The 113,120-nt window shown below is 71.7% G+C and carries 105 protein-coding genes, 3 tRNA genes and 1 other RNA gene (1 of these 109 running past the window's edge); 49 read left to right on the top strand and 60 right to left on the bottom strand.

Annotation, left to right across the window (positions count from 1 at the left end; all coding sequences use genetic code 11):
* Both DEJ33_RS04560 and DEJ33_RS04555 read right to left on the bottom strand, forming a co-directional pair.
* Positions 1–200: the start of a nitrate/nitrite transporter gene (locus DEJ33_RS04560; protein WP_111194360.1), read on the bottom strand. It extends 1,120 nt beyond the left edge of the window; the window shows 200 of its 1,320 coding nt (coding positions 1–200); it begins with the start codon at positions 198–200; its stop codon lies beyond the left edge, outside the window.
* A 54-nt stretch (positions 201–254) separates the two neighbouring features.
* Entirely contained in the window at positions 255–1,172 is a 918-nt protein-coding gene (locus DEJ33_RS04555) for a proteasome assembly chaperone family protein (RefSeq protein WP_111194359.1), read from the bottom strand.
* A gap of 151 nt (positions 1,173–1,323) precedes the next feature.
* On the opposite strand from DEJ33_RS04555, the gene DEJ33_RS04550 reads away from it, so the two are divergent.
* The 3 genes from DEJ33_RS04550 (at position 1,324) to sucB (ending at position 5,977) form a co-directional block, all read left to right on the top strand.
* Positions 1,324–2,829 (top strand): leucyl aminopeptidase, encoded by a 1,506-nt coding sequence (locus DEJ33_RS04550; protein ID WP_111194358.1) that lies wholly within the window; start codon positions 1,324–1,326, stop codon positions 2,827–2,829.
* Positions 2,830–3,000: 171 nt separating this feature from the next.
* Positions 3,001–4,374 carry a dihydrolipoyl dehydrogenase gene (gene lpdA / locus DEJ33_RS04545; RefSeq protein ID WP_111194357.1) on the top strand — a complete coding sequence of 458 codons (1,374 nt, stop codon included), beginning with the start codon at positions 3,001–3,003 and terminating at the stop codon, positions 4,372–4,374.
* Positions 4,375–4,441: 67 nt separating this feature from the next.
* Entirely contained in the window at positions 4,442–5,977 is a 1,536-nt protein-coding gene (sucB, locus tag DEJ33_RS04540) for a 2-oxoglutarate dehydrogenase, E2 component, dihydrolipoamide succinyltransferase (protein WP_111194356.1), read from the top strand.
* Positions 5,978–6,105: 128 nt separating this feature from the next.
* On the opposite strand, the gene DEJ33_RS04535 is transcribed toward sucB, so the two are convergent.
* Complete coding sequence (locus DEJ33_RS04535) at positions 6,106–6,894, bottom strand: hypothetical protein (protein ID WP_111194355.1); 789 nt, start codon at positions 6,892–6,894, stop codon at positions 6,106–6,108.
* Between the two features lie 127 nt (positions 6,895–7,021).
* On the opposite strand from DEJ33_RS04535, the gene DEJ33_RS04530 reads away from it, so the two are divergent.
* Positions 7,022–7,735: a DUF4191 domain-containing protein gene (locus tag DEJ33_RS04530; RefSeq protein WP_111077873.1), complete on the top strand. Its 714-nt coding sequence runs from the start codon at positions 7,022–7,024 to the stop codon at positions 7,733–7,735.
* A gap of 298 nt (positions 7,736–8,033) precedes the next feature.
* Here the strand turns inward: DEJ33_RS04530 and DEJ33_RS04525 are convergent, their stop codons facing one another.
* On the bottom strand, positions 8,034–8,471 hold the full coding sequence (locus tag DEJ33_RS04525) for an RDD family protein (RefSeq protein ID WP_111077874.1): 438 nt from the start codon (positions 8,469–8,471) through the stop codon (positions 8,034–8,036).
* A 142-nt stretch (positions 8,472–8,613) separates the two neighbouring features.
* On the opposite strand from DEJ33_RS04525, the gene glnA (DEJ33_RS04520) reads away from it, so the two are divergent.
* Positions 8,614–10,038: a type I glutamate--ammonia ligase gene (glnA, locus tag DEJ33_RS04520; protein ID WP_110902453.1), complete on the top strand. Its 1,425-nt coding sequence runs from the start codon at positions 8,614–8,616 to the stop codon at positions 10,036–10,038.
* Between the two features lie 293 nt (positions 10,039–10,331).
* On the opposite strand, the gene DEJ33_RS04515 is transcribed toward glnA (DEJ33_RS04520), so the two are convergent.
* The 5 genes from DEJ33_RS04515 to glnA (DEJ33_RS04495) all read right to left on the bottom strand — a co-directional run bounded on the left by DEJ33_RS04515 (position 10,332) and on the right by glnA (DEJ33_RS04495) (position 19,803).
* The gene (locus DEJ33_RS04515) at positions 10,332–11,750 is read right to left on the bottom strand and encodes a UDP-glucose/GDP-mannose dehydrogenase family protein (RefSeq protein WP_111194354.1); all 1,419 of its coding nucleotides are present in this window, start codon (positions 11,748–11,750) and stop codon (positions 10,332–10,334) included.
* Positions 11,747–13,318, bottom strand: coding sequence for a glycoside hydrolase family 26 protein (locus tag DEJ33_RS04510; protein WP_111194353.1), 1,572 nt, complete (start codon positions 13,316–13,318; stop codon positions 11,747–11,749). Before DEJ33_RS04510 ends, DEJ33_RS04515 begins: the two co-directional genes overlap by 4 nt.
* On the bottom strand, positions 13,311–14,900 hold the full coding sequence (locus tag DEJ33_RS04505) for a glycosyltransferase family 2 protein (protein ID WP_111194352.1): 1,590 nt from the start codon (positions 14,898–14,900) through the stop codon (positions 13,311–13,313). The genes DEJ33_RS04510 and DEJ33_RS04505 overlap by 8 nt, the downstream gene beginning before the upstream one ends.
* A gap of 525 nt (positions 14,901–15,425) precedes the next feature.
* Positions 15,426–18,428 (bottom strand): bifunctional [glutamine synthetase] adenylyltransferase/[glutamine synthetase]-adenylyl-L-tyrosine phosphorylase, encoded by a 3,003-nt coding sequence (locus DEJ33_RS04500; protein WP_111077878.1) that lies wholly within the window; start codon positions 18,426–18,428, stop codon positions 15,426–15,428.
* A 37-nt stretch (positions 18,429–18,465) separates the two neighbouring features.
* Positions 18,466–19,803, bottom strand: coding sequence for a type I glutamate--ammonia ligase (gene glnA, locus DEJ33_RS04495; protein ID WP_111077879.1), 1,338 nt, complete (start codon positions 19,801–19,803; stop codon positions 18,466–18,468).
* A gap of 232 nt (positions 19,804–20,035) precedes the next feature.
* Between glnA (DEJ33_RS04495) and DEJ33_RS04490 the strand changes: the two genes are divergently transcribed.
* Positions 20,036–21,175, top strand: a complete 1,140-nt coding sequence (locus tag DEJ33_RS04490) for an iron-containing redox enzyme family protein (protein ID WP_258374752.1) — start codon at positions 20,036–20,038, stop codon at positions 21,173–21,175.
* A complete protein-coding gene (locus DEJ33_RS04485) occupies positions 21,165–21,398 on the top strand; it encodes a CDGSH iron-sulfur domain-containing protein (RefSeq protein ID WP_258366038.1) in 234 nt (77 codons plus the stop codon). The genes DEJ33_RS04490 and DEJ33_RS04485 overlap by 11 nt, the downstream gene beginning before the upstream one ends.
* Positions 21,399–21,404: 6 nt before the next feature.
* Here the strand turns inward: DEJ33_RS04485 and DEJ33_RS04480 are convergent, their stop codons facing one another.
* A complete protein-coding gene (locus DEJ33_RS04480; RefSeq protein ID WP_111077881.1) occupies positions 21,405–21,590 on the bottom strand; it encodes an SPOR domain-containing protein in 186 nt (61 codons plus the stop codon).
* Positions 21,591–21,759: 169 nt separating this feature from the next.
* On the opposite strand from DEJ33_RS04480, the gene map reads away from it, so the two are divergent.
* From map to rnpB, 3 genes are all read left to right on the top strand, one after another.
* The gene (map, locus tag DEJ33_RS04475; RefSeq protein ID WP_111077882.1) at positions 21,760–22,623 is read left to right on the top strand and encodes a type I methionyl aminopeptidase; all 864 of its coding nucleotides are present in this window, start codon (positions 21,760–21,762) and stop codon (positions 22,621–22,623) included.
* Between the two features lie 70 nt (positions 22,624–22,693).
* Entirely contained in the window at positions 22,694–23,446 is a 753-nt protein-coding gene (ppgK, locus tag DEJ33_RS04470; protein ID WP_110904552.1) for a polyphosphate--glucose phosphotransferase, read from the top strand.
* A gap of 76 nt (positions 23,447–23,522) precedes the next feature.
* Positions 23,523–23,879, top strand: an RNA gene (gene rnpB / locus DEJ33_RS04465) — RNase P RNA component class A.
* Positions 23,880–24,203: 324 nt separating this feature from the next.
* On the opposite strand, the gene DEJ33_RS04460 is transcribed toward rnpB, so the two are convergent.
* From DEJ33_RS04460 to DEJ33_RS04420, 8 genes are all read right to left on the bottom strand, one after another.
* Positions 24,204–24,938 carry a zinc ribbon domain-containing protein gene (locus DEJ33_RS04460; protein WP_111077883.1) on the bottom strand — a complete coding sequence of 245 codons (735 nt, stop codon included), beginning with the start codon at positions 24,936–24,938 and terminating at the stop codon, positions 24,204–24,206.
* Positions 24,939–24,940: 2 nt separating this feature from the next.
* A complete protein-coding gene (locus tag DEJ33_RS04455; protein ID WP_111077884.1) occupies positions 24,941–25,774 on the bottom strand; it encodes a Nif3-like dinuclear metal center hexameric protein in 834 nt (277 codons plus the stop codon).
* Between the two features lie 38 nt (positions 25,775–25,812).
* The gene (locus tag DEJ33_RS04450) at positions 25,813–26,934 is read right to left on the bottom strand and encodes a hypothetical protein (RefSeq protein WP_181437248.1); all 1,122 of its coding nucleotides are present in this window, start codon (positions 26,932–26,934) and stop codon (positions 25,813–25,815) included.
* Positions 26,935–27,065: 131 nt separating this feature from the next.
* A complete protein-coding gene (locus DEJ33_RS04440) occupies positions 27,066–28,025 on the bottom strand; it encodes a helix-turn-helix domain-containing protein (RefSeq protein WP_146242521.1) in 960 nt (319 codons plus the stop codon).
* Positions 28,026–28,091: 66 nt separating this feature from the next.
* A complete protein-coding gene (locus DEJ33_RS04435; protein ID WP_111077887.1) occupies positions 28,092–28,520 on the bottom strand; it encodes an ATP-binding protein in 429 nt (142 codons plus the stop codon).
* A complete protein-coding gene (locus tag DEJ33_RS04430) occupies positions 28,511–28,849 on the bottom strand; it encodes an STAS domain-containing protein (RefSeq protein WP_110904558.1) in 339 nt (112 codons plus the stop codon). Before DEJ33_RS04430 ends, DEJ33_RS04435 begins: the two co-directional genes overlap by 10 nt.
* A gap of 108 nt (positions 28,850–28,957) precedes the next feature.
* Positions 28,958–31,615 carry a phosphoenolpyruvate carboxylase gene (locus DEJ33_RS04425; protein WP_111077888.1) on the bottom strand — a complete coding sequence of 886 codons (2,658 nt, stop codon included), beginning with the start codon at positions 31,613–31,615 and terminating at the stop codon, positions 28,958–28,960.
* 110 nt (positions 31,616–31,725) lie between these two features.
* The gene (locus tag DEJ33_RS04420) at positions 31,726–32,394 is read right to left on the bottom strand and encodes a heme oxygenase (biliverdin-producing) (RefSeq protein ID WP_111077889.1); all 669 of its coding nucleotides are present in this window, start codon (positions 32,392–32,394) and stop codon (positions 31,726–31,728) included.
* Between the two features lie 76 nt (positions 32,395–32,470).
* Between DEJ33_RS04420 and DEJ33_RS04415 the strand changes: the two genes are divergently transcribed.
* Both DEJ33_RS04415 and DEJ33_RS04410 read left to right on the top strand, forming a co-directional pair.
* On the top strand, positions 32,471–33,316 hold the full coding sequence (locus DEJ33_RS04415; protein ID WP_111077890.1) for a siderophore-interacting protein: 846 nt from the start codon (positions 32,471–32,473) through the stop codon (positions 33,314–33,316).
* 37 nt (positions 33,317–33,353) lie between these two features.
* The gene (locus DEJ33_RS04410; RefSeq protein WP_111077891.1) at positions 33,354–33,929 is read left to right on the top strand and encodes a GIY-YIG nuclease family protein; all 576 of its coding nucleotides are present in this window, start codon (positions 33,354–33,356) and stop codon (positions 33,927–33,929) included.
* Positions 33,930–33,958: 29 nt separating this feature from the next.
* Here DEJ33_RS04410 and DEJ33_RS04405 read toward each other — a convergent pair whose 3' ends face one another.
* The 3 genes from DEJ33_RS04405 to DEJ33_RS17550 all read right to left on the bottom strand — a co-directional run bounded on the left by DEJ33_RS04405 (position 33,959) and on the right by DEJ33_RS17550 (position 36,233).
* Positions 33,959–34,939 (bottom strand): hypothetical protein, encoded by a 981-nt coding sequence (locus tag DEJ33_RS04405; RefSeq protein ID WP_111194349.1) that lies wholly within the window; start codon positions 34,937–34,939, stop codon positions 33,959–33,961.
* Between the two features lie 69 nt (positions 34,940–35,008).
* A complete protein-coding gene (locus tag DEJ33_RS04400) occupies positions 35,009–35,689 on the bottom strand; it encodes an RES family NAD+ phosphorylase (protein WP_111077893.1) in 681 nt (226 codons plus the stop codon).
* On the bottom strand, positions 35,676–36,233 hold the full coding sequence (locus tag DEJ33_RS17550) for a hypothetical protein (RefSeq protein ID WP_111077894.1): 558 nt from the start codon (positions 36,231–36,233) through the stop codon (positions 35,676–35,678). The genes DEJ33_RS04400 and DEJ33_RS17550 overlap by 14 nt, the downstream gene beginning before the upstream one ends.
* Before the next feature lie 129 nt (positions 36,234–36,362).
* On the opposite strand from DEJ33_RS17550, the gene DEJ33_RS17545 reads away from it, so the two are divergent.
* A complete protein-coding gene (locus DEJ33_RS17545; RefSeq protein WP_258378088.1) occupies positions 36,363–37,331 on the top strand; it encodes an acetylxylan esterase in 969 nt (322 codons plus the stop codon).
* A gap of 19 nt (positions 37,332–37,350) precedes the next feature.
* Here DEJ33_RS17545 and DEJ33_RS04390 read toward each other — a convergent pair whose 3' ends face one another.
* Complete coding sequence (locus DEJ33_RS04390) at positions 37,351–37,602, bottom strand: DUF4287 domain-containing protein (protein ID WP_111194347.1); 252 nt, start codon at positions 37,600–37,602, stop codon at positions 37,351–37,353.
* 49 nt (positions 37,603–37,651) lie between these two features.
* Complete coding sequence (locus DEJ33_RS04385) at positions 37,652–39,136, bottom strand: reverse transcriptase family protein (RefSeq protein WP_111194346.1); 1,485 nt, start codon at positions 39,134–39,136, stop codon at positions 37,652–37,654.
* Positions 39,137–39,200: 64 nt separating this feature from the next.
* On the opposite strand from DEJ33_RS04385, the gene DEJ33_RS04380 reads away from it, so the two are divergent.
* Genes DEJ33_RS04380 through DEJ33_RS04370 form a run of 3 tightly spaced genes read left to right on the top strand, consistent with a single transcriptional unit; the run spans position 39,201 to position 40,569 of the window.
* Positions 39,201–39,713 carry a heme-degrading domain-containing protein gene (locus DEJ33_RS04380; protein ID WP_220033980.1) on the top strand — a complete coding sequence of 171 codons (513 nt, stop codon included), beginning with the start codon at positions 39,201–39,203 and terminating at the stop codon, positions 39,711–39,713.
* The gene (locus tag DEJ33_RS04375) at positions 39,710–40,147 is read left to right on the top strand and encodes an HIT family protein (RefSeq protein WP_111194345.1); all 438 of its coding nucleotides are present in this window, start codon (positions 39,710–39,712) and stop codon (positions 40,145–40,147) included. Before DEJ33_RS04380 ends, DEJ33_RS04375 begins: the two co-directional genes overlap by 4 nt.
* The gene (locus tag DEJ33_RS04370; RefSeq protein ID WP_111194344.1) at positions 40,144–40,569 is read left to right on the top strand and encodes a RidA family protein; all 426 of its coding nucleotides are present in this window, start codon (positions 40,144–40,146) and stop codon (positions 40,567–40,569) included. Before DEJ33_RS04375 ends, DEJ33_RS04370 begins: the two co-directional genes overlap by 4 nt.
* Before the next feature lie 18 nt (positions 40,570–40,587).
* Here the strand turns inward: DEJ33_RS04370 and DEJ33_RS04365 are convergent, their stop codons facing one another.
* The 3 genes from DEJ33_RS04365 to DEJ33_RS04355 form a co-directional block, all read right to left on the bottom strand.
* On the bottom strand, positions 40,588–41,247 hold the full coding sequence (locus DEJ33_RS04365) for a copper resistance CopC family protein (RefSeq protein WP_111077900.1): 660 nt from the start codon (positions 41,245–41,247) through the stop codon (positions 40,588–40,590).
* 196 nt (positions 41,248–41,443) lie between these two features.
* Positions 41,444–42,403: an SDR family NAD(P)-dependent oxidoreductase gene (locus DEJ33_RS04360; protein WP_111044262.1), complete on the bottom strand. Its 960-nt coding sequence runs from the start codon at positions 42,401–42,403 to the stop codon at positions 41,444–41,446.
* 59 nt (positions 42,404–42,462) lie between these two features.
* A complete protein-coding gene (locus DEJ33_RS04355; protein ID WP_111194343.1) occupies positions 42,463–44,538 on the bottom strand; it encodes an acyltransferase family protein in 2,076 nt (691 codons plus the stop codon).
* Between the two features lie 117 nt (positions 44,539–44,655).
* On the opposite strand from DEJ33_RS04355, the gene DEJ33_RS04350 reads away from it, so the two are divergent.
* Positions 44,656–45,117, top strand: coding sequence for a BLUF domain-containing protein (locus tag DEJ33_RS04350; protein WP_111077903.1), 462 nt, complete (start codon positions 44,656–44,658; stop codon positions 45,115–45,117).
* 64 nt (positions 45,118–45,181) lie between these two features.
* The gene (locus tag DEJ33_RS04345) at positions 45,182–46,441 is read left to right on the top strand and encodes an APC family permease (RefSeq protein ID WP_111194342.1); all 1,260 of its coding nucleotides are present in this window, start codon (positions 45,182–45,184) and stop codon (positions 46,439–46,441) included.
* A 7-nt stretch (positions 46,442–46,448) separates the two neighbouring features.
* Here DEJ33_RS04345 and DEJ33_RS16835 read toward each other — a convergent pair whose 3' ends face one another.
* From DEJ33_RS16835 to DEJ33_RS04330, 4 genes are read right to left on the bottom strand one after another with little or no spacing between them, the layout of a single operon-like run.
* Complete coding sequence (locus DEJ33_RS16835; RefSeq protein ID WP_146242520.1) at positions 46,449–46,634, bottom strand: hypothetical protein; 186 nt, start codon at positions 46,632–46,634, stop codon at positions 46,449–46,451.
* Complete coding sequence (locus DEJ33_RS04340; RefSeq protein WP_111077905.1) at positions 46,631–47,830, bottom strand: low temperature requirement protein A; 1,200 nt, start codon at positions 47,828–47,830, stop codon at positions 46,631–46,633. Before DEJ33_RS04340 ends, DEJ33_RS16835 begins: the two co-directional genes overlap by 4 nt.
* A gap of 26 nt (positions 47,831–47,856) precedes the next feature.
* On the bottom strand, positions 47,857–48,519 hold the full coding sequence (locus DEJ33_RS04335) for a response regulator transcription factor (RefSeq protein ID WP_111194413.1): 663 nt from the start codon (positions 48,517–48,519) through the stop codon (positions 47,857–47,859).
* Positions 48,516–49,799, bottom strand: coding sequence for a sensor histidine kinase (locus DEJ33_RS04330; protein ID WP_146242519.1), 1,284 nt, complete (start codon positions 49,797–49,799; stop codon positions 48,516–48,518). Before DEJ33_RS04330 ends, DEJ33_RS04335 begins: the two co-directional genes overlap by 4 nt.
* A 170-nt stretch (positions 49,800–49,969) precedes the next feature.
* Between DEJ33_RS04330 and DEJ33_RS04325 the strand changes: the two genes are divergently transcribed.
* The 11 genes from DEJ33_RS04325 to DEJ33_RS04280 all read left to right on the top strand — a co-directional run bounded on the left by DEJ33_RS04325 (position 49,970) and on the right by DEJ33_RS04280 (position 60,996).
* Complete coding sequence (locus DEJ33_RS04325; RefSeq protein WP_111194340.1) at positions 49,970–50,644, top strand: NADPH-dependent F420 reductase; 675 nt, start codon at positions 49,970–49,972, stop codon at positions 50,642–50,644.
* Positions 50,637–51,590 (top strand): SDR family NAD(P)-dependent oxidoreductase, encoded by a 954-nt coding sequence (locus DEJ33_RS04320; protein WP_111194339.1) that lies wholly within the window; start codon positions 50,637–50,639, stop codon positions 51,588–51,590. The genes DEJ33_RS04325 and DEJ33_RS04320 overlap by 8 nt, the downstream gene beginning before the upstream one ends.
* A gap of 72 nt (positions 51,591–51,662) precedes the next feature.
* On the top strand, positions 51,663–52,622 hold the full coding sequence (locus tag DEJ33_RS04315) for an alpha/beta hydrolase (RefSeq protein ID WP_111194338.1): 960 nt from the start codon (positions 51,663–51,665) through the stop codon (positions 52,620–52,622).
* 84 nt (positions 52,623–52,706) lie between these two features.
* A complete protein-coding gene (locus tag DEJ33_RS04310; RefSeq protein WP_111194337.1) occupies positions 52,707–53,168 on the top strand; it encodes a nuclear transport factor 2 family protein in 462 nt (153 codons plus the stop codon).
* 31 nt (positions 53,169–53,199) lie between these two features.
* On the top strand, positions 53,200–53,568 hold the full coding sequence (locus tag DEJ33_RS04305; RefSeq protein ID WP_258374501.1) for a nuclear transport factor 2 family protein: 369 nt from the start codon (positions 53,200–53,202) through the stop codon (positions 53,566–53,568).
* An 80-nt stretch (positions 53,569–53,648) separates the two neighbouring features.
* Positions 53,649–54,164 (top strand): MarR family winged helix-turn-helix transcriptional regulator, encoded by a 516-nt coding sequence (locus tag DEJ33_RS04300; protein WP_111077912.1) that lies wholly within the window; start codon positions 53,649–53,651, stop codon positions 54,162–54,164.
* Between the two features lie 90 nt (positions 54,165–54,254).
* The gene (locus DEJ33_RS04295; RefSeq protein ID WP_111194336.1) at positions 54,255–57,089 is read left to right on the top strand and encodes a LuxR family transcriptional regulator; all 2,835 of its coding nucleotides are present in this window, start codon (positions 54,255–54,257) and stop codon (positions 57,087–57,089) included.
* A 287-nt stretch (positions 57,090–57,376) separates the two neighbouring features.
* A complete protein-coding gene (locus DEJ33_RS17110; RefSeq protein ID WP_181432764.1) occupies positions 57,377–57,517 on the top strand; it encodes a hypothetical protein in 141 nt (46 codons plus the stop codon).
* A gap of 118 nt (positions 57,518–57,635) precedes the next feature.
* The gene (locus tag DEJ33_RS04290; protein WP_111194335.1) at positions 57,636–58,370 is read left to right on the top strand and encodes an ABC transporter ATP-binding protein; all 735 of its coding nucleotides are present in this window, start codon (positions 57,636–57,638) and stop codon (positions 58,368–58,370) included.
* A gap of 1 nt (position 58,371) precedes the next feature.
* Positions 58,372–59,739, top strand: a complete 1,368-nt coding sequence (locus tag DEJ33_RS04285; protein ID WP_111194334.1) for an FtsX-like permease family protein — start codon at positions 58,372–58,374, stop codon at positions 59,737–59,739.
* 39 nt (positions 59,740–59,778) lie between these two features.
* Positions 59,779–60,996: a glycosyltransferase gene (locus DEJ33_RS04280; protein WP_111077916.1), complete on the top strand. Its 1,218-nt coding sequence runs from the start codon at positions 59,779–59,781 to the stop codon at positions 60,994–60,996.
* Positions 60,997–61,008: 12 nt separating this feature from the next.
* Here the strand turns inward: DEJ33_RS04280 and DEJ33_RS04275 are convergent, their stop codons facing one another.
* Complete coding sequence (locus DEJ33_RS04275; RefSeq protein ID WP_111077917.1) at positions 61,009–61,584, bottom strand: TetR/AcrR family transcriptional regulator; 576 nt, start codon at positions 61,582–61,584, stop codon at positions 61,009–61,011.
* Between the two features lie 24 nt (positions 61,585–61,608).
* On the opposite strand from DEJ33_RS04275, the gene DEJ33_RS04270 reads away from it, so the two are divergent.
* The gene (locus DEJ33_RS04270; RefSeq protein WP_146242518.1) at positions 61,609–62,664 is read left to right on the top strand and encodes a hypothetical protein; all 1,056 of its coding nucleotides are present in this window, start codon (positions 61,609–61,611) and stop codon (positions 62,662–62,664) included.
* Here DEJ33_RS04270 and DEJ33_RS04265 read toward each other — a convergent pair.
* Positions 62,618–63,379: an SDR family NAD(P)-dependent oxidoreductase gene (locus DEJ33_RS04265; protein ID WP_111077919.1), complete on the bottom strand. Its 762-nt coding sequence runs from the start codon at positions 63,377–63,379 to the stop codon at positions 62,618–62,620. The two genes, DEJ33_RS04270 and DEJ33_RS04265, sit on opposite strands and share 47 nt — an antisense overlap.
* Positions 63,380–63,495: 116 nt before the next feature.
* Here DEJ33_RS04265 and DEJ33_RS04260 point away from each other — a divergent pair, with 116 nt between their 5' ends.
* Positions 63,496–64,611 (top strand): hypothetical protein, encoded by a 1,116-nt coding sequence (locus DEJ33_RS04260; RefSeq protein ID WP_146242517.1) that lies wholly within the window; start codon positions 63,496–63,498, stop codon positions 64,609–64,611.
* A gap of 30 nt (positions 64,612–64,641) precedes the next feature.
* Here the strand turns inward: DEJ33_RS04260 and DEJ33_RS04255 are convergent, their stop codons facing one another.
* Positions 64,642–64,914 carry a hypothetical protein gene (locus tag DEJ33_RS04255; RefSeq protein WP_111194331.1) on the bottom strand — a complete coding sequence of 91 codons (273 nt, stop codon included), beginning with the start codon at positions 64,912–64,914 and terminating at the stop codon, positions 64,642–64,644.
* 56 nt (positions 64,915–64,970) lie between these two features.
* Positions 64,971–66,077, bottom strand: a complete 1,107-nt coding sequence (locus DEJ33_RS04250) for a fatty acid desaturase family protein (protein ID WP_375342139.1) — start codon at positions 66,075–66,077, stop codon at positions 64,971–64,973.
* A gap of 163 nt (positions 66,078–66,240) precedes the next feature.
* Here DEJ33_RS04250 and DEJ33_RS04245 point away from each other — a divergent pair, with 163 nt between their 5' ends.
* From DEJ33_RS04245 to DEJ33_RS04230, 4 genes are all read left to right on the top strand, one after another.
* Positions 66,241–66,957, top strand: a complete 717-nt coding sequence (locus DEJ33_RS04245) for an alpha/beta hydrolase family protein (protein ID WP_111077921.1) — start codon at positions 66,241–66,243, stop codon at positions 66,955–66,957.
* 186 nt (positions 66,958–67,143) lie between these two features.
* Positions 67,144–68,355 (top strand): LLM class flavin-dependent oxidoreductase, encoded by a 1,212-nt coding sequence (locus DEJ33_RS04240; protein WP_111194330.1) that lies wholly within the window; start codon positions 67,144–67,146, stop codon positions 68,353–68,355.
* The gene (locus DEJ33_RS04235; protein WP_111194329.1) at positions 68,352–69,686 is read left to right on the top strand and encodes an NtaA/DmoA family FMN-dependent monooxygenase; all 1,335 of its coding nucleotides are present in this window, start codon (positions 68,352–68,354) and stop codon (positions 69,684–69,686) included. The genes DEJ33_RS04240 and DEJ33_RS04235 overlap by 4 nt, the downstream gene beginning before the upstream one ends.
* Positions 69,683–70,801 (top strand): LLM class flavin-dependent oxidoreductase, encoded by a 1,119-nt coding sequence (locus DEJ33_RS04230; protein ID WP_111194328.1) that lies wholly within the window; start codon positions 69,683–69,685, stop codon positions 70,799–70,801. Before DEJ33_RS04235 ends, DEJ33_RS04230 begins: the two co-directional genes overlap by 4 nt.
* 63 nt (positions 70,802–70,864) lie before the next feature.
* Here the strand turns inward: DEJ33_RS04230 and DEJ33_RS04225 are convergent, their stop codons facing one another.
* The 3 genes from DEJ33_RS04225 to DEJ33_RS04215 form a co-directional block, all read right to left on the bottom strand.
* Entirely contained in the window at positions 70,865–71,878 is a 1,014-nt protein-coding gene (locus DEJ33_RS04225) for an ABC transporter substrate-binding protein (RefSeq protein ID WP_111194327.1), read from the bottom strand.
* A gap of 82 nt (positions 71,879–71,960) precedes the next feature.
* Complete coding sequence (locus DEJ33_RS04220; protein ID WP_111194326.1) at positions 71,961–72,734, bottom strand: amino acid ABC transporter ATP-binding protein; 774 nt, start codon at positions 72,732–72,734, stop codon at positions 71,961–71,963.
* Complete coding sequence (locus DEJ33_RS04215; protein ID WP_181437247.1) at positions 72,734–74,248, bottom strand: GNAT family N-acetyltransferase; 1,515 nt, start codon at positions 74,246–74,248, stop codon at positions 72,734–72,736. Before DEJ33_RS04215 ends, DEJ33_RS04220 begins: the two co-directional genes overlap by 1 nt.
* Positions 74,249–74,461: 213 nt before the next feature.
* On the opposite strand from DEJ33_RS04215, the gene DEJ33_RS04210 reads away from it, so the two are divergent.
* From DEJ33_RS04210 to DEJ33_RS04195, 4 genes are all read left to right on the top strand, one after another.
* Positions 74,462–75,487, top strand: a complete 1,026-nt coding sequence (locus DEJ33_RS04210; RefSeq protein WP_111194324.1) for an LLM class flavin-dependent oxidoreductase — start codon at positions 74,462–74,464, stop codon at positions 75,485–75,487.
* A gap of 131 nt (positions 75,488–75,618) precedes the next feature.
* Complete coding sequence (locus tag DEJ33_RS04205) at positions 75,619–76,296, top strand: DUF402 domain-containing protein (RefSeq protein WP_146242516.1); 678 nt, start codon at positions 75,619–75,621, stop codon at positions 76,294–76,296.
* A gap of 41 nt (positions 76,297–76,337) precedes the next feature.
* Positions 76,338–76,889, top strand: a complete 552-nt coding sequence (locus tag DEJ33_RS04200) for a GNAT family N-acetyltransferase (protein ID WP_181437246.1) — start codon at positions 76,338–76,340, stop codon at positions 76,887–76,889.
* Positions 76,890–76,939: 50 nt separating this feature from the next.
* Complete coding sequence (locus DEJ33_RS04195; protein ID WP_111194322.1) at positions 76,940–77,221, top strand: hypothetical protein; 282 nt, start codon at positions 76,940–76,942, stop codon at positions 77,219–77,221.
* A 126-nt stretch (positions 77,222–77,347) separates the two neighbouring features.
* On the opposite strand, the gene DEJ33_RS04190 is transcribed toward DEJ33_RS04195, so the two are convergent.
* Positions 77,348–77,420 (bottom strand) — tRNA-Val (locus DEJ33_RS04190).
* A 78-nt stretch (positions 77,421–77,498) separates the two neighbouring features.
* On the opposite strand from DEJ33_RS04190, the gene DEJ33_RS04185 reads away from it, so the two are divergent.
* The gene (locus tag DEJ33_RS04185; RefSeq protein ID WP_111194321.1) at positions 77,499–78,053 is read left to right on the top strand and encodes a hypothetical protein; all 555 of its coding nucleotides are present in this window, start codon (positions 77,499–77,501) and stop codon (positions 78,051–78,053) included.
* A 10-nt stretch (positions 78,054–78,063) separates the two neighbouring features.
* Here DEJ33_RS04185 and DEJ33_RS04180 read toward each other — a convergent pair whose 3' ends face one another.
* Both DEJ33_RS04180 and DEJ33_RS04175 read right to left on the bottom strand, forming a co-directional pair.
* The gene (locus tag DEJ33_RS04180) at positions 78,064–79,638 is read right to left on the bottom strand and encodes a phenylacetate--CoA ligase family protein (RefSeq protein WP_258378084.1); all 1,575 of its coding nucleotides are present in this window, start codon (positions 79,636–79,638) and stop codon (positions 78,064–78,066) included.
* Positions 79,635–80,687, bottom strand: a complete 1,053-nt coding sequence (locus tag DEJ33_RS04175; protein ID WP_111194409.1) for a hypothetical protein — start codon at positions 80,685–80,687, stop codon at positions 79,635–79,637. The genes DEJ33_RS04180 and DEJ33_RS04175 overlap by 4 nt, the downstream gene beginning before the upstream one ends.
* Before the next feature lie 196 nt (positions 80,688–80,883).
* Between DEJ33_RS04175 and DEJ33_RS04170 the strand changes: the two genes are divergently transcribed.
* Positions 80,884–81,828: a L,D-transpeptidase gene (locus DEJ33_RS04170; RefSeq protein WP_111194320.1), complete on the top strand. Its 945-nt coding sequence runs from the start codon at positions 80,884–80,886 to the stop codon at positions 81,826–81,828.
* Here the strand turns inward: DEJ33_RS04170 and DEJ33_RS04165 are convergent.
* Together DEJ33_RS04165 and DEJ33_RS04160 are read right to left on the bottom strand one after the other, a co-directional pair.
* On the bottom strand, positions 81,821–82,750 hold the full coding sequence (locus DEJ33_RS04165; protein ID WP_181437245.1) for an alpha/beta fold hydrolase: 930 nt from the start codon (positions 82,748–82,750) through the stop codon (positions 81,821–81,823). The two genes, DEJ33_RS04170 and DEJ33_RS04165, sit on opposite strands and share 8 nt — an antisense overlap.
* A 73-nt stretch (positions 82,751–82,823) precedes the next feature.
* A complete protein-coding gene (locus DEJ33_RS04160) occupies positions 82,824–83,312 on the bottom strand; it encodes a peroxiredoxin (RefSeq protein ID WP_111194318.1) in 489 nt (162 codons plus the stop codon).
* A 242-nt stretch (positions 83,313–83,554) separates the two neighbouring features.
* Here DEJ33_RS04160 and aceE point away from each other — a divergent pair, with 242 nt between their 5' ends.
* From aceE to DEJ33_RS04130, 6 genes are all read left to right on the top strand, one after another.
* A complete protein-coding gene (aceE, locus tag DEJ33_RS04155; protein WP_111194317.1) occupies positions 83,555–86,299 on the top strand; it encodes a pyruvate dehydrogenase (acetyl-transferring), homodimeric type in 2,745 nt (914 codons plus the stop codon).
* A 10-nt stretch (positions 86,300–86,309) separates the two neighbouring features.
* Positions 86,310–87,533, top strand: coding sequence for a CdaR family transcriptional regulator (locus DEJ33_RS04150; protein WP_111079468.1), 1,224 nt, complete (start codon positions 86,310–86,312; stop codon positions 87,531–87,533).
* 79 nt (positions 87,534–87,612) lie between these two features.
* On the top strand, positions 87,613–88,557 hold the full coding sequence (locus DEJ33_RS04145; RefSeq protein ID WP_111194316.1) for an ACP S-malonyltransferase: 945 nt from the start codon (positions 87,613–87,615) through the stop codon (positions 88,555–88,557).
* Complete coding sequence (locus tag DEJ33_RS04140) at positions 88,554–89,636, top strand: beta-ketoacyl-ACP synthase III (protein WP_111194315.1); 1,083 nt, start codon at positions 88,554–88,556, stop codon at positions 89,634–89,636. Before DEJ33_RS04145 ends, DEJ33_RS04140 begins: the two co-directional genes overlap by 4 nt.
* Positions 89,637–89,719: 83 nt before the next feature.
* Positions 89,720–89,968 carry an acyl carrier protein gene (locus DEJ33_RS04135; protein WP_058741348.1) on the top strand — a complete coding sequence of 83 codons (249 nt, stop codon included), beginning with the start codon at positions 89,720–89,722 and terminating at the stop codon, positions 89,966–89,968.
* Positions 89,969–90,056: 88 nt separating this feature from the next.
* Positions 90,057–91,301, top strand: a complete 1,245-nt coding sequence (locus DEJ33_RS04130; protein ID WP_111194314.1) for a beta-ketoacyl synthase — start codon at positions 90,057–90,059, stop codon at positions 91,299–91,301.
* A 302-nt stretch (positions 91,302–91,603) separates the two neighbouring features.
* Here the strand turns inward: DEJ33_RS04130 and DEJ33_RS04125 are convergent, their stop codons facing one another.
* The 5 genes from DEJ33_RS04125 to DEJ33_RS04105 all read right to left on the bottom strand — a co-directional run bounded on the left by DEJ33_RS04125 (position 91,604) and on the right by DEJ33_RS04105 (position 95,843).
* The gene (locus tag DEJ33_RS04125; RefSeq protein WP_111076390.1) at positions 91,604–92,137 is read right to left on the bottom strand and encodes a DUF3145 domain-containing protein; all 534 of its coding nucleotides are present in this window, start codon (positions 92,135–92,137) and stop codon (positions 91,604–91,606) included.
* A gap of 164 nt (positions 92,138–92,301) precedes the next feature.
* Positions 92,302–93,372, bottom strand: coding sequence for an AI-2E family transporter (locus DEJ33_RS04120; RefSeq protein ID WP_258374499.1), 1,071 nt, complete (start codon positions 93,370–93,372; stop codon positions 92,302–92,304).
* 64 nt (positions 93,373–93,436) lie between these two features.
* Positions 93,437–93,511 (bottom strand) — tRNA-Ile (locus DEJ33_RS04115).
* The gene (locus tag DEJ33_RS04110) at positions 93,502–94,734 is read right to left on the bottom strand and encodes a glycosyltransferase (protein WP_111194313.1); all 1,233 of its coding nucleotides are present in this window, start codon (positions 94,732–94,734) and stop codon (positions 93,502–93,504) included. The genes DEJ33_RS04115 and DEJ33_RS04110 overlap by 10 nt, the downstream gene beginning before the upstream one ends.
* A gap of 194 nt (positions 94,735–94,928) precedes the next feature.
* Entirely contained in the window at positions 94,929–95,843 is a 915-nt protein-coding gene (locus DEJ33_RS04105; protein ID WP_181436634.1) for a DMT family transporter, read from the bottom strand.
* A 39-nt stretch (positions 95,844–95,882) separates the two neighbouring features.
* Here DEJ33_RS04105 and def point away from each other — a divergent pair, with 39 nt between their 5' ends.
* Entirely contained in the window at positions 95,883–96,458 is a 576-nt protein-coding gene (gene def, locus DEJ33_RS04100) for a peptide deformylase (RefSeq protein ID WP_111079442.1), read from the top strand.
* An 11-nt stretch (positions 96,459–96,469) separates the two neighbouring features.
* Here the strand turns inward: def and DEJ33_RS04095 are convergent, their stop codons facing one another.
* The 11 genes from DEJ33_RS04095 to dusB form a co-directional block, all read right to left on the bottom strand.
* Positions 96,470–96,991, bottom strand: a complete 522-nt coding sequence (locus DEJ33_RS04095; protein WP_111194312.1) for a hypothetical protein — start codon at positions 96,989–96,991, stop codon at positions 96,470–96,472.
* A 183-nt stretch (positions 96,992–97,174) separates the two neighbouring features.
* Positions 97,175–97,247, bottom strand: a tRNA-Asn gene (locus DEJ33_RS04090).
* Positions 97,248–97,346: 99 nt separating this feature from the next.
* The gene (locus DEJ33_RS04085; protein ID WP_375342140.1) at positions 97,347–98,258 is read right to left on the bottom strand and encodes a D-isomer specific 2-hydroxyacid dehydrogenase family protein; all 912 of its coding nucleotides are present in this window, start codon (positions 98,256–98,258) and stop codon (positions 97,347–97,349) included.
* Between the two features lie 143 nt (positions 98,259–98,401).
* A complete protein-coding gene (locus DEJ33_RS04080; protein ID WP_111079448.1) occupies positions 98,402–99,277 on the bottom strand; it encodes an ATP-binding cassette domain-containing protein in 876 nt (291 codons plus the stop codon).
* Positions 99,278–99,420: 143 nt separating this feature from the next.
* Positions 99,421–101,127 carry an ABC transporter ATP-binding protein gene (locus tag DEJ33_RS04075; protein ID WP_111079450.1) on the bottom strand — a complete coding sequence of 569 codons (1,707 nt, stop codon included), beginning with the start codon at positions 101,125–101,127 and terminating at the stop codon, positions 99,421–99,423.
* Entirely contained in the window at positions 101,124–102,122 is a 999-nt protein-coding gene (locus DEJ33_RS04070) for an ABC transporter permease (protein ID WP_111194310.1), read from the bottom strand. The genes DEJ33_RS04075 and DEJ33_RS04070 overlap by 4 nt, the downstream gene beginning before the upstream one ends.
* Positions 102,123–102,124: 2 nt before the next feature.
* A complete protein-coding gene (locus tag DEJ33_RS04065; RefSeq protein ID WP_110903163.1) occupies positions 102,125–103,222 on the bottom strand; it encodes an ABC transporter permease in 1,098 nt (365 codons plus the stop codon).
* Between the two features lie 71 nt (positions 103,223–103,293).
* Positions 103,294–104,913 carry an ABC transporter substrate-binding protein gene (locus DEJ33_RS04060; RefSeq protein ID WP_111194309.1) on the bottom strand — a complete coding sequence of 540 codons (1,620 nt, stop codon included), beginning with the start codon at positions 104,911–104,913 and terminating at the stop codon, positions 103,294–103,296.
* Positions 104,914–105,225: 312 nt separating this feature from the next.
* Positions 105,226–107,169 carry a DNA primase gene (gene dnaG, locus DEJ33_RS04055; RefSeq protein ID WP_111194308.1) on the bottom strand — a complete coding sequence of 648 codons (1,944 nt, stop codon included), beginning with the start codon at positions 107,167–107,169 and terminating at the stop codon, positions 105,226–105,228.
* Between the two features lie 66 nt (positions 107,170–107,235).
* A complete protein-coding gene (locus DEJ33_RS04050; RefSeq protein WP_111079460.1) occupies positions 107,236–108,516 on the bottom strand; it encodes a deoxyguanosinetriphosphate triphosphohydrolase in 1,281 nt (426 codons plus the stop codon).
* Complete coding sequence (dusB, locus tag DEJ33_RS04045; RefSeq protein ID WP_111194307.1) at positions 108,513–109,667, bottom strand: tRNA dihydrouridine synthase DusB; 1,155 nt, start codon at positions 109,665–109,667, stop codon at positions 108,513–108,515. The genes DEJ33_RS04050 and dusB overlap by 4 nt, the downstream gene beginning before the upstream one ends.
* Positions 109,668–109,714: 47 nt before the next feature.
* Here dusB and DEJ33_RS04040 point away from each other — a divergent pair, with 47 nt between their 5' ends.
* Positions 109,715–110,203, top strand: a complete 489-nt coding sequence (locus DEJ33_RS04040; RefSeq protein WP_110903158.1) for an aminoacyl-tRNA deacylase — start codon at positions 109,715–109,717, stop codon at positions 110,201–110,203.
* A 487-nt stretch (positions 110,204–110,690) separates the two neighbouring features.
* On the opposite strand, the gene DEJ33_RS04030 is transcribed toward DEJ33_RS04040, so the two are convergent.
* Positions 110,691–111,410 (bottom strand): DsbA family protein, encoded by a 720-nt coding sequence (locus DEJ33_RS04030; RefSeq protein ID WP_111194305.1) that lies wholly within the window; start codon positions 111,408–111,410, stop codon positions 110,691–110,693.
* Between the two features lie 221 nt (positions 111,411–111,631).
* Positions 111,632–113,017 (bottom strand): glycine--tRNA ligase, encoded by a 1,386-nt coding sequence (locus DEJ33_RS04025; RefSeq protein ID WP_111194304.1) that lies wholly within the window; start codon positions 113,015–113,017, stop codon positions 111,632–111,634.
* Between the last annotated feature and the right edge of the window lie 103 nt (positions 113,018–113,120).

The following is a 113,120-nucleotide window of genomic DNA, read 5'->3' as shown; positions in this document are numbered from 1 at the left end:
AGGGCGATGCCCACCGGGATCTGCAGCCCCGCGTACACCGCGATCTGCACGACCGCGAGCGTGGACAGGACGGCGGCGGACACGGCGAAGCGGTCCTGCGCGTCCACCCCGGAGACCCCCAGGGACGACCGCTGCATGACCGCCAGGACGTAGGCCAGGACGGCGACGCCCCAGACGACGAAGGCACGGCGGGAGTTCACCCGACCAGGCTAGCGAGCGGACGACTGGTACCCGCGCGGGTGGAGACCCTGCGGTCAGTCGTCCTCGGCTGCGCTGCGGCGGTCCGCCAGGAACCGCTCGAGCTCCGCGGCGATCGAGTCCGCGCTCGGCACCTGCCCGTCCGCCCCGGTGAGAGGCGACGCGACCGCGTTGCCCTCCATGTACGTGTCGTGCCGCTGCTCGAGCGTGCCGACCAGGCGCTGCAGCTCGGCGTTGCCGGCGACCTGTTCGTCCACGCGGGCCAGGAACTCGCGCCCCTCTTCACGCAGCGCGTCCGTCGGGAAGATCAGACCCGTGGCGGCCGAGATGCCCGACAGCGCCGCGACCGCGGCGTCCGGGAACTCCGTGTCGGAGAGGTAGTGCGGGACGAGCAGCACCAGGCCGGTGACCTGCTGTCCGAGCCCGGCCAGACGGTGCTCGACCATGTGCAGGACGTTCGCCGGCGCCTGGGTCTCGGGCTTCCAGACGCTCATCGACTCGACGAGGTCAGCACGGGTGCCGGACACCGTGACGCCGATCGACCGCGTGTGCGGCACCGGCATCGGGATCGCCTGGACCCACGTCGTGTCGGCGACCTGCAGGTCCTCGGCCAGGTCGACGACCGCCTGGACGAACCGGTTCCACTGGAAGTCCGGCTCGTAGCCGGACAGGAAGAGGAAGGGCTGCCCGAGCTCGTCACGGACGAGGTGCAGCGTCAGCCGCGGCGGCTCGACCGCCGTGATGTGGTCGTGCTCGAACGTGATCACCGGACGACGGGCGCGCCAGTCGAGCAGGACGTCCGGGTCGAACTCGGCCACGAGCTGGGTCTCGAGCGAGCCGGTGATCGACGCCGTGATCTGCGCCACCGCCGAGCCGGCGTCCGCGAAGCCCGTCAGGGCAGCGACGAGGTGCAGCCCGGCAGGCACCGTCGGGGCGGAGACGTCGAGCGTGTAGAGGTCCTCGGGGTGGTTCATCGGGTCAATGCTAGGCGGGGCCGCCGACGCCACATGGTCGGGCGGCGACGCCGACAGCGAACAGGTGCCGGGCCTCCCGTCACCCGGCCGACGGGAGGCCCGTCCACCGCCCGTCGGTGGGCCGTCAGTGGGCCGTCAGTAGGCTGACCGCATGGTCCGACCGACGCTCTCCACCTCTTCCTCGTCCCCCTCCTCCGTCGACGCCGACGTCCTCGTGCTGGGCGTGCGCCCGGGCACCGACGGCGCCCCGGCCACCCTCGTGCCGTCCGCCACAGGCCCCGTCGACGGACTCGCCGACCTCGACCTCGCCGCGGTCGGAGCGACCGGTGCGAAGGACCAGCTCGTCCGGATCCCGGGCGGGGCGTCCGTCGGCGTCGCCGCCGCGGGCATCGCGCTCATCGGTCTCGGCAGTGCCACCGGGCCGGCTGCCGTCCGCACCACCGCCGGCAGCGCCGTCCGCCAGCTGCCGCACGTCGCCGCCATCGCCCTGGCCCTGCCCACAGAGGACGACGCCGCCGTCGCCGCGGCACTCGAGGGCGCCGCACTCGGGGCCTACTCGTTCACGCGACACAAGGGTGCCGGCACCACGGGCCCGACCCGTGGCGACCAGCGCATCACGGTCGTCGCCCCGGCCTCGGTCAGCGCCGACGCCACCGTGCGCCCGGCGATCGTCGCCGACGCCGCGGCCCTGGTCCGCGACCTGGTCAACACCGCCGCCGGGGACCTCGGTCCGTCCGACGTCGCCGACGTCGCGGGATCGATCGCCGAGGGACTGCCCCTCACCGTCGAGGTCCTCGACGAGACCGCTCTCGCCGAACAGGGCTTCGGCGGGATCGCGGGCGTCGGACAGGGGTCGGTCCGTCCGCCGCGACTCGTCGTCGTCCGGTACGAGCCGGCCGGCGCGACCAAGCACCTCGCACTCGTCGGCAAGGGCATCACGTTCGACTCCGGCGGGCTGTCCCTCAAGCCGGCAGCGTCGATGCTCGGCATGAAGACCGACATGACCGGTGCGGCGACGGTCCTCGCAGCGACGGTCGCGGCCGCTCGTCTGGGCCTCGACACCAAGGTCACCGCCTGGCTCTGCCTCGCCGAGAACATGCCGTCCGGGTCGGCCATCCGCCCGGGTGACGTCCTGACGTTGAAGAACGGCAAGACCGTCGAGGTCACCAACACCGATGCCGAGGGCCGCCTCGTCCTCGGAGACGGCATGGCCGCGGCGTCGCTCGAGCAGCCCGACGCGATCGTCGACATCGCCACCCTCACCGGAGCGCAGATGGTCGCCCTCGGAGACCGCACGACCGGCCTGATGGGTAGCGACGAGCTGGTCGCACAGGTCCGTGCGCTCGCCGACGCGGTCGCGGAGCCGATCTGGCCGATGCCGATGCCGGAGGAACTCGACGGCCGTCTCAGCAGCGACGTCGCCGACATGGTGAACGCCACCGTCGGACAGACCGCGGGCGGGATGCTGCTCGCCGCGAAGTTCCTCGAGCGCTTCGTCGGGCAGACCGCCGAGGGCACCACGATCCCGTGGGCGCACCTCGACATCGCCGGACCGTCGGAGAACCGCGGTGCGGGGTACGGCTGGCTCGGCAAGGGCGCGACCGGCGTGATGGTCCGCACCCTGGTCGCACTCGCAGAAGACCTGCAGTCCAAGTAGTAGGTTGGGTCCCGGCGGGGCCGCCGCGTCCGCGCGCGCTCCCCCGCCGGAACTGACGGGACGGGACCGGTACAGACGGTCCGACCGCCGGACGCCGCCGCGCGGTGTCCACCGGGACGGCGTCCAAGAGACACGAAGCCGCCCCCGACACGCACGAGGGAGTTGCACCAGGTGACGGAACAGACTTACGACGTCGTGGTCCTCGGTGGCGGCAGCGGCGGCTACGCCGCAGCGCTCCGAGCCGCTGAACTCGGGATGAGCGTCGCGCTCATCGAGGGCGACAAGCTCGGAGGGACGTGCCTGCACCGCGGCTGCATCCCGACGAAGGCACTGCTGCACTCGGCCGAGGTCGCCGACGCCGCCCGCGACGCCGAGAAGTACGGCGTCGTCGCCGAGTTCGCCGGCGTGGACGTGCCGAAGGTCATCGAGTACCAGCAGGGCGTCATCAACTCGAAGTACAAGGGCCTCCAGGGCCTCGTCAAGGCGCGCGGGATCACCGTCGTCGAGGGCTGGGGCCGTCTGACCTCGCAGAACACGGTGCAGGTCGGCGACCAGACGGTCACCGGTCGCAACGTCGTGCTCGCCACCGGTTCGTACTCGAAGTCGCTGCCCGGGCTCGAGATCGGCGGCCGGGTCATCACCTCCGAGACCGCCCTCCGCATGGACTACGTCCCGAACAAGGTCGTCATCCTGGGTGGTGGCGTCATCGGCGTCGAGTTCGCCAGCGTGTGGAAGTCGTTCGGGGCCGAGGTCACGATCGTCGAGGGCCTGCCCCACCTGATCCCGGCCGAGGACGAGTCGATGTCCAAGCAGCTCGAGCGCGCGTTCCGCAAGCGCGGCATCGAGTTCTCCCTGGGTGTCCGGTTCGACCACGTCGACCAGCACGAGAACGGCGTCGTCGTGACGCTCGAGAACGGCAAGACCTACGACGGCGACGTCCTCCTGGTCGCCGTCGGCCGTGGCCCGCTCACGCAGAACGTCGGCTACGACGAGGTCGGAGTGGCCATGGACCGCGGGTTCGTCACGACGAACGAGCGCCTCGCCACCAACCTGCCGAACGTGTACGCCGTCGGTGACATCGTCCCCGGTCTGCAGCTCGCCCACCGCGGCTTCCAGCAGGGCATCTTCGTCGCCGAGGAGATCGCCGGTCTCAACCCGGTCGTCATCTCGGACGACAACATCCCGAAGGTCACCTACTCGGACCCCGAGGTCGCCTCGGTCGGTCTCTCGCAGTCGAAGGCCGAAGAACGGTACGGCGCTGACAAGGTCGACACGTACGAGTACAACCTCGCCGGCAACGGCAGGAGCCACATCATCGGGACGTCCGGCGCGGTCAAGGTCGTGCGGGTCATCGACGGGCCCGTCGTCGGCGTCAGCATGATCGGCGCCCGCGTCGGCGAGCTCATCGGAGAAGCACAGCTCGCCGTCAACTGGGAAGCACACCCGGAGGACATCGCGCCGCTCGTGCACGCGCACCCGACGCAGAACGAAGCCCTCGGCGAAGCCTTCCTGCACCTCGCGGGCAAGCCGCTCCACGCGCTGTGAGCAGCACCGTCGTGCGCACCACGAACACCACAACCCAGAACCACGCCTGCGAGAAGGAGTCCACCCGATGAGCGAATCCGTCAACCTCCCGGCGCTCGGGGAGAGCGTCACCGAGGGTACGGTCACCCGATGGCTGAAGAACGTCGGTGACCGGATCGAGGTCGACGAGCCGCTGCTCGAGGTCTCCACCGACAAGGTCGACACCGAGATCCCGTCGCCGATCGCCGGCGTCATCGAGGAGATCCTCGTCCAGGAGGACGAGACCGTCGAGGTCGGCACCGCCCTTGTCAAGATCGGCGACGGAGCCGGCGGCGGCGACTCCTCCGACCAGGGTGGGTCCGAGTCCACCGACAGCCAGACCGAGGCTGTGGCCGAGGACACCGAGCCCGAGACCGCTCCGAGCACGGAGCAGGACACCGAGGCGAAGGCCCCGGAGCCCGCCGAGCCCGAGCCGACCCCGTCGGGCCAGACCCAGCCCGCGGCTCCGCAGGCGCCGTCGGCACCGCCGGCCGCCTCGCCGGTGCCGCAGGCTGCCCCGGTCCCGCCGCCCGCAGCTGCCCCGCCCGCAGCCGTCCCGGCCCCCGCCAAGGCAGCACCCGCTCCGGCTGCGGCCCCCGCAGCCGCGGCGCCGTCGTCGACCCCGTCCGCGGAGGTCCCGAACCCCAGCGCCAACGGCGCGGCGTCGGGGTACGTCACCCCGTTGGTGCGCAAGCTCGCGAACGAGCAGGGGGTCGATCTCTCCACCGTGACCGGCACCGGCGTCGGTGGACGCATCCGCAAGGAGGACGTGCTCGCCGCGGCCTCCGCTGCTGCGGCCGCCCCGGCACCGTCCGCCTCGGGCGCGGCGGCTCCGGCACAGTCCGGGCCGTTCGTCGCGGAGGTCTCGCCGCTCCGCGGGACGCGCGAGAAGATGACCCGCCTGCGCAAGGTCGTCGCGGAGCGTGCCGTGCAGTCGATGACCTCGACCGCACAGCTCACCAGCGTCGTCGAGGTCGACGTGACCAAGGTCGCGCAGTTCCGCGACGCCCACAAGGCGGAGTTCCTCGAGAAGACCGGTGCGAAGCTCTCCTTCATGCCCTTCTTCGCCCTGGCGGCGTCCGAGGCGCTCAAGGCCCATCCGAAGATCAACTCGACGGTCGACGGCGACGAGATCGTCTACCCGGAGACCGAGAACGTCTCGATCGCGGTGGACACCGAGCGTGGTCTGCTCACCCCGGTGATCAAGGACGCGGCGTCGCTCGACCTCGCCCAGTTCTCGAAGTCGATCGCGGACCTGGCGGAGCGCACGCGCAACAACCAGCTCAAGCCCGACGAGCTCGCCGGTGGCACGTTCACGCTGACGAACACCGGTTCGCGCGGCGCGCTGTTCGACACCCCGGTGGTCTTCCTGCCGCAGTCGGCGATCCTCGGCACGGGCATCGTGACGAAGCGCCCGGCGGTCGTGAAGGTCGACGGGCAGGAAGCCATCGCCATCCGCTCGTTCGTCTACCTGGCGCTTTCCTACGACCACCGGATCATCGACGGCGCCGACGCGTCCCGGTACCTGGTGGCCGTGAAGAACCGTCTGGAAGAGGGCAACTTCGGTCCCAACCTGGGCTACTGAGCCCTGGGCTGGTGAGTTCCGGGCTCCTGAGCCCTGAGCTACCGGTCGTTCGGTAGCTGGCGAGTTCGACGGCGGCCCCGTCTCCCCCGGTGGGAGGCGGGGCCGCCGTCGTCCGCGCCAGGCGACCTTCATCTCGCGCCCCACGCCCCGGCCACGACGACACCGACCAGGACGACCAGTCCGGTGGCCAGCCCGCGCACGCCGAACCGGTGCGATCCGACGGGCAGCCCGGACCGCAGGAGTCCGCGCCCCGACTCGAGGAGTCGCCCGACGGCCGAGTGTGGTGCCGCAGGCCCTGGCGCTCTCGGATCCACGTCGAACGCGAAAGTCATCGGCGGTGGATCCCAGCGCACCGGCCTCGGCGGGGCCGCGGCACGGACCACGCGGTCGAGCGCGAGGAGCGCCGCTCCGCCATCCCGGCGGGCAGCCGAGCATGCCTGGTCGACCTCGTCGTGGCAGACCTCGCGCGGATCGACGCGTTCCCAGACGGCACGCACGGCGAGGACCAGCGCCTCGACACCCGAGACGACACCCGCCCCGGAGCGATCGGTGGTACCGAGCGGGCGGTCGACCAGCACGACGGCACCGGCGTCGTCGACCAGGACGTCGTCGACGCCGGCACGACCGAGCAGGACCGCGCCGGCGTCGGCCAGGAGGGCGAGCTCGAGCAGCGGGAGCGTCAGCGTCACGGCGACACCAGCCGTCGGTGACCCGATCCGGTCGAGTGCCGCGGGCAGTGCGAGCCCCACCGGGGCCGATGCCCGCGCGACCAGGGCCCCGGTCTCGTCGCGCCCGATCTCCGCCACCCCAACCAGGTGGTCGTGCGTCACGGTGCTCCGGTCGGCGAGCCACTCGGCGAAGTCGTCGGCGGGCTCCGGGGCTCGCCAACAGAGGTCGATCTGTTCCCACGGTTCCATGGCGACCATCATGGCGGGGGCGGGGCGGGCCTCCCGGCCGGAGCAGGGACCTGTGGACAACGCTGTTCGCCCACAGCCTGGCGACGGACGGTCCACGATCGACGTGCCAGGCCGTATCCTTGTCGGCATGGCACGCAGCAGTTCCTCAAGCTCCCCGGCGAAGGAGCCCGGTCGTCTCAAGCAGATGTACCAGGTCTTCACCATGACCCGTCGGGCCGACCCCAGCTCCGTCTGGTGGTTCGCCCTCGCGTTCCTCGGACCGGTCGTGGTCGGCGTCCTCGCGGCGCTGCTCATCCCGGGTCAGAACTGGCTCGCGATGACGCTCTGGATCATCGCCGGCGTCCTGCTCGGTGTGCTGCTGTTCCTGATCGTGCTCGGCCGTCTTGCCGAACGGGCCGCTTACTCGCAGATCGAAGGCCAGCCCGGTGCCGTCGGCGCCGTCCTGTCGAACTCCCTGCGACGGCAGTGGCGCTCGAGCGAGATGCCCGTCGCCGTCCACGGTCGGTCTCAGGCGGCGGTCTACCGCGCCGTCGGGACGCCGGGTGTCGTCCTCATCACCGAGGGCCCGGTCACGAACCTGAATCGTCAGGTCGAGGAAGAGCGTCGCAAGGTGGCTCGTATCGTGCCGAACGTCCCGATCCACGTCGTCAACGTCGGTGACGCGGACGGCCAGGTCACGCTCCACAAGCTGCCGCGTGCGATGAACAAGTACAAGAAGGCGCTGAACCGCAACGAGGTCCTGGCGGTGTCGAACCGTCTCGACTCCCTCACACACGGTCCGGCCGCGGCGATCCCGAAGGGCATCGACCCGACGCGGGTCCGTGCCGGGCGGCCGCGCTGACACGTCGCCCCCCGCGTGCCGCGACGCCTTCGACCCTTCGGGTCGGGGGCGTCGTGTCGTTGCGGCGTGGTGGTCGCGTCGAGGTCGCACGAGGTGCCGATCTGCGGGCACTGAGGCGGCAGGCCGTGCGACCTCGGGGGACGAGCAGCGGCAGGTCGTGCGACTTCGGCGGACGGGCAGCAGGCTGCCCGGCAGCGGAACACCATGCTCCGAGACGACGGGGTCCGGCGGGGCCCGACCGGGTCGACCGGGCCCGGTCCGACGGGTTCCGACCGGACCCGGCCGGGTCGACCAGGCCTCAGCGGCGGACGAGCACCGTCCCGGCGACCGCGTCGTGCAACGCCCGCCCGTCCTTCGCGTGGATGAGGACCGGGACGACGATGCAGAGCAGGACCGTCCGGACGATCGGCCGCCACACGCCGACGTAGCCGCCGCGGACCGGGACGACCCGCAGCCCGACGCAGACGTGGCCGAAGGACCCGGACAGCAGCGCGATGAAGACGACCTGCAGTGCCGCGAAGATGCCGAGCGTCACGAAGTTGCCCGCCGCGCCGTAGGTCCCGATCACCAGCGAGATCAGCGACGCGAGTGCCCAGTCGATGACGAGGCCCAGGAACCGACGTCCGAACGACCCCATGCTGCGTGGTCCGGACTCCGGCAGTCCGAGGATCTTGCCCGGCCATTCGGTGCGCTCTGGACCGGGAGCGGGCGAGGAGGGCAGAGTGGAGCGGGCCATGTGCCCAGCGTAGGCGTTCCCCCGGCACGTAACACGCTGGAAACAACCCAGTCACGTCCGGGAAACTCCATGTCAATAGCCTCGTCGGAGGGTGCCTCCTGGTTCCCTCGACACCACCCAACCCCACAGGAGACCGACTCGTATGTTCAGCGATTCCTCCGAGGTGCTTGCCTTCATCAAGGACACGGACGTCAAGTTCCTCGACATCCGGTTCACGGACCTCCCCGGGGTCCAGCAGCACTTCAACATCCCCGCATCAACGGTCGACGAGGACTTCTTCGCCGTCGGTCAGCTCTTCGACGGCTCCTCGATCCGCGGCTTCGCGTCGATCCACGAGTCGGACATGCAGCTCATCCCCGACGTGACGACGGCGTACGTGGACCCGTTCCGTGCGGAGCGCACGCTGATCATGGTGTTCGACATCTACAACCCGCGCAACGGCGAGATCTACGGCCGTGACCCGCGCCAGGTCGCGAAGAAGGCCGAGAAGTACCTCGCCTCGACGGGCATCGCGGACACCGCGTTCTTCGCCCCTGAGGCCGAGTTCTACATCTTCGACGACGTCCGCTACTCCGTGACGCAGAACGAGGCGTTCTTCTCGGTCGACTCCGAAGAGGGCGCCTGGAACACCGGTCGCGAAGAAGAGGGCGGCAACCTCGCCAACAAGACCCCGTACAAGGGCGGCTACTTCCCGGTGTCGCCGGTCGACAAGACCGCGGACCTCCGCGACGACATCTCCCTCAAGCTCATCGACGCGGGCCTCGAGCTCGAGCGTGCGCACCACGAGGTGGGTACCGGCGGCCAGCAGGAGATCAACTACAAGTTCGACACGCTGGTCCACGCGGCGGACGACATCCTGAAGTTCAAGTACATCGTGAAGAACACGGCCGAGCAGTGGGGCAAGGTCGCGACCTTCATGCCGAAGCCGCTCTTCGGCGACAACGGCTCGGGCATGCACACGCACCAGTCGCTGTGGTCCGACGGCACCCCGCTGTTCTACGACGAGAACGGCTACGGCGGCCTGTCCGACCTGGCCCGCTGGTACATCGGTGGCCTGCTCAAGCACGCCCCGGCCGTCCTGGCGTTCACGAACCCGACGATCAACTCGTACCACCGTCTGATCCCGGGCTTCGAGGCACCGGTGAACCTCGTCTACTCGGCGGGCAACCGGTCGGCGTCGATCCGCATTCCGATCACCGGCACGAACCCGAAGGCCAAGCGCATCGAGTTCCGCGCGCCCGACGCCTCCGGCAACCCGTACCTGGCCTTCGCGGTGCAGCTGATGGCCGGCCTCGACGGCATCCAGAACCGCATCGAGCCGCACGAGCCGGTCGACAAGGACCTGTACGAGCTCCCCCCGGAGGAGGCGAAGAACATCCCGCAGGTGCCGGCATCGCTCGGCGCCGCGCTGGACGCGCTCGAGGCGGACCACGAGTTCCTCCTCAAGGGCAACGTCTTCACCGAGGACCTGATCCAGACCTGGATCGACTACAAGCGCGAGAAGGAGATCCTCCCGATGGCACAGCGTCCGCACCCGTTCGAGTACGAGCTGTACTTCGGCGTCTGACGCTCCACGCTCCACCACGGAGGGCCCCGCACCGTCAGGTGCGGGGCCCTTCGTGTGCCGCCCGTGCATCTGGCGATCCGCCTGGGCGACGGCCTGGAGGCCCGGCGGCGGCCCGGCGGACCGACACCGGGCCTCCAGGCTGGACACGCAGGTCGGGACGCGAAAGCGACAGATCGCCGCCGGAATCCGGTGCAGATCTGTCGCTTTCGCGCACTGTACCGCGGCCCCGGCGCGGCGGCCGACGCACGAGAGCGGGGCCCGTGCCGACGGCAGGGGCCCCGCTCCGGGGACGATCAGCGGCTGGTGGCCAGCGCGTCGACCGTGCCCGCGGCGACGCTCGCGGGAGCACCCGTGACGGGGGTGGGCCGTCCTAGGGAGCGGACGGTCCACCCCGCCCCGACCCAGCGGCCGGTCGGGAGACAGTTGCGCGCGTCGATCACGACGCGCTGTCCGACGACGGCCGCGAGGGCGACCGGGTCGGCCTCGACGACCTCGTCCCACTCCGTGAGGACGAGGACGAGGTCAGCGCCCTCGATCGCCTCGGTCATCGACGCGGCGTAGGTGAGCGTCGGGAACGACCGGCGTGCGGTCTCCATCGCCTCCGGGTCCCAGAGCGTCACCTGCGCGCCACGGAGGTGCAGCGCGGCGGCGACGTTGAGCGCCGGGGAGTCACGGACGTCGTCGGTCAGTGGCTTGAACGCTGCCCCGACCACGGCGATGCGACGGTTGAGGACCGATCCCCCGGTGGACTCGATCGCCATGTCGATGACCCGCTGGCGCTGGCCCATGTTGATCTCGTCGACCTGCTGCATGAGGCCGACGACCCGGCCGGCACCGATCTCGTTCGCCCGGTACATGAGGGCTCGGATGTCCTTCGGCAGGCATCCACCGCCGAAGCCGAGCCCGGCGTTGAGGAACTTCCGGCCGATACGGGCGTCGTGGCCGAGTGCATCGGCGAGGGTCGTCACGTCGGCCCCGGCGATCGCACACATCTCGGAGATCGCGTTGATGAACGAGATCTTCGTGGCGAGGAACGCGTTGGCGCTGACCTTGACGAGCTCGGCGGTGGCGAGGTCGGTGGTGATGACCGGGGTGCCCTCGCTGATCGGGGCGGCGTAGACCTCGCGGATCACGGCGTCGGCAGCGTCCGACGCGCCGCCCCAGACCAGGCGGTCCGGGTGCAGCGTGTCCTCGACGGCCTTGCCCTCCCGGAGGAACTCGGGGTTCCAGATGAGCTCTGCGTCGATGCCGACGGGCGTGAACTCACTGACGATCCCGCGGAGCCGTGCGGCGGTGCCGACCGGGACGGTCGACTTGCCGACGATGAGTCCCGGGTGGGTCAGGTTCTCGGCGACGCCGCGGGTGGCGTTCTCCACGAAGGACAGGTTCGCCGCGTGCGACCCGGCCTTCTGCGGGGTCCCGACGCAGACGAAGTGCACGTCCGCCGCAGCGACCGCTTCGGCGATCGAGGCCGTGAACCGGAGCTTCCCGCTGGCGACGTGCTTCGTGATGAGCTCGGGGAGTCCGGGCTCGTAGAACGGCACCTGGCCGGCGGAGAGCGCGGCGAGCTTCGCGGGGTCGACGTCCACGCCGATGGTCTCGAAGCCCATCTCGGCCATGGCGGCGGCATGCGTGGCACCGAGGTACCCGGTGCCGATGACGCTGATGACCGGTGCGGGTCGGGTGTCGGCGGACTTCTTCGATGCGGTCACTTCTTGACCTCCTGCAGGTCGTAGTCGATGTCGGTGCGGGCGATGCCGGCGACGAACGCCGCCAGGCTGTCGGCACGGGAATTGAGTCGCCAGTCGTTGGTGGTGCGGGCACCGTCGACGATCGTCGTGGCGGTCTCGCTGAAGTACGCGAAGCCGATGACGTCCGAGTTGGCGGGGTCCGCGAGGGCGTCGAACAGCGAGTCGACCCACTGCGACTTCTGCCCGTTCGACACGGCGGAGCCGGTCTCGGTCGCGCCGATCTCGCTGAGCAGGATGCGCTTGTCGGGCGCGATCTGCCGGATCTGGTCGAGCGTCGCACCGAAGGTGGTGGCGAAGGTCGGCGACTCAGCGGCCTTGCGGTAGTACCCGCTCATGCCGACCCAGTCCACGTAGTCGTCGCCCGGGTAGTACGCCTGCATGTAGTCGACGGTCTGGTACTTCGGGTTGCCCAGGGCGTCGATGCGGGTCGGAGCCCAGTTCCAGATGACGTAGTCGTTCGCACCCGCACGCTCGAACACGTCGTGCACGTGCTTCCACATCGCGACGAACGAGCCCGGCGCGTTCTGCTGGGCGGTGCCGTCGGACCAGTTGTACCAACTGCCGTTCATCTCGTGGTCGAGACGGATCACCACGGGCTGTCCGTTCGCCTTGAGCGCGTCGGCGTACTTCGTCAGGTAGTCGTCGAACGCTCCCCCGGTGATGTCGGCGTTCGCGTACCCGGCAACGTACTTCTGGTCGTTGCCGGTGGTCGCCGGCCGGGTCTCCCAGGTGAGCAGCGGCACACGGCCGTTGGTCCACGATCGCTGCACGGCACCCGCGTTGAAGTCCTGGTCGAAGCCCTGGAAGTAGCCGACCATGTTCGTCGACTTGCCGACCTGCTGGGACACCTCGTCGTACTCGGCCCAGTTGAAGGGCGACTGCGCCGTGTACAGGCCGTACCAGCGGGACTGCTGGGCGAGGACCTCGGTCTTCGTCGGCACGTCGACCGGGGTCGCCGGGTCCGGGTCGGTCGAGGGGCCGTCGGTGCCGGGGACGACGGTCGGACCGCCGCCCTGGCCCGACCCGCCGTGACCCGACCCGCCGTGGCCCGACCCGCCGGACGAGGACCCGCCCGAGCCGGCCCCCTTGCCCGCCGTGATCGACGTACCGGAGGAGGACGAGCCTCCCGAATCGGCGCCGTGTCCGTGGCCGGAGGCCGTGCCGGACCGGGCGTGCCCGAGCTGCGACCGCAGGTCTGCGATCTGTGCCTTGAGCTGGGTGACCTGGTCGCTGCGGGAGCCGGACTGCGCCGAGGTGCTCTGCAGCTTCCCCTCGAGCTTCCAGATCTGCTGCTGCGCGGCGGCGAGCTTCGCCTGCAGGGCGTCGACGTCGGCTGCCGGTTCCTGCTGGGTCGGGACGCCGAGCGCCCGGCTGACGGCGGTGGAGACGGGCCCGGAGGGCGAGATCCACACGGACCAGGTGATCAGGGCGAGGACGGCGACGATGGCCGCCATGCCGAGGGCGGTGCGCTTGGCGTGCTTGGTGGAAGGCGCCCACCAGGTGCCGTCGGTGCGGTCGAGATCAGACAATGAGGAACGCCTCCAGAGCGAAGACCGCGATCCCGATGCAGTACGGGATCGATGCGTACGGGTTGAGTCGGCGACGTGCGGGCTTCGCCGCGCGGTGCGGTGCACGGGCGGTCGAGGTCGTGGTCGCTGTCGCGGTCGCGACGTCGCGTCGGGTGGTGAGCACGGTCGCGGTGGCGGCCGTGGTCGCGTCGGGTCCGAAGAGCTCGTCGAACGCGCGGTCAACGGCGGCCTGCTCGCTCGGTCGCTCGGACGTGTCGGTCAGTCCGCGGTCCACCGGGCTCATCGGCACGGTCGTGCCCGAGAGTTGCGGCTGCGCCGGGTCCTCCTCCATCGGCCCACCGGCGTAGGCACCGGCCCGGGTCCCCCAGCCGCTGGCGTGCGCCAGGCGGAAGAACCCGATGAGCCGGATCGGCATGAGGAAGAACGTCGAGACGATGATGAACATCGGCAGGCGGAAGAAGTCCGACGGCTTCTCGGCCAGGTGCCGCATCTGCCGGATGGCCATGCTCAGCACGCTCGAGACCACCATGAGTCCGGCGACGTAGACGAAGCCGGTGGAGAACCCGTACTGGTGCAGGATGCCCTCGTAGAGGTTCTGCCCCTGCCCGGTGAGCGCCCGGTAGATCCAGCCGGCGATCACGCCGAAGAGCATGAACGGCAGGATGATGTCGGTCAGGAAGAACACGGCCAGGATCGGCGCGTGGCCGAGCATCCACGGCAGCATCCGCAGCGTGTTGTACTGCGACCCACGGGCCCAGCGGAGCTGCTGCTTGAACAGCTTCTTCACCTGCAGCGGAGCGTCCGTGTACACGAGCGACGTGTACTGGTAGACGGTCCGGTACCCCTCCTTGAGCGTCAGGTTCGTCAGGGTCCGGTCGTCGGAGACCTCGAGGAAGACCCCCATGAACTCCTCGTGCATGAACCTGTCCATGACGCGGACCAGGATGCTCCGGCGGAACGCGATCGTGCGGCCGGGCAGGCAGCCGATCTGTCCGAGGACGCTCTGCGCCGGCATCGAGTACAGCGCACGGGAGTTCTCGAGCCAGTCCGCCCAGCGGGTGATCCAGGAGCGCGTCGGCTCGAGGATGCGCTGGCGGGTGGTCACGCCACCCACGGACTCGTCCGCGAACGGCTTGAGCAGCTCGACGAGCGTGCCGGGCGTCCACACCGTGTCCGAGTCGACGAGCACGGTGATGTCGCCGTTCGACATCTCGGTGCCGACCTTGACCGCGTTGCGCTTGCCGGGGATCGGCGTGTGGGTCCAGCGCACGAGGGGGGCGAACTCGTCGCACACCGCTTCGAGCGCCTCGTTCCGAGCGCCGTTGATGACGACGATGATCTCGCCGGGACGCTGTTCGACCATGCGGCCGATCACGTCACGGAACAGGTCGAGCGGCTCGTCCACCACGGGGACGACGACGCTCGTCGTCCCGGTGTACGTGCCGGTGAAGGGGCGGTACCGGGCGGAGAGGACGACTTTGAGCAACCAGAGCAACCAGATCACCAGTGAGTACACGGTGAACAGGTAGAACTCGGGGTGGCCGTCGACCATCTGCCGGATCTGGAGGATGAAGGTGAACATCGATCCCTGCTGCAACGTTCGAAGGGAGATTCCGCGTCATCGGGAAATCGGGGTCGGTTCGGGTGTCCTCATTCAGACAGATCGCAGACAGCCCCTGCAACGTGCCCCTCGGGTGGGGGTGACCGCGGGGTCGATCGGGGGACAGAGTGGTCCGCAGCACGTCGGACCGACCCTTGTCCCCACTGGTGCTGACAGCAGTTGCGTGGACCGGTCCGACGGCGGCCGTCGGTGTGCAGAGAGTCCGACACGGCCGGGAGGCTCATCCTCGGTCCACAGAGAACCCCGGATCAGAAGGCAGTTGAGCTGGTCGTCGTCGGCTGGCGCTGTCTCCGCTGCTCCGGTGTTCCGAAACCCTGGTCGCGCGCTGACAGCGATTCAGCATCGGTACCGATCGGGGTACGGTGCACAGTGCAACGGGGTACGGACGGGTCGGGACGAAAATTGTCTTTGACAACTCGTCATCTTGCTTCGATTCGCAACACCCCGGGCGTGTCGCGGTGCCGGCGCCTCCGTTCGAGACGACGCTCAGGCGCCGTAGAACTCGCGCTCGAAGACCTGCCGGGAGCGCCGGGTCACGGCGAGGTAGTCCTCCTCGAGTTGCGACGCCGACCCCGGCGGGTACTCCAACAGGCGCGCGATGCCCTCCAGCTGCGTCCGCTCGACCGGCAGCACGTCCGTCGTCCGTCCCGACCACAGCACGAGCGCGCTCCGGGTCCGGGACGCGAACCGCCACGCGGCGGCCAGGCGCTCGGCGTCCTCCGGCGCGACCCAGCCGGCGTCCGTGGCCGCCTGCAGCGCCTCGAGCGTCGACGTGGTGCGGAGTGACGGCTGCTCGTGCCCGTGCTGCAGCTGGAGGAGCTGCACGAACCACTCGACGTCGCTCAACGACCCGCGACCGAGCTTCAGGTGACGCGCAGGATCGGCGCCGCGGGGCAGTCGTTCGGACTCGACCCGGGCCTTGATGCGCCGGACCTCCCGGACCTCCCGGTCCTCGATCGCGGCGGGGTACCGGGTCCGGTCGGCCAGGTGCTCGAAGTCACGGAGCAGCTGGGCGTCCCCCACAGCGCCACGGGCCCGCAGGAGCGCCTGCGCCTCCCACGTCAGGGACCAGCGGGCGTAGTAGGCCGCGTACGAGTCGAACGAGCGCACCACGGGGCCGTTCTTCCCCTCGGGCCGCAGGTCGATGTCGAGGTCGAAGGGGTGCAGGGCGTCCTCGGTCAGGCGGTTCAGCTCACGCACGATGACCTGCGACGCGCGCGAGGCGACCTCGTTCGGCACCGTCGACGAGCGGTAGACGAAGAGGACGTCGGCGTCCGAGCCGAACCCGAGTTCACGGCCGCCGTAGCGTCCCATCGCGATCACCCCGAACTCGAGACCCTGCGGGGCGTCCCGTCGTGCCAGGTCGAGCGCACCGCTCAGCGTGGCCTCGGTGACGTCGCTGAGTGCCGGACCCAGGCCGTCGACGTCCAGGTGCCCGAGCACTGCGGCCATGCCGAGCCGGAGCGTCTCGCGCCGCCGGACCCCGCGCAGGAGCGAGGCCGCCGTGTCCACGGCGTCCCCGTGTCGCGCGGTCGTCGCGCCCGTCTCGGCCAGCAGCGCAGGCAGCGGACGCGGCTTCAGGAGGGTGTCCGGCTCGTCCAACCAGGCCACGGCCTCGGGGAAGCGTTCGAGCAGACCGGACAGGAACGCCGACTCGCTGAGCACCGTCGTCAGGCTGTGCGCGGCGCCCGAGGAGTCCCGGAGCATCCGGAGGAACCAACTCGACTCCCCCAGGGTGTCGCTGAGTCGTCGGAAGGCCAGCAGCGCCCGGTCCGGCGCGGGCCCCTCCGCCATCCATCGCAGGAGGACCGGCAGGAGGTTCCGCTGGATCGCTGCCCGCCGGGTCGTCCCCTGCGTCAGAGCCCGGATGTGGGCCACGGCCCCGTCCGGATCGAGGAACCCGATCGCGGTGAGCCGGTCGCTGACCTGACTGCTCGTCAGGACGATCTCGCCGTCGGTGGACGCCACCGCCGCGAGCATCGGTCGGTAGAAGAGCCGCTCGTGCAGGCCGCGGACCTCGAGCTTGACCGATCGCCAGCGGTCCAGCAGCGCCGACGCCGAGGACGCCAGGCGGGTGGAGCGAGCGAGGACCCGGAGTTCGTCCTCGTCGGACGGCATCAGGTGGGTGCGCTGCAGCCGCCGGAGCTGGATGTGGTGTTCGAGGACCCGGAGCAGGGCGTAGTCCGGTCCGAAGCGCGCCGCTTCCGGCCGTCCGACGTACCCGGCGGTCGCCAGGGCGTCCATCGCCTCGAGCGTCGAGCGGACGCGCACGGACTCGTCGTCGCGCCCGTGGACGAGCTGCAGGAGTTGCACGGTGAACTCGACGTCACGCAGACCGCCAGGGCCGAGCTTCAGCTGCCGATCGACCTGGGCATCCGGGATGTGCGCCGTCACCCGCTCCCGCATCCGCTGCACCGACTCCACGAACCCCGGACGCTTCGACGACTGCCACACGAAGGGGGCCACCGCGGCGACGTAGCGCTCCCCGAGGTCCATCGACCCGGCGATCGCCCGGGCCTTGAGCAGCGCCTGGAACTCCCACCCCTTCGCCCAGCGCTCGTAGTACGCCACGTGCGACTCGAGCGTCCGGACGAGCGCGCCGTCCTTGCCCTCCGGCCGGAGGTTCGCATCGACCTCCCACAGTGCGGGCTCCGCGGCGAGGTCCGTGATGACGTGGGTCGCGGCGATCGCCAGACGCGTCGCGATGAGGACCGCGCGGTCGGTGCTGATCCGGGGCGCGTCGTCCCCCTCCGTCGGCTCGGTCGGCACGGTCGGCACGGTCGGCTCGGTCGGCTCGGTCACGAAGATGACGTCGACGTCGCTGACGTAGTTGAGCTCGCGTGCCCCGGCCTTCCCCATCGCGATCACCGCGAGCGGCGTGGCGGCGACGTCCGCGACGGGGAACGGGACCTCGCGACGCGCGACCGTCACGGCGGCGTCGAGCGCAGCGCCGGCGAGGTCGGCGAGGCCGGCGGCGACGTCCGGGAACGCCTCGGTCGGAGACGCGTGCAGGACGTCGAACAGGGCGATCTGCGCCAGGTGCCGGCGGTAGCGGACACGGAGTCGCCGTCGAGCCGTCTCGCCCGAGCTGCCGTCCACCGCCTGGTCGAGGGAGGCCGTGTACCGCTCCTGTGACCACGGCGGCGCGACGGGATCGAGCACCAGCGCGAGCTCGTCGGGCCGGCGCTGCAGGAACTCGGCGAGCCCGGTGGACGCGCCGAGCAGCCGCACCAGGCGCTCGGTCGCCCCGGGGTCGGCCAGGACCGGGCGCAGCTGCTCCGGAGCCGACTCGATGAGCCGCTCGAGCGCGAGCAGCGCTCCGTCCGGGTCCGCCGTGGCGGCCCAGACCGACTCGGCATCCGCGATCGGGACGCGCAGATCCGAGCCGGGACGGGCCTCCAGGGCGGCGATCCGCTCCAGCGAGCCGGACAGGTCGGCGAACCCGAGCCGGGCCAGCTGGGAACGCGAGGTTTCGGTCCGGCTGGTCATCTGGCGTGTGCTCCCGTCGTGTGTCCTGACGTGGGTGTCAGAGCATGCCGAGGTTGGTGTCCAACTCGAACGGGGTGACCTGGTCGCGGTACCGCTTCCACTCCTGGCGCTTGTTGAGGAGCACGAAGTTGAAGACCTGTTCCCCCAGGGTCTCGGCGACGAGCTCCGAGTCCTCCATCAGCGACAGTGCGTGGTCGAGGCTCGCGGGCAGCTGGCTGTAACCCAGGGCCTTGCGCTCCGAATCGGACAGGCTCCAGACGTTGTCCTCGGCCTCGGCGGGGAGCTCGTAGCCCTCCTCGATGCCCTTCAGGCCCGCCGCGAGCAGCAGCGAGTACGCCAGGTACGGGTTCGCCGCCGAGTCGATGCCGCGGTACTCGATGCGGGCGGACTGGCCCTTGTTCGGCTTGTACAGCGGCACGCGGACGAGCGCCGAGCGGTTGTTGTGACCCCACGTCACGAAGGACGGGGCCTCGTCGCCGCCCCAGAGACGCTTGTAGGAGTTGACGAACTGGTTCGTGACCGCGGTGATCTCCGGCGCGTGCCGCAGCACACCCGCGATGAAGTGCTTGGCCGTGGGCGAGAGCTGGTACTCGCCACCGGGCTCGTAGAACGCGTTCTGGTCCCCCTCGAAGAGCGACACGTGCGTGTGCATGCCGGATCCCGGCTGCCCGGACAGCGGCTTCGGCATGAACGTCGCGTAGACGCCCTGCTCGATCGCGACCTCTTTCACCACGGTGCGGAACGTCATGATGTTGTCCGCCATGGTCAGGGCGTCGGCGTACCGGAGGTCGATCTCGTTCTGACCCGGGCCGGCCTCGTGGTGGCTGAACTCCACCGAGATGCCGAGGTCCTCGAGCATCCGGACCGAGCGACGACGGAAGTCGTGCGCGCTGCCGCCGGGGACGTTGTCGAAGTAGCCGGCCTGGTCGACGGGCTTCGGGCCGCCGTCCTTCCAGTCGCGGTCCTTCAGCAGGTAGAACTCGATCTCGGGGTGCGTGTAGAACGTGAACCCGCGGTCGCTCGCCCGGGCCAGGGTGCGCTTCAGCACGTTGCGGGGGTCGGCCACGGCCGGCTGCCCGTCCGGCGTCGTGATGTCGCAGAACATCCGCGCGGTGGGGTCGATCTCGCCGCGCCAGGGCAGGATCTGGAACGTCGAGGGGTCCGGGTGCGCGAGCACGTCGGCCTCGTACGAGCGGGTCAGGCCCTCGATCGCGGAGCCGTCGAACCCGATGCCCTCGGCGAACGCGCCCTCGACCTCGGCCGGCGCGATGGCGACCGACTTCAACGTGCCGATCACGTCGGTGAACCAGAGTCGGATGAACTTGATCCCGCGCTCCTCGATGGTGCGGAGCACGAAGTCCGTCTGCTTGTCCATGCACGACCTTTCCGTGTTCACCGAGCCGCGACGCGACCCGCCGGGCCGCATCGCGACCGTGCACACAGGCTAGTGCCCGTGCGACTCCTCGTGGGCGGGGCGCGCGCGGGCTGTGGACGGCGCGAGGGCGACGTCGACGCGCGTGCCGGGTGCGCTCAGCGGCCTCTCGCGCCGGGCCTGTCAGCCGCCTGGGCCAGGCTCGGACCGTACCGACCCTGCGAAGGAGCACCACATGGCCGTCCTCGACGCCGCCGAAGTCCTCACCCAGACCCCGATGCCCGTGCCGGCACCACGGGGCCCCCTCAGCACCGCAGTCCTCGCCGCACTCACCACCGGCGCACCGGACGAGACCCTCCGCGACGTCGCCGTCGCCGCCGTCGCCCGTTCCCAGGACGTCCTGAACGACGACGACCTGCAGCTCGCACTGTTCGCCCTCTACGAACTCCACTACGGCGGCATCGCCGGCGTCGACGACTCGCTGGAGTGGGACGTCCACCTGCTCGGCACGCGTGCGGTCGTCGAGACCGCGCTCGAAGCCGCCGTCCGCGCCGCCGTCCCGGTGCCCGAGCGCCCCGAGCCGACCGCCGAGGCGGTCTCCGCGGCGCTGTTCGCCCTGACGGCCGCCGACAGCGGACCGAGCGTGTCCCGGTGGGTCGCCCGGAAGGCTGATCGTGCGCAGATCCGCGAGTTCCTGGTGCAGCGAACCGTGTACACGTTGAAGGAGGCCGACCCGCACAGCTGGGCGATCCCGCGGCTGTCGGGTCGGGCCAAGGCCGCGTTGGTCGAGATCCAGTCGGACGAGTACGGCGGCGGACGACCGAAGCGCATGCACTCGGCGATCTTCGCCAGGACACTGCGCGCCGCCGGCCTGGACGACTCCTACGGGGCCTACGTCGACCACCTGCCGGCGATCACGCTCGGTGCGCTCAACATGATGAGCATGTTCGGGCTCCACCGGCGCCTCCGCGGAGCCATCGTCGGGCACCTGGCGGCGTTCGAGATGACCTCGTCGATCCCGAGCAAGCTCTACGGCGACGGGTTCCGGCGGAACGGGTTCGACGAGGACGCGACGTGGTACTTCGACGAACACGTGGAGGCCGACGCGGTGCACGAGCAGATCGCCGGCCGTGACCTGGCCGGCGGGATGGTCGAGGCCGACCCGACGCTGCTCGACGACGTGATGTTCGGCGCTGCCGCGTGCCTCGTCGTCGAGGGCATGGCAGGGACGCAGCTGCTCTCCAGCTGGGAGCAGGGGCGCAGTTCCCTGCGGCGCCCCCTCGACGGCGAGTCCGGGAGCGTCGGCGACGCGGATGCCCCTGGCGCCGACGTCACGGCGATGCGGTCTTCGGACGGTGCCTCCCGTGTCGCGTGAACGCGAGGACGAGCCGTCGGTGGTCGCGTACCCGGACGGTCCGTTCCTGCTGCGCGGTGACGTCGCGGTGCTGGGCCCGGACGGACAGGAACTGCCCCGGCGACGCCGGACGGTCGCCCTCTGCCGGTGCGGCAAGTCGATGCTGAAGCCCTACTGCGACGGCACGCACAAGATCATCGGGTTCCGGACCGAACCGGAGCCGCCCGCCGAGCCGACGGCCTGAGGCCGGTCAGCCGTCCTGGTCCGCGGCGTCGGCGCGCTCGTTGTTCTGCCGGACCCGGTCCAACGCGTGTGCGGCCTCGTCGCGGGTCGGGAAGGGGCCGATGTGGTGCCGGTTCGTCGACTTCGGGCCCTGCTCGACCTCGCCGGTCTTGTCGTTGTACCACCACTGGGATTCGATGCGCTCGTCGGTCATGGGCCCGACCGTACCCGGGCGGACGCGGGGCGTCCGCGCAGCGGGGTCGGGTCGCGGGCCGGGCGGTGAGCCGGCGGGCAGGCGGGCGGGCTCGTGCAGTGTGCCTGCCGGGCGAGCCCCACAGCCGGGAGGCGACGGCCGGGCCCGACACGCCGCTAGAGTGGAACGCATGCCCCGGGACGAACACGGACACCTGACGGCCGGCCGCGTCTCACCACAGCGGCCCGTCCCGAAGGACATCGAGCGACCCGAGTACGTCGGCAAGGTCGAGCCCCATGAGCACGGACTCGGCGACACGTACACGCCGGACGAGGTCGAGCGGATCCGCACAGCCGGTCGCATCGCCTCGCAGGCCATCGACGCCGTCGGTGCAGCGATCCGCCCGGGCGTCACGACCGACGAACTCGACCGGATCGGCCACGAGTTCGTCGTCGGCCACGGCGCCTACCCCTCGACCCTCGGCTACCGCGGGTACCCGAAGTCGCTCTGCTCGTCCCTCAACGAGGTGATCTGCCACGGCATCCCCGACGACACCGTGCTGCAGGACGGCGACATCGTGAACATCGACATCACCGCGTACAAGGACGGCATGCACGGTGACACCAACCGGACCTTCGTGGTCGGGCAGGCCGCGCCCGAGGTGCAGGACCTCGTCACCCGCACCGAAGAGGCGATGCACCGCGGCATCCGCGCCGTCGCTCCCGGCCGCCAGGTCAACGTCATCGGCCGCGCGATCGAGTCGTACGCCAAGCGCTTCGGCTACGGGGTGGTCCGCGACTACACCGGGCACGGCGTCGGACGCGCCTTCCACTCCGGTCTGGTCATCCCGCACGTGGACGACGCCCGCTACGACACCGTGATCGAGCCCGGCATGGTCTTCACGATCGAGCCGATGCTGACCCTCGGTGGCATCGACGCGGACATCTGGGCCGACGACTGGACCGTCACCACCCGTGACCACTCCTGGACAGCGCAGTTCGAGCACACGCTCCTCGTGACCGAACGCGGCACCGAACTCCTCACCGTCTCCTGACCACCCGCGGCGCGCCCGGCCTCGGGACCGTGCCGGACACACTCGTCACCTACGGAAGGCACCGCTCCCCATGACCTCACTCGCAGTCGGCGTCGACATCGGCGGAACAGGCATCAAGGGCGCGATCGTCGACACGGCGACCGGCGAACTCACCACCGACCGGATCAAGAAGGCCACGCCCGAGGGCGGCCGGCCCAACGACATCGTCGAGGTCGCCAAGTCGATCCTGGACGACCTCTCCCCTGCCTCGGACGTCCCGGTCGGGGTCTGCTTCCCGGCGATCGTCCGCGACGGCAAGACCATGTCCGCGGCGAACGTCTCGAAGAAGTGGATCGGTTTCGAGGCCGAGGCGCTGTTCGAGAAGGAGCTCGGCCGCTCCATCCACTTCGTCAACGACGCCGACGCCGCCGGGTTCGCCGAGCAGCAGTTCGGCGCCGCGAAGGGCCGCGACGGACTCGTCATCATGACGACGCTGGGCACCGGTATCGGCACAGCGCTGATCAACGACGGCGTGCTCATCGTGAACGCGGAACTCGGCCACCTGGAGATCGAGGGCGTCGACTACGAGACGAAGGCCTCGTTCGCCGCCAAGGAGCGGGACGACCTGTCCTGGAAGCACTGGGCGAAGCGCCTGCAGAAGTACTACTCGCGGCTCGAGGCACTGCTCTCCCCCGAGCTCTTCGTCGTCGGTGGTGGCGTGTCGAAGCAGTACGAGGAGTTCCTGCCGCTGCTCGACCTGCAGGCGGAGATCATCCCCGCGACGCTCCGCAACAACGCGGGCATCATCGGCGCGGCGACCCTGGCGGCACGCAGCACCCGCTGACCGGCTGCGGGCGTGCGACCGGGTCGGGGTGCTGATCGGGGCTGATCACCTGGGCCGCTACACTCGTCGGAGCGAACGGGTCGGTGAGACGGTCGCGTCACTCCCCCGGGAGTGCCGAGGAACGTCCGGGCTCCACAGAGCAGGGCGGTGGGTAACACCCACCCGGAGCAATCCGCGAGACAGTGCCACAGAGAACAGACCGCCGGCGGCGACGTCGGTAAGGGTGAAACGGTGGTGTAAGAGACCACCAGGGATCCGGGTGACCGGATCTGCTCGGTAAACCTCGCCCGGAGCAAGGTCAGACAGAGGACGCTGAGGCTGCTCGCCGAGTCCTCGGGTAGACCGCTGGAGGCCGACGGCAACGTCGGTCCGAGAGAGATGGCCGTCACCGCCGCGAGGCGGGACAGAACCCGGCGTACGGCCGGCCCGTTCGCCCAGACCGTACGAACACGACAGCCCGGCACCGCGAGGTGCCGGGCTGTCGTGTTCCATGGCGGCGTCACCGTGAGACGCCACGCAACGCGCGAGACCGCCGGATCCCGCGGCGTCTCGCCCGGACGACGGCGTCTCACGCAGACGTGCGCGTCTCAGCCGACGGGAGGCACGCGGCCGACCCGCACCGCGCCTCCCGCCAGGCACACCCCACGACGCCGGCGTCGCCGCGAGACGCCGCGCAACGCGCGAGACGCCGCCGAATTCGGCGGCGTCTCGGCGGAACGGCGGCGTCTCGGCGGCACCGAGCCTGCGAACCCGCCGCCTACAGACCGGACTCGGCCGTCCGCACCAGGATCGCGTCGCTGTCCGGGCAGAGCACGACGTCGTCCGGCGCCGCGGCCCGGATCGACGCCAGGTCGGAGTTGTTCAGCGCAACGCCGGACGCCGTCGACACGCCGCCCTGCAGCAGCGATGCCCCGAACCCGTACCGGGCCCGCTGGCGCTCGTACAGCGCGAGGAGGTCCGCCGGCACCTTGGCTGCGACGTCGGCGCGGGACTGGACCGCGGCCACGCGGTCCTTCTCGAACCGGGCGATGCCGTCGTCGCGCACCCCCATCAGGCGTCCACGCTCGGCGTCGATGTCGGCGAGCTGCGCCTCGATGTCACCGACCCGCGCGCGGAGCTGGTCGAGCTTCTCCATGACCTCGAGTTCCTGCGTCTCGAGGTCGTTCGTCCGACGGTTCAGCGAGTCGAGCTCGTTCTGCAGCCCGGCGGCGTCCTTCGCGCTGCCGACGTTCTGCAGCAGCGTGGTGTCACGCTCGATGCGTGCCTGCGCGGTCGCGGTGTCGGACTCGAGGCGGGCGAGGTCGCGTTCGGCGTCCTCCACGTCCCCCGTGGCCGCGGCGAGCTGGCTCCGCAGCCCGGCGGCCCGGGTGCCGAGTTCGGTGAGGTGCTCGCCCTTCTGCAGGGAACTGATCCGGTGTGCCAACCGGGTGATGTCGTTGTCGAGTCGCTGGACGTCGAGCAGGATGGCCTGGTCCTCGGGTGCTGCCTTCATGGTCAGGCTCCTTCGTTGGGGGCGGATGGCAGGACGGCGAAGTCCCACGGGTCGGTGCGGAGGTCGCTCACGGTGACGCGGACCCCGGTGGCGGCACGCAGCTGTTCGGCGGCGACGTCGAGCCAGAGCCACTCGGTCGCCCAGTGCGAGGTGTCGATGAGCGCGGGCCCGTCGGCCACCATCGCCTGCTCACGGAACTCGGAGGCGGGGTGGTGCCGGAGGTCGCTCGTCACGTAGACGTCGGCCGCGCGCACCTCGGGATTGCCGAGGTACGCGTCGCCCGCGCCGGCGCACAGGGCGACGGTGCGGACCGGACGGTCGTACTCCCCCGACACCCGGACCCCGGTCGCGGTGGCCGGCAGGACGTCGACGATCCGTCGGGCGAGGACGCCGAGCGCCACGGGTTCGGCGAGGACGCCGACCCGGCCGATGCCGGTCATGCCGTCGGCGGCGGGTTCGAGCGGACGCTGCTGCTGCAGGCCGAGCCGGTCCGCGAGCACGGCGGAGGTGCCGGTGGTGACGACGTCGGCGTTCGTGTGGGCCGCGAGGAGCGCGCAGCCGCCGCGCACGAGCGTCGCGAGGACCGACCCCTTGTAGGTGGACTCGTCGATCGTGGTCACACCGCGCAGCAGCAGGGGGTGATGTGTCAGCAGCAGGTCGGCCCCGGCAGCGACGGCTTCGCGCGCGGTGTCCGGCACGGCGTCGACGGCCAGGTGGACGTGTTCGACCACCGCGTCCGGGTCGCCCGAGACGAGGCCGACGGAGTCCCAGGACTCCGCCCCGGCCGCCGGCCACAGTGACTCGACGACGGACTGCAGTTCTCGGAGCGTCGGCATCCCGTCAGTGTACCGAGACGGCGGGCTCCACCCGGGTGTCAGCGACGGCCGACGAGGTGCAGCAGCCGGGCGACGACACGCGACCACCAGCCGGACGGCGCGGTGGTCGAGGCGTCGGTACGGGCCTCCCGGTCGGCCGCGCTGTCGGCGACGTCCGCCGAGACGGTGTCGTCGGTGGTCCCCGGTGCCGCGACCGGAGCGGCCACCGGGACCTCGACGGACACGACCGGCTGCTCACCGGTGTGCGCGCGGAGCACGGCAGCGAACGCCGCACGGTCGATGACGGTCGGGCCGGTGGCCGGCTGCACCAGTGGCGTCGGTCGACCGGAGGCCGGGACCGGCGGGGAGGACGGCGAGACGGTCTGGAGGCTCGACACCGGTCGGACCGCGGCCCGCGGTCCGGCGGTGGCGGGGATGCCGTCATCTGACCGGTCGTCGGCCGGGACGTCGACCGTCACCGGATCGGCCACCGCGCGGTGCGGTGCCGGCAGGAGCGAGCGGACGGCTCCGAGCCGCACGGGCGACGTGGCGGCCCGGCGCAGGGCGGCTCGCTCACGACGGTCGGCCTCGAGTGCGGCGTCGGCCAGCAGGTCGGCGAAGACCTCGCGGGCGAAGGCACGTGCACCCTCGACCTCGGCATCGGTGATGTCGGCGACGACGGCCTCCCAGGCGGCGAGGCGAGCGAGGTCCTCGTCGCGGACGCGGACCTCGTCCTCGAGCAGGTCGATGCGTTCGATGGTGGTCCGGCCGCTGGCGGCGTCGAGCGCGACGGCGAGGTCGTCGAAGCGGAGCGCGAGGCGCTCGGGCGGCTCAGGGAAGGACGGGGCGCAGACGGCCACGTGACGGGCACGGTCGCGGCGGAAGGCGCGGTCGTCACCCGAGGTGGTGGGGGCGGCGGGCTCGGCGGCGACCGCGGGCTCGGCGTCCACCTCGGTCTCGGCGAGGGTCTCGGCCTCGGCGTCGGTCTCGAGGAGGTCGACTGCCGGCTGTTCCGCGTCCACCGAGGGCAGCACGGGACGGCGCACCGGACCCGTCACCGGGGGGACGACGAGGTCTGCGAGGTACGGCGACCGCGTGGCCGGGGCGTCGCGCAACCACTCCTCGAGTTCGCGACCGAAGGGGTCCACGAGGGGCGTGCGTGCTCCGGCCTGCGTCTCCATGTGAGGAGTATGAATATCGCACGCTCGATCGGCGCGGACATCGGCGGAGTGTCGCGGGATCCGGTGGCATGTCGCCCCGGTCGGAGCGGCGTGTCGCTGTGTCCGGGGACAGCGCGGGGCTGATCGCGGTGTCAGCCGTGCAGGGTGTCGCGGGGGTACTCCAGGAAGCGCCGGGCGTAGGCCGCCGAGAACCGACCCAGGTGCGCGAAGCCCCACCGGACGGCGACGCTGGCCACGGTGGTGTCGGTCGGTGTGCCGGCACGGAGCTCGTCTCGGACCCGGTCCAGGCGGATCCCCCGCAGCAGGGCGTTCGGTGCGACGCCGATCTGCCGCTGGAACGCCTGCTGCAGGCCGCGGACGCTCAGTCCGACGTGCTCGGCGACGTCGGTCGTGGTGATCGGGGTGTGCGCAGCGGCGTGCATGTACTCGACGGCCGATCGCACCCGCCCGGTGGCCCCGGTCGGCAGCGGGACCTGACGGGCGGTGATGCGGTGCGGGAACGTGGTCAGGAGTGCCAGGGCAGTCCGTCGGGCCGTGTCGGCGAGGGCCAGCACCGACACCGGGGCGTTGCCGAGCACGATCCGGGACGCCTCCTGCACCTGGTGGTTCCAGGCACGGACGGCCTCGACCCCGGGCGCTGCCGTGTGGTCGAAGACCAGGGTGCCGGGTTCGGTGCCGTACGCCTCGGCCGCGATCCGTTCGAGGAAGGTCCGATCGAGTTGCACCACGCTCTGCCGCACGTCGGCCAGCTCGAAGCGGTAGGGGCGTCCGGTCGGGAACACCACCGGCCGTCCGGGAGACAGCCCCAGCTCGTCGCGGCCGACGTCCAGCACGCCGCCGCCGTCCGTCACCCAGGACACGCTGACCTGGTCGCCGGAATCGACCTCGCCGACCATGCGCGCGTCGAACCGGGTCGACCGGAACGACATCGTCTGGTCGCCGACCGTCCGGAAGCGGTACCCGAAAACGCGTTCGGTCCGCTCGGGCAGGAACCCGGAGGCCTCGTAGGCCTGCTCGAACACCGCCCGGGCGGCGTCGAGGTCGGCCCCGGACGTCTCGAAGACGGTCCTGGGGTCCACGGTGGTGGTCATCCCGGGAATCGTGGCACGCACCGCGACAACTTCATGCATCTGGATGAACCTGCCGCGGGAAGCGGCTCACGCCACGCGGGTGGACTTCCGGACCGTCCAGCGGTTCTCGTCGCCGTGTCGGTCGTAGCGCAGTTCGTCGACGACCATCTGCACGAGGGCGAGGCCGCGACCACTCTCCGCCATGTCGTCCGGCAGGGTGGCACCGGCCACGTCGACGGACGCGGGGCGGCCGTCGTCGGTGATCCGGGCCTCCAGTGCGTCGCTGGCAACCGCGAGCGTCAACGAGCACGTGAGCGGGATGCCGGCGGTGGCGTGCTCGATCACGTTCGACGCGAGTTCGATGATCGCGAGTTCGAGGGCCATCCGGTCCTCGACGCTGACGGCGGGCTCGGCCGTCCAGACGTCGCTGAGGAAGTCGTGCACCGAGGAGACGTCGTCGGGCGGCGACGCGAAGTCCAACCGGTGCTCGCCCACGACGGCCCCGGTCAGACCCATTCGCGGACGGCTTCGTCGCCGTCGGCGTAGCTGCGGAGGATCTTGTCGATGTTCGACAGCTTCAGCACCATCGCGACCTGCTCGGACGGTGCCGCGATCCGGAGGTCACCACCCGCCTGGCGGGCGGTCTTCAGCGCACCGACGAGCGCTCCGAGGCCCGAGGAGTCGAGGAACTCCACGTGCGACAGCTCGACGGCGACACGAGGACGACCGCCCTCGATGACCGTCGCGACGGTCTCACGGAAGGCGGGTGCCGACACCATGTTGAGGCGTCCGGAGCACTCCAGCACCGCCGCTTCGGTGCCGGCTTCGTGTACGACGATGTCCATTGTGTGTGGGGCCCCCTCGAGAGTCTGCGCGTGCCTCATCGGAGGCTAACGGGTCCTGGCGACCGGGGGAACAGGACGCGCTGGCGTCCGTGCCCCCGGTCCGGGGGATCACCCCGTGTTCTGCAGGCCGGCGGCGATTCCGTTCACCGTCAGCAGGAGCAGTCGGTGGTCGCTGTCCGTGGTGTCGGAACTGCCGGAGGAACGGATCGCCCGGAGTGCCCGCAGCTGCAGGTGCGACAGGGCGTCGACGTACGGGGAGCGCAGCCGGACGGCCCGCGCGAGCACCGGTCGGTCCTCGAGCACGTCCTCGGCGCCGCTGATCCGCAGCACCCACGAGCGGGTCCGGTCCATCTCGTCCAGGACCTTCTGGCCGAAGTCACCGCGATCCGCGAGCGCGAGGTACCGCCGCGCGATCTGCACGTCGGTCTTCGCGAGCGACATCTCGACGTTCTTGACCAGCGCGGTGAACAGCGGCCACTCGGCGGCTGCCGTGCGGAGCAGGTCGAGGTCGCCGACCGCCTCCAGCGCGGAGCCCAGGCCGTACCAGCCTGCGAGGTTGATGCGGGCCTGCGTCCACGAGAACACCCACGGGATCGCCCGGAGGTCCTCGAGCGACTCGACGCTGAGACCACGACGGGCCGGGCGGGACCCGAGCGGCAGGAGCCCGAGTTCCTCCATCGGCGTGACACGGGCGAACCACGGTGCGAAGCCGTCGGCCTTCACGAGGTCGTAGAAGGCGGCGCGGGAGACGTCGTCGAGCTGCTGCGCCAGGTCGGCGAAGCGCTCGGCGGCGGCAGCGGTACGGGACTCGTTCGACGGCGAGGACGCGAACAGCGTGGCCGAGGCCATCTGCTCGAGGTGCCGGGCGGCGATGTCCTGGTCGCCGTACTGCGCGAAGATCACCTCACCCTGCTCGGTGAGCTTCAGGCGGCCGTCGATCGACCCGGGCGGCTGCGCGAGCACAGCCTCGTTCGCCGGGCCGCCGCCACGACCGAGCGACCCCCCGCGGCCGTGGAACAGCGTCAGCTCGACGTCGTGCTCCGTCGCCCAGGACGCGATCCGCGCCTGGGCGTCGTACAGCGCCAGGTTGGCCGACACCGGCCCGACGTCCTTCGAGGAGTCCGAGTAGCCGAGCATGACCTCGAGCCGGTGCCCGGTCGCGGCCAGACGACGCTGGAACGGCTCGGTGCGGACGGCCTCGTCCAGGATGTCGACGCTGGCGTGCAGGTCGGCGAAGGTCTCGAACAGCGGGATGACGTCGAGCACCGGAGCGGCCTCGACCGACCCGAGTGCCGCGACGGCCAGTTCGTGGACGTTCGCCAGGTCCTCGGCGGACTGGGTGAACGAGACGATGTACCGGCTGGCCGAGCGGACGCCGTAGCGGTGCTGCAGGTCGGCGATGGTGCGGAAGACGGCGAGGACCTCTTCGGTCATCGCACTCAGGTCTCCCCCGGCGCGGATCTCGGCGAGGGCCGTGCGGTGCACCTGGGAGTGCTGACGGATCTCGAGCTCGGCCAGGTGGAACCCGAAGGTCTCGACCTGCCAGACCAGGTTCTGCAACTCACCGTTCGCGGCACGCAGGGCCCCGGCGGCGGTCAGCGAGGCCTGCACGACGTGCAGGTCGGCGAGCAACTCGTCCGGGCCGCCGTACGCCAGCGGTCGGTCGTCGCGGCGGGTGGCGTCGATGCGGGCGGCGATGAACAGCAGCGCCCGACGGTGGGTCTCGGTGGGGGCGCGGATGCCGATGCGCTCGGCGACGTCCGGGTCGAGCGCCTCCTGCGCCGCGACCAGCGCGGTGAGCCCGGCGTCTCCCGGGGTGTGGTCGGCGTCGAGCGTCAGGGCGCTGCCGATGCGGGTGGCGGCCCGGGCCAGCCCGAGCAGGATGTGCTCCGCGGCGATCTCGGCGGCCTGGCGGGTGACGTCGGCGGTGACGTGCGGGTTGCCGTCGCGGTCCCCACCGATCCACGTGCCGAAGCGCACGAACGCCGGGGCCTGCACCGGGGCGCGGCCGGCGTCGTCACCCTGCAGGCGGTCGTCGAGCAGCCGGTACACCTGCGGCACGATCTCGAACAGGGTCTGGTCGAACACGCTCATCGCGGTGCGGACCTCGTCGAGCGGGGTCGGCCGGGTGGTGCGGAGCGGGGAGGTGCGGAGCAGCGTGGCGATCTCCTCGAGGAGACGACGCTCGTTCTCGGCACGGGCGGTCGCGTTCTTCGTGCGGTCGCGCTCGTCGATGAGGTCGGTGATGCGCCGGACACCCGTGGTCACCGCACGACGGCGGGCCTCGGTCGGGTGCGCGGTGAGGACCGGGTGGAAGCGCAGGCCTTCGAGACGGGCAGCGGCTTCGTCGGCGCCGACCTGCTCGACGAGCTCGACGAAGGTCGCGGGGAACGAGTCACCCGGTTGACCGCCGTCGTCGCCGCGGGCACGGAGCACCCGGACCCGGTGGTGCTCCTCGGCGAGGTTGACCAGGTGGAAGTACGAGGTGAAGGCCCGGGCGACCTCTTCCGCGCGCTCGGCGGAGAACGTGGAGACGACCGCTTCGGCGCGGGTGGCGCCGTCTTCGTCGGTGCCCTCGTACGCGTCGATGACCGCCTGGCGGAGCGCCTCGACGTCCCGCAGCAGGTCGTCGCCACCGGTCTCGCGGAGCACCCGTCCGAGCAGGTTGCCGAGGTACCGCACGTCAGCGCGCAGGTCACTGTCGACCGCTCCGCTGACGTCGTCACGCGCGCGTCCGAAGCGCGTCGAACCGTCGATCGCCGTCATCTCGTCCTTCCCGGGTCGGTCCGGGCTGTCCCGGCGTGGCAGCAGCGTACCGGGCGCCGACGCCACGTGACGACGACCGTCCGGACGGCCCGGTCGGACGCGCCCGTCGCTCAGGCCGGGTCGGCCAGGGCGGACGGGAGGCGCATCCGGTCCACGGCCGCGAGGAGCCCGGCGTCGAGACGGTAGGCCAGCTCGACCTCGGCGATCACCCGCTCCCGCTCGTCGTCGCTCCACGGGGCCGCGTCGAGCTCCGCCCGGTACGTGTCGGTGAACGCGGCCGGGTCGGCGACCTGGTCGAAGATCCAGAGCAACACGCCGTTGGTCTCGAAGCCGAACTGGTCGGCGAGCAGGCGTCCGAGGGCGTGGCCGCCGGTCAGGTCCCCGAGGTAGCGCGTGTAGTGGTGGGCGACGAACCCGCCGGGCCAGGTCGCGGCGACCTCGTTGAGCCGTCGGACGTACGCCGTCGTCGCCGGCAGGGGGGTGAGCAGCTCGTCCCAGTCCGGCCCGACCAGGTACTCCAGGTCGGCGCGGATGCCCGGCATGCGGGTGAGCCGGCTGGTCACGAACGGGGCGGCGACCGGGTGGTCCGCCATCCGGTCGGCGGCGCACTCGAGCGCGTCGTACACGAAGGCGTACTGCCCCAGGAGCGTCGCGTAGTCGGCGACGTCACACCGCCCCTCGACCAGGTCGTGCATGAAGCCGTGGCCGGCCGAGACCCCGTGCGAGCGCCGCGTCCGGACCCGCAGGGCCTCGGAGAACGGGACGACGTTCGTGCTCATGAGGTGAGGCTAACCTCACGAGGTGTCCGTCGTCACCCTCCGACGGGAAGATGCAGGAAAGGAGGCTCGTCCGACGATGAGCCCCAAGCCGAACCGCCCGCAGCACGTCCTGGTCGTCGACCGCGCCGAGCGCCTCAGCCCGCACATGGTCCGCGTCCACCTCGGGGGCCCCGGGTACGACGCCTTCCTCGAGCACGCCGACCCGGAGCGCCTGGCGACCACCGACAAGTACGTCAAGCTCATGCTCCCGCAGCCCGGCTCCGGCCTGGAACCGCCGTTCGACCTCGAGGTGCTCCGCGCGACGACGGCGAAGTCCGACCTGCCGGCCCGCCGTACCTACACCGTGCGAGCCGTCGACACCGTCGCCCGGACCATCGCGGTCGACTTCGTCGTGCACGGCACCGACGGGCTCGCCGGACCCTGGGCCGCCGCGGCCCAGCCGGGCGACCGCATCGCCCTGTCGGGCCCCGGCGGTGGCTGGGCCCCCTCCGAGGACCCGGAGGTCACCCACGTGCTGCTCGGTGACGACAGCGCCCTGCCCGCGATCGGTGCCGCCCTGGAGGCCATGGGCCCCACCGCGACGGGCGTCGCCCTGGTCGAGGTGGCCGGCCCCGCAGACGAGCAGCCGCTCGTGCACCCGGCCGGCGTCGAGCTGCGCTGGCTGCACCGCGACGCGGCGGATGCGGAGCCGGGCACGCTGCTGCTGGCGGCGACCCGCGAGCTGCCCCGTGCCTCCCGGCCGGTGAGCGTCTTCGCGCACGGCGAGCGGGCCGCGATCAAGGCGATCCGGCGGGTGCTGCAGGACGACTGGGGTCTCGAGAAGGCCGACCTGTCGCTGTCCGCGTACTGGGCGCTCGGCCGCGCCGAGGACCGGTTCCAGGAAGAGAAGCGCGAACCGATCGGCGTGGTCTTCGCGGACTGAGCCGGGGTCGTCGGTGGCCGTCGGTAGCGTTCCGCCCATGGTCCGGTCGGAGAGCGTCGCACGCTGCTGCGTCCCCGGCTGCGGGGCGGACAGCTCCCCCGACGCACCGGTGCCGCTCTGCACCGGACACGTCACGCTGGTCGCCGAGTTCGCGGCCGAGCACGTCGGGGTGGACGACGTCCTCCCGGGCCCGTGCCTGGTCTGCGGCGGACGGATCGGGATCAGGTTCCCCTCCGGCTCGGTGTGCGCCGTCTGCGAGTGGCGCTTCGGCGACGTGCCGGACGGCGAGCTCGGCGCCCCGCGGGTCGACGTCGTCTACTACCTGCGGATGCGCGACGACACCGGCGACCGGATCAAGATCGGGACGACGGCGAACCCGCGGCAACGGCTCGGCCGGATCGCCCACCAGGACCTGCTCGGGTTCGAACGCGGCGATCGCACCCTCGAACGGCAGCGGCACGCGGAGTTCGCCGCCTCCCGCTACCCGGGCACGGAGTGGTTCCGGGTGACGCCGGAGCTCCTGGCGCACGTCGACGTCGTCGCCGCCGGCGTGCCCGACCCGTGGGCGCTGCACACGCGGTGGGTGAGCGAGGCGCTGGCGCTCCGGTCCTGAGCGCCGGCGGCCGGTGTCGGCCGCGGCCGTCAGCGGGCGTAGGCGTCGACGAACAGCGGGCCGCGGATCTCGCGCAGGACGTCCACGAGCCGGTCGATCGTCCGTCCGGACACCCCGGACTCCTGCAGGTCCCACGGCCCCAGGACGGGCAGGCGTCCGGTGCGGATCCGGACGACCTCCCACCCGACGGCCCGGGTGGCGCGGTCCTTCCGGCGGTCCGACTCCTCGCGGGAGCCGACGTGTTCGAGCCCGTGTCGACCGGTGGAGTCGTACTCGATCGCGACGCGGAGCTCCGGCAGGATGATGTCCGGCCAGACCTCGACGTGGTCGTGGAACGGCCGGTCGAGGCGGATCGCGGTGTGCTCGAACGTGAGGTCGAGGCGCTCGCGCAGCCCGGCCCGGAGCTCGGCCTCGACCGCGGACGCCGGCGCCGGCGCGCACTGGCTGACGAACGACTCCCCCGACGGCAGCCGCGGGGTCTTCGGACAGATCGTCCGGGGCGCGGTCGTCCGGGTGCCACGGCCGCGGACGCCGGTGCCGCCGGTGCGCGGGCGGGACGTGGTGCGCCGGGACGACGCGACCGCTCCGCCGGGCAGGCCCCGTGCGGGCGCGGCCGGGAGGGTCTGGCGCCCGGTGGAACGGACGGCTCGCTGCGGCACCGGGACGGCGCTCGGCCAGTCCTCGGGCAGCACCGGCCAGCGCTGCGGCTGGGCGAGCACGGCGCACTCCGGGCACCACACCGACCGGCGCCGCTCACGGCCGGGTCGAGACCGCTGCTCGCCGGGGGTGGCGACGAAGACGTGTCCGACGTCGCACTCCCACGTCAGCAGGACGTCGGCGGCCGGCGGGATCTGGGTGAGGACGACGCCGGCGTTCCAGTCGGGGTGGTACTGCCGCACCAGGACGGGCCATGACGCCCACTCCGCACGGAACTCGCCCACGGCGTACGGCACCGGGACACCGCGCGACCACTGCCGCCGGCGCCACCACGCATCCACTGGTTCGGCCACGACCGCACGGTAGGACGAGCCACCGACAGCAGCGGGACCGATCCAGCCAGGGCGTCGGGGCCGGGTCCCTCAGCGCGGCGGCGTGACGATCGTGAACCGCTCGGGCCCGGCCTGCGAGCCGTCCTCGAGCACCCGGATGCCGGACTCCCGACAGGCCGCGATGCCGTCACGGTGCACCCGCTCGGGTCGTGGCTTCCGGGGGACGCCCGCGTCGCCGAAGACCGCCCACGCGTTCGCCGCGGCGGCGCTGGTGAACCGGGTGCTGGAGCGGACCCCCGCGAACCCCGCTGCGTCGAACGCTCGCGCCCAGGCCTGCGGCACGCGGTAGTCGCCCATCGTCTGCAGCTCGGCACCGACGCCGAAGCGGACCGCCGCCGCGTCGGTCACGTCGGCGAAGCGTCGGCCGCGGGAGGCCCGCGCCGCGACGACGACCATTTCGCGCGCCCGGGCGGCGAACACGGTGTTCGTGTGCAGCGTGTGGTGCGCGAGCCGTTCCCGCACGGCCACCTCGACCGAGTCCGCCCAGTAGCAGGTGCCGCGCGGCTCGGCGAGGTCGAACCGACCGCCGTCCACCCCGTCGGCGTCGGCCGGCGTCGATGCGAACCACCAGGCGCCGCGGTCGTGCCGCTTGGCCCGGTAGAAGGTGGTGCCGCGGGACTCGGTGGCCGGGAAGTCCGTGAGGTCGAGGTCGTCCGCCGGTCCCTGCTGGGCGACGTCGGTCCGCGCCGGTTCCCGCTCAGGCGTCGGCATGCCAGGCGTGCGCGGCTCGGCGGGCGGCGTTCAGGACCGGTTCGATCCGCCCGTCACGGAGCGCCTCGGCGGCCGTCGTCCCGCCGAACTCGTCCGCGACGGTGTTGAGCCAGAGCGCACTGCCCCAGGGGTCGATGCCGTCCCGGTCGATCAGGTCGAGGACCTGCCGCAGGTGCGGCAGTGGCTGGCCCGAGCGGCCGAACTGGAACGCGGGGAACACCCGGGTGCCGTCGCCGATCTTCAGCCCGATCAGGTCGCGCTTCTGGGTGGCCTTGTGGATCGCCTGCCGGGTGACGCCACGCCAGTTCGCCAACGAGGCGGTGTCGTAGAACGGACCGATCAGCGCATCGGCCTCGTGCTTGACGGTCGGCAGGGCGGCCAACATCCGCTCCGCCAGGGCGTCGACGTCCGCCGTGTCGGTGAGGGCGGCGTCCGCCTCACCGAGCCGGATCCGGTCGGTCAGCGCCCGCAGGAGCGCGGACTCGGCCGGGCTGAGGTCCTCCGCAGCGGCGGCGGTCCGTGTGCGGTGCAGTGTCGATTCCATCAGGACTCCTCTCGACAACCGTGTCAACCCGACGGTACTCGGGAAACGACAACCACGTCAACCGCTCGTCGCGGTGACGTCCCCCGCGGCCGTCTTCCGTCCGGGACGCCCTCGTGCCAGGGTCGGAACGTGTACACCGACATCACCGGACCCGACCTCACCTCGTACCGCGGCAGCGTCGCCGAACCGGACGACTTCGACGACTTCTGGCGACGCACCCTCAGCGCAGCACGCGAGCATCCGATCGCCGTCCAGGCGGACCGCGTCGACACGGGTCTGGCCACCGTCGACACCTACGACGTCTCGTTCGCCGGGTGGGACGGGCAGCGCATCGCCGCGTGGCTCACCGTCCCCGCCGGCAGCAGTGCCGCCGCACCGCTCCCCGCCGTCGTCGAGTACATCGGGTACGGCGGCGGCCGCGGTCTCCCGACCGAGCGACTGCTCTGGGCCTCCGCCGGCGTCGCACACCTGCTGATGGACACGCGCGGGCAGGGCTCGGGCTGGGCCACCGGCGACACGCCCGACCCGGACGGCACCGGCCCTGCGATCCCCGGCGTGATGACGCGCGGCATCGAGTCGCCCGACACCTACTACTTCCGGCGCCTCACCACCGACGCCGTCCGCGCCGTCGACGCCGCACGTGACCTCGATCTGATCGACGGCGACCGGATCGCGGTCCTCGGGGGCAGCCAGGGCGGCGGCCTCGCGATCGCCGTCGCCGGCCTGGTCGAGGGTCTCGCCGGGGTGTTCCCTCGGGTGCCGTTCCTCTGTGACCACCGCCACGCGACGCAGATCACCGACGCGTACCCGTACCACGAGCTCGTCGACTACCTGGCGACGCACCGCACCGCGACCGACCGGGTCTTCGGGACGCTCGCCTACTTCGACGGGGTGCTGCACGCGGCCCGCGCGAGCGCACCGGCGTGGTTCTCGGTCGCTCTGATGGACCCGATCTGCCCGCCGTCGACCGTGTACGCCGCCTACAACGCGTGGGCGGGGCCGAAGGAGATCACCGTCTGGGAGTACAACGGCCACGAGGGCGGCGGTCCGCACGAGGACGCCGACACGCTCCCCCGGTTGCGCGCGCTGTTCGGCTGAGGAGCGGTGGGGCGCGGCGTCAGCGGGCGAGGGCCTGCTCGACGTAGGCGACGACCGCGTTCGCGTGGCCGTGCCCCATGCCGTGCTCGGTCTTCAGCCAGTCGACGACCTCCATGTGGCGGTGGCCGTCCAGGCGGTCGGCCGCCAGGTCGAGCCACTCCTGCACGGGTCGACCGTAGGTGGTCGCGATGCTCGGGAAGTACGACGCCGGGCCCTTCGGCTTGCTGCCGTCGGCCGGAGGTGCCGGTTCGCTGACGCGGTGCTCGCTCATGGCGTCACGGTAGCGAGCCGACGCGCCCGGTGGAAGGTCCCGGTCCCGTTCACCACTCGATGCGGGCGAACTCCTCGTGCAACCGCACCGCGCGACCCGGGTGCACCTGCGCGACCCAGCCGATCCGGCCGAGCAGGTGCGCCCGGAAGTCCGCGTGCCCGCCACGGTCCTGCGACGCCGGGCCCTGCACCACGCAGTTGTGCAGGATCGCGTGCAGCCGGTCGACCTCGCGGCGACCGGGCGCGGTCCGCTCGTTGACGACGACGCCGGTCACCGACTGGCGGACACCGGCCCGCCGGACCCGTGTCTTCCGGGCGTTGAGCCGGTACCCCTGGTCGGTGACGATCCGCTCCACCCCGCGGAGGAACGCCTCCGGTCGCCGCGCCAGTTCGGCCCCGCCGCTGAACGTCAGGTCGTCGGCGTACCGGGTGTACGCGGCACCGACCGATGCAGCCCATCCGGCAAGCCGGGCATCGAGGTGTCGCAGCACGGTGTTCGCCAGCGCCGGCGAGGTCGGGGCGCCCTGTGGCAGGTGTGCCTCGGCGAGCACCCGACGGAGCGCTGTCCGCTCCTCCGGGTCGCCCCCGGGCGGCATCGCGGTGAGGACGTGCGGCGGCACCCGGTGCGTGCAGAGGCCGGTGAGGACGTGCGCGAGCGGTTCGGCGAACCCGGCGCTCCGGAACACGCCGTACACCGACCGCGCCCGCACACTCGCGAAGAACGTGGTGAGGTCCGCGGACACCACGATCTGCTGCCCGACGTGCACGGCGGCGCCCGTGACGACGCTGCGCCCGGACACGAACCCGTGTGCCGCGTCGTGCACCGGCAGGACCGCGAGCAACTCGTCGAGCACGGTGCGCTGCGTCCGGCGGAGCAGGTCCATCGGCTTCTCCAGCAGCCGCGGCGTCCGTCCGGGGCGACGGACCCACTCGTGACGGTGGTGGTGCAGCGGGCTGGAGGGGCCCGGCCGACGGTTCCAGCCGCGGGTGTCGGCGAGCCAGAGCAGCCGACCGACGGTCACGTCGAGTTCGCGCGCGAGCTCGGGCAGCGTGTCGACCAGCAGGCGGCTCGACACGGTCGGGACCGCCTGCACCGGGACGGCACGTCGGAGCAGCACCCGCACCGGTCGGCGGTCGCGCCGCGAGTCGTGCAGGCGCACCAGCGGCGGCGATCCGGCCAGGACCGCGGCCAGCTGGCGGGGCGCATCGACGGGAGGCCGTGGGGACGCCTCGAGTGCCGCCCGGACCGCGAGTCCCACGTAGGCACGCTCCAGGCCGACGACGTCGTACCCGGCGGCGGTCAGGTGGTCGGCGTCCCAGGCGTCCGCGGCGAGGAACGCGTCGGCCAGTGCGGTGGCGACGACGTCGAGGGGCGTGGGGTTCCCGGGGGACCTGTCGGTGCCTCCGTGAGGACGCGCGCGCGGAGCGCGCCGAGCCTCTCGGGGCGTGTGGTCCTGCTGGTACTGCGTGCCCCGGGGTGACCCCGGAGAGGTCGACGCGTCACGCGCGCCGTCCGCCTCCCCCGGGAACTCCACGTGCCCACCATAGGAGGAAGCCGCTACCGTGACGAGCGACACCGCCGTCCCTGTGAGGAGCACCATGCCCGACACCACCGGAGCCCGCTACCGCGACCTGCCGACCGACGAGAAGCTCGCCGTGCTGCTCGACGAGGAGCGTGAACTCGATCACGACGCGTTCGACCTCGACGATGCCTGGGCGGTGGGGTCGTGGCTGCGGGCGACGGCGCTCGAGCGGGGGCTCGGCATCGGCTTCGCGGTGTCCTTCGGCGAGCAGCGGGTGTTCCACGCCGCGACGCCCGGGTCCGCCGCGGTCAACGACGCCTGGCTCGACCGGAAGTTCCGCGTGGTCCGGCACTTCGCGCACGCCACCCTGGCGGTGCGGACGCAGTACGAGCTCGGCGGGTCGTCCTTCGACGAGGCCGCGGCACTCGACCCCCGGCAGTACCAGGCAGCCGGCGGCGGGTTCCCGCTGTTCGTCCGCGGCAACCTCGTCGGGGCCGTCGGCGTGAGCGGGCTGGAGATGCACGACGACCACGCCCTCGTGGTCGAGGCCCTGCGCGCGCACCGCGCACGACGGGACGAGCGCCTGTGACCGGGACGGGCCTCCCGGACGACTGCGTCTTCTGCCACCTCATCGAGCACGACGACCAGGGCACGGTCTGGGTCGAGCGCGAGCCGGACGCCGTGGCGTTCCGGCCGCTACCGGAGTCGGAACTCGCTCCCGGACACACGCTGGTCGTCCCGCGGGAGCACGCCGCGGGCCTGCTGGACGTGTCGCCGGACGCACTCCGGGCGACGACGTTGCTCACCCAGCAGGTCGGCCGAGCGATGCGTGCCGCGCTCGGCGCGACCGGGGTCGTCGTGCTCAGCGCGACCGGTGCTGACGCCGGGCAGAGCGTGCCGCACCTGCACTTCCACGTCGTGCCGTCGTGGCCCGACGACGGGGTGCTGCGCTGGCCGGAGGCACGGTCCGCCCACGTGGTGGACGGGGACGCGTCGGCGATGCTCGCGGAGATGTTCGAGTGACGGACGCCGAGCGGCCGTCGGCGGTCCGGCTCCTCCGGTCCGCCGCGCTGAGCCCGACGGAGTACGCGTGCGCCGCGACCGCTCCGGCACACGCTCGACTCGTGTTCCTCGCCGGGTCGTGCCCACTCGACGCGGACGGCGCCACCGTGGCGCCCGGTGACCACGCGGCCCAGGCCGAGCAGTGCATCGCGAACCTGCGGCAGGCACTGGCCGACGCCGGGGCACGGATGACCGACGTCATCAGCACACGTGTGCTCGTGGCATCGTCCCGCCAGGCTGACCTGGTCGCCGCCTGGCAGGTCGTCCGCGACGCGTTCGGCGAGCACGATGTGCCCAGCACGCTACTCGGCGTCACCGTCCTCGGGTACGACGACCAGCTGGTCGAGGTCGAGGCGGTGGCCGCGGTCGTCGACGCGCCCTGAGGCAACCGATGGCCAGGCTCAGTCGTCGGCGGGGACCGAGCGACGGCGGCTCGCCAGGAGGGCGACGACGCCGAGGACCACGACGATCGCCACACCGCCGACCACCCAGGGCAGCGCGCTCGACGACCCGTCGCCGTCGGCCCCCACCGCGGTGTCCGCGACGGGGGTCGGCGTCGTCGTGACCGACGTGCCGGACGACCCACGGGCCTCCCGGCTCGGTGTGGCGGTGGGCGTGACCGTCGGTCCGGCGACCGCGGTCTGCGCCGCCTGCACCGTGAACGCGACCTGCCCGTCGATCGGGTGGCCATCCGGCGAGACGTACCGCCAGAGCATCGTGTGCGGCCCCGCCGACAGCTGCACCTGCTTCGACATGGTCGTCCCGGCGACGGTGACGTCGCCGGTCGACTCGTCCTGCCCGGCCTGGTCGCGGACCTCGATCCGGAGGCCCGCGTCGAGTCCCGCGAGCGGCGCCTCGGTGAACGTCAGGTCCACCTGGCGCAGGTCGCTCGCCACGACGCCACCCTCGGCGGGCGTGCTGCCGGTGAGGCCCGAGTGGGCGGACGCCGGTGCGGCGGTCGCGAGCCCGGTGAGGACCGTCGCGAGGGCGATCACCGACCCGAGCACGGTGCGCAGGGTGGGCGTGGTCCGGGTGCGGCTGCTGCTCGCGGTCGATGGCACCCTTCGACCCTACGGGGCGCGGATGTCAGTGGTCGCGCGCCGGTAGGGTCCGACGGGTGGGGAACCAGCTGACACTGCTCATCCGTCCGGCCTCGGCCGACGAGGCGTCCGCGGCCGCCTCGGATGACCCGACCGCGGTCACCTGCCCCTGCCGCCCGACCTCGGCACAGGACCGGGATCGGGACGGGCAGCGACGTCAGCGGCGACCGCGCCGGACCACGAGCGTGACGAGCCCGGCCAGGCCGAGCCACACGAGCGGGCGCGTGACACGGCGGCGCTTCGCGACCCAGCCGCCGTCGGTGGCGTTGCCGGCGTCGTTCGGGGCGTAGAGGTTGCCGTCCGTCGGTGCCTGGTGCCCGCGGAGCGCGAAGACCTCGACCGCGGGTGTCGTGATGCGGTGGAACAGCCACGGCACGATGAACTCGGCGGCGACGAACGACGCCTGGAGGCGGCCGACGTAGCGGTTGCGCTTCGGGTGCACGGCCTGCGCGACGACGGCCTTGGCGGCCCGCTGCACGGAGACGGTGGGCGGCAGCGGGTGCGAGGCCTTGTCGGTGTAGTTCGCGCCGTTCTGGTAGATCGGGGTGTCGATCGTCGACGGTAGTACCGCGCCGAAGCGGATGCCGGTGCCCTGGTGCTCGTCGGCCAGGACGTCCATCAGCCCGAGGGCGGCGTGCTTGCTCGTCACGTAGGCCGACTGGTACGGCGCGGAGAGCAGCGACTGGATCGAGCCGACGAGGACGTAGGTGCCTTCGCCGCGCTGCTTCCAGTGCGGCAGCAGGGCCTTGACCGCGTGGACGTGCCCGTGCAGGTTGGTGTCGACGACGCGCTTGAACGCCTCGGTCGGGGTCTGCTCGAACAGGCCGTACACGAAGAGCGCCGCGTTGCCGACGAACACGTCGATGCGACCGAAGCGGGCGGTGACGGTGGCGACGAGGTCGTTGACCTGCCGCTCCTCGGCGACGTCGGTGGGGATCGCGACGGCCTCGACACCGAGCGCGCGGCACTCGGCGGCCGCGGCCTCCAGGCTCTCCTTCCCGCGTGCGGCGAGGACGAGCGTGGCGCCCTGCTTGGCGAACTCGTGCGCAGCAGCCCGGCCGATGCCGCTCGATGCTCCGGTGATGACGACGACCTTGCCGCGGAAACGATGACCCATGCGTCCTGACTACCCGCCCGCACTGGTGGCGAGCACAACGCTGTCCCCCGACCGCAGTGCTACCGCTCTGCGGGACCTGCGGGACCTGCGGGACCTGCGGCGCTGAGGGCCGCGTCCGTCCGCTGCCCGAGCGCTCCGACGAGCGTGGTGACGTACGTGCGGGTGAGGTGCTGCGAGTCGCGGTAGACGAGGACGTTGCCGATCACCGCGGGGCAGGCCCCCTGCACGCAGAACGACGAGGTCATGTCCGTCACGACCGCCCCGGGTGTCGCCCGTGCTGCGGCGACGAGCCGGTCTGCCGCAGCGAACGCCCGCCCGGTGCTGATCCGGCAGGACCCCGGGTCGGCGCGGTGTTCGTCGACGCAGTGCTGCACGCCGCTGCCGACGGCCGGGGTGTCCGTGATGGCGACGATCCTCGCTCCGCGGTCGATGAGGGGCTGCCAGGAGGCTCGGTACCCGTCCCGCGCACTCCTCGCCGGGTCCGTCCCCTCGGGTGCACCCCGGAGATCGGCCCGGGCGGACGTGAACACGAGCGTGTACGGCGCTGCGGCCGCGAGGGACCGGTCGACGGCACGGTTCCACACGCCGCAGCGCCGTTCGTCCGCGGCGGAGACGTCACTCCAGCGGACGTGGGAGAACGCGCACCCGCCCTTCACCATGAGGTGCAGCTCCCATCCGCGCTGCTCGGCGAGGGCGATGAGGGCGGAGGACCACTGGTGTGCGTGGGAGTCGCCGATGAGCGCGACCCGGGTGCCACCGCGGACGCCGACGACGCAGCTGCGGGCGTCGGTCGCCTCGGCCTGACAGTCGTCCCACGTGGGGTCGACGTCGTAGGCGGCGGTCACGGTCGACGGGGTGGTCCCGCGTCCGGGCTCCCCGGCGACCGTGCACGGGCTCCCCGGCGCGATGGCGGCGGCGCCCCAGCACCGGTCGCCGTCGGTGCGGAGTTCGGTGGCGAGGGCACGGTCCTCCCGGAGCTGTCCGGTGAGGGCGCCCCAGCCGACGGCCGGGACGACGAGCACGAGGGCGGTGGCCCCGGCCACGACGGCCAGGGTGACGCGCGGTCGGTGGTGGGCGAGCCTCCCGGTCGTGACGGGTCGTTCGACGAGCACGGTGGTGAGGTGTGCCAGACCCGCGGCGAGGACGACCGTGACGGCGACACGCGCAGGCGTGGGCAGGTCGAGGGCGCGTGGGAGCAGGAGGGCGACCGGCCAGTGCCAGAGGTACAGGGCGTACGAGACCCGGCCGAGCCAGCGGACGGGTGCCAGGCGCGTGGCCCGGCCGAGCAGGCCGGTCTCGGTCCGGCCGGCGATGACGAGCGCGGTGGCGGCGACGGGCAGGACGGCCGCCGTCCCGGGGTACGCGACGGCGGGGGTGAGGAGGAGGCCGCAGCCGACGAGCCCGAGCCACCCGGTCACGGCGAGGGCCGTCCGCACACGCGGGCCACGCACGGCACCGGGGGCGGCGCCGGGAGCAAGGGCGAGGACCGCGCCGACGCCGAACTCCCACGCCCGGGTGTGCGGCCAGAAGTACGCCGGTGCCGGGTCCGTGGTGGTGAGGACGGACGAGCAGGTGAGGGACACGGCGACGACGACCACGACGGCGACGAGGACGGCGCGCTCGCCCGACCCTGGTCGTCGCACCACCCGCCACACCGCCAGCAGCAGCAGCGGCCACAGGAGGGTGAACTGCTCCTCGACGCCCAGGGACCAGAAGTGCTCGAACGGTGTGGACGGGTCCCCGGCGGCGAGGTAGTCGGTGCTGGACGCGGCGAGCGCCCAGTTCTCGACGGCGAGCGCGCTGGCGGCGAGCTGGGCGCCGAGGGCGGGCCAGTCCTGGCGTGGGGTGAGCACTACGGCGGCGGTCGCGGTGGCGGCGAGGACGAGGAGTGCGGCGGGTGCGAGTCGGCGTGCCCGTCGCGCCCAGAACGCGGGGAGGTCGATGTGTCCGGTGTCGCGGAGCTGGCGGAGGAGCTGTCCGGTGATGAGGAACCCGGAGACGACGAAGAAGGCGTCGACGCCGACGAACCCGCCGCGGAGCCAGCCGAGGTCGAGGTGGTAGACGAGCACGAGGACGACGGCCACGGCGCGGAGGGCGTGGACGTCGGTGCGGAAGGGGGCCTGCTGCGTCGGCATCGGGGGTGACGGTAGGGACGCCGGGTGAACGGCAGGGGACGTGGGGCGAGTGCGGGATCCGGACTCGTCGAGTGGCCGCGGTTGACCGGTGCGGCGGACGCGAGGGATCGTGGATCGATGCTCTCCCTCGTCTACATGTCCGTCGCCGCCGACGACCTCACCGACGCCCAGCTCGTCGCGCTGCTGCGTGACGCGCGTCTGAAGAACGACGCCCTCGGTGTCTCGGGGCTGCTCGTGGCGAAGGACGGCCGCTTCATGCAGGTCCTGGAGGGGCCGGCTTGGAGCGTCGAGGACCGGTTCGGCGCGATCCAGCGTGACCCGCGGCACCGGGACGTGCGTTCCCTGAGCCGCGAGGACATCGACGCCCGCCGCTTCGACGGCTGGTCGATGGCGTTCGGCAACCCGTCCGAGGCGGAGCTCCGGGACGAGCCGGGGTTCAGTGACTTCCTGCAGCGCCGCGGTGGTCTGCCGGCCGGGCTGTCGGGTTCGCCGGCGGAGTGGCTGCTGCGTTGGTTCCGTGGGCGGGAGCTGCGCGACACCCCGCTCGAGTCGGTGTCGGTCGGCCGTCACGCCGCCTGACCGCCTGGCCGCTGCGCCGTACACGGAGCACGCACTGTTCACCTGACGTGGTCAGGATGGTCGGATGACCGCTCCCCCGACCGGCTCCCTCGCGCGGCGTCTCCGGCTGCGGGACGCCGTCGTGATCGGGCTCGGCTCCATGATCGGCGCGGGCGTGTTCGCGGCGTTCGCCCCCGCGGCGTCCGTAGCCGGCAGCGGTGTGCTCGTCGCGCTGCTGGTCGCGGGCGTCATCGCGTTCTGCAACGCCACTTCGTCGGCGCAGCTCGCGGCGCAGTACCCGACCTCGGGCGGCGCGTACGTCTCCGGCCGGGAGCGCCTCGGACCCTGGGTCGGCTTCACTGCCGGGTGGGGCTTCGTGATCGGCAAGACCGCCAGTTCGGCGGCGATGGCGATGACGGTCGCCGCGTACCTGGTGCCCGAGGCCTGGCAGCGGCCCGTCGCGGTCGCCGTGGTCCTGTCCCTCACCGTGGTCAACACGCTGGGCATCACGCGGACGGCGTTCCTCACCCGGGTCCTCGTCGTGGTCGCCCTCGTCGCCCTGACCGTCGTGGTCGTCCTGGGGCTCACGCACTCCGGGCCGACGGCGGACGACCCGGGCGTCGCCGCGACGCCGCTGGGGGTCCTGCAGGCTGCCGGCTTCCTGTTCTTCGCCTTCGCCGGGTACGCCCGCATCGCGACCCTGGGTGAAGAGGTGGTCGATCCAGCCCGCACGATCCCCCGGGCGGTCACCACCGCCCTCGGGATCGCGCTCGTCGTCTACGCGTTGGTCGCGCTCGCCACGCTGCACGCCCTCGGGCCGGGAGGCACGGCCGCCTCCGCCGCGCCCCTCCGGTCCGTCGTCGCCACGGCCGGGCAGCCGTGGGCCGGCGTCGTCGTGCAGGTCGGTGCCGCCGCTGCTGCCCTCGGGGCGCTCCTGGCGATGATCGCGGGCATCGGGCGGACGAGCCTCGCGATGGCGCGGAACCGGGACCTGCCGGGGTGGTTCGCCGCCGTGCACCCGCGGACGGCGGTGCCGGCGCGTGCCGAGGTCGTGCTCGGTCTGGTCGTGTGCGTCCTCGTCGCCGTGACCGACCTGCGGGGGGCGATCGGGTTCTCGTCCTTCGGGGTGCTGCTGTACTACTTCGTCGCGAACACGGCCGCCCTGACACAGGAGCGGCGGGACCGGCGGTACCCGCGCCTCCTGGCCGTCATCGGTGCCGCTGGGTGCGTCGTCCTGGTGGCGGCGTTGCCGTGGCCCTCGACCGTCGGCGGGGTCGTCGTGACCACGCTCGGCCTCGTCTGCCGGGCCGGGCGTCTCACCGCGCAGCGTCGCCGGCCTCGCTGAGGCTGCGTCAGGGTTCCTGCGATCCCTGGGCGTCCTCCTCGCTGGGGTCCCCGTCGGCGACGAGGGCGTCCTCGTCGGTGCCCGGGTCGTCCTCGGGCATCGCGTCCGAGTCGAAGGACAGGTCGTGCTGCAGACGCTCGGCGGTGACGGGTTCGCCGTCGACCATGGGTGCTCCCTCGTGGCTGTCGCTCATGCGGACAGCCGACTCCCGCGCGCCTGGGAGGCGTCGGAGCCGTGTTCGTGGGGCGTCGCGGACGGCAGTTCGAGGGTGACGACGACCGCGGCGACGAGCAGCGCGGTGACCGGCAGGGAGACCGCGGGCACCGCGACCGAGGCGAGGACCGCCACGGTGAGGACGACCACGACGACGTTCGCGCGGCGGGTCGCCGAGGGTCGGATGGCGAGGGCCCAGATCGAGAGCACGAACACGGCCACCGGCACGGCGACGGTCGCGGCGACGGCGGAGGACGACAGCTCGACGTGGCCGGCGTCGGCGAGGACGGCCACCTCGATCCCCGCCGGCAGCGCCCCGGCCGCCGCGAAGACGAGGTAGTGGCCGTACCCGAACAGCAGCGCGGTCGGCAGCGAGTGGATGTGGTCGTGCTGCTCCCGCGAGAAGTAGATCCACCACATGCCGACCGTGATCACCAGTCCGCAGGCGGCGAGGGTGAGCAGGGACCCCAGGTGGTCGGTGTGCGCCAGGGCGTCGATCACGGCGTTGGCCGACGCGACGAGCCCCTCACCGAGGACGATCAGCGTGAACAAGGAGTACCGCTCGGCCAGGTGCCGGGTGTGCCACCGGGTGTCGGCGGCCCCCAGCTCCGCCCAGACCGGGACGAGCACCTCGCCGAGGACGAGGAACGGCGCCGCGAACGGCCAGAGGCCCTCCGGCAGGGCGAGCGAGACGATCCAGAGCACCTGGACGACGACGATCCCCACCGCGTAGCGGACCGCGGTGCGGCGGTAGCGGGTCGAGGACACGGCGGCGCGGATCCACTGCCCGACGAGCGCCAGCCGCATCAGCACGTAGCCGATGATCCCGATGGTGAAGTCGTCCTCCACCATGGCCGCGTGCACACCGGCCGCCAGGACCAGGACCCCGGCCATCTGGACGACCGTCGTCACCCGGTAGAGCCAGTCGTCGGTGTCGAACGAGGTGGCGAACCAGGTGAAGTTCATCCACGCCCACCAGATCGAGAAGAACACCAGGCCGTACGACAGCACCGCCGAGGTGAGGCGCCCCTCGGCCTCGATCTCGTGCAGGTTCGTCGCCGCCAGCCCCACCGCGACGACGAACACCAGGTCGAACAGCAGTTCCAGCGGAGTCGCCGTCCGGTGCCGTTGCGCCGGGTCGCGCGGCCCCATCCGCCGTAGTCCGATCGTCCTCATCCGGTGTCTCCCTCGGCCGTTCTCGCTCAGCGCTTCTCGCGCAGGTAGGTCAGCACCGCTCGCACACGCCGGTTCGTGTCCTCCGGCGGCAGGTCGAGCTTGGTGAACACGTTGCCGACGTGCTTCGCGACCGCGGCGTCGGACAGGTGCAGGGTGGCGGCGATGTCGGCGTTCGAGGCGCCCTCGGCCATGTGCTCCAGGACAGTGGTCTCGCGCGGCGTCAGCCGGGCCAACGGGCTGTCCGTCGCCTGACTGCGCGTGAGGTGCCGTACGACCTCGGGGTCGACGACCACACCGCCGTCGGCGACCGTCTCGAGCGCGCGGAGGAACGCGGGTACCTTGCCGACACGGTCCTTCAACAGGTAGCCGACGCCGCCCCGGCCGTCGTCGAGCAGCTCGCGGACGTACGCGCCGGCGACGTACTGGGACAGCACGACGACGGGCAGGCCGTCGTGCCGCTCCCGCAGGACGACGGCCGCCCGGAGGCCGTCGTCGGTCCCGGTGGGCGGCATCCGCACGTCGGTGAGGACGACGTCGGGCGTGGCACCGGCCGCGACCAGGGCGTCCACCTCGTCGACGAGTCGACGTGCGTCCGCCGCGACGCCGACCACCGTGTGGCCGGCGCGTTCCAGCAGGCTCACGAGCCCCTCCCGGAGCAGGACGGCGTCCTCTGCCACGAAGACCTTCACGAGCGCCACCGGACCACGTCGGGCACGGCGTCGCGTTCGTCGTCGTGCAGCGGGGCGGTGAACCGGAGCACCGTCGGACCGCCGGCCGGACTCACGACGTCCAGCGAGCCTCCGAGGACGACGGCGCGTTCCCGGAGCCCGTCGAGACCGCCGCCCGGCACGGGCCGCGCCCCGCCCACCCCGTCGTCCTCGACCCGCAGCCAGAACCGGGCGTCGGTCTCCCCCGCCGCCACCGACACCGACTGCGCACCGGCGTGCTTGACCGCGTTCGTCAGCGCTTCACTGACGACGAAGTAGGCGGCCGTCTCCAGCCGCGCCGGCGGCCGGACGGGCAGGTCCACGGACGCCCGCACCGGCAGCGGCGAGCGCGACGCGAGTTCGGCGACGGCCGCGCCGAGCCCGTGGTCGACGAGGACCCGCGGGTGGATGCCGCGGATGCTCGCACGCAGGGACCCGACCGCGCCGTCGACGCGGACACCGATCCGCTCGAGCGCCCCGCGGACGGCGCGGAGGTCGCCGCCGTCCCGCTCGGCCGCAGCGAGTTCGACGTCGAGGAGTCCGACGTCCATCGCGAGCGCGACGAGCTGCTGCTGAGCGCCGTCGTGCAGGTCCCGCTCGATGCGTCGACGTTCCGCGTCGAAGCCGTCGAGCAGGGCCCGGCGCGAGAACGTGAGTTCCTCGACCCGGTGTTCGAGTTCCTCGTCGCGCCCGGACAGCAGGGCCCGGGCCACCCGGACGTGGACGGCCGCCACCGCCGACACCCCGTACAGGGCGAGCACGAACACGACGAGCGACCCGGCGAGGAGCACGGGCGCGCCGAGGTGGAACCCGGCCAGCCAGTTGCGGATGACGTCGTCGGCGGGCGGCCGGGTGCCGGTGGCCGCGCCGACCGCCACCGCGGCGGTGAGGAGCACGAGCACCACGAGCGCGAAGCTCAGGGCCGCGAACGCGACGAAGACCACGAGGAAGGTCGACTCGGACCACACGAGCGGGTCACGCAGACGCGCTCGGACGCCCGGCCGGCGGCTCGGACCGGCGGAGCGGGGGTCGCGGATCGGCGGCAGGCCGAGGACGACCGGGTGCCACCGTTCGAACCGGGCGACCACCGCGCCCCAGAACGGCGCGACGAACCAGGTCGCGACGACCGGAGCCGCGAGGACCAGCCACAGGACCGCGGTCAGCGTGACGGAGAGCAGGGACCGCCACGGCGTCGCCGACAGCAGGAACGTCCACGGAGCGGCGGCCAGGCTCGGTGGGTCGGTCCGGTCGGGGGTCGTCACCCGCTCACGGTAGAGCGCGCAGGCCGCGACCACCACACCGGGCGACCCGCCGACGGGCGCGTCGCGCGAGGGATACGTCGTGCGACGGATGCCCCGGCCGGGAGGACCGTCCAGCGTTGTCGAGAGCGGCCGGGACGCGGCCGTCCCCCACGAACCGCAGGAGCACGACCATGGTCACCACCCCCGTCCAGACCCTCGGCATCATCGGAGCCGGCAACGTCGGCGCTCAGATCGCACGACGAGCCGTGCAGATCGGCCTGGACGTCGTCCTGGCGAACTCGCGCGGCCCGGAGACGCTCGAGGAACTCATCGCCGAGCTCGCGCCCTCGGCCGGAGCCGCCACCGTCTCGGATGCAGCACGAGCCGGCGACGTGGTGGTCGTCGCGATCCCGGTCTCCGGCTACCGGGACCTGCCTGCCGAGGCGTTCGTGGGCAAGACCGTCATCGACACGGGCAACTACTACCCCGAGTACTCCGGCCGCGTCGACGAACTCGAGCAGCCCTCGGCCCCGACCACGTCGGAGCTGCTCCAGCACTTCCTGCCCGGGGCGACGGTCGTGAAGGCACTCAACAACCTGGGCTCCGCCGACGTGACGACCGACGGCTCCCCCGCCGGCACCCCGGACCGGCGGAGCCTGGCGATCGCCGGCGACGACGCCGACGCGAAGGCGTCGGTCACCTCGCTGCTCGACCGGTTCGGCTTCGACGTCGTCGACGCGGGGCCGCTCAGTGAGGGCTGGCGCTCCGAGCGCGACCAGCCGGCGTACGGCGTCCGCCTCGACCGCGCGGGCATGGAAGCGGCGCTCGCCGCGGCCGAGCGCCGGTCGGCGGTGGCCGATGTCTGAGGCGGTCCGCACACCGTTCACGGCAGATGCGACCGCCGCGGACGTACTCGCCGGCCTCGACCTGCACGGGAAGCGCTACGTGGTCACCGGCGGAGGCTCCGGCATCGGCGCGGAGACCGTGCTGGCCCTCGCCGCTGCCGGAGCGGACGTCACCGTCGGTGTCCGGGATCCGGCGGGTGCCCGGGCCCGGCTGGAGCGGGACCCGACTCCCGGTGCCGGTCGCGTCGACGCGCGTCCGCTCGACCTCGCCGACCTCCGCTCGGTCCGCCGGTTCACCGACGGCTGGGAGGGTCCGGTCGACGGCGTCGTGGCGAACGCCGGAGTCATGGCGCTGCCGACACGGCAGCTCTCGTCCGTCGGGTGGGAGATGCAGCTCGCCACCAACCACCTCGGGCACTTCGCACTCCTCCTCGGACTCCGTGCGCACCTGGCCGCCGCCGACGGGGCCCGGGTGGTGACGGTCAGTTCGACCGCGCACCTCCGGTCGCCGTTCCACTTCGAGGACCCGTTCTTCGCGAACCGCCCGTACGACCGGTGGGCGGCGTACGCACAGTCGAAGACGGCTGACGTGCTGCTCGCCGTGGGTGTGGCGGACCGATGGGCCGACGCGGGCGTCACCGCCAACTCCCTGATGCCGGGCTGGATCACGACCGGGCTGCAGCGACACCTCGACGACGCGACCCTCCGTGCGATGGGCGCCTTGGACGACGACGGCAACCGGATCGAGCAGTCCTTCTTCAAGACGCCGGCGCAGGGCGCGGCGACGTCGACGCTGCTCGTCGCGTCCCCGCTGGTCGCCGGCGTGACCGCCCGGTACTTCGAGGACGGCCAGGAGGCTCCGGTCCTCGACGACGGGACCGGTCACGACCGCGGGGTGGCGCGGTACGCACTCGACCCGGAGAACGCAGACCGGCTGTGGGAGCTGAGCGCCGGATACGTCAGCTGACGGATGCCCGTCCCGCGGGCCTCCTGCCAGCGTTGTCACGCACCACCCCGTAGACCCCTGGAGGAGCACACCATGCCCGGAAACCCGAAGAACATCGCCCTCGAACCCGCCGCACAGGAGTTCGTCGACGCGACGTCCACCCCGCCGTTCCTCAACGAGCTGCCGCCGACCGAGGGCCGCAAGGCCGTCGACGGCGTGCAGGACAGCCCGATCTTCAAGCCCGACGTCGACGAGGAGTGGCACGAGATCCCCGGCGGGCCCACCGGCACCGTGCGGATCCGGCTCGTGAAGCCCGCCGGGACGACCGCGAACCTGCCCGTCATCCTCTACGTGCACGGCGCCGGCTGGGTGTTCGGCGACGCGCACACCCACGACCGCCTGGTACGGGACCTGGCGATCGGCTCGAACGCCGCCGTGGTCTTCCCCGAGTACGACCGCTCCCCCGAGGTCGGCTACCCGGTCGCGCTCGAGCAGTCGTACGCAGCCGCCAAGTGGGTCGTCGAGGAAGGGCGCGACAAGGGGCTCGACGCCTCCCGCTTCGCGGTCTCCGGCGACTCGGTCGGTGGCAACATGGCGATCGCCCTGGCGCTGCTCGCCGCCGAGCGCGGGGACGTCGAGTTCGTCAAGCTCGTCGCCTTCTACCCGGTGACGAACGCCGCGTTCGACACCGGTTCCTACGAGGAGTTCGCCGACGGCTACTTCCTCACCCGGGCCGGGATGCAGTGGTACTGGGACCAGTACACGACGGACGAGGGCGAGCGTGCCCTGCCGACCGTGTCGCCGCTGCGCGCGCCGCTCGAGGTGCTCGCGACACTGCCGGAGACACTCGTCATCACCGGCGAGGCCGACGTCCTCCGCGACGAGGGCGAGGCGTTCGCGGCACGGCTCCGCGAAGCCGGTGTGAAGGCGACCAACGTGCGCTTCGGTGGCATCGTGCACGACTTCGTGATGGTGAACTCGATGCACGACACCGAGGCCGCGAAGCACGCCCTCATGCTCGCCACCGCGTCACTGCGCGCCGCCCTCGCCTGACCCGGACGACGGGACGGGGCCGACCCGGACGCCCCGTCCCGTCCCGACGGGCGACCACCGACCCGACCCGCACGGAGGAGCACCATGGACGAGACCCTGACGACCCTCATCGACCGCGAGCAGATCCGCACCCTGCTCGCGACCTACGCCCGCGGTGCCGACCGGCGGGACGCACAGCTCGAGGCCTCGGTGTTCACCGAGGACGGCGTCGTCGTCCTGTTCCAGGGCGACCCCTCGACCACCGAGCCCGGGGACACCATCCGCGGGCGTGACCGGCTCGCCGAGACCTTCGCCGGCCTGATCGAGCAGTACGACGTGACGACGTACCTCAACGGGCAGTCGACGATCCGGTTCACGGGCGCCGACTCCGCCGAGGGTGAGACGTACTGCGTCGCCTTCCACGTCCTGCAGGACGACGGAGCACGCACGCTCCTGACGATGTCGATCCGCTACCTGGACCAGTTCGTCCGGGTCGACGGGACGTGGGCGATCGCCCGCCGGCACCTCGTGTTCGACTGGACCGACAGGTCCCCGTCGCACCCCTGACCACCCACGACCAGCACCCACGGAGAACCCCATGTCGCAACCCCTCGAGTCCCTGATGCACGCCAACCTGTTCGAGGTCTTCGGCGAACGCGACCCCGAACGCCGCCGGGCAGCGATCGAGCGCACCTACGCCGCCGACGTCACCTTCCTCGACCCCGACGAGGTCGTCACCGGCCACGACGCCCTGCACGCGAAGGCGCAGCGGCTGCTCGACGAAGCCCCGGGGTTCGTCTTCACACCGGCCGGCCCCGTGTACGAGAACCACGGCATGGGCTACCTGGCCTGGCACTTCGGACCGGAAGGGCAGGAGCCCGTGGTGTCCGGCATGGACATCTGCTTCGTCGAGGGCGACACGATCGCGAGGGTCTACACGCTCCTGACGAGCGCGCCGCCCGCCTGAACGACGACTCACCCGCGACGCTCGGGCACCCTGCGATGATGGTGGGCGCCCGAGCATCGGGCGACGGGAGGTGACGGACGATGGCAGCGCAGGCCGAGGTGCCCCCGGAGTCGCCCTACGCGTTCCTCACCGCCGAGCAGACGCGGGTCTGGTACGCGTGGATGAAGCTGCAGCTGCGGATGCGCTACGAGATGAACCGGCAGCTGCGTGCCGACAGCGACATCTCACTGGCCGACTACGACGTCCTCGTCGCCCTGACCAGCGAGCCCGGCGGCGAGATGACGATGTCCGCCCTCGCGACCCGCATCGGGTGGGAGCGCAGTCGCGCGTCGCACCACACGAAGCGTCTGGCCGAGCGGGGGCTGGTGGACCTCCGCCGTTGGGAGCGCGACCGACGCAGCACCGCCGTGGCGCTGACCGACGACGGGTGGGGCACCCTCCGCGAGGCCACGCCCCGGCACACCGAACTCGTCCGGGCGATGTTCTTCAGCGGACTCGGCGATGCCGAACTCCCCGCGTTCGCCGGGGTCCTCGAGCGGGTCTACGAGACCGTCATCGACCACGGCACCCTGCCACGCCCGGAGGACCACCCGTAGCGACGCGCCGCCCCCGCGGCCGGCTTGCCCGTCGCCCGCGCACCCCGTACTTTGTGTGAAAGATCACGCAATCGACGAGGAGCACCGCGCATGGCTGCTGACGGAGTCGGGACGAGCCTCCCGTCCGCACCCGGTGCTGCCACCGCACGGGCACTGCCCGCCGGATCGCCCGTCCTGTTCGGCCGCTCCGAGGAACTCGCCGTCCTGACCGGACTCGTGGACGCCGCCCGGAGCGACGCCGCAGACAGCAACGGCGACCGACAGGGCGGCGCCGCCGTCCTGGTCGAGGGCGAAGCCGGCATCGGCAAGACCGCCCTGGTGACCGCCGTGGAACAGCACGCCCGGCAGGCCGGCTTCCGGGTCCTCCGGTGCACCGGATTGCAAGGGTCGAACACGGTCGGCTTCGACGGCCTCCACGAGCTGCTCCACCCGCTGCTGCCGTACGTCGCAGCGTTGCCCGACCGGCAACGCACGGCCCTGCTCACCGCGTTCGCCGTGGAGGAGGGACCAGTCCCCGACCGCCTCCTGGTGAGCACGGCCGCACTCGGACTGCTCGAGGAAGCCGCGTCCCGCCGGCCGGTGCTCGTCCTCGCCGAGGACATGCAGTGGACCGACCGGTCGAGCGCCGAGGTGCTCGACTTCATCGGACTCCGGCTCTCGAACGCACCGATCGTCGTCATCGCGACGGCCAGGACCGGGCACGACGTCCACGTCACCCTGCCGTGCTCGTTCCCCCGGTTCGACCTCGGTCCGCTCGGAGCCGACGCCGCCGAGACGCTCCTCGCCACGCTCGCCGACACCCTCCCTCGGCCACTCTCCGACACGGCTCGCCGCCGGATCCTCACCGAGGCAGGGGGGAACCCACTCGCCCTCCACGAACTCCCTGCCGCGCTCGCCGCCACCGGGGTCGCGGGCACGTCGCTCTCCTCGCGCCTGCCGACCACACGTCGCCTCGAGCAGGCGTTCCTCGACCAGCTCTCCGCCGTGCCCGTCGCCAGCCGCGCGTTCCTCGTCCTCGCGGCGGTCGCCGACGACGCTGCCCTGCAGGACGTGATGGCGGCCGCACGGACGATGGACCTCGGCCTCGACGACCTGGAACCACTCGAGGTCCGGGGGCTCCTCCGCACCGACTTCGCGTCCCTGCACTTCCGGCACCCGCTCCTCCGGTCGGCGGTGATCGGCAACGCCTCCGCGGCGGAACTCGCCGCCGCCCACCGGGCGCTCGCATCCGTCGCGCGCGACGAGACCCGTGCCGCCTGGCACCGCGCCTCGGCGACGTTCGAACGGGACGAGACCATCGCCGCGGACCTCGAGGCCGTCGCCCGCCGGGCCGAACAGCGGGGCGCCCGACCGGAGGCCGTCCGGGCGTACGAGCGTGCCGCCACCCTCTCCCAGGGCGTGGTGGGGCGGGCCCGCCGCCTCGGGCGCGCCGCCGAGACCGCGCGAGCCGCCGGCATGACGAGCGAGGCGATCGAGCTCCTCGCGCAGGTCGACTCCCTGGCCGGCGACGCCCAGACCGTCACCGAGACCGCGGTCACCCGTACGGTGCTCAGCCTGACGACGGGCTCCGTGGGCGCACCGCCACTCGAGATGGACCGGGTCCGATCGGTCCTCGCCGGTCCCGAGCACGCCGACCGCCTCGTCGAGGTGCTGTGGGCCGCCGCGCTGGTCGTACGCGGCCGGAACCGCCCCCGGGCCGAGTGGCACGCGCTCGAGTCGGAGCTCCGCACGATCCCGTCCACGAGCCCGCTGAAGCCCGTGGCACTCGCGCTGCTGACCCCACTCGGTGCCGCCCCCGCCGCCCGGGCGAACCTCCCCCACCTCGTACCGCAACTCCTCGCCTCACCACTCGGCATGGCGTCGCTCGCCATCGCGGCCGAGTCACTGCAGGACCTCGAGACCGCGCTGACCTGCTGGGAGCTGGCCTACGAACGGGCCCACGAGCTCGGCGCCGTCGCCGACGAGACCCAGGCGCTCCGCGGACGGGCGACCATCCTGCTGCTCCGCGGCCGGGTGCGGGACGCCGTCGCCGACGCCGAGTACGCCGCGCGGATGGCCGGAGACAGCCAGATCCCCCTCGTCGCGGGGATCGCCCACGGCACCCTCGCCCGTGCCTACGCCCTGCTCGGAGACGTCGAGGCCGCACGGCGCGCGATCCGTGACAGCTCGTCCCGGTCCACGGGCGGGCGACTCGCCCTCTCCAGCGCCGACGCACGATGGGCCGCCGGACTCATCGCCCTCGGCCAGCACCGCTACCGGGACGCCCTCGTCGAGTTCACCCACATGGCCGTGCACCCGACACGGGCGCTCTGGGCCATCGCCGACCGCACCGAGGCAGCCGTGCACGGCGGACGCCCCGAGACGGTGACCGAGGACCTGGCAGAGGCCGAGGCCGTCGCGAGCGGTTTCCACTCCGCACACCTGACGTCCCTGGTGCTCCGGAGCCGCGCGCTCCTCGCCCCGGCCGACGAGGCCGAACACTACTGGTCACGGGCCATCGAGGCCGGCCAACTCAGCGAGTCCCCGATCGAACTCGCCCGCACCCGCCTGCTCTTCGGCGAGTGGCTCCGACGGGAACGCCGCGTCGTCGAGGCACGCGAACACCTCCGGGACGCGCTCGGCGAGTTCGACGCCGCCGGCACCCCCGTCTTCGCCGCCCGCGCCGCCGCCGAACTCCGCGCCGCCGGCGAGGTCCCACTCCGCGACACCACCGAGCGCCCGACGACGAGCAACCCGCTGACGCCGCAGGAACTGCAGATCGCCCGGCTCGCCGCCGACGGCATGTCGAACCGCGAGATCGCGGACCGCATCTACCTCTCGCACCGCACCGTCAGCACCCACCTCTACAAGCTGTTCCCGAAGCTCGGGGTGACGAGCCGCACCGGACTCACCGAAGCGCTCGCCGCGAACGGCTACGCCGACTGACGGTCCGCCGACGCGGCACCGGCCCGCCGACGCGGCCCCGAGCCTCCAGGCAGCGGCTCGGCGGACCCCGACGGCCGGGAGGCACGGGGTTACGTCACGCAACGGATGCGCCCGCCGCAGGGCGGCTGGGACGCTCCTCCTGACGGTTCCCGACCAGGAGCCGCCGCCGTGTGGACGGTCGTTCCGCGTGGCGCTGGTGCCGCGGCCGAGTGGTCCGGCCGACGACCGCCGGGAGGCACTGTGCCCGACCCCTCCGAGTACGTCGTCGCGCTCGCCGGGCCTCGACCGTGCTCGGACCGCGGGGCACCCTCACCACCGGCATCGCCGCGGCAGCGGTGCTCGCGACCGCGCACGGCGTGTACCAGGAGCGGCGGTACGCCCGTGTGCTGGTCCTGCTCCAGCGCGACGCGGGCGCCGTCGTGCCCTGACGACGGCCCCTCGCCGCACCATCCCACTGCCGACGCCCTGCCGTGGTGGAGCCTGCTCCACCACGGACCTCCTGCCCACACCAGTGACCCGCCGCCCCGAACGAGATGGACTGACGCCATGACCGAACCACTCCTGCACGCCCAGGACCTGACCAAGTCCTTCGCCGGCCCGGAACAGTCCCGGGTCCCGGTGCTCCGCGGCGTGACACTGTCCGTCCTGCCGGGCGAGTTCGTCGCGATCGTCGGACCGAGCGGATCCGGCAAGTCGACCCTGCTCTACTGTCTGTCCGCACTGGAGCCCTACGACAGCGGCTCGGTGTCCATCGCCGGTCAGCGGCTCGAGTCGCTCCGTCCGAAGCAGCTGCAGGCACTGCGCCGCTCGACGGTCGGCTTCGTGTTCCAGTCCTTCAACCTCATCCCGTCGCTGACGGCACGGCAGAACATCGCGCTTCCCGCCAGCCTGGCGCACCGGCCGGTCTCGGCGACGGACGTCGACGCGGCCCTGGCAGCGGTGGGCCTGGCGGACCGGGGCGACCACCGCCCGGGCAGCCTGTCGGGCGGCCAGCAGCAGCGGGTCGCGATCGCCCGCGTCCTGGCGTCCGAGCCGGACGTCGTCTTCGCGGACGAACCGACCGGCGCCCTCGACACCACCGCCGGGGACGCTGTCCTCGGTCTGCTCCGTCAGGTGGCCGCCGGTGAGCGAGCGGTCGTGATGGTCACGCACGACCTGGAGGCCGCGGCCCGGGCCGACCGCGTCCTCGTCCTCCGCGACGGCACCATCCACCGCGAACTCGTCCGGCCGGACGCCGCCGAGGTCCTCGAGGCGCTCACCGCGGCCGCGCAGGAGGCCTGAGATGCTCCGACTCGTCCTCAGCGACCTCCGGTACAACGTCGGCATCTGGATCGGCGCACTCGTCGTGAGCGCGGCGACCGCTGCTGCTGCTGCCGTCGCCGCCGGGATGCTCGAGACCGGCTTCGTCCTCGTGCAGGGTGGCGGCGAGCGTGATCTCCTCCGGGCCGGCGGACTCGCGACGCTCGCCTCACTCGTCGTGGTGCTGACGGTGGTCGCCGTGACCGCGGTCCTCGGCAGCGTGACCCGTCTGACGATCGACCTGCAGCGCCGTGGGTACGCCCTCTGGCAGCTTGTCGGTGTGCCGTCCGGCACCGTGACCCTGGTCGTCCGTCTGCAGCTCGGCGTCGTCGCGCTCATCGGCAGCACGATCGGGTGCCTCGTCGCGGCCCCGTTCGTGCCGGTCTTCCTGCACTACGGGCTCTCCGCCTCGGACGGGCTCCGGAGCCTCGACGAGCGCTTCAGCCCGGTCAGCGGTGTCGCGGTCGTGGTGGCCGTCACCGCCGTGGTGGTCCTCAGCAGCCTCCGGGCCTCCCGGCTGGCCGGCCTGGTCCGTCCGATCGAGGTGCTCCGCGAACCGGAAGCCGCCCGACGCCGCAAGGGATGGCGGCGCTGGGCCGCCGGCATCGTGGCGCTGGGCCTCGCGACGCTGATGACGCTCGGCCTCGCCGCCAGCGGCGTCCGGGCGGGAGCACAGGTCCTGCTGGTCGGACCGCTCGTCACCGCGGCCTTCGTCGCCATCGGTCCGACGGTGTTCCCGTCCGTCCTCCGGGCGTGGACCGCCGTGGTGCCAGCGCACCGCTCGGCCTCGTGGTTCCTCGCTCGGAACGCGGCCGGTTTCGCCGTCGGCCGGAGCAGTGCGACGGTCAGCGCGCTCGTCATGACGATCGCCCTGCCCGGGAGCATCACCGCCGGTTTCGCGACCCTCGGCGATGCGGTCGAACGCACGACCGGCAGGTCGCTGGGCGGTATCGACACGCAGAGCTTCCTGCTCATGCTCGGTGGGCCGCTGCTCGTCTCGCTGTTCGGCGCGGCCGCCACGGTCCTGATGGCGGGACGGACGCGGGAGCAGGAGGCCGCACTCGTCGAGGCCGCCGGCGGTTCCCGCGGGATCGTGCTCGCCCGCGCTGCCTGGGAGTCCGTGATCCTCGTCGGCACGGCGGTCATCGTCGCCGCGGCCGTCCTCGTCGTGACCAGCGTCGGTCAGGCTCTCGCCCTCGGCGTGACGACACCGGGCACGCTCCCGCACCTGGGCCTGTCGGCCGCGCTCCCGGCTGCGCTCGTCAGTGCCGTGCTCATGGTCGCCGCCGGCACACTCCCCCTGGTCACCGGCGCCCGACGCAGCATCCCGCTCGTCCTCGCCGCTGACTGACCCCGTTCCCCGCTCCCGATCCCCTCCCCAGGAAGAACCATGCGCATCCTCTTCTCCGCTGTCCCGGCCCTCGGGCACCTCCTGCCCCTCGTCCCCCTCGCCCGTGCGGCACAGACCGCCGGACACGACGTCGCCCTGCTCACCAGCGAAGGCATGCGCGACGCGCTGTCGGTCGAGCTGCCGACGGTCCCCGTGCTGGCAGCCGGCCCGATGCCCGGCGAGCTCTTCGCCGAGGTGGGCCGCCGCATCCCCGGGAGCGACCCCGCGAACCGGCCGGAACCCGCGGCCGTGGCGGAGTTCTTCGCCGGCACCCGCGTCGACCTGACCATCGACGACGCCGTGCGGGTCGCGACCGACTGGGCACCCGACGTCATCGTCGCGGACGCCGTCGACCTGGTGGGGCCCCTCGTCGCGGCGCAGCTCGGCGTGCCGTACGCGGTCGTCGCCTTCGGGCCCGAGGTCCCGGAGGTGTTCCGGCAACCGATGACGGATCTGGTGCTACCACGCTACGAACGGCGAGGACTGCTCCCCGCACCGCCCGTCGCGCTCCTCGACCCCACCCCGGTGACACTGCAGGCCCCCGGCTGGACGCCCTCGCCGATCACCATCCCCTTCCGGTCCGAGCCGCACAGCCGTCCCGAGCCGCACAGCGGTCCCGGAGCGGCCGCAGCACCGGTCCTGTTCCCTGTCGCCGACCGGCGGCCTCGCGTCCTGGTGACGCTCGGCACCGTCTTCGGCGATGCCGCTCTGCTGCGGGCGATCCTCGACGGCTTCCACCCCGACGAGGTGGACGTCGTGGCCACCGTCGGCGTGATCGGCGAGCCCCTGGCGGACACCGAGCACGTGCGCTTCGTGCCGTTCCGCCCGATGCGCGACCTGTTGGACGGCGTCGACCTCGTCGTCAGCGCCGCCGGGGCCGGCACCGTGCTCGCCGCGGCGACTGTGGGCATCCCGATGGTGCTGCTCCCGCAGGGTGCGGACCAGTTCATCAACGCCGCCCGGGCAGCGGCAGCCGGGACGGCGGTGGTCGTCGACGAGCCCGGAGCAGTGGGGCCGGCCGTGCACCGGATGCTGGCCGGACGAGACCACTTCGACGCGGCCCGTCGGCTGAGCGCCGAGACGCGGCAGCGCCCGAGCGCGGCAGAGGCGGTCAGAGCACTGGTGGACCGGGTCCTGCAGGCCGAGACGCCGCACCAGGCCGGCCCCGGGCATCTGACCGACTCCGGGCACCAGGGTGCGGAGCGCGCCGGGGCCTGAGCGTGCCTCCCGTCAGCTGGCGGGGTGGGACACCGCCTGCGTGAAGCGCTGCGCGAGCTCGTCGTCGTGGTCGCCCAGACGCATCCCGAGGAGCGTGTTGATGAGCATCCCCTTCGCCAGGAACGCCTCGGCGGCGGCCAGGGACAGCCCGGCGTCGTCGACGAGGAAGCGGAGGATCCGGGTGAAGCCGTCCCGCGCCACCGGCCCGATCACCGGGTCGGCGCCGAGCATGTACGCCTGCATCACGATGAGGTGCACGCCGTCCTCGGTGGCGAGGGTCCGGTAGGCCTCACCCAGGCGTGCCGTGGCCGTCCGCTGTGGTCCGTCGTGGAGGGCTGCGCGGAAGGTGTCGAGCACGGCCTCCAGGCACCCGTCGATGACGGCGAGGAACAGGTTCTCCTTCGAGCCGAACATCCGGACCACGTAGGGCTGGCTGATCCCGGCGGCCTGCGCGATCCGTTCCGTGGTGGCGCCGTGGTAGCCCTCGCGGGCGAACACCGCGGCCGCCGCGGCGAGTGTCGCCTCACGCCGCTGGCTGCCCGCCATGCGTTCCGCCGTCTTCGGGAGGGAACCCCTTGCTGTCGTCATGTCACGAGGGTATCATCCGATGCCATGAGTAATGAATCGATTACTAACCGGATGACACCGCCCGCTCCACACCCGCCGCTCCGCCGGGTCCTCCCGGTCCTGATCACCCAGGTGATCGTCGCGATGACCGTCGCCGGCGCGTTCGCGGGGCTCTACATCGGGCTCCAGAAGTCGCCCGTCCCGCACCACCTCCCCGTCGCCGTGGCGAACGCACAACTGGCCCGTGCCGCCACCACCGCGCTCGGTGACTCGGCCGACGTGCGCAGCGTCAGGACAACCACCGCGGCCGAGGAGCTCGTGCGTTCCCACGACGTCGTCGCCGCGCTCGTCCCGGAAGCCGACGGGTCGACGCTGTACACCGCCGGTGCGAACGGACGGAGCGCCACCGCCGCCGCGACGACGATGCTCAGCCGGGTCGCACAGGCCGGCGGCAGCGACATCGTCCGCACGCAGGACCTCGTCCCGCTGTTCACCAGCGACTCGCAGGGGATCGCCGGGTTCTACCTGGTGTTCGGCACCACGCTCGCGGCATTCATCCTGGCGCAGGTCATGAACGCCCTCGCCGCCCTCGCCCGGCTCCGGGTCCGCATCGTCGTGACCGTGGTGGGGAGTGTCGCCGCGGCGATCGTCGTGGCGGTGATCGCCGGTCCGGTCGACGGCGCCGTCCCGGCAGCGACCGGAGCCGTGATCGCGGTGCTGTCGCTCCTCGCGGTCGCGGTGTCACTGTCCACGCTCGCGATCACGTCGATCGTCGGACCGATGGGCGTCGTCCTCTCCACCCTGCTGTTCACCACCCTCGGCAACGCGACCAGCGGCGCGACGATCAGCAACCACCTGCTGCCGCCGGTGCTCGCCGCTGTCGGCGGGGCACTCCCCCCGGGGGCCGCGTTCGGAGCCGTCACGGCGACCAGCTACTTCGACGGCGCCGGTGCGGCGGGTGCGCTGGTCACGCTCGTCGTGTGGATCCTCGTCGCGTCCGTCGCCCTGTTCGTCGCGCACCGTGTCCGGAGCGCAGTTCGCGCACCGGTGCCGGTCAGCGAGCCGTCCACCCTCCGTCGATCGGCAGCGCGGTCCCGGTGACGAGCGATGCCCCCTCGCCGGCCAGGAACGTCACCGCCGCGGCGACCTCCTCCGGCTGCCCGATCCGGTGGAGTGCCGCGATGCGCTCGACCGTGTCGGTCCGGAACGCCGCGTCGGACAGGGCGGGAGCGGTGCCGTCCGTCTCGATGAAGGTCGGCGCCACCGCGTTCACCCGGATCCCGTACTGGCCCCACTCGACCGCCAGGCACTTGGTCAGGTGGATCACGGCGGCCTTGCTCAGGCAGTAGACCGACTCCCCCGGCAGGGCGACGAGGCCGGCCTGCGAGGCGACGTTCACGATCGATCCACCGCCGGCCGTCCGCATGTGCCGGGCGACGTACTGCGAGACGAAGAACGTCGACTTCGTCGTGAGCGCCCACACCGTGTCGAAGTGCTCCTCGGTGACGTCGAGCGCGTCCTCGACGATGCCACCGCCGGCGTTGTTCACGAGCACGTCGATGGTCCCGAGCTCCGTGACGACGGCGTCCACGGCGGCCCGACAGGAGGGCAGGTCGGTGACGTCCATCGCCACCACCGCCGCACGCCGGCCGATCGCGCGGATCTCGTCGGCGAGGCCGGCCGCTGCCTCGGGATCGCGGACACCGAGCGCGACATCGGCCCCGTGCGCGGCCAGGTCGAGTGCGACGGCGCGACCGATGCCGCGGGACGCCGCGGTCACCAGGGCGACGGATCCGGTCAGGGTGGTGGGCTGCATGGGGTGTCCTTCACGGGTCGGGCCGCCGGTCGTCGTCGGCACGGACGGGAGGCGCGACCAGCGTCGTCGCCGCCACCATCCTCCTGGAGACGGCCCGGGCGTGGAAGGATCCGGTGGTGCAGCAGACGACGCTCGACGACCTCCTCGACGGTCCCCGGTTCCGGACGCTCTGCCTCGCCGTGGCCGCGGGGCTCGACGAGGGCGTGCACCGGGCCGTCACGGCGCTCCTCGAGCCGATCACCGCGAGCTACGGGTTGCTCGCCGACCTCCGGCCGGAGCAGGACACTGCCGACGCTCTCGCCGCAGTCCTGTCCGATGTCGACGCGACGGAGCTCGCCTCGTGGACCGATCCGATGCGGTTCCTCCCCGTACTGCAGCACTCCGTCGACTCGGCGATGCCGTGGCAGCCGCCGTTCGTCGAGGACGCGATCACGGGCCTCCCGTCCGTGCGGAACGCACTCCGGGCTGTGGCTGAGGCGGTCGTCGCCTCCCCCGCCGCCTCGTGGTGGGGCACGGACGTCGACCGGACGGCGCAGTGGGTGACCCAGCCGGTGCGGAACGGTGTGCCGGAGGTCGTCGCGACCTCGGGGCCGATGGCTGAGGTGCTCGACCGGTGGCGGCGCAACGTCGTTGCCAGTGAAGGACGATCCCGCGTCGCCGGGCCCGTGGTGGACTCCGCTGGTGGCGCTTGGTGGTCGACGCCCCACGAGTTCGGTGACGAGCCCGGCGGAGCAGCGATCCTGCCGTCGTCGACGCGGCGCGTCGACGGCCTCGGCTCGTCCGGGTCGACCCTGGTCGAGGACTCCTTCGGCGACGACGAGGTCCTGCTCCGATCCCTGCAGCCGCCAGCCGGCGCCCGGGTGTTCGAAGTGCACGGCGCCGCGGACTGGGCACGCCTGGTCGAGCGCTACCCGATGCCGGCGCGGTGGGCACGACGGCGGGTGTGGTGGGAGTCGACCGGGCGCGAGGAGCACTGGTTCCTGCCCGACTACGAGGCCGTCGCGGCGGACCACGACGCCGTGCACGTGTCCGTGCAGGGCTACCTCGCCGCAGCCGGTCGGGCGATCGACGTCCACGGCGGTGCGACGATGCTCGCTGGCTGGTCACCGGACGAGACGTTCTGGCTGACCGACGACATCGTGATCGAGCCGGATGCGGAGCGGTGGCAGCTGCGCTCCGCCGGGGCCGAGGACGAGGACGAGGACGACGAGCCGAGGTGGGTTCGCACCTGACGCGGTGGCGACCGACTGCTCGCGGCCTGCTCAGGAACGGGAACGCGCCCGCTGGTGGTCCGCGCGCCGGGCGCGCCACTCGTCGTCCTGACGTTCCTGGGTCTGGCTCTTCTGCGCCGACCCGCGGACCCGGCCGTCGCGGCTGCATTCGTACCCGGTGCTGCCGACGACCGTGCCGTCCGCGTCGCGGTCCACCCACAGCCGGACCGGCTCGTCGTCGAGCCCTGCGAGGGTCAGGTCGGCATCGCGGAGGAACGCCCCCAGCTGCGCGACGTCGGCAGCCGACGCCGGGGTGAGGACCATGCTCCGATCCTGTCCGGTCCAGGCGGATCGCGGAAGCACCGACGATCCGCCTGCGGTCAGCTGATCCGCAGCTGCGACACCATCGGGCAGGTGAACGGGTCCCGCGCAGCGAGTCCGACGCGGTTCAGGTACGCGACGACGATGCCGTAGGAGCGCAGCAGCGTGGTCTCCGTGTAGGGCACGTCGAGGCTGTCGCAGTGGTCCCGGACCAGGAGCCGCGCCTGCTTGAGGGCGGGGCGGGGCATCGAGGGGAACAGGTGGTGCTCGACCTGGTAGTTCAGGCCGCCCATCAGGAACGACACCCACCAGCCGCCGCGGATGTTGCGGGACGTGCGGACCTGACGGGAGAAGAAGTCGACCTTCGCGTCGTGCGCGATGGTCGGCATGCCCTTGTGGTTCGGGGCGAACGAGGCGCCCATCATCACGCCGAACACGGCCAGCTGCACCCCGAGGAACGCACACGCCATCCCGAACGGCAGGAACCAGAACACGGCGGTCAGGTAGATGCCGAACCGGGCGACGAGCAGGGAACCCTCGATGATCCGGTGGCGGCGGTCCGCCGTGGTGCCGGTGCCGCTGACGACGGCCCGGACGGCGGACCAGTGCAGGTTGATGCCCTCCAGGGTGAGCAGCGGGAAGAACAGCCAGCCCTGGAACCGGGTGAACACGCCCTTCAGCCCGGTGACGGGTGCGTCTTCGGGGATGAAGGCGATGACGCCGGGCGCGATGTCCGGGTCCTTGCCGATCGTGTTCGGGTTGCCGTGGTGCCGGGTGTGCTTGTTCATCCACCACGAGTACGACAGGCCGACGAGGAAGGTCCCGACGTACCGGCCGGCCCGGTCGTTCCAACGCTGCGAGGCGAAGACCTGACGGTGCGCGGCCTCGTGGGACAAGAAGGCGAACTGCGTGAACAGGACCCCGAGGACGCCGGCGACGATCAGTTGGAACCACGAGTCACCGAGGAACGAGAACGCGACCCATGCGAGGGCGAGCGTCCCGATCAAGGACCCGAACAGCGACCAGTAGAACCCGGTGCGGCGACGGAGCAGGTCGTGCTCCTTCACCTGTGCCAGGACCGCCGAGTACGTCGATGTGCTCGAGCCCCGTCCGCTCGTCGCGGGACGGGTGCGGGTGTAGCCCGACTGGACTGGGGTGGTGGTCAACGAGGGACCGACCTTCCGTCATCGCGGCCCTTCGACCAGCGCAGAGGAGTTCACGCAATCGCGCTTGCGATGACGATATGGGTCGAAGATGCGAATCCACCGCCACCATGCGGAACTCATGGTGAATCGCCGTTGAACGCATCGGCCGTGCTTCGATGTGGGGATGCGACTGCACGCCGAGACAGCCGGGGACGGCGACGAGACGGTGGTGCTCCTCCACGGCATGACAGGCGCGGCGGAGAGCTGGTGGCGCATCACGGACCTCCTGGCCGACCGCGGCCTCCGTGTGGTCGCCCTCGACCTGCCCGGGCACGGACGCTCTCCGCGCAGTCCGACGATGACGGTCCTCGACGCCGCTGCAGCGGTGGCCGGGACACTCGACGTGCTGGGGGTCCGACCGGTCGCCACGCTCGGACACTCGTTCGGTGGCCTCGTGCTCACAGCGGCCGTCGCGACCGGACGGCTCGACGCCGGCGTCACGGTGTGCGTCGACGCCCCGCTCGGGACCCGCGGCGGGTACGACCGGGCCGAGGTGCAGGCCGAGTACGAGGCCGAACGGGACAGCCGGACCGAGGACCGGCTCCGCGCGGAGAAGCCGCACTACGGCGAGCGCGACTGTCAGGTGGAGGCACGGGCAGCCTCCCGGTTCGACCCGGTGACGGCGGCGGCCATCGCCGCGGGACCGGGTGGGACGTGGCCGCCGCGGCCGGGGTCGATCGTCGTCCGCGCGGACCCGAGCCACTTCGTCGACGACGCGACCGCTGCGGCGCTGACGGCGTCCGGTGTGGACGTCCGGAGCATCCCCGGTGCGGCGCACTCCGTCTGGTACAGCCACTTCGACGCCTTCGTGGCGACCCTGCCGGAGGTGTTCGACCGCTGACCTGCGCCGGGGACGGCGTCATGTGACGCAACCCGCGGTCATGTGTCGCAACAGAGCGAGGCCGACGCTGGCGGGGGTCGTACCGTCGCGGCATGAGCGACCCCCTCGACCGCGAGCAGGACACGACCTGGGCGACGGTCCACGAGCAGCAGACCCGCGCCGGACACACGCACCGGGGCGGTGCAGATGCCTGATCGCTTCGCCCTCGTCACGGCGCTGCGGGGAGCCGGGTGGCACCCCGCAGCGTGGCGTGCCGCCGACTCCGGCGCCGAACGGCTCCGCAGCCTCCGTCACTGGCGGGACGTCATCGTCGAACAGGACCGGCTCGGCGTCGACGCGGTGACCGTTGAGGACTCGTTCACCGCCGGCCCGCTCGGCGACGACGGCGACCTCGACGTGACGACCGTCGTCGGCGGGCTCGACGCCCTGCTCGTGACGGCTGCGGTCGCGCCCGCCACCCGGCAGATCGGTCTGGTACCGACGGTCAGCGTCACGCACACGGAACCGTTCCACGTCGCGACGAGCGTGCAGACCCTCGACCACGTCTCGAGCGGTCGGGCCGGCTGGCGTCTGCAGGTCAGTCCGACCGCTCGCGAGTCCGCGTTGTTCGGCCGCCGGACGTTCCCGACGACCACGTCGGCACCGGACGACGAGACGGCCGCCGCCCTGTTCGCGGAGGCGCGTGAGGTCGCCGAGGTCGTCTCGCGGCTCTGGGACAGCTGGGACGACGACGCGATCATCCGCGACGTCCGTACCGGTCGCTTCATCGACCGCGACCGGATCCACAACGCCGAGTTCCGGGGCGAGTTCGTCTCGGTGCACGGTGCGTCGATCGTCCCCCGGTCGCCGCAGGGTCGCCCGCCGGTGTTCGTCCTCACGCACCGCGCGGACGCGGCGTCGTTGGCGGTGGACGTCGCGGACGTCGTCCTGGTCACGCCCGGCTTCGACGGCCGGGAGGCGCGTGACCTGGTGACCGAGATCCGTCACCTGGAGGAGACGGACCCGTCGCGGACCTCCCGTCCGGTGATCGCGGACCTCGCGGTGCTCATCGAGCCGTCGAGAGCCCTGGCCGAGGACGAACTGGCCGCGCTCGACGAGGCCGCCGGTCGGCCGTACGCGCTCGGGTCCGGGTCGGACGCCGCGGTGCTCGCGACCACCGTTCCGGAGCTGGTGGCGCGGATCGGTTCGCTCCGCGATGCCGGGATCGCCGGCGTCCGGCTCCGGCCGCTCCGCACGCCGCGGGACAGCACGGCCATCGCGCGCCAGCTGGTCCCGACCCTCGTCACCGCCGGCCTCCGTGCCGACGTCTCGTCCCGCCCCGTGGCCGACCTGCGCTCCCGACTCGGGATCGCCCCCGCGGTCAGCCGCCACGCCCGAACTCCGGAGGTCCGCGCATGAGCAAGCGCCAGGTCCACCTCGCCGCGCACTTCCCCGGCGTGAACAACACCACGGTCTGGAGCGACGACCGGGCGGAGAGCCAGATCGCGTTCTCGTCGTTCGAGCACTTCGCCCGGAACGCCGAACGCGGCCTGTTCGATTTCCTGTTCCTCGCCGAGGGGCTGCGGCTGCGGGAGCAGAAGGGCCGGATCCACGATCTCGACGTCGTCGGGCGCCCGAACACGCTGACGATCCTCGCGGCCCTGGCCGGCGTCACCGACCACATCGGTCTCGTCGGGACCCTGCAGACGACCTTCAACGAGCCGCTCGAACTCGCGAAGCAGTTGGCGACCCTCGACCACCTCAGTGGTGGCCGAGCCGGGTGGAACGTCGTCACGAGCTCGGACGCCTTCCACGGGGCGAACTTCCGACGCGGTGGCTTCCTGGACCACGCCGACCGCTACACCCGGGCCGCGGAGTTCGTCGACACCGCTCGGGACCTCTGGGACTCGTGGCAGGCCGACGCGGCCGTCGTGGACCGTGCGTCGGGGCGCTTCGCCGACCGCTCCCGGATCCGCGACGTGGACCACCACGGGCCACAGTTCGACGTGACCGGGACGTTCCCGGTGCCGCGGAGCCCGCAGGGGCGCCCGGTGGTCGTGCAGGCGGGCGACTCCGACGAGGGCCGGCACCTCGCTGCGACCCGGGCGGAGGTGGTGTTCTCGCTGCACACCGAGTTCGAGGACGCCCGACGGTTCTCCGAGGACCTCCGGACCCGGCTACAGCGGGCCGGACGGTCGGCGGACGACCTGGTGATCCTGCCGGGGGCGACGTTCGTCCTCGGTGACACCACCGCCGAGGCCGAGGAGCGTGCACGGGCCATCCGACGTGCCCAGGTGAGTCCGGCGACCGCCATCGCGTTCCTCGAGCAGGTCTGGAACCGCGACCTCTCCGCGTACGACGTCGACGGTCCGCTTCCTGAAGTCGAACCGGACCTCGACGGTGGACCGATCACCCGCGGCCGGGTCCGGCACGTCCGTGACGTCGAGCCGCTGGTCCGGGGATGGCGCGAGCGTGCCGAGGCGGAACACCTGTCGATCCGGGACCTGGTGATCGAGGTGTCCACCCGGGGCGGCTTCGTCGGCACGCCGGAGCACATCGCCGCGGAGATCGACCGGTACGTGCAGGCGCGAGCGACCGACGGTTTCGTCGTCGTGCCGCACACGAACCCCTACGGGCTCGACGAGTTCGTGGACCGTGTCATCCCGCTGCTGCAGGAGCGGGGCGTGTACCGGCAGGCGTACGACCCGGACGCGACGCTGCGGCAGACCCTCGGGCTGGACGCAGCATGAGTCGCGTCCCGCTGTCGGTCCTGGACCTCGTGCCCGTCAGCGCGGGGTCGACCGCATCCGAAGCCCTCCACAACACCGTCGACCTGGCTCGCGAGGCCGAAGCCGCCGGCTACGCCCGGTACTGGCTCGCCGAGCACCACCTGAACCCGGGCGTCGCGGGCAGCGCGCCGAACCTCGTGATGGGTGCGGTCGCCGCCGCCACGTCGAGCATCCGCGTCGGCAGCGCGGCCACCCTCGTCGGCAACGTCCGAGCGCTGCAGATCGTCGAGGCCTTCGGTACGCTCGTCGGCCTCCACGGCCCGCGGTTCGACCTCGGCCTCGGCCGCTCCGGCGCGCCGGCGCCCAGCACGGGTGTCCGCCCGCCGGCACCGGCGACGGCAGCCGCGCGGTCGGACGAGGTCGTGGACGGTCTCGTCGTGCCGGCCCCGTTCCCGTTCCGTGTCGCGCCGGGCAGCCGGTTCGCCCTCCAGGGCGAACTCCTCGGCCGCGTGCCCGGGGACGTGGAGCGCTTCGCCGGCGAACTCACCACGATCCGCGCCTTCTTCGCGGGCACCTTCGAACGGGACGGTGTCGTCCTCGAGGCGACCCCTGCCTCCCGTCCGGACTCGGCTCCGGAGCTGTGGATCCACGGGTCCACCGGTGGCGAGAGCGCCCGGATCGCCGGTTCCCTCGGACTCCCCTACGGTGCGAACTACCACTCCTCACCCGGCACCGTGCTCGACTCGGTCCGGGCCTACCGGGAGGCGTTCCGACCGGGCGTCCTCGACGCGCCGCACGTCGTCGTGTCAGCGGACGTCGTCGTCGCCGACACGGAAACGGAGGCGACGCGGCTGGCCCGCGGGTACGGCGCCTGGGTGCGATCCATCCGCTCGGGCGTCGGCGCGATCCCGTACCCGTCCCCCGACGACGCCCCGGAGCTGTCCGATGACCTCGTCGCCACGGTCGCCGACCGCCTGGCGACCCGATTCGTCGGGACACCCGAGCACGTCGTGGAGCGGCTGGAGACCCTGCGCCGGGTGACGGGCGCGGACGAGCTGCTCGTCACCACGATCACCCATGCGCACGACGCCCGTGTCCGGTCGTACCGGCTGCTCGCCGACGCATGGGGCGCCTGAGACCCGAGGTCGAGAAGACGGGAGGCCGGCCAGCGGATCGCTGACCGGCCTCCCATCGTCCCGTCACCCGTTGTCGAGCGGCAGGCCGGGAGGGTTCACCTCGGACCGCGGGACCGCTTCGTTCGACAGGTTGTAGGTCTGCAACCAGGTGGCGTACGCCCCGTCGTCGATGAGTTCGTCGATCGCCTTCTGCAGCGGCTCGACCAGGCCGTTGTCCTTCTTCGTCGTCGCCGCGATGAGGCCCTGCAGTGACGACCCGGCGCCGGAGTACGTCCCCGCCGTCTTCGTCGGGTTCGCCGTCCCGTCGCTCTGGGTGTTCTGGTACGCGATGGAGGGGTTCGGCCCGAACGCGGCGTCGATCTTCCCCGAACGCAACGCCAGCAGCGTCGCGTTCGCATCGGGGTAGTACTTCACCGTCAGGGTCTCGCCGGCGGCCTCGAGCTGCTTCTGCCACTCCAGCAGGATCTTCTCCTGGTTCGTGCCGGAGGACACGGCGACCGTCTTGCCCGCCAGGACCGACGGGTCACCCGCGAAGGTCCAGTCGGACGACTCCGGCACCTGGAACGCCAGGTTGTCCTGCCGGTAGGACGCGAAGTCGTACTTCTCCTTCCGTTGCTCGGTGTCCGTGACGTTCGAGAAGCCGACGTCGACCCGGCCGGTGTCGATGCCGACGAACAGGTTGTCCCACGTGGAGTTCTGCACCTTCGGCTCGAGCCCGAGCTTCGCGGCGACCAGGCGGCCGAGGTCGGGCTCCGCACCGGTCAGGGTCTTCTGGTCGTCGCCCGTGAACGCGAGGGGCGGGAAGCCGGCCGGCAGTGCCCCGATGCCGATGACGAGTTCGCCCGACTTCCGCACCGTGGAGGGCAGGGCGTCGTGGAGTGCCGCGTCCTCCTGCACGGTGATCCGGGTCTCCTTCGCCGCGCCGTTCGACGCCGCGCCGATGGTCACCGTTCCGTCGGGGGACGGTGCGTCGGCGTTCGCGGACGGGCTGCATCCGGTGAGGGCGACGGCCACTCCGGCGGCGAGGACGAGCGCGCCGGCGTGTGTGCGCCAGCGGGGTGTGTGGATGCGGGACATGGTTCTCCTGGGTCGTGGTGGGGCATGCTGCGGTCTGGGTCCGGATCCCGGTCAGGTTCCGGTCCGTCCGTCGTTGGTCTGCTCAGCGCAGGCGTGCGAGGAACGAGCGCGTCCGGGGGTGCTGCGGGTCGTCGAGGACCGCTGCCGGCGGTCCCTGTTCGACGACCCGGCCGTGGTCGAGGAACACGACGTGGTCCGCGACCTCCCGGGCGAACGCCACCTCGTGGGTGACGATGACGAGCGTGGTACCCGTCGCGGCGAGGTCCCGGATGACCCCGAGCACCTCGCCGACCAGTTCCGGGTCGAGCGCGGAGGTCGGCTCGTCGAGCAACACCACCTCGGGCGACAGGGCGAGTGCCCGCGCGATCGCGACCCGCTGCTGCTGCCCGCCCGACAGCTGACGGGGACGGGCGTCGGCGCGGTCGGCGAGCCCGACCTGGTCGAGGAGAACCCGAGCCCGCTGCTTCGCGGCGTCCGCTGCCACCCCCTGCGCGATCGGTCCTTCGGCGACGTTCTCGAGCGCGGTCAGGTGCGGGAAGAGGTTGAAGTGCTGGAACACGAACCCGATCCGGGCGCGCTGCCGCAGGATCGCCCGTTCGGGCAGCTCCCGGTACCGAACCGTGCCGTCACGGCCCCGGTGCAGACGGACCCCGATGGTCTCGTCGCCGATCGTCACCACGCCGCGGTCGAGCGGTTCCAGGTGGTTGACCGCCCGGAGGAGCGTGGACTTCCCCGAGCCGGAGGGCCCGATGACGACGGTCACGCTGCCGGCCGGCAGGTCGAGGTCGATGCCGTCGACGACGCGGTGGTCGCCGTACGCCTTCACGGCACCGCTGATGCTGATCGTCGCGGACATCAGATGGCCTTCCCGTCGTTGTCGTCCGTCGTCGTGACCGCAGCGCTCGTCCGGACCTCCGGTCGGTGTCGCCGGACCGCCGACCACACCCGCTGCAACGGTGTCGGGGGCAGCACCCGGACCGTGCCGCGGGCCGTCCACCGTTCGACGTGGTACTGGACGACGGACACGGCGCTCGTGAGCACGAGGTACCAGATCGTCGCGACGACGAGCAGCGGGATGATGTCCGTCGGGTAGGTGCTGCTGAGGTTCTGCACCACCCCGAACAGGTCGAGCAGGGACACGTAGAACAGCAGCGAGCTCGCCTTGAGGAGCCCGACGACCTGGTTCACGAACGCGGGGACGATCGACCGCAGCGCCTGCGGCAGCACGATGCGCAGGAACTGCCGGTGCCGCGGCAGCCCGAGGGCCTGTGCTGCCTCTCGCTGGCCGTGGTCGACGGCGAGGACCCCGGCGCGGACGATCTCGGACGCGTAGGCGATCTCGCTGAGGCTCAATGCAGTCACCCCGATCGCCAGGTCGCTGAGCAGGTTCGCCGTCGGGACCGAGAACTGCGGTCCGAACGGGATCCCGATCCCCACCGACGGGTACAGGTTGCCGAGGTTGTAGAGGAACACCAGCACGAGGATCAGCGGCACCGACCGGAAGAGCCAGACGTACCCCCAGGCCAGGCTCGACAGGACCGGGTTGCGGGACAGCCGGGCGATCGCCAGCAGGACACCCGCGGCGAAGCTGATCACCGCGCTGAGGGCCGTCGCCACCAGGGTCAGCTGCAGGCCGGCGAGGATCGCGGGGCTGAACAGCCACTTCCCGACCCGCGGCCACTCCCAGGACGGGTTGGTGAACAGCGTCTGCGCGAGGTTCAGGAGCACGACGAGCACGAGCGCGGCGGTGACCCACCGCAGCGGGTGCCGCAGCGGCACGACCGGGCGGTCACGAGCCGCAGCCACGGTTGACGCTCCCGTTCCCGTCTGCGCGGCGGGCGCGGCAGGCGCAGCCGGCGTCAGGGCCTTCTCGAACGGGTGGATGCCGACCTCCTCCGCCGGCAGCGTGAGGTCGTACAGCGGGGTGTACCCGAGCCGGCGGTACAGGCGGACCGCCTCGGGCTGACGCGGCCCCGTCGTCAGGTACACGCGCGAGTACCCGCGGCCACGAGCCTCCGACTCGAGTTCCCGGACCACCTCGGCGGCGAGACCGCGCCCGCGTTCCGACGGGGCCGTCCAGATGCGCTTCAACTCCACGGTCTGCTCGTCGTACGGCTTGAACGCACCCCCGGCGACGAGCTGGCCACCCTCGTACAGCAGGACGAACGTGCCGAGCGGCGCGGTGAACTGCTCCGGCGGGTACCGGTGGATCTCCACCGACGCCGGTTCCCCCAGGTCGTCGCCGTAGCGGTCGTCGTACTCGCGCTCGAGGTCGGCGAGCATCGGAGCGGCAGCCGGGTCGTCCGGCCGCACCGTGCGGAAGGTGAGCGTCCGGGATCGCACTCGTGTGGCGGCTGACGTGTCGGTCATCATGTCCCCAGGTCGTCGTCCGACCAGTGGTACCCGGTCGGTGGCCCGACGCTACGAGGACGGCAACCCCGTGACAACGCCTCGCGAAACACAACGGCACGGGACGAAACCGGACGTCATGAACCGGCCTCCGGAGCCGCTCCACGACGGCGTCCGCGGCGGTGGACCGTGACACCCGCACGCCGGGCGGTCGATGTCTGACACGATCGGCGCATGCCCCTCGACGGAACTCCCCCGGACCGTGTCGGCTTCCTGACCATCGGGACGTTCGACCCCGCTCGCCCCGCACTCGGGATCGAGGACACGCTCCGGGTGATCGAGCGCGGCGAGGGACTCGGCCTCGACAGCGCCTGGCTCCGGCATCGACACCTGCAGCACGGCATCTCGTCCCCGGTCGCGGTGATGGCGGCCGCGTCGCAGCGAACGTCGCGGATCGAGCTCGGCACGGCCGTCACGCCGATCGGTGCGGAGAACCCCTTCCGCCTCGCGGAGGACCTCGGCACGGTGGACGTGCTGCTCGGCGGACGCCTGAACCCCGGCTTCTCCGCCGGGCCCCCGATGAACTACGACCTCTACCGTGACGCGCTCTACCCGGACACCGCCGACCAGGAGGACCTCGGCCACGACCGTCTCCTCCGCTTCCGCGACCTCGTCCGCGGAGACCCGGTCACCGCCACCGTCGAGCGACGCGGCATCGAGGAGTTCTCGCGCTCGGTCCAGCCCCTCAGCGCAGGCCTGGTCGACCGGCTCTGGTACGGGACGGGCAGCACGCGGTCGGCCGTCTGGGCCGCTGAGAACGGCTTCCACCTGCTCACCTCGAGCGTCACACGCAGCGAGGTCGGCACGGACTTCGCCACGAACCAGCGGGCCCAGATCGACGCCTACCTCGACGCGCACCCCACCCCGGACACCGCCAGGATCTCCCAGGGCCTCGTGGTCATCCCGACGGACAGCGCGACACCGGAACAGCAGGCGCGCTACCGCCGGTACGTCGACTCGCGCTCCGGACGGGTCGGGGTGCCGTTCGGGCCCGGCGGGCTGCTCTTCGCCGCTGACCTGATGGGGAGCTCGGAGGAGATCGCCGACCGCCTGCGGGCCGACGCGGGCTACCAGGCGGTCACCGAGGTCGCGTTCGCCCTGCCGTTCGACCTCGAGCCAGACGACTCCGCCCAGATCATCACCGACATCGCGGAGCGACTCGGCCCGGCACTCGGGTGGCGCCCGGCGGACGCGGACTGATCGGACGGGAGGCCCGTCACGCGGGACAGACGAGGGCGACGGCCCGCGGTCTCCCGGACTCCGCCGTCCCCGCCCCTCTCGCACCGATGCGATCCGTCTTCCTCGGCGCGACGGCCAGTACGGTGGGTGACATGGACACCAGCGCCCGTCCGGACAGTCGCAGCGAGCCGTTCGCCTCGGGCGACCCGGTCCTCCTCCGGAGCGTGCACGACTTCGGCGCCCGCGGTGACGCCGTCGCCTTCGCGGTTGCCGGCCGGGTCCTGGTCGACGACGACGACCTCGCCGTCGTCGCGAGTCCCATCGGCTCGGCGGTGCGCCGCCGTGCCGGTGTCGGCAGCGGTCCGAACGGGCGGCTCGTCCTGCCTGCGGACTGGGACGGGTCGTACGTCGAGGACGGGTGGACCGGTGCGGCCGTCGTCCGCGTGCACCCGAAGGGCTCCCCCTGGTCCGTCTGGCGCTGGCACGACGGTTCCGACTGGCTGCGTGACTGGTACGTCAACCTCGAGTTGCCCTGGGTCCGGACGCCGCTCGGGTTCGACAGCCAGGACTGGACACTCGACGTCGTCGCCACGACCGGTCCGGACGGCACGTGGTCCGTCCGGTACAAGGACGAAGACGAACTCGCGTTCTACGCCTCGACAGGCCATTGGCCCGAGACCATGCGCGCCGTGATCGAGCAGGCGGGCGAGGACGCGACCGCGGTCGCACGCGCGCGCCGCTTCCCGTTCGACGCCGACTGGTCCGGCTGGGTCCCTGATCCCGCCTGGCCGGGTCCCGGACTGCCGACGGACTGGAGCGTGGTCCGGTGAGCAGGCTGGAGGGCCGTCCAACGCAACCGACGCGGCCTGCGGTGCCGTGCCTCCCGGACGCCGTCCTCCCGGTGGACGCGACGACGGCGTTGACCGCGTTCAGCCTGGCGGACGGGCCGGCGCTCGCGGCAGCGGTCGCGGACCTCGAGATCCGTCGGTGGTTGCCGCTCCCGCGCCCGTACACGGTGCAGCTCGCCGGTCGGTGGGCGACCGAAAGCACCGAATCGATCCGTGCCAGCGGAGCCGGGCTGGTCCGCTGCATCCGGGTCGGGGGTTCCCTCGCCGGGTGCATCGACGTGAAGCGTGTCGACTGGCGCGCCTGCACGGCCGAGATCGGCTACTGGCTCGCGCCGGAATTCCGCGGTCAGGGTCACGCATCCGCTGCGGTGCGCGCGCTCTCGTCGTGGTTGCTCGACGTCCACTCCTTCGAGCGTGTCGAGCTCCGCATCGCGACAGGGAACTCGGCATCGGCGAGGGTCGCCTCCCACGCCGGGTTCGTTCGCGAGGGCGTCGCGCGGAACGCCGGGTTCACGGATGACGGCCGGGTGGACCTGGCGGTGTGGTCGCGCATCGCGGGAGAGGGGCGAGTCTGAGTCCGAGTGCTGCTCGCATCTCCGGTCCGAGGGCCAGTACGGTCGGAGCCATGGACAACGGCTGGCGCGGAGCTCTCGCAGCGATGACGATCATCATGTTCGCCGGGGCGATCGGGACGGGAGCGAGCGCGCTCTTCATCTTCTCCAGAGCGGGCGGAGACCTCGAGACGATCGCCGTGAACGCGCAGACCATCGTGTGGATGTCGAGCATCTGCGGGACGCTGCTCGTCGGGGCGTTCAGCACCCTGGTCTCGTGGCTCGCGGTCAGTGCCGTCGTCCGCGAGCACCAGAAGGACCGCGAGCAGGCCGCACGCCTGGCGAGCCACATCTGAAACTCGATCCTCGGTTCCCGTCCTGCACCGCACCGCTGGCACGGCGACCCCGGCGACAGACTGTTCTCCGATCACGTCGCCGTCGGAAGAGGTGAAGCGGCCGAGGAGGACGAGCGCGCGTTCCGGTGGGCCCTGCCGGGATCGAACCGACGACATCCACGGTGTAAACGTGGCGCTCTACCAGCTGAGCTAAAGGCCCTCGCACCGCGTCTGGGTGCATCCCACATCCTACGGGTGCGCCGAGAGCGACGCCGAGCCCGTGACTACGCTCGCTCGCATGCGCCGCTCCCCCGCCGTCGTCGCCGCCGCCGTGCTCGTCGCCCTGCTGTCGGGCTGCTCGGCACCCGGTGCCGACACGAGTTCGGTCGAGCCGCCATGGCCACGTCCGACGGACCTCGCCCACCGCGCTGACGAGGCCGGGCTCGAGAACGTCTGGGGCGAACGCCTGGCGGAACACGTGCACACGCATCTGACCATCACGAACGGCGACACCCCGGTCGTGGTCCCGGGCAACATCGGGCACGCGAAGGCGCAGCGCTTCGCCGCACAGCTGCACACGCACGACACGTCCGGCATCCTGCACGTCGAGTCCCCGACCCGTCAGACGTTCACGCTCGGGCAGTTCTTCGACGAATGGGGTGTCTCCCTCGGGCCGGCGCACGTCGGTGGACTGCACGGTGAGCTGACGATCTGGGTGGACGGCAAGCGGTTCTTCGGCAACCCACGGTCGATCGAGTTGACGAACCGACGGGAGATCGGGCTCGCCGTCACGACGATCGGCGAGGTCCCGCAACGCCCGGCCCCATTCGACTGGCCGCCGCAGTACCACTGAGCCGCCCCGCTCAGGCCTCCTTCGGCGCCACCCACCCGAGGTCCAGGTCCCACTCGTCCACCGAGCTGGGCCCGAGTTGCCACACGTACTCGTTCTTGAGCTTCCGACCGTCGTCGCGGAACGGCCCGGTCCGGTACGGGTAGAACGCCACGGTCGGCAGCGTCCCCGGAGGTGCGGTGCGGATCGCGTTCGAGAAGTCGCGGTTGAGCCGGCGCAGTTCGGTGACCACGGCCGGCCGGGCGCGATCGGCGTCGAACGAGTCGGCGGATGCGGCGAGCTGGAAGGCGATGTGCAGCTGGCGGTCGCCGTGGTCGTCCTCGTAGCTGATGAGCCGGTGGTTCTCGATCGCTTCGAGCAGGACCGGGTCGCCGTACACGACGTCGCGCACGGCGTCTGGTGCGACGACAGCGCCGTTGAAGTCGACGGACAGGTCCGATCGGCCGTAGTGGAACAGCAGCGGCAGGTCGAGCTCGGCCTCGGCGAGCAGGTCCTCGTGCCCGGTCGCCCGCAGCACGGGCTTGAGGTCGCGCATCCGCACCACGTGCCCACGGTCGTGGATGTTGTACCGGATCCGGGGGCTGATGTTCTCGGAGCGGGCGATCGTGACGACGAGCTCGCCGCGGTCGTTCGTCTCGATCAGGTAGCCGAACGGGTTGAACTGGAACACCATCGGCAGGACGCCGTACTCGGACTGCTTGGTCAGTGCCGTCGAGAGCGCCGGGTCGGCAGCGATCGCCTTCCGCAGCGCCACCGAGAAGCCGGTCTCGATGCCCAGGTTGATCTCGAGGTCGCTCGCCCCGTACGACCCGAGGACGGTGTGCGCGTACTGCTCGATGTGGGCGCGCATGTTCTCGCTGATGCCCTCGCCGCCGAACGCCGCGACGATCGTGTACTCGCGCCAGTCGATCCGGTCGTCCTCGAACAGCGCCTTGAGGAACGGCGGGTAGCTGAGGATCACGTAGGTGAAACCGGTGCCGAACTCCTGCATCGTCTGCACGATCTTGTCGCGGTCCGGCCCGATCGACTTGATCATCGTGGACTCGGTGAGCGACGCCGTGACGTTCATCCCGGTCGCCCACGCGCCGAGCGAGAACGCGTTGAGCACGAACGGCTGCTTCGCCAGTTCCTTCGAGGTCCGGGCGAACCCGAGCTGCAGCAGCTGCCGCGTCGCCTGCCGCTCGTCGGGTCCGCGCACCCAGCTCGTCGGGACACCGGAGGACCCGGACGACTCGTCGACGACGACACCGCGCCGCGGGAGCCGACCGTCGAGACAGCGCTCCGGGATGCTCCACCGCTTGACGTAGGACTCCTTGTCCATCTCCGGCAGTCCCGAGAACGCGGTGGCGATCCCGCTGCGCGCGTCCAGACGGGAGGAACGCCCTAGGCCCGCCAGGAACGCCCGGTACGCGGGCACCCGCTTCGCCGCCAGCTCCGCGGTCCGCCACGCACGCCACCGCCCGAGGGTCCAGCGGAGCGGCTCGATGCCCGGCGCGAGCAGGAACTTGTGCGTCCCGACCCGCGGCATGAACAGTCCGACGACCACTTCGACGACCCAGACCACCGTGAACACCGCCGCTCGCTTCACGAGACACCGCCGTCAGCAGCCGCGGCGAGGGTCATCGCCGACGCAGGCCGTCGGTGCGCCAGGGGCGGCGGAGCACTCCGGCCGAAGCGGAACAGCATCCACGCCATCCGCCCGTCGGACTCGTCGACCCCGGCACGCTCGACGAAGGCCGCGTGCGACCGCGGGTTCGTGATGACGGTCCCGAAGGGATGCAGGGCGATCCCCCGCGCATCGAGGTCCAGCCAGATGCGCATGAACGTCCGACCGGCCTCGACGTACTCCGCCGGCGACCCGAACGGCCCCTCGAGCCAGCCGAGCTGCCGCACGCCACGCATGGTCGACAGGTAGACCTTCTTGAACGTGGTGCCGATGCCGGGTGCTTCCCACAGCCCGCGGTGCTCCATCGCGAACTTGAGCACCGGCCCCGGCATGAGCATCGTCTCGGCCGACAGCCCGTCCCCGGTGTCCGCCGCCTGGCGCTTCGAGAACCGCAGCCAGTGCAGGATCTCGGTGTGCACCGCGTCGTTCCGCAGGTCGTCGAACAGCGTCGCCTGGTTCACGCGCACGATCTCGTCGACCGTGGCCCGGTCCGCCGTCGTCCGGAACCGGTGACCGGCCTGCGCCGCGATCGTCTCCGACGCCCGGATCACGTCGTCGTCCACGAGGGTCGCGTCGTAGGGTCTGCGCGAGGTGCGCCGAGCGAGGAAGCCGTGCAGGGCCTCCCGGTCGGCAGCCGTGACTGCGTGCGGCGTCAGCGCGACGCTGCCGAGCCGGTGCAGGTGGTCCGCCGGGTCTCGGTCGACCCGGCCGAAGTCCATCTCAGCGTGGTCCAGCGCCTCGGTGACGGTGAAGCCGTGCGCCCGGGCGACCACGTCGAGCCCTGCGAGGAACGCGCCGGCGCAGACGTGCCCGAACGGGATCCCGAAGGACTCCGCCGGCAGTCCCCGCCGCAGGTCGTAGAAGACGGTCGCGGTGCGGTCGTCCTCCACCCGCAGCACGATCGGCTGCGAATTGTGCGGTGACGGGTAGTGCCGTGCATCCTCGATGATGCCGGTCCAGGGTGTGGCCATCGGTTCCCCCTCGGTGGTCGTTGCCGCGAGCATACGCACCACCCGTCCACGTCCATGCCCGCTCTGGCATGCCTGTGGACGACGCCGTACCGTCTGGGATGCTGTGGAGGAAGGACAGCGTGCCAGGACGCCGTCCAGGCGAGAGCACCATGGGCACAGCCGAGAGCAGCATGGGCACAGGGGAACGGGGACTTCGATGACGGAACCGTCAGCACCACAGCAGGGCGACCGACGACGCTGGTGGATCGTCGGTGCCGGGGCGCTCGCCGTCGTGGTCGCCGCCGCCACGGTCGCGTGGTCCCTCACCGACTCCGGCCGGGAGGCCCGACCCACCCCCACAGCGGCCGTCGCCACCACCACGCCCACGCCCACCCCGTCCCGTACGCCGCTCCCCGCCGTCCCCGACCGCCCGTCGGACGAGGCCCTCGCCGCACTCCCCCTGGCGTTCCACGACGCCGTGATCGGTCAGCTCCTCGACGGCTCGCAGGTCGACGCCCGGAACCAGTGGACCACCGCGACCCCGAAGGCACCGCTGGTCCCGCTCTACGCCGCGCCCGACGCGGACGCCGCTCCGGTCGCGACGCTGTCCTCGTCGGTGTCGACGATCAACACACCGACCGCGACCGCTGTCTGGGGTCGATCGGCCGGCGAGGACGGCGGCATGGTCCTCGTCTCGACGCCGTCCCGGAACCGGACGCCGGGCGACGGCGGGGTCGCCGAGGCGCCGAGTTCGACGTTCGCCTGGGCCCGCGCTGCCGACTTCACGCTCGCGGGCACCGACCGGGAGGTCCGGGTCGACAACGCGACCGGCACGATCGCGATCGTGCACCGCGACGGCACGGTCGAGACGAGCGAGACCGCACGCCTCGGCACCCCGGACGATCCGACGCCGGCGGCCACGAAGACCTACATGGAGGCGAACTACGTCGACCCGCAGGTCCCGTACACGCAGGGGCACCCGATCGCGCTGACCGGGGCGCACTCGTCGAAGCTCGCAGGGTACGGCGGCAACGCAGCCCTCACCGCGCTGCACTTCTACCCGGACCCGACCGGGTCGTCGCACGGCTGCGTCCGCATCACCGCCGCGATGACGGACGCACTCGCGGAGCTGCCGATCGGGACGCCGATCGAGTTCACCTGAGCAGTTCGCGGACCACCGCGTCGGGACGTTCGACGTGCGCGAAATGCCCGCAGTCCTCCAGGAGGACCGTGCGGACGTCCGGCAGGACACGACGGAGACGCGCGAGGTCGTCCACCCGCGCGAACACGTCCTGCCGTCCCGCGAGCGCGACGACGGGGCACCGGACCTCCGACCACAGTCGGGTGTCGTAGCGGGCGGCCGCGCGGGCCGCGCCGAGGAACCCGGCCGGGCGGAACTCCGCGACGAACGCTTGCAGCACGCTCGGGTCCAGCCGACGGACGGCGGCGAACACCGGCCCCGCGAGCAGCGGGAGCAGTCCGATCCGGGCGAGTCCGCGCAGGAGGCCGTGCGCGCCTCCCCGGGTCACCGCCAGCCCGGCACGCAGCAGCGTGAAGGCCGGCAGGGTCCGCAGTGCCCGGACCGGGTGGCGCGCAGCCGCCACGGTGGCGGAGGTGGTGCCCGAGACGAGTCCGAGCGACCGCACCCGTTCCGGCTGGGTCACCGCCAGGTGCAGCCCGACGAAGGCGCCCATGGAGTGCCCGACGACGTCGACCCGGTCGAGACCGAGGGCATTGAGCACGTCGACGAGCACCTGCGACGACTCGTCGACGTCGAGCGGGACGGCCGGTGCGGGTGACGAGCCCCACCCCGGCAGGTCGACGAGCACCAGGCCACGCCCGGCGATGCCGTCCGCTGCGGACAGCAGGGGCGTCCACGTGGTCCACGACCCGGCGACACCGTGCAGGAACAGCAGCGGCCGGGGGCCCGGGCGGTGCTGCACCACCGTCGGGCCGGCAGTCGTCCCGACGGTCGTCGTCGTCAGGCCCCATCGAGCGGGGTCGACGACGACGGGGTACGGCGCGTACGAGTCCGGTCGTGCGGCTCCCACCTGCGGGACTGCGCCGGTGTCGGTGACGCTCACCGTGCCTCCAGTCCGACGTCGGATGACGTCACCCGGAGTTCGGAACCGACGCCGCGTCGGAGGGGTCGACGGTTCAGCCGACGGGGACCGGCCCGGCGCAGGCCGCGAGCCGGTCGAGCGCCGCCCGGTACTCCGTGACGTCGCGGGCGACGCCCGGCTCCGTGATGATCGACGCCTTGATGCGGCCGTCGACGTCGATGACGAAGGTCGCGCGGGTGGCGAAGCCCTTCTTCTCGAGGAAGACGCCGTACTCCTTCGACACCGCACCGTGGGGCCAGAAGTCCGCGAGCAGCTCGAAGTCGTAGCCGTTGACCTGCGCGAACGACCGCAGCGTCGCCTTGGAGTCGACCGAGATGCCGATCAGCTCGATGCGCTGGTCCTGGAACATCGCGATGTTGTCCTGCAGGGTGCAGAGCTCGTCCGTGCAGGTGGACGAGAACGCGAGGGGGAAGAAGACGAGTGCGACCGGGCGGTGGCCACGGTGGTCGCTGAGTCGGACGTGCTCACCGAACTGGTTCGGGAGCTCGAAGTCCGGCGCGAGTGAGCCGATCTCCAGAGCCATCGTTGAGGTGCTTCTCTCCCAGGGCGTTGGGTGTGCCCTACGGTTCCACACGTCCACCGGTCGCGGACGCACGGTCGGCCATGCTACGCCGACGCCCTCCGAACGCAAGTGCCGTCCGCCCTGCGTCGCGGTCAGCGGGACCGTCGGTGCGGGGGCCTAGAGTGGATCCGGCCCGTCCCCGGTCGTGACCCGACCACCGACGGCTCGACATTCCACCACCACGAGAACGAACGAGGTCAACGGTGACGGTGAACGACCAGGACCCGCGCAGCACCGCAGGAACGGACCAGGACCCGGAGGAGACCGCCGAATGGCGTGAGTCCCTCGACGGCCTCGTCCAGGCCCACGGACACCAGCGGGCTCGCGAGATCATGCAGAGCCTGTTGAAGCGCTCGAACGAGCTGCACCTCGGTGTGCCCATGGTCCCGACGACCGACTACGTCAACACGATCGCGCCGGAGGACGAGCCCGAGTTCCCCGGCGACGAAGAGCTCGAGCGTCGCTACCGCCGCTGGATCCGCTGGAACGCGGCCATCACGGTGCACCGCGCGCAGCGCCCCGGCATCTCGGTCGGTGGGCACATCTCGACGTACGCGTCGAGCGCCGCCATGTACGAGGTCGGCTACAACCACTTCTTCCGTGCGCAGGACCACCCGTCCGGCGGCGACCAGGTCTTCTTCCAGGGACACGCCTCCCCCGGCATGTACGCCCGTGCCTACATGGAAGGGCGCCTCAGCGAGGACCAGCTCGACGGTTTCCGTCAGGAGAAGTCCCACGCCGGCGGCGGGCTGTCGTCCTACCCGCACCCTCGCCTCATGCCGCACTTCTGGCAGTTCCCGACCGTGTCGATGGGCATCGGCCCGATCAACGCGATCTACCAGGCACAGCAGGCCAAGTACCTGTCGAACCGCGGCATCAAGGACGCCATGGACCAGCAGGTCTGGGCGTTCCTCGGCGACGGCGAGATGGACGAGGTCGAGTCCCGCGGCCAGCTCCAGGTCGCGGCCAACGACGGCCTCGACAACCTGAACTTCGTCATCAACTGCAACCTCCAGCGCCTCGACGGCCCGGTGCGCGGCAACGGCAAGATCATCCAGGAACTCGAGGCGTTCTTCCGCGGTGCGGGCTGGAACGTCATCAAGGTCGTCTGGGGCCGCGAGTGGGACGACCTGCTCGCCCGTGACACCGACGGCGCACTGCTCAACCTCATGAACGCGACGCCGGACGGCGACTACCAGACGTACAAGGCCGAGAACGGCGCCTACGTCCGCGAGAACTTCTTCGGGCGCGACCCGAAGGCGCTCGAGCTGGTCGAGGACTACTCCGACGACCAGATCTGGAACCTCAAGCGCGGTGGCCACGACTACCGCAAGGTCTACGCGGCGTTCAAGGCCGCCAGTGAGCACAAGGGCCAGCCGACCGTCATCCTGGCGAAGACGGTCAAGGGCTACGGCCTCGGACCGAGCTTCGAGGGCCGCAACGCGACCCACCAGATGAAGAAGCTCACGCTCGACAACCTCAAGCAGTTCCGCGACGAGATGCGCATCCCGATCACGGACGCGCAGCTCGAGGAGAACCCGTACACGCCGCCGTACTACCACCCGGGCAACGACGACGAGGCGATCCAGTACATGCACGAGCGTCGCCGTGAACTCGGTGGCTACGTGCCGGAACGTCGCACGAAGTACACGCAGGTCAACCTGCCCGACGAGTCGAAGTACCAGGTCGTGAAGAAGGGCTCCGGCAAGCAGGAGGTCGCCACGACGATGGCGTTCGCCCGTCTGCTGAAGGACCTGCTCCGCTCGCCCGACTTCGGCAACCGGGTCGTCCCGATCATCCCGGACGAAGCGCGAACGTTCGGCATGGACGCGTACTTCCCGACCGCGAAGATCTACAACCCGAACGGCCAGCACTACACGTCGGTCGACCGAGAGCTCCTCCTGGCGTACAAGGAGAGCCCGCAGGGACAGATCATCCACGTCGGCATCAACGAGGCCGGTGCCCTCGCAGCCTTCACCGCCGTCGGCACGTCGTACTCGACGCAGGGCGAGCCGCTCATCCCGGTCTACGTCTTCTACTCGATGTTCGGCTTCCAGCGCACCGGCGACGCCATCTGGGCCGCCGGCGACCAGATGACCCGTGGGTTCATGATCGGTGCCACCGCCGGTCGCACCACCCTGACGGGAGAGGGCCTGCAGCATGCGGACGGCCACTCGCCGCTCCTCGCCGCGTCGAACCCGGCGGTCGTGTCGTACGACCCCGCGTACGGGTACGAGATCGGGCACATCGTCCGGACCGGGCTCGAGCGCATGTACGGCACCAACGAGGACGGGACCCCGTCGCACGACGACCCCAACGTCATGTACTACCTGACGGTCTACAACGAGCCGCTCGTGCAGCCGGCCGAGCCGGAGGGCGTCGACGTCGACGGCATCGTCAAGGGCATGTACCTGCTCAAGTCGAGCGAGCACGACGGCCCGAAGGCCCAGCTGCTCGCATCCGGCGTGGCCGTGCCGTGGATCCTCGAGGCGCAGCAGCTCCTCGCCGAGGACTGGGGCGTGTCGGCCGACGTGTGGAGCGTCACCAGCTGGGGCGAGCTCTACCGCGACGGTGTGGCCGCCGAGCAGCACGCGTTCCTCAACCCGAACGAGCAGGCGCGCACCCCGTACGTGACCGAGCGTCTGCTCAGCACCGAGGGCCCGGTCGTCGCGGTCAGCGACTTCATGCACGCCGTGCAGGAGCAGATCCGTCCCTTCGTCCCGACCGACTACGCCACGCTCGGCGCCGACGGATTCGGCTTCTCGGACACCCGTGCGGCAGCCCGCCGCTTCTTCCACATCGACGGCCCGTCGGTCGTCGTGCGGACGCTGCAGCAGCTGGTCCGTCAGGGCAAGCTCGACGCCTCGGTGGTGCAGCAGGCGATCGACAAGTACCGTCTGCACGACGTGACCGCCGGGACGACGGGCAACGCGGGCGGCGAGAGCTGACCCGCTGGTGATGGCACCACGCGCCGACACCGCCGGAGCGAGAGAGGACGACCGGGCACGGGCGCTCTCCTGGCTCCGGCAGGTGTCGGGCGAGCTCTCGACCGCCACGATCAAGCGCCTGGAGGACACGCTCCCCTGGTACAGCGAGATGCCGCCCGGACGCCGTTCGGCGGTCGGCATGGTGGCTCAGGCCGGCATCACGTCCTTCATCTCGTGGCTCGAGGGCAGCGCGTCGACGCCGTGGATCGCGGCAGCCGACGTGTTCGGTTCGGCACCGCGGGAGCTCCTCCGCTCGGTGAGCCTGCAGCAGACCCTGCAGCTCATCCGCGTCGTCGTCACCGTCGTCGAGGAACGTGCCGCCGACGACGAGATGCTCCAGGAGGCGATCCTCAAGTACTCGCGCGACATCGCCTTCGCCGCCGCTGACGTCTACGCCCGCGCCGCCGAGGCCCGCGGCCTCTGGGACGCCCGTCTCGAAGCCCTCGTGGTCGACTCGATCCTGTCAGGCGAGTACGACGACGAGCTGCCCTCGCGGATCGCCGCGCTCGGCTGGCACGGACACGGTGAGGTCGCGGTGCTCGTCGGCACCGCACCGCGGCAGCTCGAGGTGGACCAGGTCCGTCGGACGGCCCGACACCAGGACGCGGACGTGCTGATCGGCGTCCAGGGCTCCCGGCTCGTCGTGGTCATCGGCCGGGCCACCCCGCGTGACGACGTGCCCGAGGGCGAAGAGCCCGTCTCGTTCATGTCGATCGCGCAAGAGCTGGAACCGCTGTTCGGTGAGGGTCACCTGGTGCTCGGCAACGAGGTACCCGGGGTGGTCGACGCCTCGACCAGCGCCAAGGCCGCACTCGCGGGCTTCGCCGTCGCACGCGCGTGGCGTGGCGCACCCCGTCCGGCCCTCGCCGACGACCTGCTCCCGGAGCGCGCGCTCGCCGGCGACCCGCTGGCCCGGTCGGCGCTCGTGCAACGGATCTACATCCCGCTGAAGGACCAGTCGACCGAGCTCCTCCAGACGCTCTGGTGCTACCTGGACACCGGGCGCTCGCTCGAAGCCACCGCGCGTGAGCTCTTCGTGCACCCGAACACCGTGCGCTACCGGCTGCGCCGTGTCGCCGACGTCATCGGATGGGACGCCACCCACGCCCGCGACGCCCTCATCGTGCAGTCGGCGCTCATCCTCGGCGCGATGTCCGAGTCGGCGTCCACCCGCCGTCGTCCGACCCGCCGGTAGGGGTTCCTACAAGGCTTCCGCGGAATCCGTGTGGGGAGTCCACACGGGTGCCGGGAACCCCGACCGGGAGGATTGTGCGGTGATCGTCGTCGTCGCGCCCGGACAGGGCTCCCAGACCCCCGGATTCCTCGCCCCCTGGCTCGAGGACTCCGCCGTCCGTGACCGAGTCGGGCAGTGGTCCGAGGCGATCGGCGTCGACCTGGCCGAACACGGCACGAACTCCGACGCCGACACCATCAAGGACACCGCGCTGGCGCAGCCGCTCATCGTGGCCGCCGGGCTCGTGACCGCTGACGCACTCCTCGCCGACGGCCGTCGTGACCTGGTCGGTGGGGTCGCCGGTCACTCGGTGGGCGAGTTCACCGCTGCCGCAGTCGCCGGGGTCCTCACGCCGAGCGACGCCGTCTCGCTGGTCACCGAGCGTGGCCGGGCGATGGCGGCCGCCGCCGCACTCGAGCCGACCTCGATGGCCGCCGTCCTCGGCGGCGACACCGACGAGCTCACCGCCGCACTCGAGTCCCTCGGGCTCACCGCCGCGAACCACAACGGCGGCGGGCAGACCGTGGTCGCCGGTTCCGCGGACGCCATCGCCCGTCTGGCCGAGCAGCCTCCCGCGAAGGCCCGGGTCATCCCGCTCGCGGTCGCGGGAGCGTTCCACACCCGCTTCATGGCCACCGCGGTGGACCGGGTCGCCCCCGTCGCCGCCGCTGCCGCCGTGCAGGACCCGACCCTGCCGCTCTGGACCAACGCCGACGGCTCCCGGGTCGAGGACGGCCGTCACTTCGTCGACCTCATGGTCCGCCAGATCGCCAGCCCCGTGCACTGGGACGCCGTGATGACCTCGTTCCAGCAGGCCGGCGTCACCGGCATCATCGAGCTCGCTCCCGCCGGTGCGCTCGTCGGTCTGGCGAAGCGTGGACTCCGGGGCACGCCGACCGTGGCGATCAAGACGCCGGACGACCTGCCCGCCGCGGTCGAGTTGCTCCAGAGCGCCGCCGCCGACAGCACCGAGGGCACCCGATGACCGACACGAGCAGCACCACCGACGCCGGCAGCACCGACGACGCAAGCAGGACCGACGCGCCCACGGGCCTCCCGTCCGGCGTCCGCCCGGTCCTCGCCCAGCGGCGTGGCCACGAGTTCACCCGCATCCTCGCCTTCGGCGCCGCGCGCGGCGAGAACACGGTCCCGAACGAGGACCTGATCGGACCGATCGACTCCTCCGACGAGTGGATCCGCCAGCGCACCGGCATCGTGACCCGGATGCGAGCCGGAGGCGACGTCGAAGCGGTGGACCTGGCCGAGACGGCCGCGCGCGAGGCGTTCGCGAAGTCCGGCCTGACGCCCGACCAGATCGGTGTCGTGCTCGTCGCGACCGTGACGCACTCGGTCGCCACGCCGTCGCTGGCCTCGCTGCTCGCCGAGCGGATCGGTGCCACGCCGGCCGCCGCGTACGACATCAGCGCCGCGTGCGCCGGGTACGCGTACGGCATCGCCCAGGCCGACTCGTTCATCAAGTCCGGCATCGCCGACCACGTGCTCGTCATCGGCGCCGAGAAGCTCAGCGACGTCGTCGACCCGACCGACCGCTCGATCTCGTTCCTCCTCGGGGACGGGGCGGGGGCGGCGGTCGTCGGTCCGAGCGAGTTCGCCGGCATCGGCCCGAGCATCTGGGGCTCCGACGGCTCGAAGTGGGATGCGATCGGCATGACCGCGACCTACAAGGAGTGGGCCGCGGGCGCGCCCCGCCCGACCATGCGTCAGGCCGGTCAGACGGTGTTCCGCTGGGCGGTCTGGGAGATGGTCAAGGTCGCTCGTCAGGCACTCGAGGCCGCCGGCGTCCGTGCCGACCAGCTCTCGGCGTTCGTGCCGCACCAGGCGAACATCCGGATCATCGACGAGTTCGCGAAGCAGCTCGGCATCCCGGACACGGTGGCCATCGCGCGCGACATCACCACCACCGGCAACACCTCCGCCGCGAGCATCCCGCTCGCCACGCACCGCCTGCTCTCCGAGCACCCGGAACTGTCGGGCGGACTCGCCCTCCAGATCGGTTTCGGCGCCGGACTCGTGTTCGGCGCGCAGGTGGTCGTCCTCCCCTAGTCCCACGCGCCTCCGGGCGCGGGCAGTGCCCGTGCCCTAGGCTGTCCCACGGTCAAACGACACCCCCCTCAAGGAGAACACTCATGGCCCTGTCCAACGAAGAAGTCCTCGCCGGCCTGGCCGAGCTGATCAACGACGAGACCGGTATCGCTACCGACACCGTCGCCGCAGACAAGTCGTTCACCGACGACCTCGACATCGACTCCATCTCGATGATGACCATCGTCGTGAACGCCGAAGAGAAGTTCGACGTCAAGATCCCCGACGAAGAGGTCAAGAACCTCAAGACCGTCGGCGACGCCGTCGACTTCATCGTCAAGGCCCAGGCCTGAAACGAGCTTCCTGAGCGCCGCGGGCCGCTGACCCTCGAGTCATGGCCTGCGGCGCTCGTCTTGTCCCTCGCAGAAAGAACCGTCGTTCATGACCAAGAGAACCGTCGTCGTCACCGGGATCGGTGCGATCAGTCCCCTCGCTGCGACCGCCAAGGAATCCTGGGCGGCGCTGCTCGCCGGCGAGTCCGGTGTCACCCGCATCGAAGACCCGCGCTACGCCGAGTTGGAGCTCCCCGTCGAGTTCGCCGGCCAGGCGCGCCGCTTCGTCACCGACCAGCTCACCCGCCCCGAGTCGAAGCGCCTGGACCCCTCGTCGCAGCTGTCGCTCATCGCCGCACGTGAGGCCTGGGCCGACGCCGGCATCAACGCCGAGACCGTCGTCCCGGAGCGTCTCATCGTCGACTGGGCCACCGGCATCGGCGGCGTCAATACGCTGCTCGACGCGTGGGACACCCTGCGTGAGCGCGGTCCCCGTCGTGTCCTGCCGATGACCGTCCCGATGCTCATGGCGAACGGTCCCGCCGCCGCCATCGAGATGGAGTTCGGCGCCCGTGGCGGCGCCCGCACCTACCTGTCCGCGTGCGCCTCGAGCACCGAGTCGCTCGCCGAGGCGTACCGCCACGTCGCGTTCGGCGATGCGGACATCGTCATCGCCGGTGGCGCCGAGGCCGCGCTGCACCCGCTGCCGCTGGCCGCGTTCGCCGCGATGCAGGCGCTGTCCCGCCGGAACGACTCCCCCGAGACCGCCTCCCGTCCCTACGACGTCACACGCGACGGCTTCGTGCTGGCCGACGGTGCCGCTGCGCTGATCCTCGAGACCAAGGAGCACGCCGAGGCCCGCGGTGCGCACATCTACGCCGAGGTCGCCGGGTCCGGCATCACCTCAGACGCGTTCCACATCACCGCACCGGACCCCGAGGGTTCCGCGGCCGCCCGTGCCGTCATCATGGCGCTCGAGCACGCCGACGCCAGCCGCGAGGACGTCGCGCACGTCAACGCCCACGCGACCTCCACCCCGGTCGGCGACGTGGCCGAGTACCACGCCATGCGTCGTGTCTTCGGCGACCACCTCGACTCCGTCGTCGTGTCCGCCACGAAGGCGTCGACCGGGCACCTGCTCGGTGGGGCCGGCGCGATCGAGGCGGTCTTCACCGTCCTCGCGCTCGAGAACCGGGTCGCCCCACCGACGATCAACCTCACGGAGCAGGACCCGGAGATCGTGATGGACGTCGCGACCGCGCCGCGCGACCTGCCCCAGGGGGATCTGCTCGCGGTGAGCAACTCGTTCGGCTTCGGCGGGCACAACGCCGTGGTGGCGTTCCGTTCGGTCTGATCCACGTTCCGGCCCGGAGGCCCGTCTCGCGTCGCGGGGCGGGCCTCCTGTTCGTCCGGGCCGGCCGGGCTCTGCGGGCGCACGCCGTGCGGTCACGACACCCCGCTCACCTCCCACCAACCGTCGGTCTGGAGACCCGCAACCGACAGAACGTGACCGCTCGGCGACAGGTGCCGGGCGCGTCCACTCCGGCGCACACACCCCGGCGCACCCCACCCAGCGCACCCCACCCAGCGCATGCCCGGAACGCCGAACGCCGCCCCGGAGGACGGCGTTCGGTGTGACGGGAGGAACGTGGACACTCAGCCGACGCGGTGCAGCCAGACGACGGGGTTGCCCTCGGCAGCGTGGCGGAAGGGCTCGAGCTCGTCGTCCCAGGCCTGCCCGAGCGCGAGCCGGAGCTCCCGGTGCAGCTCGAGGGCGTTGCTGCCGGCGATCTCCATCGCGTAGCGGATGCGGTCCTCGGGGACCACCATGTTGCCGGTGACGTCGGTCTGCGCGTAGAAGACGCCGAGGTCGGGCGTGTGCATCCAGCGTCCGCCGTCGGAGTCGGTCGTCGCGTCCTCGGTGACCTCGAAGCGCAGGTGCTCCCACCCGCGGAGCGCAGAGGCGATCGCCGCACCGGACCCGATCGGCCCGGACCAGGTGAACTCGGTGCGGCGCGAACCGTCGAGTGCGGGCTGGTCGAGCCACGAGAAGTTCACGGCGCGGTTCATCGCGCGACCTGCTGCCCATTCGACGTGCGGGCAGAGCGCGCGTGGTGAGGAGTGCACGTAGAGCACTCCTGACGTTGACCCAGTCACGATTCCTCCGATCGTCAGGTGCGACTTCCCCATCGACCTGTACAGCGGAGGACCCGTTCGGGACCATCGGTATGCGATTGTGATGTCCCGGAGGACACGCTCATCATGACAGGTGCCGACTGGGAACGGCAACCATCCGCACCATGTCCGTGGAGAACCGCAGGCCCCGAACCACGGAGCAGGCCGGACCGAGCGTGCTAGGAGAGCTCCTGGCGCGGGTAGATGACCTTCTGCACGATGATGATCACCGACGCCGCTGCCGGCACCGCGACGAGGGCGCCGAGCACCCCGCCGATCGTGGCACCGGCGACCGCGGCGATGACCACGAGCGCACCCGGCACCTGGACGGCCCGCGACATGATGCGCGGCGAGATGATGTAGGCCTCGACCTGCATGTAGACGAGGTAGTAGATCGCTGCGGCCAGCGCCGTCGCGGGTGACGCGAAGAAGCAGAGCAGCGAGATGAGGACGGCCGCACCGAGCGTCCCGACCAGCGGGATGAGCGAGCCGAGGAACGCGAAGGACGCCAGCAGCACCGGCAGCGGTGCACCGATGACGAGCAGCCAGATGATGCTGAGCACACCGTTGATGCCTGCCTGGGTGATCTGCCCGACCACGTACCGGCCGACGGACGAGGTCACCTGCTCGCTCACCTCGACGAAGTTGTCGCGGCGTGAGGCCGGGACGAAGCGGTAGACCATCGTCTTCAGGCTGCGCATCGAGGCGAGGAAGTAGAGCATCAGGATGATGACGATGAGCGCACCGGTCAGTCCCGACAGGATGCCGGTGCCGACCGCCAGGATCCCGCCGCCGAGGCTGAGCAGGTTGCCCGGGTTCTCGACGAACTTCTGCGCGGATTCGAGTGCGTGATCGACGTCGAACGAGCCCTCGAACTGCCGCGCCAGGTCCTGCACCCACCCCTGCTCCGAGATGTCCCCGACGATCTCCGGGAAGTTCTGCACCAGGTTGGTGGCCTGGTTCACCAGGATCGGCACGATCGCGAACACGACGCCGACGAACGCCCCGAGCACGACGACCACCACGATGAGGATCGCCGCCCACCGCGGGATGTACCGCTCGAGCAGGGTGACGAGCGGGTCGAGGCCGAGTGCGATGAACAGCGCCACGCCGATGTACACGAGCACCGTGCTCAGCTCGTGGACGAGCGAGCCGGCCAGCAGCGCGACGAGCACCCCGATCGCACCCATGAACCCGATGCGGAAGGCGTTCACGCGCACGCCCGTGCCCGCCCGGCTCACCTCGAACATCACGTTCGGGGTGGGCGCGTGACTCGTGTCTTCGGGAGGGCGCTTCTTGGACGGCAGGTGCACGTAGGGCGGGCGGGACTTGAACCCGCGAATCGTTCGGTTATGAGCCGACTGCCTTGACCAGCTTGGCTACCGCCCCTCGGGGGCCGAGGCCACCGGCTCCCCACGATACAGCGCCTCGAACGTCGAGAGCGTGCGGTTGATGTCGTGTGCCTCGATCATGGTCAGGCTGCGCTGCCGCATGTCCTGGTACTCGGCGTCCGGCGCGGTCAGCACCGAGGTGAGCTTCGCCGCGAGGTCGTGCTCGTCGCCCGGGGTGAACAGGTACCCGTTGCCGTCGATCAGGTGCGGCAGCGCCATCGAGTCCGCCGCCACGACGGGCAGGCCGGAGGCCATCGCCTCGAGCGACGAGATGCTCTGCAGTTCCGCGGTGGACGGCATCACGAAGACGGACCCCTCGGTCAGCGTCCGGAGCTTCACCTCGTCGGACACGAACCCGAGGAACCGGACCCGGTCCTCGACCCCGAGCTCCTCCGCGAGGGCGGTCAACTTCGGGATCATGTCGCCGTCGCCGACGATCGTGAAGCGGGCGTCGAGCGAGGCGGGCAGCAGCGGGAGGGCCCGGACCATGACGTCGAGGTTCTTCTCCGGCGCGACCCGGCCGACGAAGACGATGTCGTTGACCGCGGCACGCCCGGTCGCCGGCGTGTAGCGGGAGGCGTCGATCCCGCACGAGATCGCGAGCACCGGCTGCCCGGCGATGGCGTCACGCAGGTAGTCGGCGGCGAGCTCGGTCGGTGTGGTGATCGCTTCGGCCAACCGGTAGGTCTTCGCCGCGTCCGCCCAGGCGATCTTCAGCGCGAGCGGCGTCGTGCGCTTGCCGAACGGCGTGTACTCGAGCAGGTTCTCCGGCATGAAGTGGTTGGTGCCGATGATCCGGATCCCCCGGTCGTGCGCTTCGCGGGCGACACCGCGGCCGACGACGATGTGGGACTGGATGTGCACGACGTCGGGCTGCAGCGCCGCGATGATCGGCGCGGTGTGCTTGCGGACCGTCCAGGGCCAGGCGAAGCGGTACCACTCGTGGGCGGGCCACCGGTACGAGGCCAGGCGGTGCACCGTGAGCGTCACGCCCCGGTACTCCTCGTCGAACGACCCGGCGTGCCACCGGTTCCAGGACGGGGCGATGACGTGCACCTCGTGCCCACGTGCGGCGAGGCCGAGGGCGAGCTCCTCGGTGAAGGTCGCGGCACCGTTCACGTCGGGCGCGAAGGTGTCGGCGGCGATGAGCACCCGCAGCGGCCGTCGCCCTCCGGTGGCGGCCGTGGTGTCGGTCGTCTCGGTCGTGGCGTCTGCTGACACGGCGGGGGTCGTCCTCTCGTCGCGAACGCCGGCGCGCGTGGTCGTCGTACGCCGGTCTGGTCGGTTCGGAACGCTACCGCACCCCTCTGGCCGCCCGCCTCAGCCGCGCGGCGGACCCGCGTCATCCCCCGGTACGGCACCGAGCGTCGGACGCGGGCAGGGAGACGGACGGGAGGCGCGCCTCCCGTCCGTCGTCACCGTCGCGAGTCGGGGTGGTGCTTCGCCAGGAGGAACACCCCGGTGATCGCGATCGCACCGGCGACGAGGAAGCCGATCCCGGCACCGACGGGAGCGCCGGCGGCCTCGTCCAGGACGATGACACCGATCCCGACGGCGACGATCGGATCGACGACCGTCAGGCCCGCGATCACGAGGTCGGCCGAACCGCTCGAGTAGGCGTTCTGCACGAAGTACGCGCCGACGGCCGAGGCGACGACGACCCCGACGATGGCGAAGGCGGTGACCCAGTCGAAGGTGCCGTTGACGATGCGGTTCAGCGTGACCTTCGCCAGGGTCGCGACGAAGCCGTAGAGGATGCCCGCGCCGATGATGTAGTACAGCGCGTTGCGCCGCTTGGCGACCAGACGGAACGAGATCACTACGAGCGTCAGGACGACCGCCAGGACCACCAGCACCGTGATGAGCTGCCCGCGGCCGATCGGGCTCTCGCGGCCGTAGAGCGCGGCGATGAGCACGAACAGCCCGACGCCACCGATGCACGTCCACACGGCACGGCGAGCGCGGGTGCCGAGCGGGACGCCCGAGCTCCGCGACGAGAACCACGTCGTGACCACGAGGGCCACGGCACCGAGGGGCTGCACGACGATGAGCGGCGCGTAGGTGATGCTCACGAGCTGGAGCACGATCGCAGCACCGAGCATCAGCGTGCCGAGCACCCAGTTGCCGCTGCCGAGGAGCGCGAGGACGTGGCGGACCGACAACCCCTTCGACTGCTGCCCGAGACGCGCCTCCACCCGCTGCACCCCGCGGCTCTGGAACTGCGCGCCGAGCGACAGGAACACGGCGCCGACGAGGGCGACGGGGATCATGAGCGCCTGGAACGGGGTCAGGTTCTGCACCACGTCGGGGATCGGCAGGTCCGGTGTCACGGGTCGAGGCTATCCGACGCGCGCAGATACCCTGGTTGCATGGCCGTCCTCCCGATCCGGATCACCGGTGAACCCGTCCTGCACACCCCCGCGACCGAGGTGACCGTCTTCGACGACGACCTGCGCACACTCGTGGCCGACATGTTCGAGACGATGGACCTGGCGCCGGGCGTCGGGCTCGCCGGTCCGCAGGTCGGGGTCGGCCAGCGGTTGTTCGTCTACTCGTGGACCGACGACGACGACGTGCTCTGGCGCGGCGTCGCGATCAACCCGGTGCTGTGGACCACTCCCCCGGTGCCGGAGTCGATCGAGGAACTCGACGAGGACGACGAGTCCGAGGGGTGCCTGTCCGTACCCGGGGAACGGTTCCCGCTCCGCCGTTCCGGGTCAGCGCTGCTGCGGGCCGTCGACGAGCACGGCGAGCCGTTCGAGATCGAGGCGCACGGCTGGCTCGCCCGCGTGTTCCAGCACGAGTACGACCACCTCGACGGCGTCCTGTACGCCGACCGACTCGTCCACCCGTACGCCAAGCAGGTGCAGAAGGCGATCCGCAAGGCCAGCTGGGGTGGCCCGGGCCAGTCGTGGCTGCCGGGGCGCGACCACCCCGAGGGCTGACCGCAGCAGCGTCAGCCGCGGTGCGCGTCCAGTGCGTCCCGGAGTCGTGCCATGTCCGGATGTCCCGGGCAGTACCGCTCGAGTCCGGCGGCCACGTGTTCCTGCTCGACGGTCTCGACCGCCGAGCGCCACGGCCCGGTCCCACTGACCGCGCAGCCCGCGGCGAGTTCCTCGAGCGTGGCGTCTCCCTGAGCGGCGTCGACTGCAGACTGCTGCTGTGCCGACGGGACCGTGCCCGTGATCGGGGCGGCCGTGCACGAGGTGCGCCGGTCCTGCCACACAGCGGACGAGGTCGTGTAGGTCTGGACCTCCGGACCGTCACCGACGGTGCAGGTGAACGCGAAGACGATCGGCGAGGTGCCGGTCGGAGCGGAGGACCCCGACGGCGCCGTGGTCGCTGTGGCCGCCGACCCGCTGGCGGCGTCGGCGCGCGCCTCGGTCTCGGTCGACGAGCACCCGGTGAGCGCGGTGGCAGCGACTCCGAGCGCGAGCACGGCGACGAGCGTCGTGGAGCGTCGAGGTCGGAGGAGCACCTGTGGACGTTAACAGGTTCCGCCGGCACCTCGGCTGTGGAAGCGCACCACGACGCCCGGGAACCGCGGACACTCTGGCCCGGGCCGCGCGGTGACACGAGCGCCAGGAGTACCAGGGAACAGGAGCGCAGGGCCCGCGGTAGGAACGAAAAGGCCCCCACCCCGGAGGGTGAGGGCCTGTCGCTCCCCGAGTTGGACTCGAACCAACAACCTGCCGGTTAACAGCCGGCTGCTCTGCCAATTGAGCTATCGAGGATCACTGTCCGCTTGAACAGCAGGTGAAACTGTAGCAGACCCCCGAGTGGCACCGGGACATCGGCGGTGCATCCCGGGCGTGGCGTCCGGGACCGGCGGATCAGTACCCCGCGGCCGGGTCCACGACGCCCACGAACCCCGTGCCGTCACCGTCGAGGAACGCCCGCACGTTCGTGCCGACCCGCTCGGCCAGGAGCGGTGCGACCATCTCCGGGGTGTCCGCCTGGTGCGGCGTGATGAGCGCGCCCGGCTCGCTCCACAGCGGGTGTCCGTCCGGCAGCGGCTCCGGGTCGGTCACGTCGAGTCCGGCCGCGGTGATCGCCCCGGAGCGCAGCGCGTCCACGAGGGCGTCGGTGTCGACGAGTCCCCCGCGCGCGATGTTCACCAGACGGGCGTGGTCCGGCATGATCGCGAACTGGTGCGCGCCGAGCAGCTTCGACGTGTCCGCGGTCATCGCCGCCGCGACCACGACCACGTCGGCGTCCGGCAGGACCGAGTCGAGCTGGTCCGTGGTGACGGTCCGCGCTGCCCCGGGCACAGCCTCCGACGACCGGCGGACGACGGTCACGCGGACGTCGAACGGCGCCACGAGCCGCAGGTACTCGAGCGCGATCCCGCCCGCGCCGATGAGCACCACGTGCCGCCCGTACAGCGACATGCCCTCGGGCTCCCGGGACCAGGTGGCGGTCCGGGCGCGCTTCTGCAGCACGCGGAGCGTCGCGAGGGTCAGGGCCAGCGCGTGCTCGGCGACCGGTTCCGCGTAGGCGCCCTTGGCCGAGGTGAAGAGCACGCGGTCGCCGTGCTCGGCGATCAGGTGCGCGAAGGCGTCGACGCCCGCGAACGGCAGCTGCACCCAGGTCACCCCGGGCGTGGTCGTCAAGGCGTCCTGCAGGCCGTCCGGATCGCCGGCGTCGAGCCACACGATGCCGCGGGTGTCGTCGCCCAGGTCGGCCAGGCTGCCGCCGGCGCGGCGCACCGCGTCCTCGTGCAGTGCGGTCGACGTCGGCAGGATCGTCACCGACCCGGGCGTCGGGATGCCGACCGGCAAGGGTCGCCCGGCGTCGGTCACCACCGCGCGGTGACCCCGTGCCTGCTGCTCGCCGGCGCCTGTCGCACCGCTCGTGCCCGTCGCACCGCTCTTGTCTGTCGCACCGCTCATGCCTGCCGCACTCCTCCGCGGCCGGCCGTGGCCGGCTTGCGCTTCACCGGTCGCGACGCCGTCGCCGCGAGTGTCCTGACGTACGGGTCCAACGGGTTGTCGAGGACCTCGTCGAAGGTGCCGAGCCCGACGAGTCGTCCCCCGCTCATGACCGCGACCCGGTCCGCCAACGCCCGTGCTTCACGGAGGTCGCTCGAGACGACGATCGCGGCGAACTGGCGGTGCCGCTGGAGGCTGGCCAGGGCCTCCAGGACGGACTGGCGGACGAGCACGTCGACGCCGCGCGCGGGTTCGTCCGCGACGAGCAGCTCCGGCTCGAGGACGAGCGCACGGGCCAGGGCGACGCGCTGGCGCTGCCCGCTGGACAGCTCCCACGTGTTGAGCCGGAGCACACCGAGCGGCAGGTGGACCGCGTCGACCAGACGGGCGACGATGAGTCCGGCTTCCTTCCGGTCGAACCGGCGGTCGCGGGCGTAGATCGGTTCGGCGATCGCCTCGCCGACGAGCAGGTCCGGACGCAGCCGGTCCGCGCCGTCCTGCGGCAGGTAGCCGATCTGCCCGGTCAGGCGGGTGTAGCGCCGCGAGGACTGCCGGAGCCGACGTGTCGGCTGGCCGAGCACGCTGAGCTCCCCGCCGACGATCCGACGACGGTGCGCGCCCTCCCCCTCGCCGTGCGTCCCGAGCTGTCCGGCGACGGCGGCGGCGAAGGTGGACTTCCCGGAGCCGGACTCGCCGAGCACCGCGAGGATCTCACCCCACCCGAGCGTCAGGCTCACGCCGTCGACCGCGCGGATCGGGTTCTTCACCGGCCCGCCCCGGTACTCGATGCTGACGTCGTCCGCGACGACGGCCGGACCGTTCTCCCCGGTCATGGAACCCCTTCTCCTGCCGCGCGCGCCCTGCCGCGGTCCACACCGGACGGGAGGCCCGGACCACTCGTCCGCGCGACGTGCGTCGCGGACGTGGCCGGGCCTCCTGGCTGGTCGGGGTGCACCCGACGGTGTGTCACCGTCGGTCAGGCCCCGGCCTGCTCCAGTCGCTCCAGCGTACGCCGTCGCTCCGCCTGCTCCGTCGGGTCCGGCACCGGCAGCGAGGCGAGCAGCCGCCGCGTGTACGGGTGCTGCGGGGCGCCGAGCACCTCGGCCGTGGTGCCGGTCTCGACCAGGTCACCGCGGTACAGCACGGCGATCCGGTCGGACAGTGCACCCACGACGGCCAGGTCGTGGCTGATGAACAGCGACGCGAAGCCGAAGTCCTGCTGGAGCTCGAGGAACAGCTCCAGCACGCGCGCCTGGACCGACACGTCGAGCGCGCTCGTCGGCTCGTCGGCGATGAGCAGCTTCGGCCGGAGCGCCAGCGACCGCGCGAGCGAGGCACGCTGCCGCTGTCCGCCGGAGAGCTCGTGCGGGTACCGGTCGCCGTACGCGGCGGGCAGCTGCACGGCCTCCATCAGCTCGTCCACCTGCTTGCGCGCGGCACGGGGCGACGAGGCGACCCCGTGCACGACGAGCGGCTCGGCGACGCACTCGGCGATCGTCAGCAGCGGGTTGAAGGAGGTCGCCGGGTCCTGGAAGACGAACCCGATGTCCTTCCGCAGCCGCTTGAAGTCGCGCTCCTTGTACCCGAGCATCTCGGTGCCGAGGACGTTGAGCGAGCCACCGGTGATCTTCGTCAGGCCGGCGATGGCGCGACCGATGGTGGTCTTGCCCGAGCCGGACTCCCCCACCAGGCCGAGGACCTCACCGGGCCGGATCGCCAGGTCGACGCCCTTGACCGCGCGGAACGCGGGCGAGCCGAGCCGCCCCGGGTACTCGATCTCGAGCCCCTTCGCGGACACGACCGGCTCGACGTCCTCGGTGATGAGGGCACGACGGGCGACGCCGGTCGATGCCTCGAGCCGGGGCACGGCGGCGAGGAGGCGCTTCGTGTAGTCGGCCTGCGGTGCGGCGAAGAGCTGCTCCACGGGGGCTTCCTCGACGACCTCGCCCTGGTACATCACGGCGACGCGGTCGGCCAGGTCGGCGACGACGCCCATGTTGTGCGTGATGATGACGATCGCCGCGCCGAACTCGTCGCGGCACCGGCGGAGCAGGTCGAGGATCTCGGCCTGCACCGTCACGTCGAGGGCGGTGGTCGGCTCGTCGGCGATGATGACGCTCGGCTCGAGGGCGAGCGCGCTCGCGATGACGACGCGCTGCTTCTGTCCCCCGGAGAACTGGTGCGGGTAGTGGTCGACGCGCGTCTCCGGGTCGGGGATGCCGACGCGACGCAGGTAGTCGATCGCCTTCGCGCGGGCCTCCTTCTTGGAGACACCACCGTGTGCGCGCAGCCCCTCGGCGATCTGCCACCCGACCGTGAACACCGGGTTGAGCGCCGTCGACGGCTCCTGGAAGACCATCGCACCGGCGGTGCCGCGCAGCTCACGCAGCTTCTGGGAACCCACCGCGACGACGTCGGTGCCGTCGAGCAGGACCGCACCGCCGAGCGTCGCGGTCTCGGGCATCAGCCGGAGCATGCTCCGCGCCGTGACCGACTTGCCCGAGCCGGACTCGCCGACCAGCGCGAGGACCTCGCCGGGGCGGACGTCGATGCTGACGCCCTTGACCGCGTCGACGGCGCCGCCGTCGGTCGCGAAGGTGACGGTGAGGTCGTCGACGACGACCACCGGGTCGGCCGCGGTGCGGCCCGTGTCGGACGGGAGGCCCGTGGTGCTGCCGGTCATGCTGCTGCCCCTTCCGCGTTGGTCGCCTTGTCGCGCGTGGAGACCAGCTGCTTCAACCGCCGGCGTGCGCGCAGGCGGGGATCGGAGATGTCATTGAGGCTCTCGCCGATGAACGTCACACCGAGGACGAGCAGCACGATCGCGATGCCCGGGAAGACGCCGGTCCACCAGACGCCGCTCGCGACGTCGGACAGTGCACGGCTGAGGTCGTAGCCCCACTCGGCGCCCTGGGTCGGGCCGATGCCGAACCCGAGGAAGCCGAGGCCGGCCAGGGTGAGCACCGCATCGCTCGCGTTCAGGGTGAGGATCAGCGGCAGCGACCGGGTCGAGTTCCGCAGCACGTGCCGCGTCATGATGCGCCACGGGTTCGTGCCGATGACCCGGGCCGACTCGACGAAGGCGTCGTTCTTCAGGCGCACGGCCTCGGCACGGACCACCCGGAAGTACTGCGGTATGTAGACGACGGTGATCGAGATCGCCGCCGCCGTGATGCCGCCCCAGTAGGTCGACCGGCCGCCGGAGACCACGATCGAGACGACGATCGCGAGCAGCAGCGACGGGAACGCGTAGATCGCGTCGGCGACGACCACGAGCACGCGGTCGAGCCAGCCGCCGATGTACCCGGAGACCATGCCGAGGACGACTCCGATCGCGATGGAGACCACCACCGCGACGATGACGACGAGCACCGCGGTGCGCGCGCCGTAGACGACGCGACTGAACACGTCGAGGCCGCCGACGGTGGTACCCCAGATGTGCTCGGCGCTCGGGGCGCCGGTGCGGGGGAAGTTCACGCCGTCGGCACCCTGCTGGTCACCGAAGCCGTACGGCGCGATGAGCGGGGCGAAGACCGCAACGAGCAGGTAGAGGGCGCAGATGACCACGCCGACGATGAGCATGGCGCGCTGCCATCCGGTGCTCCGACGGAGCTGGACGACGACGGGGAGCCGCTTCCACAGCGGCTCGTGGCGGTCGACGAGGGTGATGTCGGACATCGTCAGAACCTCACTCTCGGGTCGATGAGCGCCGCGACGACGTCGACGACGAAGTTCGTGACGGCGACGATCACCGCCAGCATCGCGACGATGCCCTGCACGGCGACGAAGTCACGGGCGGAGAGGTACTGGTTGAGCTCGAACCCGAGCCCCCGCCAGCCGAAGGTGGTCTCGGTGAGCACCGAGCCGCCGAGCAGCATCGCGATCTGCAGGCCCATCACGGTGATGATCGGCACGAGCGCCGGACGGAACGCGTGCGTCCGGACGAGCCGGGACTCGCGCACACCCCGGGAGCGGGCGGCGTCGACGTACTCGGACCCGAGGGAGCCGATCATGTTCGCCCGCACCAGTCGGAGGAAGATGCCGGCGGTCAGCAGGCCGAGCGTCAGCGCCGGCAGGACCGCGTGCTGCAGGACGTCGCTGATGATCTGGCCGTTGCCGGTGCGGATCGCGTCGATGAGGAACACCCCGGTGGGGTTCTCGATCCGGTCCAGGATGAGTTGCACCCGGGTCGAGGCCCGGTCACCGAGCGGCAGCCACCCGAGCCACACCGAGAACACGAGCTTGAGCAGCAGGCCACCGAAGAACACCGGCGTCGCATACGTCAGGATCGCGAGGGCACGGAGCAGCACGTCGGGCCACTTGTCACGCAGGTAGGCGGCGAGCATGCCGAGCGGGATGCCGAGCACCAGGGCGACGATGAGGGCGTAGAACACCAGTTCCGCCGTCGCGCCGCCGTACTGCAGGATGATCTCGGTCACCGGGCGGTTGTCGGTGACGGACGAGCCGAAGTCGCCGCGGACGATCTGCCCGAGGTACTCGATGTACTGGACGATCACCGGGCGGTCGTAGCCCGCGGCGTGCAGGCGTTCCTGCAGCTGCGTGGGCGTGAGCCGCCCGCCGACCGAGGCGGTGATCGGGTTCCCGACGACACGCATCAGGAAGAAGACCAGTGTCACCAGGATGAACACGGTCGGGAAGATCAGGAGGAAGCGGATGAGGATGTACCGGCCGAGTCCGCCGCCCTGTCCCTTGGCACGTCGCTGTGCCTGGGGTTTCGTGGGCTCGGTCTCGATCGCCTCTGGGTTCGTGAGGGTCACGGGGTCTGTGCCTTTCGCATGACGCCGAGAGGGGGCGCTCCTCGTGGGAGCGCCCCCTTCCGTGCGTCTGGTTACTTGGTGATGGTCCCGTAGCGGAACTTGAAGGACGCGTCGAGGGTGACACCCTTGACGTCCTTGCCGGCCACGGCGACCGACTTGCCCTGCAGGAGCGGCAGGGTCGAGATCTGCTCGGCCTCACGCTGCTGGGCCTTCTCGATGATCGCGGCACGCTTGTCGGCGTCCGACTCTTCCTGCTCGTCGGCGATCAGACCCTGGATGGTCGGGTCGTCGTAGTGGTTCTGCACGAAGTTGTCCTTCGTGAAGAACGGCGAGAGGTAGTTGTCGGCGTCCGAGAAGTCCGGGAACCAACCGAGCTGGTACAGCGGGTAGGCGTCCTTCGTGCGCTCCACGGCGTAGGTCGTGTAGACCGTCGACTGGATGTTCACGGTGAACAGGCCGGAGTCCTCGAGCTGGGTCTTCAGCGTGGCGTACTCGTCGTCCGAGGCCGAGCCGTAGTGGTCCGGCGAGTACTGGATGTCGAGCTCGATCTTGCCCGAGACACCGGCGTCGGCCAGCGTCTTCTTGGCCCTGTCGACGTCCGGCGCACCGTTGCCGTCACCGTAGAGCGACTTGAACGGCGTCGCGGCACCGGTCAGACCGTCCGGCACCATCGAGTAGACGGGCGTGTAGGTGTCGTTGTAGACCTCCTTGGCGAGCTCGTCACGGTCGACGACGTCCGCGACGGCCTGGCGCACGGCCAGTGCCTTCGCGTCGTCGGCGTCGCTCTGGCCGGTGCCGAAGGGCTGCGTCTTGAAGTTGAAGACCACGTAGCGGATCTCGCCGCCGGGGCCGTCGATGACCTGCAGCTTCGAGTCCTTGCGGAGCGAGGAGATGTCGGTCGGGGTCAGGGAGCGGTACGCCACGTCGACGTCGCCCTTCTGGACCGCGAGCTTCAGGTCGGTCTCCTTGGTGAAGTACTGGGCGGTGACGTCCTTGGTCTTCGCCTTGTCGAGGACACCGTCGTACTTGTCGTTCGCCTCGTACGCGATCAGGTCGTTCTCCTTGTAGGAGGTGATCTTGTACTGGCCGGCGAAGGCGTTGCCCTTGACGATGTCGTCCGCGCTGGTGAGCTTCGTCGCCGAGAACACGTCCTCGTCGACGATCGGACCGGCGGGGCTGGAGAGCACCTGCGGCCAGGTCTGGTCGGCGTGGTCGAGGTGGAAGACGACCGTCGTGGCGTCCGGTGTGTCGATGCTCTTGAGGTTCGCGAGCAGCGACCACGGGCCGTTGTCGTTCTTGATCTTCAGGTCACGCTCGAACGAGAACTTGACGTCGCTCGAAGTGAGCTTGTTGCCGTTCGCGAACTCGAGACCCTTCTTCAGGGTGACCTCGTACGTGGTCGGGTCGGTGAACTCCGCCTTCGTGGCGATGTCCGGCTCGACGTCCGGGCTGCCCGTCGGGGTGTTCATGAGGAACGGGAACACCTGGTTCTGCACGGCGAACGAGCCGTTGTCGTACGAGCCGGCCGGGTCGAGCGACGTGATCTTGTCGGTCGTGCCGATGATCAGGCCGTCGAGGTCGCCGGAGCCACCGCTGGTGCCGCCTGCGCAGCCGGTGAGGACGAGCGCGGTCGCCGCGGCGCCGGCGCCGAGTGCGAGGGTGCGCTTGCCCCATGTGGAAACGGATGCCATGTCCGATTGCCTCTCTGATGTGGTTGCAGGAGTCCTGGGACCGAGTGGAACGGGCTGTGTCCGGTCGCAGGGACGTTCAATGGTCACACCCTGCCAGACATCAGGAGGCACCGGGGACCGATTGTTTACACCGCTGTAACGCAGGATCGCGCCTGCGAGCGCATGATCGGAGGCAGTGTGCCCGGCGCGGCGCGCAGCTTCCTTGCGCCCTGACGTCGACTGTTGCGTGGGGCAACTCCTGGGTTCCGCGGGGATCGCGGGCGCCCCGGGCACACTCGACACTCCTCGGCAGGGCGAGGCGCCGCGGTGCGTTCAGGCGCCGGGAGTGTCCGCGCGGAGCCGCATCCGCTGGGCGTCGAGGTCCATCAGCTGGCGCTGCACATCTGCCCGACGCTCCTGGTCGGACGGGTCGGTGCGCTGCAGTTGTCCGAGCAGCGATGCCTTCCGCGCGAGCAGGTCGCGTTCCACCAGGGCCACCACGATGCCGCGGCAGTAGATCGCCAGGTCCTCGTCCGAGCGGGCGGGGATCGGTGCGAGCGCGAGCTCCTGCACGAGGGAGCGGAACGGTGCCGGTACGTCGCCGAGCAGCTTGTCGAGCCACGCCCGGTCCCCCACCGCGTCGATGTTCGCGATGACGGCGTCGCGGACGACCGAGAGCATGCGCGCCGAGAACGTCGCCGACGCCGCCAGCGCGAGCAGTGGGACGCCGACGGACTGCGGCTGCTGCACCATCGCCATCACCGCGTCGCGCTCCATCCGCGCGATCGGGTCGTCCGGCAGCGACCGGATGCTCGCCTGCGGTTCCTCTGGCACGACCGGACCATCACCGTTGTGTCCGGAACCGTTGGTCCCGTTGCCGGAACCGTTCTGCCCGGCGCCGGACGCGCCTCCCGCACGAGAGCCCTGCCCGCCGTCCGCCGGACGCCGACGGACCGCGGCGACCGCACGGCGGACGTCCTCGATTTCCATCCCGAGCCAGCCGGCGGTGTTCCGGATGTAGCCGTCCGCAAGGGCTCGGTCGCGGATGTCCGCGATGACGGGGGCGCACTCGCGGAGCCCGCCGACCCGGCCCTCGACGGTGTCCAGGTCGTGGCCGTCGAGCCGGCGGCGGATCATGAACTCGAACATCGGGCGGCGGTTCTCCACCAGGCGGCGGATCGCGTCGTCCCCACGGGCCAGTCGGAGGTCGCACGGGTCGAGCCCGCCCGGGGCGACCGCGACGTACGTCTGCGAGGCGAACCGCTGCTCCTCGGCGAACGCGCGGGAGGCGGCGCGCTGCCCCGCCTCGTCCGGGTCGAACGTGAACACGATCTGCCCGAGCTGCGAGACGTGCTGTCCGGCGGAGTCGCCGAGCATCGGGCGGAGGACCTTGATGTGGTCGACGCCGAACGACGTGCCACAGGTGGCGACCGCGGTGGTGATGCCGGCGAGGTGGCACGCCATGACGTCGGTGTAGCCCTCGACGATGACGACCTGCTTGCCCTTCGCGATCTCCTTGCGGGCCAGGTCGAGCCCGTAGAGCACCTGGCTCTTGTGGTAGATCGGGGTTTCCGGCGTGTTGAGGTACTTCGGGCCCTTGTCGTCCTCGAGCAGGCGACGGGCACCGAAGCCGATCGTCGCCCCGGTGACGTCGCGGATCGGCCACATCAGGCGTCCGCGGAACCGGTCGTACGGGGAACGGTCACCCTGGCTGACGAGCCCGGCGGCGACGATCTCGTCGATGCTGAACCGCAGGCCGCGGAGGTGGTCCTTGAGCGCGTCGAACGACTTGGGGGCGAAGCCGACGCCGAAGTGCTGCGCTGCGGCCGGGTCGAAGCCGCGCTCCCCGAGGAACCGGCGTGCCGGCTCTGCGGCGGCCGTGGTCAGCTGCGCGGTGAAGAACGCCAGCGCGGCCTCGTTCGCCGCGATCAGCCGGGCCCGGGCGTTGTAGTCGGTGCGAGGGCCGTCGCCCTCTTCGTAGTGGAGCGTGAAGCCGATCTTCGCGGCCATCCGCTCGACGGCCTCCTGGAAGGTCGTGTGGTCCTGCGACATCAGGAAGCTGAAGACGTCGCCGTCCTCGCCGCAGCCGAAGCAGTGGTACCGGCCGACCTGGGGGCGGACGTGGAACGACGGGGTGCGCTCGTCGTGGAAGGGACACAGGCCCTTGAGCGAGCCGACGCCGGCGGACTTCAGCGTGACGTAGTCGCCCACGACGTCGGCGATGTTGACGCGCGCGCGGACCTCGTCGATGTCGTTCCGCGCGATCAGCCCTGCCACCCGACGATTCTAGTTCGGCGCGCCGACGACGACCGACCGGCGTGGACGGCGGTGGTCGGCGACGACTCAGACCGCGATGTGGACGGGCTCGCGCTCCCCCACGACCAGGCGCTTGTGCCACGCCAGGGCACCCTGGTCCGTGAGGCTGGCGACCTGGTCGACGACGGCGCGGAGCCGCCCGGCGTCGTCCCCGGCGGCGCGCCAGTCGGCGGCGAACCCGGGCTCGAGCGCCGAGTCCGCACGCGCGGCGATCGCATCGAGCAACTCGGTCAGGATCCGTCGTTGGTCCTCGTAGACGGGCTGCCGGTCCCCCTGCGTCATCACGAACGCCGCGACGATGCCCTTGAGAACGGCGATCTCGCCGATGATCTCCGGCGGGGTGACCACGCTCGCCGCGAACCGGACGAGCGACCCGGAGGCGTACGCCTGCCGCGTGGCGGTCGTCGCGGTGCGGGCGAACCGGCCGATGAGCTGACTGGTCAGGTTCTTCAGACGGGCCTGGTCCTGCCGGGAGCCGTCGTAGGCGGTCATCCAGAGCGACATCCCACGCAGCCGGTCGAACGCCTCGAGCAGTTCGTCGCGGCTGAGGTCGTCGCCCACCCACGCGTGCATGGCGGTGACGATGTCGTTCTCGCCGACTCGGTCCCCAAGCGCTGCGACGTCGATGAAACCCGCGACCACGGCGTCCTCGAAGTCGTGCACCGAGTACGCGATGTCGTCGGACAGGTCCATCACCTGGGCCTCGATGCAGCGCTGCCGACGGGGTGCGCCGGCGCGGAGCCAGGCGAACGCCTCGTGGTCGTCGTCGTAGAAGCCGAACTTCGTGCGCCCGGACGATGCTTCGCCGACGCCCTGGGACGCCGGCCACGGGTACTTGCAGCTGGCGTCGAGCGAGGCGCGCGTCAGGTTCAGTCCGTAGGCGCGTCCGTCGTCGCCGTAGACCTTCGGCTCGAGCCGGGTGAGCAGTCGGAGGGTCTGCGCGTTGCCCTCGAACCCGCCGATGCCGGCGGCCCAGGCGTTGACCGCGGTCTCGCCGTTGTGGCCGAACGGCGGGTGACCGATGTCGTGCGCCAGGCATGCCGTGTCGACGACGTCCGGATCGAGCCCGAGGCTGTCGGCGAGCTCTCGCCCGACCTGGGCGACCTCGAGCGAGTGCGTCAAGCGGTTCCGAGCGAAGTCCAGGCCCGTCGTCGGGCTGAGCACCTGGGTCTTCGCGGCCAGGCGTCGCAGCGCACTGGAGTGCAGCAGGCGGGCACGGTCGCGGGCGAAGTCGCTCCGCCGGTTGCCGTGTTCCTCGGGGAACCAGCGGTCGGCGTCGGCCGGGCCGTACGACGAGGTGGCGCTCATCCGCCGCTGTGGTGCATCTCGGCGGCGGCCAGGACCTTGCGGAACTCCGAGTCGACGTCGCGGCTCTCGAGCCAGCGGTCCGGCAGTGCGGTCCGCTTCGCGTGACCGGCACGACCACGCGGGCCCTCGACGTCGGCGCCGGGGTAGGGCGCGGTCCAGTCGAGCTGGCCGAGCAGGTCGTCGATCTCCTGCAGGCTGGAGGCCATCGCCAGGCCGGAGCGGACCTCGCCACCGATCGGGTAGCCCTTGAAGTACCAGGCCACGTGCTTCCGGATGTCCCGGCAGCCGTGCTCTTCCGACTCGAAGAACTCGACGAGCAGTTCGGCGTGCCGACGGAAGGCGACCGCGACGTCGCCGAGGCTCGGCGCCGCACGGAGGTCCTCGCCACGGAACGCCGCTGCCAGGTCGCCGAACAGCCACGGGCGACCGAGGCACCCACGACCGACGACCACGCCGTCGCAGCCGGTCTCGTCGACCATCCGCAGGGCGTCGGCGGCCGACCAGATGTCCCCGTTGCCGAGGACCGGGATGTCGGTGATCGTCTCCTTGAGGGTCGCGATGGCCGACCAGTCGGCCTGCCCGGAGTAGTGCTCGTTGGCGGTGCGGGCGTGCAGCGCGACGCTCGCGACACCGGCGTCACGCGCGATGCGGGCGGCGTCGAGGTAGGTCAGGTGGTCGCCGTCGATGCCCTTGCGCATCTTCACGGTGACCGGGACGTCGCCTGCGGCCTTGACGGTCTTCGTGACGAGGTCGCGGAACAGGTCGAGCTTCCACGGCAGTGCCGCTCCACCGCCCTTGCGCGTGACCTTCGGCACCGGGCACCCGAAGTTGAGGTCGATGTGGTCCGCGCGGTCTTCACCGACCAGGATCGTGGCGGCTTCGGCGACGGTGTTCGGCTCGACGCCGTACAGCTGGATCGACCGCGGGGTCTCGGACTCGTGGTGCCGGATGAGCCGCATCGACTCGGGCGTCCGCTCGACCAGGGCACGGGACGTGATCATCTCGCACACGTACAACCCGGCGCCGTACTCACGGCAGAGGCGGCGGTACGCCATGTTCGTGATGCCGGCCATCGGGGCGAGCACGACGGGCGCATCGACCTGGATCGGGCCGATGCGCAGTGGTGCTGCTGCTGCTTGTGTGATCGTCATACGACCTCCATTCTCCCACGTCGTCGCCCGCGGGTAGCGTTCTCCACATGACCGTTCCGGATGCCGTCACCCGCTTCGACTCCGACGCCGCCGCCCGCGGCCTCGACGTGCAGGTCGTCGAACGTCCTGCGGCCGACTCCCTCGAGGGCGCGGCGGCCCTGCTCGGCATCGACCCGGGCGACATCGTCAAGACGCTCGTGGTGAAGCGGCACGACGGCGGCTTCCTGCTCGCGCTCGTCCCCGGCGGCCGGAGCATCGCGTGGAAGAAGCTCCGCACGGTCGTCGGCGTGAACAAGCTCTCGATGCCCGATGCGGCGACCGCCCTCGATGCGAGCGGCTACGAACGCGGCACCATCACCCCGATCGGCGCGACCGGTGACCTGCCCGTCTTCGCCGACGAACGGGTGCTCGGGCGACGGATCGCCCTCGGTGCCGGGCGGCACGGGGCCAGCGCCTTCGTCGACGGCGATGCCCTCGTCGCCGCCTACGGCGCCACGGTCGCCGACATCACCGACGAAGAACCCGTCCGCCCCTGACGGGCGTCGCGCAGCGCGCCGGTCGCGCCCCACTGCGCACGTCGCACCGGTCGCGCCCCGCCGCGCACGTCGCACCGATCGCCCGCCGCTGCGCATGTCGCGCCCCGCTACGCGTCGCGCCCCGTCGGAACGGGGCGCGATGAGCGGACCGGGGCGCGATGAGCGGACCGGGGCGCGATGAGCGGACCGGGGCGCGGCGTCGCGTACCGCGACGGCAGACGCCGAACGAGGCGCTGCGTCGCGGACGGTGACGGCGGACGCCGTCAGTCCGGGACCTCGGACCAGTCCCCCTCGGCGCCCGGCACGAAGCACGAGTCGCCCTCGCAGACGGGAGCGCCGCCGGGCGTGACGAACGTCAGCAGGGCGGGTCGTCCCTCTCCCCACGAGCTCGGCCGCCCCGCCGCTTCGCGACGCGTCGGTAACGGCTCGCGTGGGCCCAGGCCGGCCGGGAGGCCCGACCCGTCCCCGGCAGCCACCCACGCGCCCGTCATCGGGTCGCCCCGGCATCCGCTGCCGCGTCGTCGTCGGCGCGCTGGGCTGCCTCGGCGACCTCCTGCGGCGTCGACTCACGGAGCGCGACGACCTGGCGGAGGACCTGCTCGAACGCAGCCGGGTCCTGCGCGCCCGAGACGCCGTACTTGCCGTCGATCACGAAGAACGGCACGCCGTTGATGCCGTACGCCTGCGCCTGGGACTGGTCGGCGCGGACCGCGGCGAGCTGGCGGTCCTCGCGGAGGGTGGCGAGCACCTCGTCGCGGTCGATGCCGACCTCGGCGGCGAGGTCGGCCAGCGAGTCGTCCTGCCCGACGTGCTCGCCCCGCTCGAAGTACGCGGCGAAGAGGCGTTCGACCATCTCGAGCTGCTTGCCGTGCTGCTTGGCGAGGTGGATGACCTGGTGCGCCTTGACCGTGTTCGTGTGGCGGAGGGCGTCGTAGTCGTAGTGCAGGTCGACCTGGGCGGCGATGCCGGCGACCGTGTCGATCATCTGCTGCGCCTGCTGCACCGGCAGGCCCTTGTGCTGCGAGAGGAACTCGGCCTCGGTGCCCTCGAAGTCGACGGGGGTGTCCGGGCTGAGTTCGAAGGAGTGGTACTCGACCTCGACCGGGCCGCCGAAGGCGGAGACGCCCGCTTCGAACTTGCGCTTGCCGATGTAGCACCAGGGGCAGGCGATGTCCGACCAGACATCGACCTTCACGGAGTCGTCCATGCTGAGCCCAACGCGCGCCGGTGCCGCGCATTCCCGGCGGCACGGCGACACGGCGGGCACGGCGGGCACGGCGGGCACGGCGGGCACGGCGGGCACGGCGTCGTCCGGCTGGGCACAACGGAAACCGCCCCGCGCCACGGGATCCCGTGGCGCGGGGCGGTTCCTGTTGAGCGAGTCCGACCGGCACCGCGCGGCCGTGACCGCGCGGCCGTGACCGGCCGCTACGCGCCGAGCAGCCGCTCGGCCAGGAAGCCCTGCAGGCGGTCGAGGCCGACGCGCTCCTGGCCCATGGTGTCGCGCTCGCGCACCGTGACGGCCTTGTCCTCGAGCGTGTCGAAGTCGACCGTGATGCAGAACGGCGTACCGATCTCGTCGTGGCGCCGGTAGCGACGGCCGATCGCGCCCGCGTCGTCGAAGTCCACGTTCCACGTCTTGCGCAGGTCGTCGGCCAGGCCGCGGGCGACCGGCGACAGCTGCTCGTTGCGGGACAGCGGCAGGACCGCGGCCTTCACGGGCGCCAGGCGCGGGTCCAGGCGCAGGACGGTGCGCTTGTCGACGCCGCCCTTCGCGTTCGGGGCCTCGTCCTCGTGGTAGGAGTCGAGCAGGAACGCCATGAGCGCACGGGTCAGGCCGAAGGACGGCTCGATGACGTACGGCACGTACTTCTCGTTCGCGGCCTGGTCGAAGTAGCGGAGGTCCTGCCCCGACGCCTCGATGTGGTTCTTCAGGTCGAAGTCGGTACGGTTCGCGACGCCCATGAGCTCGCCCCACTCGGTGCCGGCGAACCCGAAGCGGTACTCGATGTCGGCGGTCGCGTCGGAGTAGTGCGCCCGCTCACCGTCCGGCACGTCGAAGCGGCGGAGGTTCTCCGGGTCGATGCCGAGGTCCGTGTAGAACGCGACGGCGTCGGCGATCCACTGCTCGTAGTGCTCCTCGGCCGAGGCCGGCGGGACGAAGTACTCGATCTCCATCTGCTCGAACTCACGCGTGCGGAAGATGAAGTTGCCCGGTGTGATCTCGTTGCGGAACGCCTTGCCGACCTGGCCGATGCCGAACGGGGGCTTCATGCGGCTGGTCGTGACCACCTGCGCGAAGTCGACGAAGATGCCCTGGGCGGTCTCGGGGCGCAGGAAGTTCAGGCCCTCTTCCGACTCGACCGGGCCGAGGTAGGTCTTGAGCATGCCGCTGAACTCGCGGGGCTCGGTCCACTCGCCGCGGGTGCCGCAGTTCGGGCAGGCGATCTCGGCCATGCCGCCCTCGGGCGCGCGGCCCTTCTTCGCCTCGAACGCCTCGAGCAGGTGGTCCTCGCGGAACCGGTGGTGGCAGTGCAGGCACTCGACCAGCGGGTCCGTGAAGGTCGCGACGTGCCCGGAGGCCTCCCACACCTTGCGGGGCAGGATGACGGCGGAGTCCAGGCCGACCATGTCACCGCGGCCGCGGACGAACCGCTGCCACCACTGGCGCTTGATGTTCTCCTTGAGCTCCACACCGAGGGGCCCGTAGTCCCATGCGGAGCGGGATCCGCCGTAGATCTCCCCCGACTGGAAGACGAACCCACGGCGCTTGGCCAGGGCGATGACGCTGTCGAGACGGGAGGGCTGTGCCACGGAGAGCTCCTGTGTTCGCCGAGCTGGGTGCTCGGTGTTGCGGGCGGACCCGGCAATGCTAGCGGCCCGGGAGGCCCGTCCCGCCCCCGCCCGGACGCCTCAG

Origin of the sequence: Curtobacterium sp. MCPF17_047, from assembly GCF_003234045.1 — a bacterium.
GTDB lineage: Bacteria > Actinomycetota > Actinomycetes > Actinomycetales > Microbacteriaceae > Curtobacterium.
The sequence above is the reverse complement of the archived record's forward strand: the minus strand, read 5'-3'. Positions and strand labels throughout refer to the sequence as shown.

Excerpts from the sequence above, each read along its gene's own strand:
- DEJ33_RS04340 (WP_111077905.1), bottom strand. The coding sequence starts at position 47,830 with ATGAGGACGATCGGACTACGGCGGATGGGGCCGCGCGACCCGGCGCAA.
- DEJ33_RS04350 (WP_111077903.1), top strand. The coding sequence starts at position 44,656 with ATGCTCTCCCTCGTCTACATGTCCGTCGCCGCCGACGACCTCACCGAC.
- DEJ33_RS04170 (WP_111194320.1), top strand. The coding sequence starts at position 80,884 with ATGACGGAACCGTCAGCACCACAGCAGGGCGACCGACGACGCTGGTGG.
- glnA (WP_110902453.1), top strand. The coding sequence starts at position 8,614 with ATGTTCAGCGATTCCTCCGAGGTGCTTGCCTTCATCAAGGACACGGAC.
- DEJ33_RS04310 (WP_111194337.1), top strand. The coding sequence starts at position 52,707 with ATGGACGAGACCCTGACGACCCTCATCGACCGCGAGCAGATCCGCACC.
- DEJ33_RS04245 (WP_111077921.1), top strand. The coding sequence starts at position 66,241 with ATGCGACTGCACGCCGAGACAGCCGGGGACGGCGACGAGACGGTGGTG.
- DEJ33_RS04325 (WP_111194340.1), top strand. The coding sequence starts at position 49,970 with ATGGTCACCACCCCCGTCCAGACCCTCGGCATCATCGGAGCCGGCAAC.
- glnA (WP_111077879.1), bottom strand. The coding sequence starts at position 19,803 with ATGGACAAGCAGACGGACTTCGTGCTCCGCACCATCGAGGAGCGCGGG.
- DEJ33_RS04235 (WP_111194329.1), top strand. The coding sequence starts at position 68,352 with ATGAGCAAGCGCCAGGTCCACCTCGCCGCGCACTTCCCCGGCGTGAAC.
- DEJ33_RS04270 (WP_146242518.1), top strand. The coding sequence starts at position 61,609 with ATGAGTAATGAATCGATTACTAACCGGATGACACCGCCCGCTCCACAC.
- DEJ33_RS04255 (WP_111194331.1), bottom strand. The coding sequence starts at position 64,914 with ATGGTCCTCACCCCGGCGTCGGCTGCCGACGTCGCGCAGCTGGGGGCG.
- DEJ33_RS04500 (WP_111077878.1), bottom strand. The coding sequence starts at position 18,428 with ATGACCAGCCGGACCGAAACCTCGCGTTCCCAGCTGGCCCGGCTCGGG.
- DEJ33_RS04315 (WP_111194338.1), top strand. The coding sequence starts at position 51,663 with ATGCCCGGAAACCCGAAGAACATCGCCCTCGAACCCGCCGCACAGGAG.
- DEJ33_RS04185 (WP_111194321.1), top strand. The coding sequence starts at position 77,499 with ATGCGCCGCTCCCCCGCCGTCGTCGCCGCCGCCGTGCTCGTCGCCCTG.
- DEJ33_RS04040 (WP_110903158.1), top strand. The coding sequence starts at position 109,715 with ATGACCGTTCCGGATGCCGTCACCCGCTTCGACTCCGACGCCGCCGCC.
- DEJ33_RS04195 (WP_111194322.1), top strand. The coding sequence starts at position 76,940 with ATGGACAACGGCTGGCGCGGAGCTCTCGCAGCGATGACGATCATCATG.
- DEJ33_RS04230 (WP_111194328.1), top strand. The coding sequence starts at position 69,683 with ATGAGTCGCGTCCCGCTGTCGGTCCTGGACCTCGTGCCCGTCAGCGCG.
- DEJ33_RS17550 (WP_111077894.1), bottom strand. The coding sequence starts at position 36,233 with ATGGAATCGACACTGCACCGCACACGGACCGCCGCCGCTGCGGAGGAC.
- DEJ33_RS04490 (WP_258374752.1), top strand. The coding sequence starts at position 20,036 with ATGGCCGTCCTCGACGCCGCCGAAGTCCTCACCCAGACCCCGATGCCC.
- DEJ33_RS04125 (WP_111076390.1), bottom strand. The coding sequence starts at position 92,137 with ATGGGGAAGTCGCACCTGACGATCGGAGGAATCGTGACTGGGTCAACG.
- DEJ33_RS04320 (WP_111194339.1), top strand. The coding sequence starts at position 50,637 with ATGTCTGAGGCGGTCCGCACACCGTTCACGGCAGATGCGACCGCCGCG.
- DEJ33_RS04440 (WP_146242521.1), bottom strand. The coding sequence starts at position 28,025 with ATGACCACCACCGTGGACCCCAGGACCGTCTTCGAGACGTCCGGGGCC.
- DEJ33_RS04285 (WP_111194334.1), top strand. The coding sequence starts at position 58,372 with ATGCTCCGACTCGTCCTCAGCGACCTCCGGTACAACGTCGGCATCTGG.
- DEJ33_RS04430 (WP_110904558.1), bottom strand. The coding sequence starts at position 28,849 with ATGGACATCGTCGTACACGAAGCCGGCACCGAAGCGGCGGTGCTGGAG.
- DEJ33_RS16835 (WP_146242520.1), bottom strand. The coding sequence starts at position 46,634 with ATGAGCGACAGCCACGAGGGAGCACCCATGGTCGACGGCGAACCCGTC.
- DEJ33_RS04415 (WP_111077890.1), top strand. The coding sequence starts at position 32,471 with ATGAGCCCCAAGCCGAACCGCCCGCAGCACGTCCTGGTCGTCGACCGC.
- DEJ33_RS04535 (WP_111194355.1), bottom strand. The coding sequence starts at position 6,894 with ATGGAACCGTGGGAACAGATCGACCTCTGTTGGCGAGCCCCGGAGCCC.
- DEJ33_RS04280 (WP_111077916.1), top strand. The coding sequence starts at position 59,779 with ATGCGCATCCTCTTCTCCGCTGTCCCGGCCCTCGGGCACCTCCTGCCC.
- ppgK (WP_110904552.1), top strand. The coding sequence starts at position 22,694 with ATGACCTCACTCGCAGTCGGCGTCGACATCGGCGGAACAGGCATCAAG.
- DEJ33_RS04380 (WP_220033980.1), top strand. The coding sequence starts at position 39,201 with ATGCCCGACACCACCGGAGCCCGCTACCGCGACCTGCCGACCGACGAG.
- DEJ33_RS04295 (WP_111194336.1), top strand. The coding sequence starts at position 54,255 with ATGGCTGCTGACGGAGTCGGGACGAGCCTCCCGTCCGCACCCGGTGCT.
- DEJ33_RS04305 (WP_258374501.1), top strand. The coding sequence starts at position 53,200 with ATGTCGCAACCCCTCGAGTCCCTGATGCACGCCAACCTGTTCGAGGTC.
- DEJ33_RS04390 (WP_111194347.1), bottom strand. The coding sequence starts at position 37,602 with ATGAGCGAGCACCGCGTCAGCGAACCGGCACCTCCGGCCGACGGCAGC.
- DEJ33_RS04175 (WP_111194409.1), bottom strand. The coding sequence starts at position 80,687 with ATGGCCACACCCTGGACCGGCATCATCGAGGATGCACGGCACTACCCG.
- DEJ33_RS04420 (WP_111077889.1), bottom strand. The coding sequence starts at position 32,394 with ATGAGCACGAACGTCGTCCCGTTCTCCGAGGCCCTGCGGGTCCGGACG.
- DEJ33_RS04275 (WP_111077917.1), bottom strand. The coding sequence starts at position 61,584 with ATGACGACAGCAAGGGGTTCCCTCCCGAAGACGGCGGAACGCATGGCG.
- DEJ33_RS04435 (WP_111077887.1), bottom strand. The coding sequence starts at position 28,520 with ATGGGTCTGACCGGGGCCGTCGTGGGCGAGCACCGGTTGGACTTCGCG.
- DEJ33_RS04135 (WP_058741348.1), top strand. The coding sequence starts at position 89,720 with ATGGCCCTGTCCAACGAAGAAGTCCTCGCCGGCCTGGCCGAGCTGATC.
- DEJ33_RS04525 (WP_111077874.1), bottom strand. The coding sequence starts at position 8,471 with ATGGCCCGCTCCACTCTGCCCTCCTCGCCCGCTCCCGGTCCAGAGCGC.
- DEJ33_RS04160 (WP_111194318.1), bottom strand. The coding sequence starts at position 83,312 with ATGGCTCTGGAGATCGGCTCACTCGCGCCGGACTTCGAGCTCCCGAAC.
- DEJ33_RS04030 (WP_111194305.1), bottom strand. The coding sequence starts at position 111,410 with ATGGACGACTCCGTGAAGGTCGATGTCTGGTCGGACATCGCCTGCCCC.
- dusB (WP_111194307.1), bottom strand. The coding sequence starts at position 109,667 with ATGACGATCACACAAGCAGCAGCAGCACCACTGCGCATCGGCCCGATC.
- DEJ33_RS04425 (WP_111077888.1), bottom strand. The coding sequence starts at position 31,615 with ATGACGGCGATCGACGGTTCGACGCGCTTCGGACGCGCGCGTGACGAC.
- DEJ33_RS04075 (WP_111079450.1), bottom strand. The coding sequence starts at position 101,127 with ATGACCGGCAGCACCACGGGCCTCCCGTCCGACACGGGCCGCACCGCG.
- DEJ33_RS04225 (WP_111194327.1), bottom strand. The coding sequence starts at position 71,878 with ATGTCCCGCATCCACACACCCCGCTGGCGCACACACGCCGGCGCGCTC.
- DEJ33_RS04265 (WP_111077919.1), bottom strand. The coding sequence starts at position 63,379 with ATGCAGCCCACCACCCTGACCGGATCCGTCGCCCTGGTGACCGCGGCG.
- DEJ33_RS04215 (WP_181437247.1), bottom strand. The coding sequence starts at position 74,248 with ATGACCGACACGTCAGCCGCCACACGAGTGCGATCCCGGACGCTCACC.
- sucB (WP_111194356.1), top strand. The coding sequence starts at position 4,442 with ATGAGCGAATCCGTCAACCTCCCGGCGCTCGGGGAGAGCGTCACCGAG.
- DEJ33_RS04150 (WP_111079468.1), top strand. The coding sequence starts at position 86,310 with ATGGCACCACGCGCCGACACCGCCGGAGCGAGAGAGGACGACCGGGCA.
- DEJ33_RS04455 (WP_111077884.1), bottom strand. The coding sequence starts at position 25,774 with ATGCCGACGCTCCGAGAACTGCAGTCCGTCGTCGAGTCACTGTGGCCG.
- DEJ33_RS04410 (WP_111077891.1), top strand. The coding sequence starts at position 33,354 with ATGGTCCGGTCGGAGAGCGTCGCACGCTGCTGCGTCCCCGGCTGCGGG.
- DEJ33_RS04450 (WP_181437248.1), bottom strand. The coding sequence starts at position 26,934 with ATGGAGACGCAGGCCGGAGCACGCACGCCCCTCGTGGACCCCTTCGGT.
- DEJ33_RS04505 (WP_111194352.1), bottom strand. The coding sequence starts at position 14,900 with ATGTTCACCTTCATCCTCCAGATCCGGCAGATGGTCGACGGCCACCCC.
- DEJ33_RS04070 (WP_111194310.1), bottom strand. The coding sequence starts at position 102,122 with ATGTCCGACATCACCCTCGTCGACCGCCACGAGCCGCTGTGGAAGCGG.
- DEJ33_RS04050 (WP_111079460.1), bottom strand. The coding sequence starts at position 108,516 with ATGAGCGCCACCTCGTCGTACGGCCCGGCCGACGCCGACCGCTGGTTC.
- DEJ33_RS04360 (WP_111044262.1), bottom strand. The coding sequence starts at position 42,403 with ATGGGTCATCGTTTCCGCGGCAAGGTCGTCGTCATCACCGGAGCATCG.
- DEJ33_RS04205 (WP_146242516.1), top strand. The coding sequence starts at position 75,619 with ATGGACACCAGCGCCCGTCCGGACAGTCGCAGCGAGCCGTTCGCCTCG.
- DEJ33_RS04345 (WP_111194342.1), top strand. The coding sequence starts at position 45,182 with ATGACCGCTCCCCCGACCGGCTCCCTCGCGCGGCGTCTCCGGCTGCGG.
- DEJ33_RS04220 (WP_111194326.1), bottom strand. The coding sequence starts at position 72,734 with ATGTCCGCGACGATCAGCATCAGCGGTGCCGTGAAGGCGTACGGCGAC.
- DEJ33_RS04530 (WP_111077873.1), top strand. The coding sequence starts at position 7,022 with ATGGCACGCAGCAGTTCCTCAAGCTCCCCGGCGAAGGAGCCCGGTCGT.
- DEJ33_RS04060 (WP_111194309.1), bottom strand. The coding sequence starts at position 104,913 with ATGGCATCCGTTTCCACATGGGGCAAGCGCACCCTCGCACTCGGCGCC.
- DEJ33_RS04210 (WP_111194324.1), top strand. The coding sequence starts at position 74,462 with ATGCCCCTCGACGGAACTCCCCCGGACCGTGTCGGCTTCCTGACCATC.
- map (WP_111077882.1), top strand. The coding sequence starts at position 21,760 with ATGCCCCGGGACGAACACGGACACCTGACGGCCGGCCGCGTCTCACCA.
- DEJ33_RS04130 (WP_111194314.1), top strand. The coding sequence starts at position 90,057 with ATGACCAAGAGAACCGTCGTCGTCACCGGGATCGGTGCGATCAGTCCC.
- DEJ33_RS04480 (WP_111077881.1), bottom strand. The coding sequence starts at position 21,590 with ATGACCGACGAGCGCATCGAATCCCAGTGGTGGTACAACGACAAGACC.
- DEJ33_RS04550 (WP_111194358.1), top strand. The coding sequence starts at position 1,324 with ATGGTCCGACCGACGCTCTCCACCTCTTCCTCGTCCCCCTCCTCCGTC.
- DEJ33_RS04400 (WP_111077893.1), bottom strand. The coding sequence starts at position 35,689 with ATGCCGACGCCTGAGCGGGAACCGGCGCGGACCGACGTCGCCCAGCAG.
- DEJ33_RS04140 (WP_111194315.1), top strand. The coding sequence starts at position 88,554 with ATGACCGACACGAGCAGCACCACCGACGCCGGCAGCACCGACGACGCA.
- DEJ33_RS04460 (WP_111077883.1), bottom strand. The coding sequence starts at position 24,938 with ATGAAGGCAGCACCCGAGGACCAGGCCATCCTGCTCGACGTCCAGCGA.
- DEJ33_RS04300 (WP_111077912.1), top strand. The coding sequence starts at position 53,649 with ATGGCAGCGCAGGCCGAGGTGCCCCCGGAGTCGCCCTACGCGTTCCTC.
- DEJ33_RS04080 (WP_111079448.1), bottom strand. The coding sequence starts at position 99,277 with ATGACCGGGGAGAACGGTCCGGCCGTCGTCGCGGACGACGTCAGCATC.
- DEJ33_RS04355 (WP_111194343.1), bottom strand. The coding sequence starts at position 44,538 with ATGCCGACGCAGCAGGCCCCCTTCCGCACCGACGTCCACGCCCTCCGC.
- DEJ33_RS04555 (WP_111194359.1), bottom strand. The coding sequence starts at position 1,172 with ATGAACCACCCCGAGGACCTCTACACGCTCGACGTCTCCGCCCCGACG.
- def (WP_111079442.1), top strand. The coding sequence starts at position 95,883 with ATGGCCGTCCTCCCGATCCGGATCACCGGTGAACCCGTCCTGCACACC.
- DEJ33_RS04240 (WP_111194330.1), top strand. The coding sequence starts at position 67,144 with ATGCCTGATCGCTTCGCCCTCGTCACGGCGCTGCGGGGAGCCGGGTGG.
- DEJ33_RS04120 (WP_258374499.1), bottom strand. The coding sequence starts at position 93,372 with ATGTTCGAGGTGAGCCGGGCGGGCACGGGCGTGCGCGTGAACGCCTTC.
- DEJ33_RS04290 (WP_111194335.1), top strand. The coding sequence starts at position 57,636 with ATGACCGAACCACTCCTGCACGCCCAGGACCTGACCAAGTCCTTCGCC.